This is a genomic window from Nonomuraea sp. NPDC050022 (genome assembly GCF_044460705.1).
In the GTDB taxonomy this organism is placed as follows: Bacteria; Actinomycetota; Actinomycetes; order Streptosporangiales; family Streptosporangiaceae; genus Nonomuraea.
Genome location: NZ_JBITKE010000002.1, coordinates 905,789 through 1,019,596 on the forward strand (window position 1 = coordinate 905,789; position 113,808 = coordinate 1,019,596).

General features: G+C 69.7%; 99 protein-coding genes and 1 pseudogene (2 of these 100 only partly in view). 42 read left to right on the forward strand and 58 right to left on the reverse strand.

Going from position 1 to position 113,808, the window contains the following annotated elements:
• The 4 genes in view from ACIBO2_RS10705 to ACIBO2_RS10720 are tightly spaced (at most 49 nt apart) and all read right to left on the reverse strand, a layout consistent with a single transcriptional unit that may run on beyond the window.
• Positions 1-312, reverse strand: partial view of a molybdopterin cofactor-binding domain-containing protein gene (locus ACIBO2_RS10705; RefSeq protein WP_358544241.1) — the start only. It extends 708 nt beyond the left edge of the window; the window shows 312 of its 1,020 coding nt (coding positions 1-312); its start codon is at positions 310-312; its stop codon lies off the left edge, out of view.
• A 2-nt stretch (positions 313-314) separates the two neighbouring features.
• Complete coding sequence (locus ACIBO2_RS10710; protein WP_397296473.1) at positions 315-1,751, reverse strand: xanthine dehydrogenase family protein molybdopterin-binding subunit; 1,437 nt, start codon at positions 1,749-1,751, stop codon at positions 315-317.
• Positions 1,748-2,254 carry a (2Fe-2S)-binding protein gene (locus ACIBO2_RS10715; RefSeq protein ID WP_397296475.1) on the reverse strand — a complete coding sequence of 169 codons (507 nt, stop codon included), beginning with the start codon at positions 2,252-2,254 and terminating at the stop codon, positions 1,748-1,750. Before ACIBO2_RS10715 ends, ACIBO2_RS10710 begins: the two co-directional genes overlap by 4 nt.
• 49 nt (positions 2,255-2,303) lie before the next feature.
• Positions 2,304-3,194 carry an FAD binding domain-containing protein gene (locus ACIBO2_RS10720; protein ID WP_397296477.1) on the reverse strand — a complete coding sequence of 297 codons (891 nt, stop codon included), beginning with the start codon at positions 3,192-3,194 and terminating at the stop codon, positions 2,304-2,306.
• A 97-nt stretch (positions 3,195-3,291) separates the two neighbouring features.
• Between ACIBO2_RS10720 and ACIBO2_RS10725 the strand changes: the two genes are divergently transcribed.
• Both ACIBO2_RS10725 and ACIBO2_RS10730 read left to right on the forward strand, forming a co-directional pair.
• The gene (locus tag ACIBO2_RS10725) at positions 3,292-3,969 is read left to right on the forward strand and encodes a GntR family transcriptional regulator (RefSeq protein ID WP_358544246.1); all 678 of its coding nucleotides are present in this window, start codon (positions 3,292-3,294) and stop codon (positions 3,967-3,969) included.
• Positions 3,970-4,183: 214 nt separating this feature from the next.
• Positions 4,184-4,651 (forward strand): hypothetical protein, encoded by a 468-nt coding sequence (locus ACIBO2_RS10730; protein WP_358544248.1) that lies wholly within the window; start codon positions 4,184-4,186, stop codon positions 4,649-4,651.
• A gap of 81 nt (positions 4,652-4,732) precedes the next feature.
• Here ACIBO2_RS10730 and ACIBO2_RS10735 read toward each other — a convergent pair whose 3' ends face one another.
• Positions 4,733-5,014, reverse strand: coding sequence for a hypothetical protein (locus ACIBO2_RS10735; RefSeq protein ID WP_358544249.1), 282 nt, complete (start codon positions 5,012-5,014; stop codon positions 4,733-4,735).
• Between the two features lie 548 nt (positions 5,015-5,562).
• On the reverse strand, positions 5,563-6,168 hold the full coding sequence (locus tag ACIBO2_RS10740) for a hypothetical protein (RefSeq protein ID WP_358544251.1): 606 nt from the start codon (positions 6,166-6,168) through the stop codon (positions 5,563-5,565).
• 445 nt (positions 6,169-6,613) lie between these two features.
• Between ACIBO2_RS10740 and ACIBO2_RS10745 the strand changes: the two genes are divergently transcribed.
• Positions 6,614-8,026 carry a hypothetical protein gene (locus ACIBO2_RS10745; protein WP_358544252.1) on the forward strand — a complete coding sequence of 471 codons (1,413 nt, stop codon included), beginning with the start codon at positions 6,614-6,616 and terminating at the stop codon, positions 8,024-8,026.
• Between the two features lie 18 nt (positions 8,027-8,044).
• Here ACIBO2_RS10745 and ACIBO2_RS10750 read toward each other — a convergent pair whose 3' ends face one another.
• The 3 genes from ACIBO2_RS10750 to ACIBO2_RS10760 form a co-directional block, all read right to left on the reverse strand.
• Complete coding sequence (locus tag ACIBO2_RS10750; RefSeq protein ID WP_397296481.1) at positions 8,045-8,869, reverse strand: ATP-binding protein; 825 nt, start codon at positions 8,867-8,869, stop codon at positions 8,045-8,047.
• Positions 8,859-9,728 carry an MEDS domain-containing protein gene (locus ACIBO2_RS10755; RefSeq protein ID WP_397296483.1) on the reverse strand — a complete coding sequence of 290 codons (870 nt, stop codon included), beginning with the start codon at positions 9,726-9,728 and terminating at the stop codon, positions 8,859-8,861. The genes ACIBO2_RS10750 and ACIBO2_RS10755 overlap by 11 nt, the downstream gene beginning before the upstream one ends.
• Positions 9,729-10,072: 344 nt before the next feature.
• Positions 10,073-12,613, reverse strand: a complete 2,541-nt coding sequence (locus tag ACIBO2_RS10760) for a glycoside hydrolase family 6 protein (RefSeq protein WP_397296485.1) — start codon at positions 12,611-12,613, stop codon at positions 10,073-10,075.
• Positions 12,614-12,816: 203 nt separating this feature from the next.
• On the opposite strand from ACIBO2_RS10760, the gene ACIBO2_RS10765 reads away from it, so the two are divergent.
• Complete coding sequence (locus tag ACIBO2_RS10765; protein ID WP_358544256.1) at positions 12,817-13,734, forward strand: LLM class F420-dependent oxidoreductase; 918 nt, start codon at positions 12,817-12,819, stop codon at positions 13,732-13,734.
• A 4-nt stretch (positions 13,735-13,738) separates the two neighbouring features.
• On the opposite strand, the gene ACIBO2_RS10770 is transcribed toward ACIBO2_RS10765, so the two are convergent.
• The 10 genes from ACIBO2_RS10770 to ACIBO2_RS10815 all read right to left on the reverse strand — a co-directional run bounded on the left by ACIBO2_RS10770 (position 13,739) and on the right by ACIBO2_RS10815 (position 25,621).
• Complete coding sequence (locus ACIBO2_RS10770; protein WP_358544257.1) at positions 13,739-14,635, reverse strand: oligopeptide/dipeptide ABC transporter ATP-binding protein; 897 nt, start codon at positions 14,633-14,635, stop codon at positions 13,739-13,741.
• Complete coding sequence (locus ACIBO2_RS10775; RefSeq protein WP_358544258.1) at positions 14,632-15,726, reverse strand: ABC transporter ATP-binding protein; 1,095 nt, start codon at positions 15,724-15,726, stop codon at positions 14,632-14,634. The genes ACIBO2_RS10770 and ACIBO2_RS10775 overlap by 4 nt, the downstream gene beginning before the upstream one ends.
• A complete protein-coding gene (locus ACIBO2_RS10780) occupies positions 15,723-16,592 on the reverse strand; it encodes an ABC transporter permease (protein WP_397296488.1) in 870 nt (289 codons plus the stop codon). The genes ACIBO2_RS10775 and ACIBO2_RS10780 overlap by 4 nt, the downstream gene beginning before the upstream one ends.
• 4 nt (positions 16,593-16,596) lie before the next feature.
• Positions 16,597-17,583, reverse strand: a complete 987-nt coding sequence (locus tag ACIBO2_RS10785; RefSeq protein ID WP_358544261.1) for an ABC transporter permease — start codon at positions 17,581-17,583, stop codon at positions 16,597-16,599.
• Between the two features lie 53 nt (positions 17,584-17,636).
• Positions 17,637-19,340 (reverse strand): ABC transporter substrate-binding protein, encoded by a 1,704-nt coding sequence (locus ACIBO2_RS10790; RefSeq protein ID WP_397296490.1) that lies wholly within the window; start codon positions 19,338-19,340, stop codon positions 17,637-17,639.
• A 56-nt stretch (positions 19,341-19,396) separates the two neighbouring features.
• Positions 19,397-21,790, reverse strand: a complete 2,394-nt coding sequence (locus ACIBO2_RS10795; RefSeq protein WP_397296492.1) for a glycoside hydrolase family 2 protein — start codon at positions 21,788-21,790, stop codon at positions 19,397-19,399.
• 92 nt (positions 21,791-21,882) lie between these two features.
• Positions 21,883-22,905, reverse strand: coding sequence for a LacI family DNA-binding transcriptional regulator (locus ACIBO2_RS10800; RefSeq protein ID WP_397296494.1), 1,023 nt, complete (start codon positions 22,903-22,905; stop codon positions 21,883-21,885).
• A complete protein-coding gene (locus tag ACIBO2_RS10805; RefSeq protein WP_397296496.1) occupies positions 22,902-24,137 on the reverse strand; it encodes a CoA transferase in 1,236 nt (411 codons plus the stop codon). The genes ACIBO2_RS10800 and ACIBO2_RS10805 overlap by 4 nt, the downstream gene beginning before the upstream one ends.
• 69 nt (positions 24,138-24,206) lie before the next feature.
• Positions 24,207-24,575, reverse strand: a complete 369-nt coding sequence (locus ACIBO2_RS10810) for a YybH family protein (protein WP_397296498.1) — start codon at positions 24,573-24,575, stop codon at positions 24,207-24,209.
• Positions 24,576-24,910: 335 nt separating this feature from the next.
• Complete coding sequence (locus ACIBO2_RS10815) at positions 24,911-25,621, reverse strand: SDR family oxidoreductase (RefSeq protein WP_358544271.1); 711 nt, start codon at positions 25,619-25,621, stop codon at positions 24,911-24,913.
• Between the two features lie 353 nt (positions 25,622-25,974).
• Here ACIBO2_RS10815 and ACIBO2_RS10820 point away from each other — a divergent pair.
• The 5 genes and pseudogenes from ACIBO2_RS10820 to ACIBO2_RS10840 all read left to right on the forward strand — a co-directional run.
• Positions 25,975-26,031 (forward strand): annotated as a pseudogene (locus ACIBO2_RS10820) (twin-arginine translocation signal domain-containing protein); the annotation flags it as partial.
• Between the two features lie 57 nt (positions 26,032-26,088).
• Positions 26,089-27,378 (forward strand): glycoside hydrolase family 28 protein, encoded by a 1,290-nt coding sequence (locus ACIBO2_RS10825; RefSeq protein ID WP_358544475.1) that lies wholly within the window; start codon positions 26,089-26,091, stop codon positions 27,376-27,378.
• Positions 27,379-27,463: 85 nt separating this feature from the next.
• Positions 27,464-28,699, forward strand: a complete 1,236-nt coding sequence (locus tag ACIBO2_RS10830) for a barstar family protein (protein ID WP_397296501.1) — start codon at positions 27,464-27,466, stop codon at positions 28,697-28,699.
• A gap of 57 nt (positions 28,700-28,756) precedes the next feature.
• Entirely contained in the window at positions 28,757-31,360 is a 2,604-nt protein-coding gene (locus tag ACIBO2_RS10835) for an AAA family ATPase (protein ID WP_358544275.1), read from the forward strand.
• Between the two features lie 169 nt (positions 31,361-31,529).
• Positions 31,530-32,243 (forward strand): hypothetical protein, encoded by a 714-nt coding sequence (locus ACIBO2_RS10840; RefSeq protein WP_358544276.1) that lies wholly within the window; start codon positions 31,530-31,532, stop codon positions 32,241-32,243.
• A 2-nt stretch (positions 32,244-32,245) separates the two neighbouring features.
• Here ACIBO2_RS10840 and ACIBO2_RS10845 read toward each other — a convergent pair whose 3' ends face one another.
• From ACIBO2_RS10845 to ACIBO2_RS10860, 4 genes are all read right to left on the reverse strand, one after another.
• A complete protein-coding gene (locus ACIBO2_RS10845) occupies positions 32,246-32,989 on the reverse strand; it encodes a class I SAM-dependent methyltransferase (RefSeq protein ID WP_358544278.1) in 744 nt (247 codons plus the stop codon).
• A 160-nt stretch (positions 32,990-33,149) separates the two neighbouring features.
• Positions 33,150-33,323, reverse strand: a complete 174-nt coding sequence (locus tag ACIBO2_RS10850; RefSeq protein WP_358544279.1) for a hypothetical protein — start codon at positions 33,321-33,323, stop codon at positions 33,150-33,152.
• 235 nt (positions 33,324-33,558) lie between these two features.
• A complete protein-coding gene (locus tag ACIBO2_RS10855; RefSeq protein ID WP_358544280.1) occupies positions 33,559-34,044 on the reverse strand; it encodes a GNAT family N-acetyltransferase in 486 nt (161 codons plus the stop codon).
• A gap of 64 nt (positions 34,045-34,108) precedes the next feature.
• A complete protein-coding gene (locus tag ACIBO2_RS10860; RefSeq protein ID WP_397296504.1) occupies positions 34,109-36,775 on the reverse strand; it encodes a protein kinase in 2,667 nt (888 codons plus the stop codon).
• 287 nt (positions 36,776-37,062) lie between these two features.
• Here ACIBO2_RS10860 and ACIBO2_RS10865 point away from each other — a divergent pair, with 287 nt between their 5' ends.
• The 3 genes from ACIBO2_RS10865 (at position 37,063) to ACIBO2_RS10875 (ending at position 38,967) form a co-directional block, all read left to right on the forward strand.
• A complete protein-coding gene (locus ACIBO2_RS10865; RefSeq protein WP_397296506.1) occupies positions 37,063-37,449 on the forward strand; it encodes a DUF4440 domain-containing protein in 387 nt (128 codons plus the stop codon).
• A gap of 163 nt (positions 37,450-37,612) precedes the next feature.
• The gene (locus ACIBO2_RS10870) at positions 37,613-38,194 is read left to right on the forward strand and encodes a hypothetical protein (protein WP_397296508.1); all 582 of its coding nucleotides are present in this window, start codon (positions 37,613-37,615) and stop codon (positions 38,192-38,194) included.
• 14 nt (positions 38,195-38,208) lie between these two features.
• Positions 38,209-38,967, forward strand: a complete 759-nt coding sequence (locus tag ACIBO2_RS10875) for an SDR family NAD(P)-dependent oxidoreductase (RefSeq protein WP_358544286.1) — start codon at positions 38,209-38,211, stop codon at positions 38,965-38,967.
• A gap of 4 nt (positions 38,968-38,971) precedes the next feature.
• On the opposite strand, the gene ACIBO2_RS10880 is transcribed toward ACIBO2_RS10875, so the two are convergent.
• From ACIBO2_RS10880 to ACIBO2_RS10895, 4 genes are read right to left on the reverse strand one after another with little or no spacing between them, the layout of a single operon-like run.
• On the reverse strand, positions 38,972-39,364 hold the full coding sequence (locus ACIBO2_RS10880) for a Zn-ribbon domain-containing OB-fold protein (protein ID WP_397296511.1): 393 nt from the start codon (positions 39,362-39,364) through the stop codon (positions 38,972-38,974).
• A gap of 10 nt (positions 39,365-39,374) precedes the next feature.
• Positions 39,375-40,538, reverse strand: coding sequence for a thiolase family protein (locus ACIBO2_RS10885; RefSeq protein WP_397296513.1), 1,164 nt, complete (start codon positions 40,536-40,538; stop codon positions 39,375-39,377).
• Positions 40,535-41,323 carry a crotonase/enoyl-CoA hydratase family protein gene (locus tag ACIBO2_RS10890; protein ID WP_397296515.1) on the reverse strand — a complete coding sequence of 263 codons (789 nt, stop codon included), beginning with the start codon at positions 41,321-41,323 and terminating at the stop codon, positions 40,535-40,537. The genes ACIBO2_RS10885 and ACIBO2_RS10890 overlap by 4 nt, the downstream gene beginning before the upstream one ends.
• Positions 41,316-43,787 (reverse strand): CaiB/BaiF CoA transferase family protein, encoded by a 2,472-nt coding sequence (locus tag ACIBO2_RS10895; protein WP_397296517.1) that lies wholly within the window; start codon positions 43,785-43,787, stop codon positions 41,316-41,318. Before ACIBO2_RS10895 ends, ACIBO2_RS10890 begins: the two co-directional genes overlap by 8 nt.
• Before the next feature lie 355 nt (positions 43,788-44,142).
• Between ACIBO2_RS10895 and ACIBO2_RS10900 the strand changes: the two genes are divergently transcribed.
• Together ACIBO2_RS10900 and ACIBO2_RS10905 are read left to right on the forward strand one after the other, a co-directional pair.
• A complete protein-coding gene (locus ACIBO2_RS10900; RefSeq protein WP_397296519.1) occupies positions 44,143-45,060 on the forward strand; it encodes a LysR family transcriptional regulator in 918 nt (305 codons plus the stop codon).
• A 276-nt stretch (positions 45,061-45,336) separates the two neighbouring features.
• Positions 45,337-46,743 (forward strand): MFS transporter, encoded by a 1,407-nt coding sequence (locus tag ACIBO2_RS10905; RefSeq protein ID WP_358544294.1) that lies wholly within the window; start codon positions 45,337-45,339, stop codon positions 46,741-46,743.
• A gap of 107 nt (positions 46,744-46,850) precedes the next feature.
• Here the strand turns inward: ACIBO2_RS10905 and ACIBO2_RS10910 are convergent, their stop codons facing one another.
• The 3 genes from ACIBO2_RS10910 to ACIBO2_RS10920 form a co-directional block, all read right to left on the reverse strand.
• Positions 46,851-47,747, reverse strand: coding sequence for a sugar phosphate isomerase/epimerase (locus ACIBO2_RS10910; RefSeq protein WP_358544295.1), 897 nt, complete (start codon positions 47,745-47,747; stop codon positions 46,851-46,853).
• A 9-nt stretch (positions 47,748-47,756) separates the two neighbouring features.
• The gene (locus tag ACIBO2_RS10915) at positions 47,757-49,910 is read right to left on the reverse strand and encodes a PQQ-dependent sugar dehydrogenase (RefSeq protein ID WP_397296522.1); all 2,154 of its coding nucleotides are present in this window, start codon (positions 49,908-49,910) and stop codon (positions 47,757-47,759) included.
• Positions 49,911-50,095: 185 nt separating this feature from the next.
• On the reverse strand, positions 50,096-50,743 hold the full coding sequence (locus tag ACIBO2_RS10920) for a TetR family transcriptional regulator (RefSeq protein WP_358544298.1): 648 nt from the start codon (positions 50,741-50,743) through the stop codon (positions 50,096-50,098).
• Between the two features lie 135 nt (positions 50,744-50,878).
• Here ACIBO2_RS10920 and ACIBO2_RS10925 point away from each other — a divergent pair, with 135 nt between their 5' ends.
• From ACIBO2_RS10925 to ACIBO2_RS10935, 3 genes are all read left to right on the forward strand, one after another.
• Positions 50,879-52,357: an MFS transporter gene (locus ACIBO2_RS10925; RefSeq protein ID WP_358544299.1), complete on the forward strand. Its 1,479-nt coding sequence runs from the start codon at positions 50,879-50,881 to the stop codon at positions 52,355-52,357.
• Positions 52,358-52,507: 150 nt separating this feature from the next.
• The gene (locus ACIBO2_RS10930) at positions 52,508-53,692 is read left to right on the forward strand and encodes a PASTA domain-containing protein (RefSeq protein ID WP_358544300.1); all 1,185 of its coding nucleotides are present in this window, start codon (positions 52,508-52,510) and stop codon (positions 53,690-53,692) included.
• Entirely contained in the window at positions 53,689-54,288 is a 600-nt protein-coding gene (locus ACIBO2_RS10935; RefSeq protein ID WP_358544302.1) for a hypothetical protein, read from the forward strand. The genes ACIBO2_RS10930 and ACIBO2_RS10935 overlap by 4 nt, the downstream gene beginning before the upstream one ends.
• A gap of 103 nt (positions 54,289-54,391) precedes the next feature.
• Here the strand turns inward: ACIBO2_RS10935 and ACIBO2_RS10940 are convergent, their stop codons facing one another.
• Positions 54,392-54,763 carry a helix-turn-helix domain-containing protein gene (locus tag ACIBO2_RS10940; RefSeq protein WP_357952302.1) on the reverse strand — a complete coding sequence of 124 codons (372 nt, stop codon included), beginning with the start codon at positions 54,761-54,763 and terminating at the stop codon, positions 54,392-54,394.
• A gap of 68 nt (positions 54,764-54,831) precedes the next feature.
• Between ACIBO2_RS10940 and ACIBO2_RS10945 the strand changes: the two genes are divergently transcribed.
• On the forward strand, positions 54,832-55,668 hold the full coding sequence (locus tag ACIBO2_RS10945) for an SDR family oxidoreductase (RefSeq protein ID WP_358544303.1): 837 nt from the start codon (positions 54,832-54,834) through the stop codon (positions 55,666-55,668).
• A 123-nt stretch (positions 55,669-55,791) separates the two neighbouring features.
• Here ACIBO2_RS10945 and ACIBO2_RS10950 read toward each other — a convergent pair whose 3' ends face one another.
• The gene (locus tag ACIBO2_RS10950; protein ID WP_358544305.1) at positions 55,792-57,393 is read right to left on the reverse strand and encodes a carboxylesterase family protein; all 1,602 of its coding nucleotides are present in this window, start codon (positions 57,391-57,393) and stop codon (positions 55,792-55,794) included.
• Between the two features lie 381 nt (positions 57,394-57,774).
• Between ACIBO2_RS10950 and ACIBO2_RS10955 the strand changes: the two genes are divergently transcribed.
• Genes ACIBO2_RS10955 through ACIBO2_RS10975 form a run of 5 tightly spaced genes read left to right on the forward strand, consistent with a single transcriptional unit; the run spans position 57,775 to position 63,376 of the window.
• Entirely contained in the window at positions 57,775-60,435 is a 2,661-nt protein-coding gene (locus tag ACIBO2_RS10955) for a nitrate- and nitrite sensing domain-containing protein (protein ID WP_397296526.1), read from the forward strand.
• Complete coding sequence (locus ACIBO2_RS10960) at positions 60,428-60,853, forward strand: roadblock/LC7 domain-containing protein (protein ID WP_357641159.1); 426 nt, start codon at positions 60,428-60,430, stop codon at positions 60,851-60,853. The genes ACIBO2_RS10955 and ACIBO2_RS10960 overlap by 8 nt, the downstream gene beginning before the upstream one ends.
• Complete coding sequence (locus ACIBO2_RS10965) at positions 60,850-61,200, forward strand: DUF742 domain-containing protein (RefSeq protein ID WP_358544308.1); 351 nt, start codon at positions 60,850-60,852, stop codon at positions 61,198-61,200. The genes ACIBO2_RS10960 and ACIBO2_RS10965 overlap by 4 nt, the downstream gene beginning before the upstream one ends.
• Positions 61,181-61,762, forward strand: a complete 582-nt coding sequence (locus tag ACIBO2_RS10970) for an ATP/GTP-binding protein (protein ID WP_358544309.1) — start codon at positions 61,181-61,183, stop codon at positions 61,760-61,762. Before ACIBO2_RS10965 ends, ACIBO2_RS10970 begins: the two co-directional genes overlap by 20 nt.
• Before the next feature lie 54 nt (positions 61,763-61,816).
• A complete protein-coding gene (locus ACIBO2_RS10975; protein ID WP_358544311.1) occupies positions 61,817-63,376 on the forward strand; it encodes a PucR family transcriptional regulator ligand-binding domain-containing protein in 1,560 nt (519 codons plus the stop codon).
• Between the two features lie 40 nt (positions 63,377-63,416).
• On the opposite strand, the gene ACIBO2_RS10980 is transcribed toward ACIBO2_RS10975, so the two are convergent.
• From ACIBO2_RS10980 to ACIBO2_RS11040, 13 genes are all read right to left on the reverse strand, one after another.
• The gene (locus ACIBO2_RS10980) at positions 63,417-64,532 is read right to left on the reverse strand and encodes an NADH:flavin oxidoreductase (RefSeq protein WP_358544313.1); all 1,116 of its coding nucleotides are present in this window, start codon (positions 64,530-64,532) and stop codon (positions 63,417-63,419) included.
• The gene (locus ACIBO2_RS10985) at positions 64,529-65,134 is read right to left on the reverse strand and encodes an urea carboxylase-associated family protein (protein WP_358544314.1); all 606 of its coding nucleotides are present in this window, start codon (positions 65,132-65,134) and stop codon (positions 64,529-64,531) included. The genes ACIBO2_RS10980 and ACIBO2_RS10985 overlap by 4 nt, the downstream gene beginning before the upstream one ends.
• 83 nt (positions 65,135-65,217) lie before the next feature.
• The gene (locus tag ACIBO2_RS10990; protein WP_358544316.1) at positions 65,218-66,468 is read right to left on the reverse strand and encodes a hypothetical protein; all 1,251 of its coding nucleotides are present in this window, start codon (positions 66,466-66,468) and stop codon (positions 65,218-65,220) included.
• Positions 66,469-66,509: 41 nt separating this feature from the next.
• A complete protein-coding gene (gene paaI, locus ACIBO2_RS10995) occupies positions 66,510-66,920 on the reverse strand; it encodes a hydroxyphenylacetyl-CoA thioesterase PaaI (RefSeq protein ID WP_358544318.1) in 411 nt (136 codons plus the stop codon).
• Positions 66,917-67,780 carry an SDR family NAD(P)-dependent oxidoreductase gene (locus ACIBO2_RS11000; protein WP_397296530.1) on the reverse strand — a complete coding sequence of 288 codons (864 nt, stop codon included), beginning with the start codon at positions 67,778-67,780 and terminating at the stop codon, positions 66,917-66,919. The genes paaI and ACIBO2_RS11000 overlap by 4 nt, the downstream gene beginning before the upstream one ends.
• The gene (locus tag ACIBO2_RS11005; protein ID WP_397296532.1) at positions 67,777-69,030 is read right to left on the reverse strand and encodes an MFS transporter; all 1,254 of its coding nucleotides are present in this window, start codon (positions 69,028-69,030) and stop codon (positions 67,777-67,779) included. Before ACIBO2_RS11005 ends, ACIBO2_RS11000 begins: the two co-directional genes overlap by 4 nt.
• Complete coding sequence (locus ACIBO2_RS11010; RefSeq protein ID WP_397296534.1) at positions 69,027-70,256, reverse strand: AMP-binding protein; 1,230 nt, start codon at positions 70,254-70,256, stop codon at positions 69,027-69,029. Before ACIBO2_RS11010 ends, ACIBO2_RS11005 begins: the two co-directional genes overlap by 4 nt.
• Positions 70,253-71,245 (reverse strand): hypothetical protein, encoded by a 993-nt coding sequence (locus tag ACIBO2_RS11015; protein ID WP_358544324.1) that lies wholly within the window; start codon positions 71,243-71,245, stop codon positions 70,253-70,255. The genes ACIBO2_RS11010 and ACIBO2_RS11015 overlap by 4 nt, the downstream gene beginning before the upstream one ends.
• On the reverse strand, positions 71,242-72,612 hold the full coding sequence (locus ACIBO2_RS11020) for a lysine 2,3-aminomutase (protein WP_358544325.1): 1,371 nt from the start codon (positions 72,610-72,612) through the stop codon (positions 71,242-71,244). The genes ACIBO2_RS11015 and ACIBO2_RS11020 overlap by 4 nt, the downstream gene beginning before the upstream one ends.
• Entirely contained in the window at positions 72,609-74,309 is a 1,701-nt protein-coding gene (locus ACIBO2_RS11025) for a class I adenylate-forming enzyme family protein (protein WP_358544327.1), read from the reverse strand. Before ACIBO2_RS11025 ends, ACIBO2_RS11020 begins: the two co-directional genes overlap by 4 nt.
• The gene (locus ACIBO2_RS11030) at positions 74,302-75,642 is read right to left on the reverse strand and encodes a flavin monoamine oxidase family protein (protein WP_397296537.1); all 1,341 of its coding nucleotides are present in this window, start codon (positions 75,640-75,642) and stop codon (positions 74,302-74,304) included. Before ACIBO2_RS11030 ends, ACIBO2_RS11025 begins: the two co-directional genes overlap by 8 nt.
• Positions 75,639-75,875, reverse strand: coding sequence for a phosphopantetheine-binding protein (locus tag ACIBO2_RS11035; protein WP_358544329.1), 237 nt, complete (start codon positions 75,873-75,875; stop codon positions 75,639-75,641). The genes ACIBO2_RS11030 and ACIBO2_RS11035 overlap by 4 nt, the downstream gene beginning before the upstream one ends.
• Positions 75,876-75,887: 12 nt before the next feature.
• On the reverse strand, positions 75,888-77,516 hold the full coding sequence (locus ACIBO2_RS11040; protein ID WP_397296539.1) for an amino acid adenylation domain-containing protein: 1,629 nt from the start codon (positions 77,514-77,516) through the stop codon (positions 75,888-75,890).
• Between the two features lie 204 nt (positions 77,517-77,720).
• Between ACIBO2_RS11040 and ACIBO2_RS11045 the strand changes: the two genes are divergently transcribed.
• Positions 77,721-79,703: an AfsR/SARP family transcriptional regulator gene (locus ACIBO2_RS11045; RefSeq protein WP_397296541.1), complete on the forward strand. Its 1,983-nt coding sequence runs from the start codon at positions 77,721-77,723 to the stop codon at positions 79,701-79,703.
• On the opposite strand, the gene ACIBO2_RS11050 is transcribed toward ACIBO2_RS11045, so the two are convergent.
• Positions 79,676-81,553, reverse strand: a complete 1,878-nt coding sequence (locus ACIBO2_RS11050) for a S8 family serine peptidase (RefSeq protein WP_358544333.1) — start codon at positions 81,551-81,553, stop codon at positions 79,676-79,678. The two genes, ACIBO2_RS11045 and ACIBO2_RS11050, sit on opposite strands and share 28 nt — an antisense overlap.
• 45 nt (positions 81,554-81,598) lie before the next feature.
• Here ACIBO2_RS11050 and ACIBO2_RS11055 point away from each other — a divergent pair, with 45 nt between their 5' ends.
• On the forward strand, positions 81,599-83,617 hold the full coding sequence (locus tag ACIBO2_RS11055; protein WP_397296543.1) for a LuxR C-terminal-related transcriptional regulator: 2,019 nt from the start codon (positions 81,599-81,601) through the stop codon (positions 83,615-83,617).
• Between the two features lie 38 nt (positions 83,618-83,655).
• Here the strand turns inward: ACIBO2_RS11055 and ACIBO2_RS11060 are convergent, their stop codons facing one another.
• From ACIBO2_RS11060 to ACIBO2_RS11085, 6 genes are all read right to left on the reverse strand, one after another.
• Positions 83,656-84,195 carry a DUF1707 domain-containing protein gene (locus ACIBO2_RS11060; protein ID WP_358544336.1) on the reverse strand — a complete coding sequence of 180 codons (540 nt, stop codon included), beginning with the start codon at positions 84,193-84,195 and terminating at the stop codon, positions 83,656-83,658.
• Positions 84,192-84,995: an ABC transporter permease gene (locus ACIBO2_RS11065; RefSeq protein ID WP_358544338.1), complete on the reverse strand. Its 804-nt coding sequence runs from the start codon at positions 84,993-84,995 to the stop codon at positions 84,192-84,194. The genes ACIBO2_RS11060 and ACIBO2_RS11065 overlap by 4 nt, the downstream gene beginning before the upstream one ends.
• The gene (locus tag ACIBO2_RS11070; protein ID WP_358544340.1) at positions 84,992-85,960 is read right to left on the reverse strand and encodes an ATP-binding cassette domain-containing protein; all 969 of its coding nucleotides are present in this window, start codon (positions 85,958-85,960) and stop codon (positions 84,992-84,994) included. The genes ACIBO2_RS11065 and ACIBO2_RS11070 overlap by 4 nt, the downstream gene beginning before the upstream one ends.
• Before the next feature lie 41 nt (positions 85,961-86,001).
• Complete coding sequence (locus ACIBO2_RS11075) at positions 86,002-86,907, reverse strand: DUF4097 family beta strand repeat-containing protein (protein ID WP_358544342.1); 906 nt, start codon at positions 86,905-86,907, stop codon at positions 86,002-86,004.
• Between the two features lie 68 nt (positions 86,908-86,975).
• Positions 86,976-87,518, reverse strand: a complete 543-nt coding sequence (locus tag ACIBO2_RS11080; protein ID WP_397296545.1) for a histidine kinase — start codon at positions 87,516-87,518, stop codon at positions 86,976-86,978.
• Positions 87,519-87,676: 158 nt separating this feature from the next.
• Entirely contained in the window at positions 87,677-88,876 is a 1,200-nt protein-coding gene (locus ACIBO2_RS11085; protein WP_397296547.1) for a DUF1266 domain-containing protein, read from the reverse strand.
• A gap of 189 nt (positions 88,877-89,065) precedes the next feature.
• Between ACIBO2_RS11085 and ACIBO2_RS11090 the strand changes: the two genes are divergently transcribed.
• A complete protein-coding gene (locus ACIBO2_RS11090; protein ID WP_358544346.1) occupies positions 89,066-90,130 on the forward strand; it encodes a peptidase in 1,065 nt (354 codons plus the stop codon).
• 136 nt (positions 90,131-90,266) lie between these two features.
• Here ACIBO2_RS11090 and ACIBO2_RS11095 read toward each other — a convergent pair whose 3' ends face one another.
• The 4 genes from ACIBO2_RS11095 to ACIBO2_RS11110 form a co-directional block, all read right to left on the reverse strand.
• The gene (locus ACIBO2_RS11095; RefSeq protein ID WP_358544348.1) at positions 90,267-90,755 is read right to left on the reverse strand and encodes a hypothetical protein; all 489 of its coding nucleotides are present in this window, start codon (positions 90,753-90,755) and stop codon (positions 90,267-90,269) included.
• A 235-nt stretch (positions 90,756-90,990) separates the two neighbouring features.
• Entirely contained in the window at positions 90,991-92,625 is a 1,635-nt protein-coding gene (locus tag ACIBO2_RS11100) for a GMC oxidoreductase (RefSeq protein WP_358544350.1), read from the reverse strand.
• 75 nt (positions 92,626-92,700) lie between these two features.
• Positions 92,701-93,207, reverse strand: a complete 507-nt coding sequence (locus tag ACIBO2_RS11105; protein ID WP_358544351.1) for a carboxymuconolactone decarboxylase family protein — start codon at positions 93,205-93,207, stop codon at positions 92,701-92,703.
• Positions 93,204-94,283 (reverse strand): dihydrodipicolinate reductase, encoded by a 1,080-nt coding sequence (locus ACIBO2_RS11110; protein WP_358544352.1) that lies wholly within the window; start codon positions 94,281-94,283, stop codon positions 93,204-93,206. Before ACIBO2_RS11110 ends, ACIBO2_RS11105 begins: the two co-directional genes overlap by 4 nt.
• Positions 94,284-94,952: 669 nt before the next feature.
• Here ACIBO2_RS11110 and ACIBO2_RS11115 point away from each other — a divergent pair.
• The 8 genes from ACIBO2_RS11115 (at position 94,953) to ACIBO2_RS11150 (ending at position 105,057) form a co-directional block, all read left to right on the forward strand.
• The gene (locus ACIBO2_RS11115; RefSeq protein ID WP_397296550.1) at positions 94,953-96,830 is read left to right on the forward strand and encodes a DUF1996 domain-containing protein; all 1,878 of its coding nucleotides are present in this window, start codon (positions 94,953-94,955) and stop codon (positions 96,828-96,830) included.
• A 470-nt stretch (positions 96,831-97,300) separates the two neighbouring features.
• Positions 97,301-100,012 carry a tetratricopeptide repeat protein gene (locus tag ACIBO2_RS11120; protein ID WP_358544355.1) on the forward strand — a complete coding sequence of 904 codons (2,712 nt, stop codon included), beginning with the start codon at positions 97,301-97,303 and terminating at the stop codon, positions 100,010-100,012.
• A gap of 1 nt (position 100,013) precedes the next feature.
• On the forward strand, positions 100,014-100,265 hold the full coding sequence (locus ACIBO2_RS11125; protein ID WP_358544357.1) for an SWIM zinc finger family protein: 252 nt from the start codon (positions 100,014-100,016) through the stop codon (positions 100,263-100,265).
• Positions 100,266-100,269: 4 nt separating this feature from the next.
• A complete protein-coding gene (locus tag ACIBO2_RS11130) occupies positions 100,270-100,884 on the forward strand; it encodes a hypothetical protein (protein WP_358544358.1) in 615 nt (204 codons plus the stop codon).
• Positions 100,885-100,934: 50 nt separating this feature from the next.
• The gene (locus tag ACIBO2_RS11135; RefSeq protein ID WP_358544359.1) at positions 100,935-101,786 is read left to right on the forward strand and encodes a PfkB family carbohydrate kinase; all 852 of its coding nucleotides are present in this window, start codon (positions 100,935-100,937) and stop codon (positions 101,784-101,786) included.
• Complete coding sequence (locus ACIBO2_RS11140) at positions 101,783-102,574, forward strand: caspase family protein (protein WP_358544360.1); 792 nt, start codon at positions 101,783-101,785, stop codon at positions 102,572-102,574. Before ACIBO2_RS11135 ends, ACIBO2_RS11140 begins: the two co-directional genes overlap by 4 nt.
• On the forward strand, positions 102,567-103,169 hold the full coding sequence (locus ACIBO2_RS11145) for a nucleoside-triphosphatase (RefSeq protein ID WP_358544362.1): 603 nt from the start codon (positions 102,567-102,569) through the stop codon (positions 103,167-103,169). The genes ACIBO2_RS11140 and ACIBO2_RS11145 overlap by 8 nt, the downstream gene beginning before the upstream one ends.
• A 58-nt stretch (positions 103,170-103,227) precedes the next feature.
• Entirely contained in the window at positions 103,228-105,057 is a 1,830-nt protein-coding gene (locus tag ACIBO2_RS11150) for a glycoside hydrolase family 15 protein (protein ID WP_397296554.1), read from the forward strand.
• Positions 105,058-105,141: 84 nt separating this feature from the next.
• Here the strand turns inward: ACIBO2_RS11150 and ACIBO2_RS11155 are convergent, their stop codons facing one another.
• Complete coding sequence (locus ACIBO2_RS11155; protein ID WP_397296556.1) at positions 105,142-106,341, reverse strand: esterase-like activity of phytase family protein; 1,200 nt, start codon at positions 106,339-106,341, stop codon at positions 105,142-105,144.
• Between the two features lie 202 nt (positions 106,342-106,543).
• Here ACIBO2_RS11155 and ACIBO2_RS11160 point away from each other — a divergent pair, with 202 nt between their 5' ends.
• The 3 genes from ACIBO2_RS11160 to ACIBO2_RS11170 all read left to right on the forward strand — a co-directional run bounded on the left by ACIBO2_RS11160 (position 106,544) and on the right by ACIBO2_RS11170 (position 109,576).
• Positions 106,544-108,028 carry an alkaline phosphatase PhoX gene (locus ACIBO2_RS11160; protein ID WP_358544366.1) on the forward strand — a complete coding sequence of 495 codons (1,485 nt, stop codon included), beginning with the start codon at positions 106,544-106,546 and terminating at the stop codon, positions 108,026-108,028.
• A gap of 140 nt (positions 108,029-108,168) precedes the next feature.
• Complete coding sequence (locus tag ACIBO2_RS11165) at positions 108,169-109,296, forward strand: inorganic phosphate transporter (protein ID WP_358544368.1); 1,128 nt, start codon at positions 108,169-108,171, stop codon at positions 109,294-109,296.
• A gap of 49 nt (positions 109,297-109,345) precedes the next feature.
• Complete coding sequence (locus tag ACIBO2_RS11170; protein WP_358544370.1) at positions 109,346-109,576, forward strand: hypothetical protein; 231 nt, start codon at positions 109,346-109,348, stop codon at positions 109,574-109,576.
• 84 nt (positions 109,577-109,660) lie between these two features.
• Here the strand turns inward: ACIBO2_RS11170 and ACIBO2_RS11175 are convergent, their stop codons facing one another.
• Positions 109,661-110,167 carry a DUF1761 domain-containing protein gene (locus tag ACIBO2_RS11175; RefSeq protein WP_358544372.1) on the reverse strand — a complete coding sequence of 169 codons (507 nt, stop codon included), beginning with the start codon at positions 110,165-110,167 and terminating at the stop codon, positions 109,661-109,663.
• Positions 110,168-110,322: 155 nt separating this feature from the next.
• Here ACIBO2_RS11175 and ACIBO2_RS11180 point away from each other — a divergent pair, with 155 nt between their 5' ends.
• The 5 genes from ACIBO2_RS11180 to ACIBO2_RS11200 form a co-directional block, all read left to right on the forward strand.
• Entirely contained in the window at positions 110,323-111,180 is an 858-nt protein-coding gene (locus ACIBO2_RS11180) for an SseB family protein (RefSeq protein ID WP_358544374.1), read from the forward strand.
• Between the two features lie 28 nt (positions 111,181-111,208).
• A complete protein-coding gene (locus ACIBO2_RS11185) occupies positions 111,209-111,601 on the forward strand; it encodes a hypothetical protein (RefSeq protein WP_358544376.1) in 393 nt (130 codons plus the stop codon).
• Positions 111,602-111,733: 132 nt separating this feature from the next.
• Positions 111,734-112,117: a YbaB/EbfC family nucleoid-associated protein gene (locus ACIBO2_RS11190; RefSeq protein WP_358544378.1), complete on the forward strand. Its 384-nt coding sequence runs from the start codon at positions 111,734-111,736 to the stop codon at positions 112,115-112,117.
• Positions 112,104-112,457 (forward strand): hypothetical protein, encoded by a 354-nt coding sequence (locus ACIBO2_RS11195; RefSeq protein ID WP_358544380.1) that lies wholly within the window; start codon positions 112,104-112,106, stop codon positions 112,455-112,457. Before ACIBO2_RS11190 ends, ACIBO2_RS11195 begins: the two co-directional genes overlap by 14 nt.
• Positions 112,458-112,556: 99 nt before the next feature.
• Positions 112,557-113,808, forward strand: partial view of a hypothetical protein gene (locus ACIBO2_RS11200; protein WP_358544382.1) — the 5' portion only. Its footprint extends 5,978 nt past the window's final position; 1,252 of the gene's 7,230 nt are visible here — the first part of the coding sequence; its start codon is at positions 112,557-112,559; its stop codon lies off the right edge, out of view.

Genomic DNA, 113,808 nt, shown 5'->3' on the forward strand with positions numbered 1-113,808 from the left:
CTCGGCGGCGGCCATGATGACGGCGTTGCCGACGCGGTGGGTGCCGCGGCTGGCGAAGGTACCCATGCAGTGCGGGCCGGTGTCGGTGTCGGCGGTGTCGACGAGCACGTTGTCGATCGGCAGGCCGAGCGTCTCGGCGGCGCACTGGGCGGCGATCGTCTTGATGCCCTGGCCCAGGTCCACCGAGGACAGCGAGATCACGAACGTGCCCGTGGTCGTGGCGTGGATCAGCGCCTGCGAGGGGTCGCCGCCCAGGTTCATCCCGGTCGGGTAGTTGACCGACGCGTACCCGCGCCCGCGCAGCTTCGCCATCGCTACAGCCCCTCTCGGGTCGTGTCTCGGGTCGTGTCTCGGGTCGTGGAGGACATGCGGCGGTACGCCTCGGGCAGCTCGTGCCCGGCCATCTCCGCCGCCTTCTGGATCACCTCGACCAGGGCCGTACCCTCGGCGACCTTGCGGTGGGCCTTGAGATCCCCGTCGCGGTAGGCGTTGAGCAGACGCAGCCGCAGCGGGTCCAGGTCCAGCGCGCGGGCGATCCGGTCCATCTGCGACTCCAGCGCGAAGTCGGCGATGGTCACGCCGAACCCGCGCATGGCGCTGGAGGGCGTGCGGTTGGTGAAGACGCAGTGGCAGTCGGCCCACACGTTCGGGATCGAGTAGGGGCCGGGCAGGTGCGCTGCGGCCTTGGTGGTGCCGTACGGGGTGTGGCGGGCGTACGCGCCGGCGTCGACGTACAGCGTGACCTTGCGGCCGATGATCCGGCCGTCGGCCATCACCGCGTCCTTGATGTAGATGCGCTCGGCCGCGCGCGGCGAGGAGACCTGCATCTCCTCGGCCCGGTCGTACACGAACTTGACCGGGCGGTCGGCCGCCATCGCCGCCACGCACGCGACCGGCTCGACCACCACGTCCACCTTGCCGCCGAAGCCGCCGCCGACCGTACCGCCGACGATGCGTAACTTGTTGAACGGCGTCTCCAGGATCAGCGCAGTGTTGTCCAGGGTGAAGAAGCACGCCTGGGTGTCGGAGTGGATGCGCAGCCGCCCGTCGGCCTGCGGGACCACGACGCAGCCGGTGGTCTCGGTGGGCGCCTGCTCGATCGGCGCGGACTGGTAGCGCCACTCGAAGACGTGATCGGCCCGCGCGAACGCCGCCTCCACATCACCGAACCGGATCCGCCGGCAGTGGTGGCCCTCGTAGATGAAGTGGTTCTGCCCGTGGTACTCGTTGACCAGCGGCGCGCCCTCCTTCAACGCCTCCTCGACGTCGAAGACCGGCGGCAGGTCCTCGTAGGCGACCCTGATCCTGGCCGCGCCCTCCAGCGCGGCCGCCTCGGTCTCGGCGACCACGGCGCAGATGGGCTCACCGAGGTAACGCACCTTGTCCACGGCCAGGATGGGCTCGTCGTCCGGTCCGACACCGATCAGCTTGAGCGGGGTGTAGAGGTTGTTCGGGATGTCGGCGTGGGTGAGAATCCGCAGGACACCGGGCACGGCCAGGGCCTCGGTCAGGTCCACGTCCAGGATCCTGGCGTGGTGCCGGTCGAAGCGGTGCATCTTGAGGTGGGCGAGCCGCGCCGGGGCCACGTCCTCGAAGAACTCGGTACGGCCGGTGACGTGGCCGCGCGCGTCGGACCGCTGGACCACCGAGCCGATCACGGTGAAATCGCCACCGCCGTCCACCCCGGTGCGCGCGGCGGCCCGCTCGTCGGCGAACGTGCTGGTGTCAATGGGAGCGAGCCGGTAGATCATCGTGTGACCGCCTCCTTTTTTTGCTGGGACTGGGCACGCCGACGCCTGGCCGCCTCCAGGATGGCGATCACGATGGGCCGGTAGCCGGTGCACCGGCAGACGTTGCCCGAGATCGCTTCCACGACGTCCTCCTCGCTCGGATCGAGATCCCGTTCGAGCAGCGCCTCGGCGACCATGATCATGCCGGCCGTACAGAAGCCGCACTGGGTGGCGAAGCAGTCGACGAAGGCGCTCTGCACCTCGTTCAGCTCACCACCGGTGGCAACCCCCTCCAGCGTGCGGACCTCGCGACCGGCGACGGTCTCCACCGCGACCAGGCAGGCCACCTCGGGCCGACCGTCGACCAGGACGGTGCAGGTCCCGCAGGCGCCCTGCGAACAGCCGCGCTTGGCCGCGGTGAGCCCCAGCGACTCGCGCAGACTCGCGAGCAGCGTGGCCCCTGGCGCGGCGATGAACTCCCGCTGCTCGCCGTTGACCACGAGCGAGACGATCTGTGACGGCACGGTCCACCTCTTTCTGTCGTGTCACGAACCACCCGGGGAACCATCGTGGTCACCGCACCACGGGAGGGATGAACGCACGCCGCAGATGCACGGGCAGCACCCGCCTCCGATACCACGCACTGGCGTAAGCGTCATCGAAGGGGTCGATGTCATCACGGGCCGCCGCCTCACCCGCCTCGGCGAGGACCTCGTGGGTCAGCGGACGCCCCCGCAGCAGGCGCTCGGCCGACACCGCCCGCACCGGACGCGGGGCGACACCGCCAAGCGCGATCGTGGCGGAGGTGACCACGCGATCGGAGGTGACCACGCTGTCGGAGGCGACCAGGCCGGCGGAGGTCACCACGCCATCGGCGGTGACCGCGCCGTCTGCGGTATGGGTCACGGAGGCGACGGTCACGATCGCCGCCGAGTTGAGGCGGCGGCGCATGGCCTTGTGGTAATACCAGGTGCCCGGTTCCGGCACCGTAGCCCGTACCGCCACGACGACCTCGCCCGAGCCGACCCCGAAACCCAGCACCTCGGCCACCGGTGCGTCTCGCCGACCGTCCGGCCCGGCGATCTCGCAGGTCGCGTCGAGGGCGAGCAGGCACACGGCCAGGTCGCCGTACGGCTGCGCGACGAACAGGTTGCCACCCACGGTGGCCTGGTTGCGGATGGTCGGAGAGGCGATCGTCCGCAGCGCGGGGCGCAGGAAGGCGAGCCCGGGATGCTCGCCGACGGCGGCGAGGGTGGCCGCCGCCCCGATCCTGGCCACCCCGTCGCGTACCTCGACGCCGTCCAGCCCCGCCCGGCGCAGACTGACCAGCTCGGTCGCGGGCGCGGCCCCGCTGTTCACCAGCGGCATCACGACGGTGCCGCCGCCCATGATCCAGCCTCCCCGCGCCGAGCAGGCGACCACGGCCTCGGCGGACTCCGGCACATGCACCGCCTGGATCACCATGTCGCGGCCCTCCTAGCCCTCGGCACCTAATTATCGATAATTGATTATCGAGGTATCGTCAGTCAAGACGGCTATCGATAATCGGTAGGATCACTCCATGGCTGATGAGCCCTCCAAGCTGCCGCGTCTCACGTTGGCCCGGCAGATCCGTGACTCGCTGGTCGGCAGGATCGTGTCCGGCCAGTTCAGGCCCGGCGAGCGGCTGGTGGAGACCCGGCTCGCCGCGACCTACGGCACCAGTCAGGCGCCCGTGCGCGAGGCGCTGCGCGAGCTTGAGGTGATGCGACTGGTGGAGACCCAGCCGCGCCGCGGCACCTTCGTCCGGCCCTTCGTCCAGGAGACACTGCGGGAGAGCTACGTCGTACGGGCGGCGCTGGAGGAGACGGCCACCCGGCTCGCCCTGCTGGCCGGGACCATGCCGGTGGAGGCGCTGCGTACGGACGTGGCCGCGATGCGGACCGCCGCCGAGAGCGGCGACGGCGAGGCGTCGGCGCGGGCCAGCGTGTCCTTCCACCGGCGCATCGTCGAGGCCGCGCACAACGAGCTGCTCAAGCTCTCATGGGAGGGCTTGCAGATCGAGGCGCGCACGTCGGTCACGATGGTCGCCACCGAGGTCGACCTGCACGACATCGTCCGCGACCACGCCGACCTGCTGGCCACGATCGAGGACGGCGACCTGGAGACCGCGTGCCGGCACGCCCGCGACCACCAGTGGCACTACGCCGACCTCCCACACGACGCCCACGGCCGCACCCGCGACTCCGCCGCAGGCTGACCACCGACCTCCCACTGGTGACGGCACACTCCAACGCCCGGCTTACTACGGCTGGTTGACGTCGGATGCGCACTACCGCAGTTGGTGGACGCGAATGTCCACTCAGCGGTTGACGACCGCCAAGCGGCTGATGGATAGCTTCGTCAGCACGACAGACCCCAGGCTTGGCGCGGCGTTCGACTCGTCGCGACTTCGATCAACAGGGAGAGTGACCATGCACATCACCCGCGCGATCAAGGCCCCGCCAGTCGGCCTGGCCTGTGCGGCGACACTCACGCTGGGTCTCGTCTCCTTCTCGACCTCCGCGAGCGCGACCCCGGCGACAGTCGCGGCCGTGAACGCGGAGAGGGCTCCCGTGGCGGCCGGCAAATGGATCAACCTCTGGCACGACTCTCATTCCCCGACGAAGACTTGGACGACCCGTAGCTGGAAGTCCAAGGGCCGCGTGCTCCAGATCGCCGCCCGATGCTGGGGCGCGGGTGCGCAGATAAAGGTCTACCTCCAATACGAGCGGCCCGGCCCACTCGGGTACAAGATCGTCAAGGACGGCAAGTGGGACTGCACCGGCACCAACGGCTACATTCGCGTGCACAATGCGAAGATCGGCGGCACGTTCCGCGCTGACTTCGTACTCAACCGCAAGCACACGATCGAGTACTGGGCGCAAAACTGGATGCCCTAACCCCAGCGGTCGTCCCGTCAAACGGGGCCGGATCGTCTTCGATCGTGATCGTTCCGGCGGACCTCCTCAGGTCGCCAGAGGTCAGAACATCACGGCGCGCCGGGCGATCACGAGCCACACCGCGAGCGTCGGGCCGAGCACCGCCATCACCACGTACAGGTTGAAGCGTTCCTCGTTGTCGTCGTTGACGGCCTTTTCGCGGTGCCACGCGTACGCCGTGAACCCGGTCGAAGAACTGGTGATCAGGAGCGCCGTGGCCATGAACCAGAGGCTGACGGACAGCTGCACGCGCTCCATGGGGGTCGTGTATTCCTTGGCCAGGTCGTCATATCCGAAGATCCAGCCGAGGGCGGAGAGACTCACGAAGCCCCCGATCCATAGGGATGCCGGCGCGATGTAGTCCCGCAGGCCAGGGATGATACCGCGCGCGGCATCCTCGGACGGGGCGTCCGGTGGCGGAGGGGTGGGGCGAGATTCCGCCACCTGCGGATCCAGACGCGGGTTGGACTGCGGATCGAGGCGCCGATGGCCCTCTTGATCGTGGCGCCGATGGGGCTCTGCGAGCGGTGGCTCAGTGGGGGCGTCGTGGTGTGGCTGTGCAGGGCCAGGAAAGACCGTCGGCTCGGTGGGTGCGTCGTGGGGTGGCTGCGCGGGGTCGGGAGAGGCCGTCGGCTCGGTGCCTGTGGCAGCCGGAGGCGATGGGGGACGGGGCGCGTTCTCGGCCCGGCGCGTCCGCCGGGGTGTCGCCTGGTGCCGGGATAGGCGTACCTGCTGCCAGGCGAGGTAGATCTGTGGAACACCGATCGCGATCGAGACGATCAGACTGATGATTCCTAAATCCACCGCTCCAGCTTGCCGCCCATGCTCATGGACTCGCAAGAGAGGGCGGTTCGGCAACTCAGCCAGCGGAGTCACTGGCTATTGGATTGGATGGGCTGGGGACTTCGAGTCCAGCGCGGGTCGACGGCGTAGTCCTCGATCGTCGACATAGCCACCAGGAATCGGTTCTTGCGGCGGATCTTGCGCCAATCGGCGAGCCACGGCTTCCCCTCGACGACCCAGTGATAAGGGTCGTCGATGCCGGAGTCGGGATCCATGATGATGGCGCCTGGCTTCAGCGTTTCCAGATCCCGCCGCGGTGTCGCGGAGGTGGCGAATTCGATCTCCACGGCGCTGCACTCCAAACCCGGCAGGTCGCCGGCGTCATAGGTGCGCGCGGGGTCTCCCGGGGCCGGTTTCCCGCGCAGCTTTCGCCAGTCGTCCCTGTTCATAGGTATGTATTCGCACTTGGGGAAACGGTCGAGGAAGCCGTTCACGTCTCCATCCCAGACATATGCCCGTTGCTGGATGAGGCTGCAGATCGACAGGAAGTCCTCGGTGTTCTTCGCGTCGTCGTTGCCTCGCCTGCATCGGTCGATGGTCAGACGGCTTATCTCCTTGGTCACGCCGGCGGTTCGTCTGGCTTGGTCGAGCCGGGCCGCGACAGTACGCCGGGCGGCATCCCTGCGCTTGGCCACGTTCCCATCGGACGGATCGATAGTGCGCGACTGTGAGTAGCCGCAGGCTGAGAGTCCCTCGATGGCCAAGGTCGCCGTCACTAGCGCTATCACGAGACGCCTGGACCTTCGAGACAGGAGCCGGGCCACCGAGGTTGCTTTCGGCCGGAGGTATCTCCCGCCACATCGCCAATGACTGGATGCAGCCGAGAGCTGGCCTGTTGACCTCTCCAACTGCCCCGCCACGGCGCTGATCCTTTCAAATGATGATCAACATGACAAGATCGGCGACCTCGTGACAAGGCGTTCCATGATTCGCGAAGCCGCTTGGCCTGGACGTATGAGCGCGCTCACACCGGAACCCCAGCCACGGCGGACCGTCAGACCCGGTGCGGATTGGTGATCATGGCGGCGCGGCGGCCGCTAAGCTGCTCCGGCCCCCCTACACAGAGCGCGGAAAGCCCCGATGCGCGTAATGAAGTTCTTCTGGTCGGCAGCGGTGGCGCTGTCGCTGTGGAAACTGCTGGTCGAGCCGCTGCTCACTGAAACAGTGATGGTCACCTGCAGCAGTGCCGGGCCGATGGACTGGCCCCAGCCCGTTCCGGCGGCCCAGGTGGCCAGTTTCCTCGGTGACTGGGCCATCTGGCTCCAGCCCGTACTGCTGGCGCTGACCGCGTCCTGGGCGATCCGGTCGCGACACCGAGGCGGTCTCAACGCGAGCCGGGGCAGTTCCTTGCTCCCCGCCACTCTGGGACTGGCGGTCGCTCTGCTCCCCGCCGCGCTGGACGAGGCCGAGAACCGGTTCTCTCCCGACCTGCCCTTCATGTGGCAGGAGTGCCTGCACGCGCAGCTGCCGCCGTCGTCCTTCGTGGCGGCGCGCCTGATGCTGGCCTGGCTGCTCTCCCCCGCCGCCATGGTCCTGCTGGCCGGGATGGCGGGTGCGGGCATTCGGCCGCGTCTGACCGAACTGCGCGCCGCCGGGGTGGCCGTGGCGGCCGTCGTACTGGCCGCGTTCCTGCCCGCCGTGCTGATCGGGCTGCCGGTCAACGCCGACGGCACTCCGCGGTACGCGGTGGCCAGCGTGGGCCAGCCGTACGTGCTCGACGTGGAGTCCGGTAAGCCGGTGAGCCTGCTGCCTCAGGCGACGCCCACCTACGCTCAGTACGATCTCATCGTCCGCGACACCGAACCCGGCCACTACGTGGCGGCGCTCACCAGCCCGTCCGGCCGCTACTCCCGCCTCTACCGGCTGTCCATGGGCGACGACGGCCGGATCACGGTCGGCGAGCGGCTCACCCCCACCCTCGAAGGCATGGTCAACGGTCTAGCCGTCTCCGCCGAGGGCCGCATCGCCTACGGTCGGATGACGGACAAAGCCAGCTTCGCGGGCACCCTGGAACGAGAATGGCCGGTCAGCGGCTATCGGCTCCAGTGGCTGGACGCCCGGATCCTCGTCCTCCCCGGCCACAGTGTCCCGGTCGGCGCCGTGGCCACGATCGACGTGGGCACGGGCGCGATCGGGGAGGTCGCCGCGCCGGCCGAGCACGAGTACACCCGTCCGCTCCTTCCCCTGCCAGGCGGGCGACAACTGCGCGCGCTCGGCTGGCCGACCCGCGCGCTCGTCCTGCATGAGGGGACGCGGCTGGTCAAGAAGATCCTGGCGTTGGACTGCGGCCACATCGAATCGCTGGCGCTCGACCCGACCGGCCGCTACGTGCTGGTCGGCGTCGACCGGGAGGCGGAGGCGATGGACCGGTCGCCTCTGGCCGGACTGCCTCCGTGTGGCGGCGTCCGCTCACAACTGCTGCGCCTCGACCTCGAAACCGGTCACACCCAGGTGGTGCCCGACGAGCAGGACCCCTTGGTCCAGGCATGGTGACCGGAAAGGCTCGCCGCTCTAGTGGCTGGTGTCGTCGTAGGTGAAGGAGACGAATCCGAGGGAGTCAAGGCGTCCCTGATGCTCCGTCGAGAGCCCGGCCAGGGCCATGGTCGCGCCCGGAGCGGCGGCGACGTGCTCCTGTGAGGTGACGAGGGCGGTGATGCCGGTGGAGTCCCAGAACGTCATGCCGCTCAGGTCCAGGACCAGCCGGAGGGGCTTGGTCGTCGAGATCAGGTCCTCGACGGTGGCGATGACGTCCGGAGCCGTCCGCTGGTCGAGGTCGCCCACCAGGCTCAGTGTCGTGCGGCCGTTCTGGGCTTGGCGGGTCAGCTTGAAGGCCGGGCGGAGCGGGCTGGGCAGCGCGAAACCCACGGTGACGACGGTGCCGCTGGGGCCATGGCTCACGGTGTGGAAGTCGCTGAGGAAGCGGGCCATCCACAGCCCGTGCCCGAACTGGTACGGCCATCCAGGAGTCCCCTGCTCCGGGTGAGCGGCGCCGCTGTCGACGACCTCGCAGCGCAGCATGCCGTCCGCGACCTCCAGGCGTACCCATCCGTTTCCGGAGCCGTGCAGGATGACGTTGCTCGCCAGCTCGTGCCCGATGAGGACCATGTCCGAAGTTCGGCCCTCGGGCAGCCCCGCCTGGCTCGCGTGCGCCTCCAGTGTCGCCCGCAGCGCGTAGAGCGAGTCGCGGTCGAAGGGCTGGTCCAGGAGTACGGCCGACTCGACCGGCCCCTTCCCATCTCGCTGGCTCTCCAGACGACGCTGGCCCTCCAGACGACGCTGGCCCTCCACCTCGCCAGAGGGCGACGCCGGACGGTCAGGCGGCCGGTTACCCGTCATGAGTGGCCACCAAGCTGAGTCCGGGCACCGCGGAAGCGCCCAGCAGGGCGAATCGCGAGTGGATGGCAGGGCTGCAACGCAGTGTCGCTTTGCGAGGCGCGGGCAGGCTGTGGACGGCGTCAATGATCATACGAGCGCTGAACAGGTCGATGAAGGAGAGTTCGGCCATGTTAACGGTGATGTCGTCATCGACCCGGATCGTTTCGCTCAAGGCCAGCCTGAGCGCGTCTTCGGCCGACCGGTCGAGCTGCCCGGCCAGCCGTATGCCCGGCGGGGCGTACTGGCGGCAGATGCGTAGCAGCGCGTCGTGGTGATAGGTGGCCGCGGCGACCGTATGGGTGTGATAGCCCGAGACCGAGGCGAGGGTGATCGGGTCGAAGCGTTCGCGGTCATACTGGCACAGGACCGCCGCGCCGCCGCCCGCCAGCGTCGCCGCGATCTCCTCCTCGAAGGCCGGCAACTGCTCGATGCCGCTCACAGGCGTTAAGGCCCAGCTCATGTCGAGCGCCACGCGCAGTCCGGGGTAACCCTCGCGCGCCGTGCGTACCATCTGATCGCGCAGCCACCGCATGGCGTGCTCCGCGGTGAACGCCTGCCCGTCCAGCAGCCCGTCCTTGCAGGTCATGACCATCATTCGCCCAGCCGTCGTCGCCTCCCGCGCGACCACTCCCCGTCGGCCCAGCTCCGCCAGACTGCGCGCCGGCTCCTCTGCCAGCCAGACGACGCGCTGCCCTTCGGCCAGCCCGTCCCGTACGAAGGCGGTGGTGAGGTCGAGCAACTCCTCATGCTCCCCGAAAGTCAGGCAGGCATGATCGTTGATGGTCAGATCCGTGATCTGCGTTTCAGCACCGACCGTCACCCATGCCACCTTCCCGATCGCGGCCACCTCCCGGAGCACGCATCGTTGCGGAACTTAGAGTAGTGACCAGCAGACCGTAAGGCATTCGGGGTGCCGCCCGTAACTCTTCCCCGCCCCATCTGCCCGATGAGCGCCCGCATAATCCGTGAATCGCGGATTCAGGCGCCACTCCATACCACTCCGACGTGCTGTTTCTCGACTCAGGCTGTCGTCCGGTAGCGGGTCTATGACCGTCTGTTGTGGGGGCGGCAGGGCGGGTGCCCGTTGTGGGGACGGCAGGGCGACCGCCCGCGACGGGTACGACGGAGCGGCCGCCCGCAGCGGGTACGGCAGGTCGGCCGCCACTATGGGGCGCCGGTCAGCAGCGGCGGGACCGCGTTCCGGGCCCGCTCAAGGGCCTGGTCGGGCCACCACTGGCCGGCGGCCGGGGTGACGATGCCGTACGCCGGGTCCACCGGTCCCCCGGTGCCCCGCGTGCACTGACCGTTGGAGAACCCCGGACTGTTGAGCCACAGCGACGCGTCGGCCAGCGGGCTGCCGGTGTCGGCGGTCGGCCGGGCGCCCGCGCCCCTGCCCGGAGGGTTGCACCATTCGTCCGGTGCCGGGAACCGGCCGGCCGGCGGCTGCCACTCGCCCGTACCGTTGCGGCTCGTGTCGACGACGAAGCGCGGCAGGCCGGGCGTGTCGTCCGGCACGGCGGCGAGGGCCGTGTCGGCGCACGGGGCCGTCCGCGACGCCGCCCTCAGGTAGACGCACTTGGACAGCTTCGCGGCGTACGTGAGCGAGCGGGCGGTCGGGCGGTAACCGACCGCGTTGACGTAGAAGCCATCGGCGCGGACCGCCCCGGCGTTGACCAGCCGGTCGGCGATCTGCGTGAACGCCGGCCACCCCGCCAGCCCGCCGTCGAGGTAGACGGCGGTGCCGGCCAGGCCGGTGAGGGTCTCCACGGCGTAGGAGAGGTCGGCGTACCGCTGGACGGCGGCGGCCTCACCGCCCTGCGGGCACTCCGGGCTGCCGGGCAGCCGGGCCAGGGCGCTGGGCTCCAGGGCGACGACGGCGGGCCGGTTTCCGATACCCTCGGCCACGGCGTCGATCCAGGTGCGGTAGGTGCCGGTGTTCGGGGCGCCGCCGTTCCAGCAGTCACGTCCTGGGATGTTGTTGGTGACGAACACCGGGACGGTCCGCTGCCGGTCCGCCTGGGTGACCGTCTCGCGGACCGTACGGGAGATGTCGGCGGGCGAGCCGCCGCTGAGCCAGATGGCCTGGGGGACCTCCGACAGAGCCCGCATCAGGGCGGCGTCGGCCGTTCTTCCCTGTGCCGACCAGGTCCGCGCCTGGCGGGCCGCGTCGGTGTCCGGCTGTACGTAGAAGCGGACGTCGGCGGCGCGCAGGGGGTTCTGGCCGGGGAGTTTCCGCCACCGCGTGCTCGCGTCCTGCGCCACGGCGGGGTCTCCGGGTGGCCGCGTGGACGGGCCGGGAAGCGGCGGGTCTTGGTGGGTGATCGCCAGGGAGGTGAGTACGGCGCCCGCCGTCACCAGGGCCAGAGCGGCACCGCCCCAGACCCGCCGTCGTCTGGACACCCGCCGTCTCGGCGTGGCCCTGCGGCGACGTCGCTGGTCCTTGCCTGCCCCGGCGACACCGCCGCCGTCTGACTCCGGGGTGGTCGGCTGGCCCCAAGAATCGCCGCCCGGCGGCTCGCTCCCGAACGCTCCCGGTGATGCACGCGGGGGCTCGTCCCCGAACGCTCCTGGTGACGCGTATGAGGGCTCGGTCTCCAACGCCCCGAGTGACGCGCCCGGCGGCTCGGCACCCAACGCTCCGGGTGACGCGCCCGGAGGCTCGGGGTCGAGCGCGCCAACCGGGGCCGCACGCGCGGGGGCAGGTGGCCGTGGGCCGAGACGACGGGGCTCGGTCGTGAGCGCGTGCGCCGGAGCCGAAGCGGCGGGAGGCCGAGCGGCGGCGGGCGGCAGGGTGGCGGGCGGGCCAGTGTCAGGCAGGACAGCAGGCGGGAGGCGTCTCGTCGGGCCGTCTGCGAACGCGTCCACGAGCTCCGCCGCCGTGGGCCGCGCCGCCGGGTCCTTGCTCAACGCCCTCGGCACCAGCTCCCCGAGAACCCCCTCCAGCTTGGGCAGTACGGGATCGTCGTGGACCACCCGATAGAGCACCTCGTGCCCCGCCCCGTAGCCGAACGGCGGCTGCCCGCAGGCCGCGAAGACCACGACCCCGCCCCAGGCGAAGACGTCGGAGGCCGTCGCGAGCGGCAGCCCTCGTACCTGCTCCGGAGACATGTACGCCGGCGTGCCCATCCTGGTGACCGAGAGGGTGGTGGAGTCGGCCGCGAAGGCGAGGCCGAAGTCGATGACCTTCGGGCCCGCAGGAGACAGCAGTACATTGGACGGTTTGAGGTCCCGGTGAACGACGCCCGCCGCGTGGATCGCCCCCAGCGCGACCGCCATGCTCATGGCGAGCCCTTCGAGCTCCGGGCCCACCATCGGGCCCCACTCCCTGACCGCGCTGTACAGCGTCGGCCCCGGCACGTACTCGGTCACCACATAGGCCAGGTCGCCGTCCAGATCGGCCTCGAGCACGGGAGCCGTGGAGAAGCGGGCGACCCGCTGCGCGGTGGCGACCTCGCGGCGGAAGCGTCGGCGGAACTCCGGGTCGCCGGCGAGGTGCCGGTGAATGACCTTGATCGCCACCAGTGTCCGCGTCCCGCCTGTCCGCGCCCCGCCCTCGGCGAGGTAGACCACGCCCATCCCGCCCGCGCCGATCCGGCGGATGATGCGATGGCCGCCGACCCGCCGGGGCTCACCGCCGATCATCTCGTCCACCGCGTCGCCGTGCTTGGTGCCGTGTGCCATCGCCTGCCCATCTAGAAGACGCACAGGCGCCAGGTCCTGCTGACGCCTGTACGCAACAGGACTTTCCGCTCCAGACAGTCGTCAGAAGGTACGGCTCCCACAGCACCCGGGTTCAGGCACATTGCGGACGGCCGGAATACGGCAACCCGTGAATCGGGCATTAACCTGCCCCGATGATCCTTTACGTATCGTGAGATCCACGGTGACAACGAGGCGGGGGAGTTGTGATGCCCGATAAGACGATTGATGTCGCGGCGCTGAAGCGGCGCATGGGCCGAGTAGGGGTCTGGAACAGCACGCTCGGCGGCGAGTCGGCCTCGTTCGAGCGGGACGCGGCCGCCGAGATCGAGAGCCTGGGTTACGGGACCCTGTGGGTGGGTGAGGGGCCGAAGGCCAAGGAGGCGCTGGTCCATTCGGCGATCCTGTTGAGCGGGACGCGGCAGATGATGATCGCTACCGGCATCGCCAACATCTGGGCCCGGGACGCCACCGCCATTTCGACCGGGGCCAGCGCCCTCGCCGAGGCGTACGACGGCCGGTTCGTGCTCGGCCTCGGCGTGAGCCACGCGCCCTTGGTGTCGGCGCGAGGCCACGACTACAGCAGACCGGTGTCGGCGATGCGCGACTACCTCGATGCCATGGACGCGTCGGAGTACGGCGGCCCCCTGCCCGAGCCGGCGCCACGGCTGCTGGCCGCGCTTCGCCCCAAGATGCTGGACCTGGCCGCGAAGCGCGCCCAGGGCGCACACCCCTATTTCGTCACCCCGGAGCACACCGCGCGCGCCCGCGCGGTCCTCGGCCCCGATCCGGTGCTGGCGCCGGAGCAGACGGTCCTGCTCGACACCGACCCGGAGCGGGCCCGGCGGACCGCCCGCGGTTTCACGAAGCACTACCTCACGCTGCCCAACTACGCCAACAACCTGCGCGAGCTGGGCTGGGACGACAAGGACCTCGCCGACGGCGGCAGCGACGCCCTGGTCGACGCCATCGTGGCCTGGGGCGAGCCGGAGACGATCATCGAGCGGGTACGGGCCCACCTCGACGCCGGCGCGGACCACGTCTGCATCCAGCCGCTCGCCGAGACCGCCGGCGACATGCTGGAACACCTGCGCATCCTTGCCCAAAGCGACGTGGTCTCCAGCTGACGCCTCACGCCGCGGGCTCGCCCTCCCCCAGGACGCATCGGACGCGGTGCTCCTCGCCGTAGGTGGGGATCTGGCCGGCGCACGCGTCGGCGGCGTACGGGCAACGGTTGCGGAACAGGCACCCATCGGCGACGGGCGGGCCGCTCTTGCGCTCCTGCCGGGCGGGCCGCCCGTCCTCGTGCGCCGCCCAGGGGTCGGGGGCGGCCTCGGCCAGCAACCGGGTGTACGGGTGCCGCGGCGCGAGGATGACATCGTCGGCCGGGCCGCGCTCGACGATCTGCCCCCGGTACATGACCATGATGTCGCGGGCGAAGTAGCGCGCGGTGGCCAGGTCGTGCGTGACATAGAGGACGGCCAGCTCCTCCTCACTCTTGAGCCGGTCGATCAGGTTGAGGATCTCCAGCCTGATCGACACGTCCAGCATCGAGACCGGCTCGTCGGCCAGCAGCACCTTGGGGCGCGGCGCCAGCGCGCGGGCGATGGCCACCCGTTGCCGCTGGCCGCCGGACAGCTCATGCGGATACCTGCGGGCGTAGGCGGCGGGCAGGTTGACCCGCTCCAGCAGTTCCTCGGCCGTGCCCGGTGTCTTGTGGATCTCCAGGGGGCGGCGCAGGTGGTAGCCGATCGTGTGGGCCGGGTTGAGCGAGGCGAACGGGTCCTGGAAGACCATCTGTACGTCTTTGCGGTAGTTCGAGGTCTCCAACCGGATCTCGCCCGAGGTGGGCTTGGCGAGTCTGGCCAGCATGCGGGCGATCGTGGACTTACCGCTGCCGCTCTCCCCCACCAGCGCGGTGGTCTCGCCGGAGCACAGCTCGAAGGAGACGTCGTCGACCGCCCGAAGGTACTCCTTCCTGGACAGCTTGAAGGTCTTGCTCAGGTGGCTGACCGTCATCGGCGTCATGACGTCACCTCGTGCTCAGAGTGGTCGACTTGCTCGAAGCGGCGCTCCCGCAGGCGCCGGTCGGGGCGGGCGGGGTGCAGCCTGCGGTCGTACTGCAGGCAGGCCACCAGGGAGTCCTGGATCGAGTCCAGCTCGGGCTCGTGGGTGTGGCAGCCCTCGAACGCGTACGGGCAGCGGGGCGCGAACGAGCAGCCCGTCAGCTCCTTCGACAGGTCGGGCGGGCTGCCGGGGATGCCGTGCAGCGCCTGGCGTTCGCCGCGCAGGCTGGGGAAGGAGTTGAGCAGGCCGACCGTGTAAGGGTGGCGGGGTTGGAGGAGGGTGTCCTTGCTGGTGCCGTACTCGACGATGCGGCCGCCGTACATGATCGCGAGATGATCGCTGATCTCCAGCAGCAGCGACAGGTCGTGGGTGATGAAGACGACGGCGAAGCCGAACATCTCCCGCAGCCGGTCGATCTCCTCCAGGATGTCGCGCTGCACCACCACGTCCAGCGCCGTGGTGGGCTCGTCCAGGACGACCACATCAGGGTTGAGCGCCATGGCCATCGCGATCAGCACCCGCTGGCGCATGCCGCCCGACAGTTCGTGCGGATAGGCGGTGATGCGTCCCGGATCGATGCCGACCAGCTCCAGGAGCTCGCGGGAACGCTCCTCCCGCTCGCGCCGGGACATCGACGGCTCATGGGTGGTGAACACGTCGTGGAGCTGGCGCCGGACGCTGAGCACGGGATTGAGCGCGTTCATGGCGCTCTGGAAGACCATGGCCACCCGCCGCCACCGGAAGCGCCGCAGCTCCTCGCCCTCCAGGGCCAGTACGTCGATGGGGTCGCCGTCCTTGGGGTGGAAGACGACCTCGCCGGAGGTGGTCCGGCCGGGTGGCTGCAGCAGCCGGTTGACCGCGTACGCCAGCGTCGACTTGCCGCAGCCGCTCTCGCCCGCGATGCCGAGCACCTGACCGCGGCCCAGCTCGAAGCTCACGCCGCGGACCGCGCGGGTCTGCCCATAAGCCACGCTCAGGTCGCGTACGGACAGGACGGTGTCGTTCATGTCGCGGTCGTTCATGTCCCGTACGGACAGGACGGTGTCGTTCATGCGGCCGCCTTTCGCAGTCGCGGGTTCATCAGCTCGTCGATGCTGAAGTTGATCAGTGAGAGCCCGGTGCCGAGCGCGGCGATGAACACCCCCGGCGGTACGAACCACCACCAGGAGCCCATGGAGAGCGCGGAGCCGTTCTGGGCGTAGTAGAGCATCCCGCCCCAAGAGGTGACCGCGCCGCCGCCCAGGCCGAGCGCGGACAATCCCGACTCGGTGAGGATGGCGCCGATGATCGCCCAGACGAAGCCGGAGGCGATGACGGGGACGAGGTTCGGCAGGATCTGGAAGACCATGATCCGCCAGCCGGGCTCGCCGCTCACCCTGGCCGCGTCCACGTAGTCGCGGTTGCGCAGCGACATGACCTGGGAGCGGATGACCCGCGCGGGTCCCGCCCAGCTGATCATCGAGATGATCAGGGCGTAGGTGAACGGGCCGCTGTCCTCGACGTAGTCGGCGACCAGGATCAGCAGCGGCAGCGTGGGGATGACCAGGGCGACATTGCTGAGCAGGGAGAACGCCTCGTCCACCCAGCCGCCGAAATAGCCGCCGACGACGCCGATGAGCAGCGAGCCCACCGTGCCCAGCACCCCGGCGATCACGCCGATCAGCATCGATCCGCGTGTGGCGTGCATCAGCTGGGCCAGTACGCTCTGCCCGGTGTCGGTCGAGCCGAGCCACTGCTCCGCCGATGGCGGTTCGAGCCGGCCGGCCACGAGAGCCTCGGGGTCTCCGGCCAGGATGGGGCCGAGGATGGCGAGCAGGGCGAAGAAGCCGACGATCACCAGTCCGGCGACGAGCTTGCCCGATCTGGGCAGGCCGAGCACCCGGTCCCGGGGAGCGGCCAGGGTCACAACAGCGGTCACTGCCTCAGCCCGCCTTCCGCACTCGGGGGTCGATCAGCCCGTACAGCAGATCGACCAGGAGGTTGGCGGCCAGCACAGCCACCGAGATGATCAGGAAGAGGCCCTGCATGAGCGGGTAGTCGGCGCTGCCGACGGCCTGCAGCAGCGCGAACCCCACGCCCGGGTAGGAGAAGACGACCTCGGTGGCGACCTGGCCGCCGACGAAGAAGCCGAGCGTGATCGCGAACCCGGTCACGCTGGGCAGGACGGCGTTGCGGGCCGCGTACGCGACCATCACCCGGCGCGGCCGTAATCCCTTGGCCTGCGCCATGACCACGTAGTCCTCGGCCATGGTCGAGACCATCATGTTGCGCATGCCGAGCAGCCAGCCCGCGATGCCGGAGATCACCAGCGTGAGCGCGGGCAACGCGCCGTGGTAGAGCACGCTGCCGATGAAGTCGCCAGTGAAGCCCATGCGTACGTGGGCGTAGTCGTAGGCGCCGTTCAGCGGGAACCAGCCGAGCCCGGCCCCGAGGAAGAACAGCAGCAGCAGGGCCAGCCAGAAGTACGGGATCGCGGCCAGGAACGTCGTGGTCGGGATCAGCCCGTCCAGCCAGCTCCCCCGCCGCCACCCGGCCACCATGCCCAGGCCGACGCCGAGCCCGACCGTGATCAGCAGCGCTATCGAGACCAGCCCGAGCGTCCAGGGCATCGCCTGGCCGATCACCGTGCCCACCGGGGCGGGGTAGTAGGTGACGGAGGTGCCCAGGTTCCCGGTCGCCAGCTGGCGCAGGTAGGCGAAGTACTGGACCCATAGCGGGTCATGGCTCACCCCGAACATGACCTCCAGGGTCTTGCGGAACTCCGGCGGCGGGGGCTGTCTGCTCTGGAAGCGCGACAGGATGATGTCGACCGGGTTGCCCCTGATCAGGCGCGGGATGAGGAAGTTGATCGTGAGTGCGGCCCACAGCGCCACCGCGTAGAACCCGAGCTTGCGCCAAAGGTATGCCATGTGATTCTCCCCGGGCGACCGGGGCGCGCGCCCCGGTCGCGTGCTCGTCGTTCCTACTGCACCGGCTGGAGGTTCTTGGCCACGATGCCGTTGTCGGGGTGGGAGAAGGGCAGGCCGAGCGCGTACGGGTTCTGCTCGCTGGGCCACCCGGTGACGTTGGTGGTCCGGAATTCGGCCAGGGCGCTGGACTGCTGCAGCGGGATATAGGGCAGGTCGGCCACGACGGCGTCCTGAATGGCGTAGATCGCCTGCTTGATCGTGTCCGTCTGCTCCGGCGGGGTGTCGGCGATGACCTTCAGCGCGGCGTCCACGGCCGGGTTCTTGTAGCGGGCCATGTTCTGGTTGGCGTTCTGGCTGCCTGGGGGGATGCTCTTGCTGTTGAGGATGTTGTCGTACATGTAGTACGGGTGCGGGCCGCCATAGGCGTTCCACATCATCAGCTCGAAGTCACCCTTCTGCTGTATGTCGACGAAGGCGTTGAAGGAGACCTCCTTCGATCTGAACTCGATGCCGACCTCTTTGAGCTGCTGCTTGATGACCTGGGCGGCCGAGACGTAGTCGGTCCAGCCGCTCACCAGGTGACAGGTCACCGACAGGCGCTTGCCGTCCTTGGCGTAGTAGCCGTCGCCGTCCTTGGCGTATCCGGCCGCCTCCAGGGTCTGACGGGCCTTGTCCTGGTTGAACTCCAGCTTCGCCGTGGCGTACTTGGGCGAGAGGTAGTCCTGGAAGAGCGGCAGCACTATGCCCGCCGGGCTGGCCGGCTTGCCCAGCCCGGCGAACGCCAATTCGATGATCTTGTCGCGGTCGAGCCCGAGGTTGATGGCCTGCCGCACGGCCAGATCGTTCATGGGGGCCTTGGTCAGGTTCGGCACCAGGTTGGTGACGTACAGCTGGGACTCGTTCTTGTAGGCGTTGTGCTCGGGGTCCTTGGCCACGAACTGCTTGTCGGGGTCGGCCATGAACATGCCGCCCCAGTCGAGCTGCCCGGTGACCATCGCCTGGAGGGAGGCGTCGTTGTTGTTGTACGACCAGAACCGCATTCCGGCGATCTTGGGCTTGCCGGTGTCCCAGTGGTTCGGGTTCTTGACCATCGTGTAGCTCTGCGGCGTGAACTCGCCCATCATGAACGGCCCGGTGCCGACCGGCTTGGTGTTCGTCTCTTTGGTGGGCTTGTCGATCTTCTCCCAGATGTGCTTGGGCACCATGTACTGGTGACCGGCCACGTCCCACAGTTTGGTGTACATCTTCTCGGTGAAGCTGATCTTCACTGAGGTGGGGCTGAGGACCTGGGCGTCCTTGACGTTGCTGCCGCCCGCGTTCAGGTCCTTCTTGTCGCGGCGGTAGAGGAAGTTGAACGCCACGTCCTCGGCGGTGAACGGCTTGCCGTCGCTCCACTTCACGCCGTCGCGGAGGGTGAAGGTGATCGACTTGCCCTCGTCGCCGAACTCGTACTTGGTGGCCAGCAGGGGCTGGACGTCACCCGACTTCGACTGGTTGAAGAACATGAGCGTCTCGTAGATCAGCCCCCAGGTACCCATGAGGTTGGGCGCGCCCTGGACCAGGGGGTTGAGGTTCTCGTTGAACTGGCCGGTGCCGGCGATGACGTTGACGATGGTGTCTTTGGCCGCCCCTCCGGAGGCGGAGGCCGAACCGGAGGAGGGGGCGGTGCTGCCGGCGGTCAGTGGCACCCCGCCGCCCGAGCAGGCGGTGAGGAGGGCAAGCGTGGCCGCTGCCACGATCACCTTGGTTCTTTTCACCAAGGTTCTTCTCACCAAGGTTCTTCTCACCGAGGTTCTTCTCACCGAGGTTCTTCTCATGTACTTCTCCCTGGGGGGTTAGGCAGGAGCGTTGAGGAGCGGTCGTTCACCCACCTCATGGGCACATCAGCCCCGATTTCCCGATTTATCGTGAAGCGATGGCTTTCGCCGGGCAGGAGGGTGATGAGCTGGTCGTCCACCTCGGCCTCGGGGTGGACCTGGTCAGGGAAGATCGCCAGATCCCGTACCAGCGTGTGCGCGCTGACGATGACGTCACGCCCCTCGACCGTCACCGTGCACCGTCCCTCGGGCAGGTCGAGGTCCTTGTCCGGCAGGAAGAACCACAGCGCCCTGCGCTCCCCCGCGCGCACCGCGATCAGCTCCCTCGCCGGATCGGCCGGCTCACCCACGCCAAGGGGCACCGTCACCAGGCCGCGCGGCGGCACTTCGAGGTCGAAGCTCTCGGTCCGCAGTTCCGTACCGTCCACGCCGAGCCGCGCGGCCACCGCGCCGCCCACCCACGGCTCGTCGGTGTCGTTGACCGCCACGAGCGCCAGCCCGCCGTCGCGCGGCTGCACGGTCAGCAGCCGGTCGGCGTACGCCCGGCGCAGCGCGTGGAACAGCGGCTTCCTGCGCCCGTCGCCGTCGATCGCGGACCATGAGGTGACGGGCCAGCAGTCGTTGAGCTGCCACACGATCGTGCCCGCGCAGTGCGGCCACAGGGATCTGAAGTGCTCGACCCCGAGCTGGATCGCCCTGGCCTGGTTGACCTGCGTCAGGTAATGCCAGTCGGCGAAGCCGGCGGGCGGCGCGAAGTGCGGCTTGAGCCCGGCGGCCAGCTTGAGGTCACCGTCGATCGCCTTCTGGTGGAGGCGCATGCCGGGCGAGTCGGGCGCGAGCGGCTCGTCGCCGATGGCCCGCTTGATGGTCGCGTACGTGGCCGGCCCCTGGAAGCCGAACTCCGAGACGAACCGGGGCCGGTATTCGCGGTAGGCGGTGTAGTCGCGTTCGTTCCAGACGTCCCAGATGTGGATGTTGTGGTGGCCGGGGTCGTTGGGATGGACGTCCATCGACCCCGAGTACGGGCTGCCCGGCCAGTACGCCCGGCCCGGATCGAGCTCGGCCACGATGCCGGGCAGCAGGTCGAGGTAGTAGCCCTCGCCCCAGGTCCGTCCGGCCAGCCGCTCGCGCCAGTGCCAGTCGAAAAAGCCCCAGATGTTCTCGTTGTTGCCGCACCACAGGGCCAGGCTCGGGTGCGGCATGAGGCGGGTGACGTTCTCGCGGGCCTCGGCCTCGACCTCCGAGCGCAGCGGCTCCTCCTCCGAGTAGGCGGCGCAGGCGAAGGGGAAGTCCTGCCAGACCAGCAGCCCCAGCTCGTCGCACAGGTCGTAGAAGTCGTCGCTCTCGTAGAGCCCGCCGCCCCAGACGCGCATCAGGTTGACGCCCGCCTCACATGCCTGAGCGAGGCGCTCGGCGTAGCGGGCGCGGTCGATCCTGGCCGGGAAGCAGTCGTCGGGGATCCAGTTGACGCCCTTGGCGAAGATCGGGCGGCCGTTGACCATGATCGCGAAGGCGTCGTCGGCCGTGTCCAGCTCGACCGTCCTGAAGCCGATCTTCCTCTGCCAGCTGTCGAGGCCGTCGCCGAGTGTCACGGTCAGCTCGTGCAGCGGCTGCTCACCGTACCCGCGTGGCCACCAGAGCTCGGGCTGGGGAATTTCGACCTCAAGTACCGCCGTGTCCGATGGGAGCGCTCCCATAGCAGACCTGCCGCAGACCGTGGCGGTGATCTGCAGTTCCTCCTGTACTGCCTGTACGGCCCGCTCGATCTCCACGTGCACGGCGACCCGGGCGACGCCGTCGGTGACGGTCACCACCGGCCGCACGGCGGCCAGCCGGGCGCCGCTCCACTCGTGCAGCCCGATCGACCGCCAGATGCCCGCCGTGACCAGGGTCGGCCCCCAGTCCCAGCCGAAGTTGCAGGCCATCTTCCTGATGAAGTTGTAGGGCTCAGTGTAGGCGCTCGGCCGGTCGCCGAGCTCCTCCTTCAGCCGTTCGGCGTACTCCCCCGCCGACCGGAAGGTCACCGCCAGCCGGTTGCTCCCGACGCGCAGCGCGGGCCGGACGTCGAACCAATAGGAGCGGTGCATGTTCGCGGTCTCGCCCACGCGCACGCCGTTGAGCTCGATCTCGGCCACGGTGTCGAGTCCTTCGCAGACCAGATCGGTGCGCTCGTGCTCGGTGCCGTCCCACGAGAACTCCGTCTCGTAACGCCACTCCGTACGCCCCACCCAGGCCAGGCGGGTCTCATTGTCGTCGAGATAGGGATCCGGGATCAGACCGGCGGCGAGCAGGTCGGTGTGCACGCAACCGGGCACGGTGGCCGGAGCCCGCACGTCGCCGCTCGCCGAGCGGACGGTCCAGGAATCGGTCAAGGGGCGGAGCGGGGTCATCAACCCTCCGGAGTTGAGCAGCGGAGATTAGCCGCCATGCCATCACTAAACCCGTTTAGTTTCAATGACTGGTCGCGGACATTTCCGCTCGATTACTGAACCGATTCAGGGCAGGGGGCCGTGCTCCCCCTGCTCACCAGGCGCGGCTCGGCCTGCCGCGAATCGGCCACCTCCCGGCCCTGGACCAGGCTGAGCAGCGACCGGGCGGCGTTGGCGCCGAACGCGGCGATGTCCCTGCTCACCGCCGTCAGATGCGGCCGGGTCAGCAGGCACAGAGCGGAGTCGTCCCAGGCCACGACCGACAGATCGGCGGGCACCGAGAAACCCTCCTCGCGAGCGGCGGCGGTGCCGGCCACGGCCATCACGTCGTTGTCGTACACGATGGCGGTCGGCCGGTCGGGTCCGCGCAGCAGGTCGAGGGTGGCCCGCTCGCCGCTCTCGCCGCTGTAGTCGGCGTACACGGTGACGGCCATCACGCCCAGCCTGGCCGCCGCCTCTCGCATCGCCGCGGTCCTGACGCGGGTGTGCCTGAGCTCCTCCTGCCCCGCGACCCTGGCGATCCTGCGGTGCCCCAGCCCGGCCAGGTGCGCCAGCACGACGCCGATCGCGCCGGCGTCGTCGCTCCAGACGGCGGGCAGCCGGCCGACACCCTCCGGTCCGCCGATGACCACGGCGGGCAGCTTCAGCTCCTCCAGCACGGCGATCCTTGAATCCTCGGCCCGCAGGTCGACGACGAACACCCCGGCGACCCGGTGCTGCGCCCACCATCTCCGATAAATCGCGATTTCGGTTTCGGGGTCCTCGGTCATCTGCAGCAGCAGCCCCACGGACTCCGCCGACAGCGTGGCCTCGATGCCGGAGATCAGCTGCATGAAGAACGGCTCCAGCCCGAGCGTGCGCGCCGGCCGGTCCACCACGAGGCCCAGCACGTCGGGCCGCCCGTCGAACAGGGCCCGTGCCAGGCTGTTCGGCTGCCAGCCCAACTCGGCGGCGATGGCCTGGATACGGCGGCGGGTCTCGCTGGAGACACCGGGACGGCCGTTCAACGCGAACGACACCGCGCCCTTCGAGACGCCGGCCCGGCGGGCGATGTCGTCGATCGTGGGTCGCTTCATTCGGCCGTCCCTGGGTTTACCGGTTCAGCTACGACACCCTGCTTGCGCAGCGTCGCGACGTCCTGGGCCGACAGTCCGAGCTCGGACCGCAGCACCTCGCCGGTGTGCCGGCCCACCTGCGGCGCCGCCGCGGGCGGCGACTGCTCCCCGTCCATCACCACGGGCGAGCCGGGCGCCCAATGCCCGCCGACACCCGGCTGCTCGACCACGCCCATCAGCGGGCTTTCGCTCAGCAGCGCGGCCAGCTCGGTGAAGCTGCGATATCTCGACCACAGCACCCGGGCGGTACGCAGCGCCGACTCGGCCTCGGCGAGCGTACGGCCCTCGAACCAGCCCGCGAGCAGCTCGCCGAGCACCTTGCGATGCCGGTAGCGGGCCGGCTCGTCGGCGAAGTCCACCCCGAGCGCGGTGGCCAGCGCGTTGACCACGTCGGTCAGGCCGGTCGCGGCCAGCAGCCCGCGCCAGTGCCGGGCGGTCAGCGCCACGACCATCAGCCGCCCGCCGTCGGCCGTGGTGAAGTCGCGGCCGAAGGTGCCGTAGACGTAGTTGCCGCCGCGTTCCCTCGGGGTGCCGCTCAGCTGCGCCTCGGCGAGGTAGCCGAGGTTCCCGGCGGTGGCCAGGGCGACGTCCTCCAGCGCGACCCGTACCTGCTGTCCCTCGCCCGTCAGCAGGCGGTGCCGCTCCGCGGCCAGCAGCCCGACCGCCAGGTACAGCCCCGCGGTCACGTCCCAGGCGGGCACCAGGCTGTTCACCGGCTCCGCCACCTCCTCCGGGCCGGTCAGCAGGGGGAACCCGGTCGCCGCCTGCACCGTGTAGTCCACCGCGGCCCCGCCGTCGCGGCGGCCGGTGAGCAGCACGTGGATCACGTCGGGGCGGCGCGCGCGCAGCGCCTCGAAGGACAGCTCCGGGTAGCGCTCGGAGTTGCTGATCACGATCCCGCCGCGCGGCCCGCCGCTGACGATCAGCTCGCCGACGAGCGCGCGGCCCTCCTCGGCGGACAGGTCCACCTCGATGGCGCGCTTGCCCTTGTTCAGCCCCGACCAGTACAGGCTCGTCCCGCTCTCGGCCAGCGGCCAGCGCGTACGGTCGACCGCGCCGCCGATCGGCTCGACCCGGATCACGTCGGCGCCCAGCTGAGCCAGCGTCATCCCGCTCAGCGGGGTCGCCACATAGCTGGAGATCTCGACGATCCGCAGACCGCGCAACGGCTGCGAGCGCCGGGTATCCGTCACCGGGCCGCCCCCTTCAGCACGACGACATCAGCAGTGTGACGATAGCCGCCCTTTCCGCGCTTCAGGGGATCAGGGCAGCCGTGAGACCTGATAGTGGTCGATCAGCCAGTCGTCGCCGACCCGCCGCGCCAGCACGCACAGGTTGACCGTCACGACCGGCCGGTCGGTGAAGGTGAAGTCGACGTGCAGGTAGCCGAGGACGAGGTCGTCGGCCATCCACCGGGTCTCCAGGATGTCGTACGCGGCGGTCATGCCGATCGGCTGCGAGTCGTAGTACTCGGCGACGCTCTCGGGACCGATGCCGTACGGGTGCAGACCTTGGAAGATGGCGTCGTCGGTGAAGTACGACGCCACGCGCTTGGGGTCGTGCGCGTCGACGGCGCTCTTCCATCGGTCCAGGACGGTGCGGAGGATCTCGGCCTCGGCGGTACTGGTCATGGCGCTCTCCTGTCAGTGGTCGGTGGTCGGTCGGATGTCAGCAGTGGCTGGGTGGATCGTGATGGGCATCGGCGCTCAGCTCCGGCGGGCGGTGTCGACCGGTCGGGGCAGGGGGCCGAGGTGGTGCGGGAAGCGGTAGCGCAGCGCGGCGGTCGCGACCGACCCATGGCCGCCGCCAGCGCCGCCGTGCCCTGCCCGACGACCCGCCAAGGCCGCTCCAGCGCGGTCGTCTCGACCGTCTGCTCCGGTACGGCTGTCAACATGGGCCTTTCTCTCAGCTCTCACGGCAAGTGGGACGGTCGGCGCCTGAAGTCACCGACCGCCCGCCCACCAGCTCAGTGACCGGCGCTCTGGCCGCCGTCGACGTGCAGAATCTCGCCGGTGACGAACGGAGCGTGCTCGAGATAGATGATCGCGTCGACGATGTCGCTGATGTCGCCCATCCGGCCCACTGGGTGCAGTTCGGCCAGGAATTCGTGGGTCTCGACCGGGTGCATCGGAGTGCGGATGACGCCGGGCGCTACCGCGTTGACCCGGATGCCCCGGGTGGCGTACTCGGTGGCCAGCGATTTGGTGACCGCGTTGAGGCCGCCCTTGGTCAGCGACGCCAGCGCGGACGGCACCTTGCTGTCGGCGTGATCGACCAGGCTGGTCGTGATGTTGACCACGTGTCCGCCGCCGTCCTGGCTGAGCATCGCCTCGATGGCCCGCTGGGAGATCTCGAAGAACCCGCGCAGGTTCACTCCCGTGACCAGGTCGTAGTCCTCGTCGGTGTAGTCGGTGAACGGCTTGGACACGAAGAGGCCGGCGTTGTTGACCAACGTGTCGATGCGGCCGAACGCCTTCAGCCCCTGCTCGATGACGCGCGCCCCGACGCCCGAAGCGGCGATGTCGCCGGCGACGGCCCGCACCATGGGGTCGTCGGAATCCGCGATCGACCGGGAGTTGGCGACGACCGCGTAGCCGAGCTTGCGGTAGGCGGTCACCAGCGCCGCGCCTATGCCCTGGGACGCGCCGGTGATCACGGCGACTTTTGGCGTACTCATTGCTTCCCCCTCGTGAGTGACTGTGGACATGTGGCACCCACACCGCTTCTGGGCGGTGCCGGCGTGGGGGGAGTGGCTCAGACAGCGGGCGGCCGGGTTCCGGCCTGCCCTGGGGCCATGGATTCCATCGTGCACCCAGCGGTCGCCGTCGCGCCACGACGGGCTTGCTCTCTGCTAGTAGGCACAGCCTCCTACCGCACTGGTCACAGGGCCGACCGACGATTAGCTCCGCGCCACAGAGGCCAGCAGGAGATCGAGCGAATCCCATCATTTACTTCGTCAAGAATTGAATTCCGACTAGGCCGCATTTACGCTCCAGAGATCCGATGTCTCCGCACCCCCCGGTGGTGACCATGCCATCCAGACGATCTCTATTGAAGGCCGGCGGCGCTCTAGCCGCCGCAACGCTCATCCCCGGAACCACGTCAGCGCAGGCCGAGGCCCGATCGGCTGATCCCTGGCATCAGGTGCCGGACATCCTGCGCAAGATCCGTCCTCCTCGCTTCCCCAACCGAAGATGGGATGTCACCGCGTTCGGCGCCGTGGGTGACGGCACGACCGACTGCACGGCCGCGTTCAAGGCGGCGATCGGCGAGTGCCATCGCAGGGGCGGCGGCCGGGTCGTGGTCCCGCCGGGACGCTTCCTCACCGGGGCCATCCATCTGCTCAGCAACGTCGAGCTGCACGTGTCCGAGGGCGGCGTGATCGCCTTCAGCACCGATCCGAACGCCTACCTGCCGGTCGTCTTCACCCGGTGGGAGGGCACGGAATGCTACAACTACAGCCCCTTCATCTACGCCCACGGCCAGCGGAACATCGCGGTCACGGGCAAGGGCACGCTCGACGGCCAGGCCAGGCAAGGGCCGTGGGAGAGCTGGTACGCCAACAGCGGCCCGCAGGGCGCCGACCAGCGGGCGCTGCGCAAGATGGGCGACGACGGCGTGCCGGTCGAGCAGCGCGTGTTCGGGGCGGGCCACTATCTGCGCCCCGCCATGGTCCAGTTCGTGAAATGTCAGAACATCCTGGTCAGCGACCTCACAATCCTCGAACCGGCCATGTGGACCGTGAACCCGGTCCTGTCCACGAACGTCACCGTGCGCGGCATCACCGTCGTCAGCACGCTGTACAATACGGACGGCTGCGATCCGGAGGCGTCGTCGTACGTGCACATCCACGACTGCCGCTTCAACACCAACGACGACTGCGTGGCGGTGAAGTCGGGACGCGACGCCGACGGCCGCCGGGTGGGCGTGCCCAGCGAGAACATCGTCGTCCAGGACTGCGCCTTCTCCGGCCGCTGGGGCGGCATCACGGTCGGCAGCGAGATGTCCGGCGGCGTCCGCAACGTCTTCGCCGAGCGGTGCGTGATCAACTCCCCGGACTTCCCCGGCAACTACCCGGTGAAGTACCCCGTCTACATCAAGGCCAGCAAGAAGCGCGGCGCGTACATCGAGGGCGTCTACGTTCGCGGCTTCACCGGCCAGAACGTGGACCGCGAGGTGATGTTCGTCAACATGGCCTACAACAGCAACGAAGGAGGCACCGAGCCGGTGTCGGTCCGCGACATCCGGATGGAGCGGACCAGGCTCGACGGCGCCGACGCCGTACTCAACCTCGTCGGCCTGGAGACCGACCACCTGACCGGAGTGCGCCTGGAGAAGTGCGCGTTCACGAACATCATCGGCGCGAACACGATCACGTTCACCGACGACCTGACCCTGCGCAAGGTGTTCGTGAACGGGGTGGAGCAGCGCTGAGGCCCTGCAAGGCCTTACCTTCTATGATCGGCACGCCGGGCAAGATCCGCCTGGGGGCGGTAGCTCGTGGGTGATCGGGGGTCGCATGAAGCCTGTGTGGAGGTGGGATCAGGACGAGCCGCTGCGGTGGCTACTGATCGACGAGTACACCGGCTCCCCCGATGTCACCCTGGGGGTATGCGCTGACATCGACGGACTGTTCGTCGATCCCGAGCCGCCGTCGGCGCCGGAAACGTACACCCTGCTCGGGTGCGAGCCGGTCGGCCCGTTGCTCGAAGCGCTGCGGCGGCCTGATGGTGTGAGCGCCTGGCTGCCCAGCGTCGTCCTGAGCCCGATCCACGATCCGCGACGGCCGCAGTCGGGTTGCCTGGACTACGGCTATTCCTGTTCATGCGAGGAAGAGCTTTTCGACGTCACAGTCCTCGACCACCGCCCGTCAAAGGTGCGGGATGGCCTGCTGGATATCGAATTACGCGGATATATCCGCTTTGACGAGGAGAGCGAATGGCCGTCGGAAGAGCCGCCCGATGGGACCGGGTTCCGGCTCTGCGGCGTCGATGACGAACCGCTGGGCACCTGCCTGGACACCACCGGCGTCTTCCACGCGCGTCCGCTCCCGGATGCGCGTCCGCCTACGCTGATCGGTTGCCGTCCCGAAGCGCCGCTGCGCGCCGCCATCGAGGCCCGATCCCCCAAGCGACGCCTGGTCCAGGCCTCGATCCAAGCCGTCGACGCCGCCGGCCTCGCGGTGGGGACGCACAGCATGTTCAGCGCGACCGTCGTCGAATCACGTCCCTCGCGCCTGGGTGACGGGCTCGTCGACATCGCTTTCGACACCGACGTCCACAACCCTCTGCCCATCGGCGCCCGTCCGATCTGGCAGATGTGGTACGAGGGCCGCCCGACCGAGCCCAACCTGTGGACCCACCTCGACCGAACCCTGCAGCACACGTGGTCGCGCGCGGCCCTGGCGCACCATCCGCACGAGCGACCGGACCGTCCGGCCGGGCGCACGTACCAGCTCGATGGCCGGTACGTCACCAGCATCGACAGCTTCTACTGTGCCATCGGTGAGGCGATCAACGGCCCGGGCGGCTACTTCGGCTGGAACACCGGCGCGCTTGCGGACTGCCTCCGCTGGAAATGGGGAGCCAGGACGCCGTTCCGGCTCATCTGGCACGACGCGGACGTGGCACGTCGGCACCTCGTCCCCGGATACGACCGGCCGGAGTACAGCCGATGGACATGGGGACCGGCGATCACCCTGGAATACCTGCTCAGCATCTTCACCGAGAGGGGGGTCGAGGTCGAACTGCGCTGAGCGGGGTCGCCCGCGATCGGCCTTACGGTTTCCGTGGATTTATCGGATACTGCGGGCATGCGGTTGCTGGAGCGGGAGCCGTCGCTGGCGGCGCTGGCTGAGTACGCGGCCGAGGCCAGGAAGGGTGCCGGGCGGCTGGTTCTGGTCTCGGGTGAGGCGGGCGTCGGGAAGTCGGCGCTGGTGGAGCGCTTCCAGGAAGAGCTGCCGGAGGCCCGTTGGTCGTGGGGGATGTGCGACGGGCTGTTCACTCCGCGTCCGCTCGGGCCGCTCTTCGACGTGGCGGACCAGCGTCGTGGCGCGCTGCTGGAGCTGTGTCGCGCGGGGGCCGGGCGTGAGGAGCTGTTCCGCGGGCTGCTGCATGAGGTCAGTGAGCCCGGGACGCTGAACGTGGTCGCGGTCGAGGACGTCCACTGGGCCGACGAGGCCACCCTGGACATGCTGCGGTTCCTCAGCCGGCGGCTGTGGAGCGCTCCGGTGCTGGTCATCGCCACCTACCGGGACGAGGGCCTGGCAGCGGATGATCTGTTCCGGGTCGCCCTGGGCGATCTGGCTTCGCAGCGGTCGACGCGGCGGATCGCGCTGGCGCCGCTGTCCGCCGGCGCGGTGGAGTTGCTGGCCCGTGGGAGTGGGTGGGAGGCGGCCGCGCTGCACCGGCTGACCGGCGGGAACCCGTTCTACGTGACCGAGGTCGTACAGGCCGGGGTGACAGAGGTACCGCCGTCGGCGCGGGACGCGGTGCTGGCGCGGGCGACGCGCCTGGACGGCGGGGCCCGTCAGGTGCTGGACGTGGCGGCGCTGACCGGGACCAGGGTCGAGTCGCGATTACTGGAGTCGGTGACCGGCTGCCCGCCGTCCGCCCTGGACGAGTTGCTCGGGTGCGGGCTGGTGATCGAGGACGGCCCGTGGCTGAGGTTCCGTCATGAGATCGCGCGGCTGGCGGTGGCGGGGGCGGTCTCCGCGCATCGCGGCCGGGCCATTCACGGCCTCGTCCTGACCGCGCTGGCCGACCTGGGGTGCGACGACGAGGCTCGGATGGCCTTCCACGCCGAGGCGGCCGGCGATGCCGAAGCGGTCCTGCGGCACGCGCCCGCCGCCGCTCGCCGTGCGGCGTGGCTGGCCTCGCACCGTGAGGCGGCGGCGCAGTTCCGGCGGGCCCTGCGGTTCGCGGACGGGGCGGACGCCTCGACTGTCGCCCGGCTGTACGAGGGGCTGGCCGATGAGGCGGCGCTGCTCGATCAGTGGGAGGACGCGGCCGATGCCTGCGAGCACGCGCTGGCGCAGTGGCGCGAGGCGGGTGATCGGCTGCGGGAGGGCGACGCGCTGCGGCGGCTGTCACGCACTCTGTGGAACCTTGTCCGCGCGGATCAGGCGGTCGCCGCCGTCGAAGCCGCCGTATCGGTTCTGGAACCACTCGGGCCGAGCGTCGAGCTGGCCTGGGCGTACGCCATCTTCGCCAACCGGCGCATGCTGCAGGCCCAGCACGACGCGGCGATCGACCTGGCACGGCGGGCGAAGACGATCGCCGAGCGTCTGGGTGCCACCGACGTGCTCAGCGATGCGCTCAACACCATGGCGGCGTCGGCCGCGGCCAAGGGCGAGGACTGGGTGGGGGGCATGCGCCGGGCGTTGGACCTCGGTCTGTCCGGGCATCACCAAGATCAGGCGGGCCGGGCGTTCGCGAACTTCTGCGCCACCTACGTGGGCGAGCGGCAGTTCGCCGAAGCCGAGCCGTTGCTGGTCGAGGGCCTCGCCTATTGCGATGAGCGGGATCTCACCACGTACGCGATGCACCTGCGCAGCGAGCAGGCCACCATGATGGAGCGGACGGGACGCTGGGACGAGGCGGTGACGCTCTGCGCCAAGATCCTCGCTGTCACGCCGCTCTCCTCGTGCAGCCGGTTGTGCATCGTGCGCAAGCTCGGGGCGATCCACGCCCGCCGTGGCGAGCCCGGGGTCTGGGCGTACCTCGACGAGGCGGCCGAGATCGCCGACCGTACCCGCGAGCCGCAGCAGATCGTGCCCGTCCGGCTCACCCGCGCCGAGGCGTACTGGCTGGAGGGGAAGGCGGACCACGCCCGCCGCGAGGCCGAACTGGCCGCGGACGCCTCCGAAGGGTGCGACGCCTGGGATCTCGGCGCGGTCGCCGTCTGGCTGCGGCGGACCGGCTCTCGCCGCCGGGCGCATGGCGCGCACGCCGAGCCGTACCGGCTGGAGCTCGGCGGTGACGTGACGAAGGCCGCGCATGCCTGGACCGAGCTGCGCTGCCCGTACGACGCCGCGCTGGCCCTGGCACACGCCCCACGGGAGCCGGAGCTCCGTCAGGCCCTGGAGATCCTCACCGGCCTCGGCGCCTTCCCCGCCACCCGCATCGTCAGACGCAAGCTCCGCGAACTCGGCGCCCGGTCCCTCCCCGCTGGTCCGCGTGCGGCGACCCGAGGGCATCCGTTCGGGCTGACCCGGCGCGAACACGAGGTGCTCGCCCTGCTCTGCGCCCGATGCACCAACGCCGAGATCGCCGCGAAGTTATTCATCTCCGCCAAGACCGTCGGTCACCACGTCTCGTCCATCCTCGCCAAACTGGGCGCCCCGAGCCGCACCGCCGCCGCCGACCAGGCCATCAGGCTCGGCCTGGCCGAGTGGGAACCCAGGACGGAAAGTTAGGCATCGCCCGCCGCAATATAGGGATCGGCCACCGATCCCCACCGCCGCCCCGTCCCCGTACGGTCGAGCCACTCACCACGGCACGGGGATTCATTACGGCGATAAAGGGGGCGGCATGGCGCGGCGTACCAGCCCGTCTGTCATAGACATGCGGCCGATTGTCATGGACATGGACTTGCGGCCGATCACCGGCGACGGTCGCGCCGACCTGCTCATGGAGCTGCTGCGGCGCATCATCGACCTGTTCCAGCCCACGGACTCGCGCGCCGAGCGGTGCCTGCTGGAACTGGGCACCCTGCTGGCCCGGCCGATCGAAGATGCCGGCCGGTCGGCCGTGTCCTGCCAGCGCTGGGGACGGCAATGGCGGATCGAGCTGGCCGGCCGGACCGCGTACGTCGAGCACAGCGTGGGGATGAACCACCTGGCGCTCCTGCTGGCCAACCCGTACCAGGAGATCTCCGCCCTCGAACTGGCCGCCGGCTCCATCCTCCCCGGCCGGTCGACGGGCCGGGACGGCGAAAGCGCCCAGCCGGTGCTCGACGACCTGGCCAAACGCCGCTACATGCAGCGGCTGTCACACCTGCGGGCCGAGATCGACGAGCTCGAGTCGATGAACGACTCGGAACGGGTCGCCGCGGTACGCGCCGAGCGCGACTGGCTGCTCGACGAGCTGGCCGCGGCCACCGGCCTCGGCGAGCGGACCCGTCACTTCACCGGCAGCGCCGAGCGCGCCAGGGTCGCGGTGGGCAAGGCCATCAGGCGTACGCTGAGCCGCATCGCGGAGGCCGATCCGGTTATCGGGGATGAACTGCGCACCACCGTACAAACGGGTATGCGCTGCTGCTACCAGCCCAGTTGGCCACGGGCCTACCAGGACAGGTGAAGCTAGTGGTCCGGGGGGATGCGGTAGACGGACACGTGGGAACGCGACTCGGCGGTGAAGTCGGCTCCGGTCCAGTCGGCATGCCTGGTCTCCAACTCGAACCCGGCCAGCTGCGCCATGAGGTCGAGCTCGGTCGGCCAGATGTAGCGGTGCGGGCTACGGTACAGCTGAGCCTGCCTGCTCTCGTCGAACCTGAAATGGTGGGAGACGACGTGCTGCCGCAGAATGTCGTAGGTGTCCAGGCCGATGTAGCCGGGCTCGCAGTGGTAGACCGTGGCCTGCTGACCTGGTGGCAGCTTGCGCAGCTCGGGCACCCAGAGCTCGATCACGAACCGGCCGCCCGGTGTGAGGTGGCGGGCGGCATTGCGGAAGCACGCGACCTGCTCGGCCTGGGTGAGCAGGTTCGAGATCGTGTTGAAGACGAGGTAGACGAGCGCGTACTTTCCCGGAGCGACGGCGGTCGCCATGTCGCCAACGATCACCGGGACCGTCGCGTCATCCACCTTCGTCCGCAGTTGGGCGACCATCGGAGTCGACAGCTCGATGCCGGTTACAGGCACCCCTCGCTCGGCAAGCGGCACGGCCACGCGGCCGGTTCCGATGGCGAACTCCAGCGCCCGTCCGTCGCCCGCAAGCTCGGCGAGGCGGTCCACGGTCGGGCCCAAGACCTCGGGCGCGAACATGCCGGTGCCCGGCGTGTCATAGCGCTCGGCGGTCTCGAGATCCCAGATCTCTTCCTGTCGCATGCCTGCCAACGATGGTCATGGGTGTCCGCGTTGTCCAACGATTTTGCGGGTCATCCGGTGGCGTCAGCGGAGTGACGCGTGTCATGTCTCAGCGGTCGGCGGTGCTGGGGTGACGAGAAGGGGCCCAACCTGGCGAAGGGCTGGGTCCCTTCCTTCGCGTCTATAGGTGGTGCTTGAAACAGCCGAGCAGCCCCCACAGAACGGCGCCGCCGGCGGCGAGACCGGTCAGGAGTGCGGCGGGCCACGTGGAGCCGTCCGCGAGCATGAGAGCGGTCGAGATGCTGGTGGAGGCGACTATCGCGAGCGCTATAAGCAGCGCACGTTGCAAGTCCATACGAACCAACTCCTATCCAACGAAGAACCCCATCCGAAGCAGGCTCCATGCGCGCCATGCGCAGGGGACGCCGTCCGGGGTGGATCCAGTAGGAGAAGGCCCTCTACCTGGCACGATACGGGGCCTTGCCGTACGAGCCCACGTTTTCGCGCAGTTTTGACATTGGCGTGTCCCAACGGAAACGCGCCCTGTCGACGCTGAACACCGACATGCTCCCGATCAGGCCAAGCTGTGATCACGACATGTGACGGGACCGAAGCGAGGACATCCGGTACGAGCGGTCAGGCACCCTGCGGACCATGAACACGTCCACCGGATCCTCGGTCTCCAGGGTGAACCCGTGCCGCTCGTACAGCCGCCGGGCAGGACTTCCCTGCAACACGTTCAACCGGACAGGGACACCGTCACGGTCGCACCGATCCAGCAGCTCGCGCAGGACGCCCGAACCGATGCCGGAACCCTGTAGGTGCGGGGCCAGGAAGAAGTGCTCCAGCCAGCGGGCGTCCTCGGCCTCCCGTAGCGCCACGCAGCCGGCGAACTCGCCGCCGACCTCGATCACCCAGGTGTGCGACGGGTCGTAGGCGTCTCTCATTCGCTGCCGTACTCGCTGCTCGTCGTACCGGCCGAGCCGCTCCAGGTCGGCCCGCATCACCACGGCGCGTAGCTCGACCATCGCCTCGATGTCCGCCGCCAAAGCCCGCCGAATACCCCAATCCACCATGATGTGGCACTTTACGGCACACGTGCGGCCCCTCGTAGCCAGGGATCCGGCGCGTTCTGCGGTGCTATGTGGCGCGCTTGGCGTTTGGGGGGGCCGCCGAGCCCATGGCCTGCTTGATGATCGATACGGCGAGGGCGTTGAGTGCCGCGTACCGCAGGGAGTCGTCGGTGATCTCCTGGGCGAGCTGTTCAGCGCGATGGGCGTCGGTCGCCGCGAACGCCGCTGCCGCGATGTACCGCAGATGATCCCGGCCGGGACCGCGGGACTCCCGCAGGAGCTGCTCGACGACATGTGGGTTCGGTACGGCGGTCTCGGTGATCGACAGGTACTTGGTCGATCCTGCGGCCAGGGCGACCTCCAGCAGGTGGCGCAGGATGGGGCGGGTTCGTTCGGGCCTGGAGTCGGCCCACGCTGTCGCCACGGTCATCAGGGTCCTGGCGACGCGCTCCAGATCTCTTTTGTCGAGCCGTGTCTTACCGGGCTGTTGTGCTCGGGTCTCTGCGAGGTCGATGAGGCGTATGGCCAGCTCCGGGTCGACGGCGACGACATCTCGGGCAATCGTTGTCAGCCGCTCCGCGTTCAGGTCCGTGGCGTCGGCGTGGGTCGTGATGTACTCGACGGCCTGCTGCGCGGTTTCGGGGGCGACGGTGACCCCGGCCGCCGCGATCGTTCCCATCACGGGGAGAACCCATTTCGCCTCGGCTTCGAGGGCGGTCTGGTACGCGGTGTTGAGCCACCACCGTGCCTGCAGAGGATTGGCCTCGGCGATCTCGCCGGCCATATCGGCGAATGCCTCACTCCGATGTTGGGCATCAGTGATCAGCGAGGCGATGGTTTCGGCCCGCGACGGGTCACACCAGGCCGCGCCGATGGTGATGTATTTCAGATGCCACGGACCGTAGTACCTCTTGTTGGCGCCGGGCTTGGGCCGGGCTCCCCAGCGGGCCCACCAGGGGTCGGGCTTCACCGGGGCCGGTTTCTGGGCCGCGAGTTTCGCGAAACTCTGTTCGGCCGCGTCGAGCAGAGGCCGATGATCCTGCCGGGCGGAGGCCGCCGCCTTGATGCTGTCGCCCCAGGCAGATGAGCGGATGTGGGCGTCCCTGATCTTGCTGATGGTCTGTTCCGCCCGGGCGGGATCGACCTCCGCGACCTCCACAGCGGTCACCTTGAGCGCGAAGTTTCGCTCGTCGCCCTGGCCCGTGACGTCGAGCGCGGCCGCTTCAGCTAGATCGATCAGCTGCTCGGCGTATCGCCGATCGGCGGCATAACCGATCTTGGCGATCTCCGCGAGCCTTTGGGGCAGGACGAACGCGTAGTCGGCGTTGGGTGGGATCATGCGGGCCGCGTCTACTGCCTGGGCCATCAGCCTGGTGGCGCGATCAGGGGCGTCGACGGCCATCTTGGCGGCCAGGGCCGCCAGCGCCTTGGCTCGCAACTCGGGATCGTCGAAGTCCACGACCCGCCGCTCAACGTCGTCGAGCAACGCGAGCGCCCGCTGAGGATCCACCGCGATGAGCTGTTCGACCAAGTACTCGAACTGTTCGTATCCCACGGCGTTCGAGACATCGTCGAGGAGCTGAGTGATGAGTTGTTCGGCGTGACCGATCGACTGCTGGGCGCGGTTGGATTCGGGCAGTTTCTCGGCGAGGGCTAGCAGAGCCGCTGCCCGACATACCTCCGACGGGATGCGCCGCAGATACTGCTCCGCGTGGTCGGGATCAGCCTCGACGATCGCGAGGGCGACTCCGCACAGCGCCTCTTCTTGCTCGTCGGGATCGGCGATGGAACAGGCGATCCGTAGGGCGTGGTCGATCGCCGGCTGTTGCTTCGGATCGGCGGCCCGCACAGGGATGGAGGCGACCCGCTCAGGGATCGAAGGGTCGCCAGAAGGTTCGGAGAGGTCCTCTTCGAGCTGGGTGATCAGCGCGGTGACCGTGGGCGGGAGCCATTGCGTGGTGCTTTCGGCCGATGCGGCGAGCCGGTCGAGGAGATCGGCGGGACTGGGCCGGTGCTCAGGAGTCTTGGCCAGGCAGGCGCCCACCAGGTCGACCAGGTCCTTCGGCAGGCCGGTCAGGTCGGGGTCGTCATGGCGGATGCGGTACATGACCGCGTCGCTCTGGCCGGTACCGAACGGGCCGCAACCGGTGGCGGCGAACACCAGCACCGCCCCCAGCGAGAACACATCGCTGGCCGGGCCCACCTCGCCGCCTCGGCTCTGTTCGGGCGACATGAACGCCGGAGTGCCGATCACGGCCCCCGTGACGGTGTGGGAGGCGGCCTCCAAAGCGCGGGCGATGCCGAAGTCGATGACCCGGGGACCGTCGGCGGCCAGGATCACGTTGCCGGGTTTGAGGTCGCGGTGCGCCAGTATCTTTTCGTGGATCGCGATCAGGCCCTCGGCCAGGCCCGCCCCCAGCACACCGATCGCCGCGGACGGCAGCTGTCCGTGCGTGGCGACGGCCTGGTGCAGGGTCGGGCCGGGGATGTAGGCGGTGGCCATCCACGGCGGATCGGCGTTAGTGTCCGCGTCCACCACGTGAGCGGTGTAGATCCCGCCGACCTCCCGGGCCATGCTCACTTCGTACTCGAACCGGCGCCGGAACTCCGCGTCGCCGGCCAGCTCCGACCGCACCACCTTCACCGCGACCGGCCAGCCGCCCCGGGTACGGCCCAAGTACACCTGCCCCATGCCGCCGCCGCCCAGCCGGCCCCTCAGCCGAATTAACCCCACTTGGCGTGGATCATCGGCCCATAGCGGCTCCATATGCCACCCTTTCCGCTGAACAACCCGGCACGCAGACAAACACACTCTTTCAAGAAACGGGCTGTCCGGGGCACTTGGTTCCATGCACACGACTGATCAGCGGCTCGCGATGTCACCGGGCGGGCCCCGAGAAGACATGACGCGGGCCAATTTTCGGCCATCACCAGGAAGGTAGTCCAGGGCATTAACCGGACAATTCGGGAGGGCATTTTGTCCGGTGACCATTCCGGTTCTCCCGCTTATGCTCGGCTCCCATGGAGAACATGGAGACAACGGAGAAAGAGACGGTTCTCGGCCTTCAGCGGCAGTTCGACGCGGCGGAGCTGGCCGCCGACGCCGGACGCCTGCGCGCGTTACTGGCCGACGACTTCCAGTCGATCGGGCCCAAGGGGTACGTGCTCGACAAGGAGCAGTGGATCGGTCGCCACGCCCAATTCCAGTACCACGCCCTGGACACCAGCCAGATCGACATCCGAATGTATGGCGACGCCGCGATCGTGCGCAATGTGCAGAGCAACCAGGCGACCTCTCATGGGCGGGCGGTGGCGCTTCGGGTGCGGGTGTCCCAGACGTGGGTCAGGCAGGAAGGCTCGTGGCGGCTGGCGGGCATCCAGTTCAGCCCGATGGCAGACGACGCGTAGCCCATCCCCATCTCCGGACATGCTGCCCGATGCCCGGTAAATGTCCGGGCCCAATGTCCGGTAAATGTCCGGTTGCTGTCCTGGCCCCGATGATCCGCCGGGATAGAGGATGACGAGAAGAGGATGAACGCAACTGCGCGACCCCCCGAGGCGGTAAACGACGATGACGACACAGACGACCCCTCCACTCGGCCAGGCGCTGCGGCACTGGCCGGTTCTGGTCGGGGTCGGAACCGCCGTGCTCATGATCCTGGACATGGCCACGGGCCTCGAACTGGCCAAGGTGCTGGCCGCCTCGGCGGTGGTGTACCTGGGTGCGGCCGCGTTCGGGAAACCCGCCTCGACCTGGCCCGTGTTCTTCCTGACCTTCGCCGTCATCCTGGCCGCGGAGCTCATCGATGACGACTTCGAGGCGACCTGGGCGGTGCTGGGTCTTGGCGTCCTGCTGGGCGGTTACGGTCTGCTGCGCGGCTACGGTCCCCTGCGCGGTACGCGGCCTGAGCCCGCTGGGCTGCCGTTACAGCTGATCGCCATGCTGGGTTTCGGCGCCGCGGCCACGATCGCGCTGTTCGTCAACCCGACGGTCGGCAGCTACCTGGTGGCGCTGGGCCTGCTCGGCCACGCCGCATGGGACGTCTACCACTACCGGGCGAACCGAGTGGTGACCCGGTCGCTCGCCGAGTTCTGTCTCGTGCTCGACACCGCCCTGGCCGTGGCGATCATCGTCCTGACGGCGACGGCCTGACCCCCGGAGGAACGATGAGCCTTCTCAAGGACCGGGTCGCCCTGGTCACGGGCAGCTCCCGAGGGATCGGGGCGGCCATCGCGACCACGTTCGCGCAGGCCGGGGCCCGAGTCGTGCTGCACGGCCGCGACGAGGCCGCGCTCGCCGCGGTCCAGGCGCGCGTCGACGACCTCGGCGGTGAGGCCATCAGCGTGACCGGAGACGTCACTGTCGCCGCCGACCTCAACCGGATCCGCGGGCAGATCCTCGACCGGTACGGCCACGTCGACGTGCTGGTCGTCAACGCCGGCAGCACGGCCAGCCGCCCCACGCCCATCGAGGACATCACGGAGGAGAGCTGGCGGGCCGACATCGATCGGAACCTGACCGGTACCTTCCTGACCGTCAAGTGTTTCCTGCCCGGCATGAAGGAGCGCCGGACCGGCAACATCATCACCCTGTCCTCGGCGGCCGGGCGTAAGCCGAGCGAACGGACGATCGTCGCGTACGCCGCGGCGAAGGCCGGTGTGCAGCTCTTCACCCAGGATCTGGCCGCCCAGGTGGGTCCGTTCGGCATCCGGGCCAACTGCCTCGCCCCGGAGACGATCCTCACCGACACGAATCAGCAGTGGATACCGGCCGACGTCCAGCGCTCGCTGGCCGAGTCACACCCGCTGCGGCGGCTCGGCACGTCCGAAGACGTCGCACGGGCCGCGCTCTTCCTCGCCTCCGACGACTCGAGCTGGATCACCGGCGTCATCGTCGACATCGCCGGCGGCGCGGTATTGGTGTGACTCCTCAGCCCGACCCTGCGGCCGGGCGGAAGACGGGGACCGCTTCGCCGCCCTCGGGGTACTCGAAGGCGACGCGGACCGGCAGGCCCGCGTACACCTCCTCGGGCGCGGCATCGGTGATCTGGAGCTGCAGCCACGGCTCCTCCTCCAGCTCGACGATCGCGACCACGGTCGGCGGCGCGCCCTTCGTGTGCACCACCGACCAGCTCACGACCGATCCCGTCCCGGAAGCGGCTGTCCAGGACAGCTCAGGTGAGCCGCACCTCGGGCACGTACGCGCCTGCGGAGCGGAGAAGCCGCCGCACTGAGCGCAGTGCCGGATCAACAGTTCGCCGCGCGCGGTGCCGTCGAAGAACTCGGCGGTGGCCGCGTCACGGTGGACGATTCCCACGGGCATCGGCATGCTCCTATCGCGCGTGCGGGCTGAGGATGAGGGTGGAGTGGTGGTCGAGTACGCCGCCGTTGCCGCTGACCAGCACCATGTCGTTGCGCGGGGCCTGACGGTCGCCGCCCTGGCCGCGAGCCTGGATGACGGCCTCCGACAGCGGGGTCATCCCCCACATGTAATAGGAGGAGAGCTGGCCGCCGCCGGTATTGACGGCCAGCGTCCCCTCCGGTCCCAGTACGCCGCTGGCGACGAAAGGGCCGCCCTCGCCCTTGGCGCAGAAGCCGTAGTCCTCCAGGGAGATGAGCGCGGTGTAGGTGTAGCAGTCGTACAGCTCGGCGATGTCGATGTCGTCGATCGACACCCCGGCCATCTTCAGCGCCGTCGGCCCCGACAGGGCGGCCCCGCTGACCAGGCCGAACTCGCTGTCCCTGCCCATGACGTACCCGGGGTGCGCCTGTCCCCAGCCGCGGATGTGCACGGCGGGCTGGGCGATGTCGGCGGCCCGGTCGGCGGAGGTGACGATGACCGCGACGCCGCCGTTGCTGACCAGGCAGCAGTCGAGGAGGTGGAACGGCTCGGCGATCCACCGGGAGCTCTGGTGGTCTTCGAGGGTGATCGGGGTACGCATCTGGGCCAGGGGGTTCCTGGCCGCCCAGGCGCGCTGCGCGACGGCTATGTGCCCCAGTTGCTCGCTGGTCGTGCCGTACTTCTGCATGTGCCGGCGGGCGGCGAGCGCGTACATGGTGTTGGCGCTGTAGATCCCGGAGGCGGCGGTCAGGCCCTGCCAGCCGGCCAGTCTGCGGCCGGCGCCGGCGTAGGCCGCGCCGCCCCCGGACGCCTTGTCCTTGAGCGGCGCGTCGGCGAAGACGCAGGCCACGACGTCGGCCATGCCGGAGGCGACGGCCATGGCGGCGTACTGGACCATGGCGCCGGCCGACGAGCCGTACGCCTGCACCTCCGACAGCAGGCGCAGCTCGCGCAGCCCCAGGTCCCGCTGCAGGCTCAGGCCGACGTCGGCGGTGAGGCCGGTGTTGGTCAGCAGGCCGTCCACCTGGCGCAGGTCGAGACCGGCGTCGGCGGCGGCGAGCCGTACGGCCTCGGCGGCGAACTCGGGCGCGCTCCGGCCATAGACCTTGCCCATCTCGGTGATGCCGAGACCGGCGATGACCGATGTGCGGTTCATCGTCCCTCCCAAACCGGGGCGCGCTTCTCGGCGAAGGCGCGTGGCCCCTCCTTGGCGTCCGCCGACCGCATGAGCGCGGCGCTCTCGGCGGCGGTCCGCTCCCAGGCGGCCTGCTCGGACGGGATGGTGCCATCGGATATCCCGCGCGCGATCCGCTTGCTGGCCTGCACGGACAGCGGGGCGTTCGCGCTGACCATCTCGGCCAGGGCGAACGCGGCGGTCAACAGCTCGGCCCGCGGTACGACCCGGTTGACCAGGCCGAGCCGCAGGGCCTCGGCGGCGGTGACGGGCTCACCGGTCAGCAGGATCTCCATGGCGACCTTAGTGGGCAGCTGCGCGGCCAGCCGGAACGCGCCGCCCGCGCCCGCGAGGATGCCGCGCTTGACCTCCGGCAGCCCGAACGCGGCGGCCTCGGCGGCCACCACCAGGTCGGCCCACAGGGCGATCTCGGTGCCGCCGCCGAGCGCGAACCCGTTGACGGCGGCGATGACCGGCTTGGCGATGGGATGCGTGACGCATCCGGCGAAGCCCCAGTGCGGCTTGAGCCCTTCGGTGGAGAATTCCCCGCGGGCCACCGCCTTCAGGTCGGCACCGGCGCAGAACGCCTTGTCCCCCGCCCCGGTCAGCACCACGGCCCGGACCGACGCGTCCGCGTCGGCCTCGTCCAGGGCCTCACCGACGGCGCGGGTCAGCTCCGCGTTCACGGCGTTGCGGACCTCGGGCCGGTTCAATGTGATCAACACGATGTGGTCGCGGCGCTCGACGAGCGCGGCGGGCTCACCCATGGTCTGCTCCTTCATTCGTTGCCTCTTCCAGCACGCCCGCGTCGATGAGCGCCTGGATCTCGGACTCGGCCAGGCCGAGCAGCTTGGCGGCCACCAGCCGGGTGTGCTCCCCCGCCAGCGGCGCGGGGCGCAGCTCGGGGTCGGCGACCCCGCGGAAGGTCGCCGGGGCGTTTTCGGTACGCAGGGCGTGCTCGATGTACGGATGGCGCATCTCCCGCAGGAACCCACGGGCGTTGAGCTGGGGGTCGTCCAGATACTCGATGACGCGCCGCATCATCCCGGCGGGCACCCCGGCCTCCTGCAGCCGCTCCATGGCCACTCGCGGCGGGGTGGCGGCCGTCCACTCGGTCACGGCCGCGTCCACGAGGCCGCGGTGCGCGCGGCGGCCCGCGGCGGTGGCCAGCCGCGCGTCGGCGCGCAGGTCGGCGCGGCCGATCACCTCGCACAGGCGCCGCCACTGCTCGTCGCCGTCGACGCTCACCACGCACCACTCGTCGTCGCCCGCGCACGGGTAGACCCCTTGGGGCGCGTCCCACTCGCCGTTGTTGCCGTGGGCGGTGAACGAGCCGGGTTCCAGTGATTCGCGCAGGAAGCCGGTGGACAGCTGGGTGAGGATCGTCTCGGCCTGGGCGACGCTGACCGTGCCGCCCTTCCCGGTACGCCGCCGCTCGATGAGCGCGGCGAGCACGGCGACGGCGCCGACCCGCGCGGCGATGTGGTCGGGATAGATGGTGATGCCGTCGCAGAATCCGGCCTCGACCTCGGTGTCCCGCCAGAGCCCGGTCAGCCCGGCGGAGGCGCGGACGAGCGGGCCGTAGCCCATGCGCCTGCTCCACGGCCCGGTCGGGCCCAGGGCGCTGCTGTCGGCCATGATGATCTTGGGGTTCAGCTCGCTGATGACGTCGTAGCCGAGACCCAGCGACTCCAGCGTGCCCGGCTTGAAGTTGGACAGGATGACGTCGGAGTCGGCGGCGAGCCGCTTGAAGAGGTCCAGGCCCTCGGGTGAGCGGAGGTTGATCCCGGCGCTGAGCTTGTTGCGGTGGCCCCAGGCGAAGCCGGCGCTGATGACCTCGTCGCCGAGCGACTGGCGGCTGCCGTCCGGGTAGGCCCGGCTCTCGATCTTGACGACCTCGGCGCCCTGGTCGGCGAGCAACCGACCCAGCTCCGCACCGACCACGATGACACCCAGGTCCAGCACCCGAAGCCCGTCGAGGGGCCGCCGCGGCGCGACCTCGGCCGCGTCGGAGGCGACCGGCTTATCGGAGGCCGTTTCGGTGGTGACCGGCGTACGGGGGGTGAGCGGGCTGCCGGGCGTCACCTCGGCGAAGACCTCGTCGTCGTGTTCCCCCGGCTCGGGGGCCCGGTGCCGGAACCCGGCCCGTACCCCGTTCACCTCGACATACCCGGACGGCACGCGGCCGGTCAGCCCCGGGGCGACCTCGGCGTCCAGCAGGCTGCCCCGCGCGCGGAAGTGCGGGCTGTCAAGCACTTCGCCGGGGCCGAGCAGCGCCGCGATCGGCACGCCGCGCTCCTGCCCCTGGGCCACGAGCTCGTCCCTGGTCCGGTCCCTGAACAGCTCTCCCATGAGGACGCGCAGCCGCTCAGCGGCTCCGAATCGGGCGCCCATGCTGTCGTACTTGGGGTCGGCGAACTCCTCCGGTTCCTTCAGCCAGCCGAACATCCCGCGCCACTGACGTTTGGCCAGCACGCAGATCCGGACGTATCCATCGGCGCACGGGAAGATCGGGTACAGGTCGCCCGCCTGCGGACGGCCGCGCGGCAGGCGGGTGGCCGGGACCCCGCCGGTGGCCGAGCCGCCCATGCCGAAGCCCGGGTCCAGTACCTGGGCGGTCATCTCGTACACCGAGCAGTCGACGTGGTCGCCGCGTCCGGTGTCGAGCCGGTTCAGGTACGCCAGCAGGCCCGCCCACGCCGCCTGGATGGCCGCCGACTCGTAGGCCAGCGAGCCGGGCGGCATGACCGGCCGACGGCCGGGGATGCCGGAGCGTGACAGCACCCCGCCGAGCGCCATGTGCGTCCAGTCGGTGCCGATCCAGTCCCGATACGGGCCGGTCTGCCCGAAGTCGGTGATCGAGACGACGACCAGCGCCGGGTTGCGCGCCAGCAGCGCGTCCGCGCCGAGACCGAGGCCGTCGAGGGTGCCAGGGCGTTCGGTCTCGATGAGGAAGTCCGCTCCGGCGGCCAGATCGAGCAGCCGGTCACGGCCCACGGGGTCGCGCAGATCCAGGGTGATGCCGCGCTTGTTGGCGTTGTGCGTGGCGAAGTAGAGGCTCACGCCGTCGTGGACCGGTTCGCGGTGACGGGTCGGCGCGCCGCCGGGCGGCTCGACGCGGATGACGTCGGCGCCGAGGTCGGCGAGGAAGCGGCCGCACATCTCGGCCTTGCCGTCGGCCAGGTCGATGACCCGAAGACCGGCGAGGGGAAGGCCCCTGGCTGCGGGCATGGTGAATCACCCCACGGTGTGAAGGATGCGCGAGTACGCCGGACATGACCTGTCGCGGCGGAGGGATCCCGGCCCGCGAGCGGCGGTTCGGGGCCGCGCGCCGGGATCGTCGAGCGGTTCAGGACCGCTCACCAGGATTTCGAGCGGTTCATGGCCGCTCGCCAGGATTGTTGCGAACAGGTTTCCTACAACCGTGAGGATGCCACTCGGTTTCCGGTCTGAAAACGTCCGAATCGGCAACGTGGCACGCGTCCCAATCGGCAACATGACCGCGTCAGGCCAACCCCGTGGTCACCAGCGCGAAACGGAACATGCCGGTTGACGCGCGGCGACGGCCCGCCACAGACTCCCGCTCATGGACGTACAGCAGCTGCGATGCTTTCTCGCCGTCGCCGAGGAGCTTCACTTCGGTCGCGCGGCGGATCGGCTGCATCTGACTCCGTCACCGGTCAGCCGCGCCGTCAAGGACCTTGAGCGCGAGCTGGGGGTCGAGCTGTTCGTCCGCCGCTACCACCAGGTGGAGCTCACCGCCGGCGGCGCGGTCCTGGTCGAGCGGGTACGCGGCATCCTGGAGCAGGTGGACGGCCTGAAGGAGGCGATCAGGGAGGCGTCCGGCACCAGGAGCCGGGTGGTGCGCGTGGGCGGCACGCACCTGTGCCCGCCGGCCGTGATGGACCGGTTCTTGGCGGTGACCGAGCAGGCGTTCCCCTCCTTCGCGGTGGACGCGACGGCGGCGCCGTCCGCCGAGCTCCTGCCGGCGCTGGTGCGCGGCGAGCTCGACGCGGCCCTGGTTCACCTCCCGTTGGACCGGCCCGAGCTCGACAGTCTCGTAGTGGCCCGCTACGTGTTCTCGGCGGCGATGCGGGCCGACGACCCGCTGGCCGCCGCCGGCGAGCTGACGTTGCGGGACCTCACGGACCGGATCTTGACCGTCGGCCCGCTCACGCCCCAGCCCCTGGCGATGGACCGGCTGCACCGGCGGCTGAAGAGCGCCGGTATCACCTCGCTCCACGAGATGCCGGACAACGACTCCGTCATGCTGGCCAGCCACATCCGCCGCAGCCACGGGGTCACGCTGACGCTCGACCCGCGCAACGGCGGCGCCGCCCGGGTCTTCGACGATCCGGCCTTCGTGATCGTCCCGCTCCGCGACGACCTGGAATTCCTGCTCGGCGTGGCCTGGCACCGGTCGCGAGCGGGACAGGACGACGTCGTACGGCGGCTCGTCCACGCGCTGCGACAGGAGTGGGCCGGGCAGGCGCTCACCCTTTAGGGCGTCCCCTTCGTTGCGTTTTCGCGCATGTGCACATGCGCGAAACCGCGATGGTCACCACCGCCGGGACCTGCCTACGGTTCCCAGCACCGCCTCTCCGTGAGCCCTGTCACAGCCCCCATCCCGCGGGCGCGGACCGCTCACCGCTTCATGTCCGCTCATTGCTCATGCCTCAAAGCTCATGTCTCAAAGCTCATGTCGCAATGCTCATGTCCTGGAAACCGCAGGAGAGCGCCTCCAGCTCGTGCTTCGTTGCCCCATTCCAAGGAGGCCGCCATGTCTCAGACGCCCCTCGACTCGCCCGCCCCGGAACCGCCCGTACCGACTCGCGGCGTGAACGCCCGCAGTGTGGACGCCCGCATCGACGCCATGCCGAAAGTCGGGCTCAGCCGCGCGGGCTGGCTCGCGCTCATGCTCTGCTTCTTCTTCGCCAACTACGACATCTCCGTCCTGACCATCACGCTGCCCTCCATGCGGAGCGCGTTCGGGCTGGCCGGGGCCGAGCTGGGTTACCCGATCACGTGGAACCTCGTCGGATACTGCATCGGCGCGTACGCCTTCGGGCACATCGCGGACCGGCACGGCCGGCAGAAGGGCCTGGCGCTGACCATTCTGGCGCTCGGCATCGGCGGGCTGCTCACGGCGTTCTCGTGGGACGTGTGGTCGCTGACCTTCTTCCGGTTCCTGACCGGGTGCGGGATGGGGGCGGTGCTCGCGCTGTGCTCGGCCTACATCGGCGAGCTGGCGCCCAAGAACCAGCGCGGCGGCTACCTGTCGCGCCTGTACATGGTGGGCACGGTGCTGCTGCTGGCGATCGGGTTCGCCTCGCTGCTGGTCCTGGGCGCCTCCCCCGACGGGTGGCGCTACCTGCTGGCCTTCGGTGGCCTGGTGCTCCTGGTGCTGCCGCTGGTCGGCAGGCACGCGCTGGTGGAGTCGCCGCGCTGGCTGGTGGCCACGGGCCGCGCCGACGAGGCCGACCGCATCGTCCGCGAGATGGAGACCCGTGTCGGCCTGCCCCCGGGCGGTGCCGAGGGCGCGTACGACGAGGAGCCTCTTGAGAGCGCTCCAGCCGAGGAGACGATGCCGGCCCGCGCCCTCTTCAAGGCCCCGTACCTGGGGCGCATGCTGATCGTGCTGGGTTTCTGGTTCATCTTCTACATCGCCATGTACGGCTACGCCAGCTACTTGCCACTCATCCTGGAGGGCATCGGCATCTCGACCTCCGACGCGGTCCTGGTCAGCGTGCTCACCCGGGCCATGCCGCTGGTCTCCACCGTCGCGGCCGTACTGCTGGTGGAGCGGATGGAACGCCGCACCATGGTCATCATCGGCACGCTGGTCTTCGCGGCCTCCCTGCTGCTCATCACCCTGGACATGGGCGAGGCGGTCGCCACCGTCGGTGCCCTGTTCAGCTCGTTCGGCATCGCCTTCATGGCGACCCCCGCCTACACCTACACGGCGGAGGTGTTCCCCACCCGGGCACGGGGTACGGCGTCGGCCATCGCGGACGGAGTCGGGCATCTGGGCGGCGCGGTCACCCCCTTCGTGGTGCTGCCCATCCTGACCGGCTTCGGCGCGCGGCCGGCGTCGTTCGTCCTGGTGGGGCTGCTGGTGATCGCCGCCGGCATCATCCGCCTGGGCGTCCGCACCCGCGACCGCTCACTGACCGATATCGCTGCCTGACACGGACGCCCAGACAAAAACCCGAACGCCCAAGCCGGACGCCCAGACAAAAACCCAGACGCCCAAGGAGCCGGGCGCCCAAGAACCTGGGTGCCCGGCAACAGACCCTAGAACCGCACCTTCCGCAGGTAGCGATATCCGACCTCGGCGGTGCGCCGGGGAGTCACATCGGGGGTGTCGTTCTCCACGATGTACTCCGCCACGCGGTGCTTGTCGAAGATGCGCCGGAAGTCGATGGTCCCGGTGCCGAGGTCGGCCATGTCGCCGTCAGGCGCGCGATCCTTGACGTGGAACTGCAGCACCCGCTGCGGCGCCCTGCGGATGACGTCGAGCGCGAAGCGCACGGGGTCGGGGGCCCCGCGCCCGACGCCGCCGGTGACCGCCCAATAGAGGTCGATCTCCAGGTGGACCAGGTGCGGATCGAGCTCGGCGGTGAGCACGTCCCAGGGCGTCTTACCGCCGCCGAGGTCGGTGGTGAACTCGTGGGCGTGGTTGTGGTAGCCGTAGCGCAGCCCGGCCGAGCGGGCGGCCCGCGCCTCGACGTTCATGCGCTCGGCCCACGCCTTCCACTCGTCCTCGCTGGTGGAGTTCAGGTAGGGCACGACCATGAAGGACTGGCCGAGGGTCAGCGCGTTGGAGATCTTCGTGTCAAGACCGGCCTGGTCGGTGGTGAGGCCGTCGTGGCTGGAGCTGGCCCGGATGCCGATCCCGTCGAGGAACTGGCGCAGCTGCTGGGCCGTACGACCGAAGTAGCCGAGCGCCAGCTCGACCTTCGGGTAGCCGGTCTCGGCCAGGTAGGTGAGCGTGGCGTCGTAGTTCTGGGCGAGGTCGTCGCGTACCGTCCAGAGCTGGATGCTGATCTGGTTCGGCGGGATGCGCTCCCCGCCGGAGTGGTGCGGCGGCGTCGCCGCGGCGGCGGGGGAAGCGGCGGCCAGCGCGGCCGCCCCGAGTCCGAGGCCCGCGGCGAGTAGGGACCGCCTGCTGGGGCCGTAGCCGTAGCACATGGGAAACTCCTAACGTGTGGGCTGGAGGACGACCTGGTCGCTGCCGGTCAGCGGTGGCAGGTCGGTGCCGCCGGGGTCGGTGTAGCCGGCGACGAAGACGCCGGTGAGATGGTCGGTCTCCGGATCGTGTCCGCTCGGCAAGGTGGTCTGGATGGAGCCCGTGCAGCCGCGGGCCGTGGTCTGCGGGTGGCCGTGGTCGTCGTGGCCGAGGATGTAGTCCACGGTCACCTTGGCGCAGTCCACCGGCTGGTCGTCGGTGACCCGCACCTCGAACTCGACGACGTCGCCGAAGTGGAAAGCCTGCCCTTCGGCGGGCCGGACCAGCTCCACGACCGGCGCGGCGTTGCCGACCACGATCCGCACCGACGTCGCCGCGGACATGCCGGAGGTGTCGGTGACCCTGAGCGTGGCGTTGTAGAGGCCGTTCTTCTGGTAGGTGTACGACGCCTCGGGGCTGCGGGAGTCGACCTTGCCGTCGGCGTCGAAGTCCCAGGCGTAGCGGAGCCTGTCGCCGTCGGGGTCGGTCGTACCGGCGCTGGTGAAGCGGACGGTCAGGGGCGCGTGGCCGTCGGTCGGCGAGCCGACGGCGGCCGGGACGGGAGTGTGGTTGCCGGTGTTGCCGATGTAGTCGTAGCGCGAGAGCTGGGCGTCCGGGTTCTCCTGGAAGTAGCCGTCGCCGTACTCCAGCACGTAGAGCGCGCCATCTGGGCCGAACTCCATGTCCATCGGGTTGTCGAAGACGAACGAGGGCAGCACGTCCTCGATCCGCCCGTCACGATGGAACGCCTTGACGTAGTCACGGGTCCACTCGTAGAAGAGCGGAACGCCGTCGAAGTACTTCGGCCACCCCACGGCGGTCCGGCCGCGCGTGTTGCGCGGGTCGAAGTGGTACGCCGGACCGGCCATCGGCCCGATGCCGCCGGTGCCCAGCTGCGGGAACTCCGCTGAAGCCCCGTAGGAGTACCACACGTTCGGCTGCGTCACCGGTGGCAGCGCGCGCAGGCCGGTGTTGTGCGGCGACTCGTTGACGGGCGCGGCGCAGTTGAACGCCGCGCCTGACGTGCCGGTCGCGAAGTCGTAGTCGACGTACGGGAGCCGCGCCGTCGCACAGTACGGCCAGCCGTAGTTACCGGCCTTGCGGATCACCGTCCACTTGCCGGTCCCCGACGGGCCGCGCTGAGGATCGGCCTCCCGCGCGTCGGGCGAGTAGTCGGCGACATAGAGCTCACCCGTGGACCGGTTGAGCTCGATGCGGAAGGGATTGCGCAGGCCCATCGCGTAGATCTCCGGCCGGGTACGCGCCGTACCGGGCGGGAACAGGTTGCCGCGCGGAATCGTGTAGGACCCGTCGGCGCGGACCTTGATGCGAAGGACCTTGCCGCGCAGGTCGTTGGTGTTGCCGGCGCTGCGCTGGGCGTCGAAGGCGGGGTTGTGGTCGGGCCGCTCGTCGATGGGGTTGTAGCCGTCGGAGGAGAACGGGTTGGTGTCGTCGCCGGTGGACAGGTAGAGGTTGCCGTCGGCGTCGAAGACGATGTCCCCGCCGACGTGGCAGCAGATGCCGCGGTTCACCGGCACATCGAGGATGCGCTGCTCGGTACGGAGGTCGATCGTGGCGCCGGTGAAGCGGAAGCGGGACAGCCGGATCAGCCCGTTGAACGGCGCGAAGTCCGCCGGTGTGCCGGTGACCGGGGCATCGCCCTCGTTGAAGTCCGGCGTCGCCGGGTCGTCGATGGGGGTGTTGAGCGGCGGGGAGTAGTAGAGGTACACCCAGTCGTCCGCCTTGGAGCCCTTGCCGAAGCCAGGGCTGAGGGCGATGCTCTGCAGTCCCTCCTCGTCGTGCCGGTAGACGTCGAGCCGGGCGGCCTGCGTGTTGAGACCGGTCTTCGGATCGTGCAACCAGACCACACCGGGCCGGGTGGTGTGCAGGACCCTCGAATCCGGTAACACCGCCAGGTCCATGGGCTCACCCGGATTGTCGTTCAGCGTCACCTTCTGGAACTGGGCGTCGGGCGGCGGAGCCGTGGCGCCTGCGGCCCCGGCCGCCTTCACGGCGGCGGTCCCGAGGGTGTTCGCGTTGGCGGCGGCGGTCCCGGTGGCGTTGGCGGCGGCCGGCATGAGGATCGCCGCAGCGGTCAGGGCGGCGAGCGCGGTTCTCGTTCTCATGCCTCTCCCTTCGTTCTGCTCAGGGGGATAAGAGAGGGCAAATTAACGTGAATGTAACCCGGCTTACGCCGATCGAGGAGGGCCTAATTACGCACGATCAAACAGCTTTCGCCTCAGATCGGACTAAGTACCGCACGCCGCTGGACCGTTCAGGTGCGGTGCGCCTTGCCTGAACGGTCCAGCGGTTACGAGCGGGGCGTGACCGGAGCCAGCCAGAGACCGACGATCGCGTCGATCAACCCGGTCGCGGCGTCGTGCCAGCTGGACCGGGGTGTGGGGGCGCCTTCGGCGAGCGCGCGCTCACGCTCGGCGATCATGTGCACCATCAGCTGACGCGCCATGTCGCCGCGTTCGAGGCGTACCTCCAGCGGCAGGTCGGGAAGACACCGGTTGAGCCCGTCGATCGCCTGGCGCAGGGACGGCGAGCTGATCGTCTCCTCGATCATGATCTCGCGCAGTGCGGGATCGGTCATCACCTGGGCGCTGAACCGGGCGAACCAGGTGGGGTTCCCCAAAGCGCCCAGGTGCTCGGTGATCGGGCGCAACAGGCAGCCCACCCAATCACGCGCGTCCGTGGAGTCGGCGATCTCGGCCAGCATGCGCAGGCGCAACCGCTCCATCGGCTCGGTGTGCTTACGCACGATGGCGCGTACGAGATCCGCCTTGGTGCCGAAGTGGTAGCCGACCGCCGCCGTGTTGCCCTGGCCGGCGGCCTCGCTGACCTGGCGGTTGGACACGGCGAAGACCCCGTGCTCGGCGAACAGCCGCTCCGCCGCCGTCAGGATCTGCTCTCGCGTCGCGCTCACGCGCTCGGCCCGGGCGGTTCTCTCCATCAGATCACCACCGTACCCCTCGAATTCGGCCCTCGGTACGCGCCCAGTCAACCGGCCCTGCTAATTTAAGTCAAACAGTTGATTTAAGTTGTGGCCGGATCGCAGATATCCGGCCGCTCGGACGGAGACCTTTCCATGCGCCATGCAACAGCTCAGCCCTTCGAGGCCGAGCCGCCCGGCCCGCCGCGGACCAATGCCGTCGTAGTGGTGCTGGCCTTCGCCGGGATCGTGGTCGCGCTGATGCAGACCCTCGTGATCCCGCTGATCCCCCAGCTCCCCCGGCTCCTGAGCGCCTCGCCCTCCGCCGCCACCTGGGCCATCACCGCGACGCTGCTGGCCGGCGCCGTCGCCACCCCGGTCATGGGACGACTGGGCGACATGTACGGCAAGCGGCTCATGCTGCTCATCAGCCTGACCCTGCTGGTGGCCGGCTCGACCGTCGCCGCCCTCAGCGACTCCCTGGCGCCTATGGTCGTCGGACGGGCCCTGCAGGGGCTGGCGGCCGGCGTCATCCCCCTGGGCATCAGCATCATGCGCGACGAACTGCCGGCCGAACGCCTCGGCTCGGCCACCGCGCTGATGAGCGCCTCACTCGGTGTGGGCGGCGCGCTCGGCCTGCCCGCGGCCGCCTTCCTGGCCGAGCGCACCGACTGGCACGTGCTGTTCTGGACCGCGGCGGGATTCGGCGCCGTGGCCGCCGTGCTCGTGCTCACGCTCGTGCCCGAGTCCAGTGTCCGCAGCGGGGGACGCTTCGACCTGGTGGGCGCGGCCGGACTGTCGGCCGCGCTGGTGTGCCTGCTGCTGGCCATCTCCCAGGGCGCCGGCTGGGGCTGGACCAGCGGCCGTACCATCGGGCTGTTCGCGGTCTCGGTCGTCGTCCTGCTGCTGTGGGGCTGGTGGGAGCTGCGTACCAGGCAGCCGCTGGTGGACCTGCGCGCCACCGCGCGCCGTCAGGTGCTGCTCACGAACCTCGCCTCCGCCGTGTTCGGGTTCGCGATGTTCGCGATGTCCCTGGTACTCCCCCAGTTGCTGCAGCTGCCCGAGGCCACCGGCTACGGGCTGGGCCAGTCGATGCTGGTCGCGGGCCTGGTGATGGGCCCGTCGGGCCTGGTGATGATGGCCATGGCACCGCTGTCGGCGCGCATCTCCCGGGCCAGGGGTCCCAAGACGACGCTGATGGTCGGCGCCGTCGTGGTCGCCGCCGGCTACGGCCTGGGCGCCGCGCTGATGTCCGCCATCTGGCAGCTCGTGCTCGTCTCCGCCGTCATCGGGGCCGGCATCGGGCTGGCGTACGGGGCCATGCCCGCGCTCATCATGGCCGCCGTGCCCCTGTCCGAGACGGCCGCCGCCAACAGCCTCAACACCCTGATGCGCTCGATCGGTACCTCGATCTCCAGCGCCGTCTCGGGCGCCATCCTGGCCCAGCTGACCATGTCCCTGGGCCCTGTGATCGTCCCCTCCCAGAACGGCTTCCGCGTCGTGCTGGCCCTCGGCGCCGTCATGGCCCTCATCGCCCTGGTGATCATGTCGTTCATCCCCGGGCGCCGCCCGGCCGCCTCCGCCGGGACGACGCGCCCCGCCGTCCCCGCACACGCGAAGGAGCCTTCCCGCTGATTCCCTCCGGCGGCCCTGGCCCCTGCGGGAAGGCCGCCACGCGAGTTGAGCAGCGGGCTGCTCAAGCCGCCACGCAAGTTGAGTAGAGGCCTACTCATGACCCGGCCGGGCTGCGCGCCTAGCGTCAAGCCCTGAGCCGGGGAGGTGGCGATGCGCCGGTACGGCCTGGTGGCCTACGTACTTGCCGCGAGCGTGATGGTGCTGATGGCCGCATGCGTGATCGGGCTGAGCCCGGCTACAGCCGGGGCAGCGGGGCCGACGACGGCCGGGACGGTGAGGGCGGCAGCGGCGGAGGCCGCGGAAGCGGCGGGGGCGGCGGAGCCGACGACCGAGGTGACGGAGGCGGCGCCGACGGCCGAGCCGTCCTGCCCGACCTTGTCCGAATGGAACAGCGTGACGCATGACGGCACCCGCTCGGGGCCGGTGCCGAACGTCATGGGGATGACCCGGGACAGCGCGGTCGCCGCGCTGGCCCAGGGCGGCTTCGGCGCGCAGTCCACGCCTTCCGACGCGGCGGGCGACTGGACGGTCACCGACCAGACCCCCACCAGCGAGGAGCTCGCGAACTGCGGCTCCACCGTCACCATCGACCTTCAGGCGCCGACTGTGGAGGTCCCGGACGTCGTGGGCGACCAGCGGGACACGGCGGAGAAGAAGATCCGCGACAAGGGGCTCGTCCCGTCGGTGACCGAGGGAGACGGGACGGGCGTGGTGGACGCCCAGGATCCCGCCGCCGGCACGCAGGTGCCCAACGGCAGCACCGTGACGCTGACCCTGCGTCCCCCCGCGCCGACGTCCCCGACACCTGATGACCGCGTCGAGGTCCCCGACCTGAACGGGCTCAGCGCGAACGTGGCGCGGCGGCAACTCCAGGGCCTGGGGCTCACGCTCGTCGTCGGCAGCGGGGACTCGGGCCGCGTGAGCGAGCAGGATCCGGCCGCCGGCACCATCGTCGACCGCGGCAGCTCCGTCACCGTCACGCTGACAGCGGGACCCACGCCGACCGACCCCGCGAGCCCGAGCCCGGACGTCACCCCCACCGGGACCGATGAGTCACCGCGGGTCAGCGACATCGACTCGCGGGAAACCGACTCGTCGAGCACGCCGCTGCCCGGCTTGCTGGTGGGCGCGCTCGTGGCGGTGGGCGTAGTGATCTGGGCGCTGCGCCGCGCCCGTCGTGGCCGGCAGAGCTCCACGACGCCCTCCGTGGTCTGCGTCCCGTACGCCGACCTCTCGCCGAGCTTGCAGATCCGTGAGTTCGCGCCCTCGCTCAACCTCGACTTCGTCTGCCACCACGACCCGGGCCGGCAGGAGATCAGGGAGATCGTACGGTGACCGTTACCTTAATCGCCCACCCCAGCACCGCCGACCTGCTGCTCTACGCCGACCCGAGACAGGCGGCCCAGGAGCTCGCGCGGGCCGTGGACGCCCGCCGGGTGCTCGACGAGATCGACCGGCAGGTCCAGACGCCGCCCGGCGAGCTGGCGCGCCGGGCCGCGGAGGCGGGCGCCGACCTGCTCGGCGGCATCGACGTGGGGTCGGTGCTGCTGGGCGGCTGGGCGAAGTACCGCAGCCTGCGCGCCGCGGCCCGCAGCACCTTGGACAACCCAGGTATGGGAAAGGTCGTGCCGCTGGCCGAGCACGAGGTGGTCTCCCACCACGAGCCCTATGTCGAGGTACAGGTCAACGGCCGGCCGGTCGGCCGGCTGACCTTCGGCGTGGACCTCATCCTGCATCTCACGATGGTGCAGGCCAGGGTCCGCGGCGGGCGGCTGATGGGGCTGACCGGGGGCGACTGCACGGCCGCCATCGCCTGCAAGATCCAGGGCGTCGAGGTGGCCAGGAAGGAGTTCGTGGTGGTCACGTTGCCGATCAACCGCGACTTCGGGCAGGGCTTCGCCTTGCTGCCGGAGGCACGTACGGCGAACTGACGGCCGACTGACGTACCAGCGCGGACGGCACGGCCGACTGACGTACCAGCGCGGATGGCGCGGACGTACCAGCGCGGACGGCCAGCTGATGTATCGGCGCGCCCTAACGACCCTGGTAGCCCTCGCGGGCGGTCACGACGTCGGGCATGCGGTCCTCCAGCCAGGTGATGAGGGGGATCAGCCGCTCGGCGGCCTCGCGACCCAGCGAGGTGAGGCTGTATTCGACCCGGGGCGGAATCGTGTGCTCGGCCACCCGCAGCACCATGCCATCGCGTTCCAGGGTCTGGAGGGTCTGGGACAGCATCTTCTCGCTCACCCCGTCGACGCGGCGGCGCAGCGCGTTGAAGCGGTAGGGCCCCTCGTAGAGGGCCACCAGCGCCAGGATCGCCCAGCGGCCGGTGATCGTCTCCAGCACCGAGCGAGAGGTGCACTTGCGCGAGAAGACGTCGGCCACCAGATTCTCGAACTCCTCCATGCGTGCTACCTTACAGTGCTTTCTGATAGAAAGTACTAACCGATAGTTCGTACTGATAGGGAGTAATCATGATCGTGGTAACCGGAGCCAGCGGACACCTCGGCCGACTGGTGGTCGAGGAGCTCAAGAAGCGGGTTCCCGCCGGGCAGATCGTCGCGGCGGCGCGTACCCCGGAGAAGGCCGCGGATCTCGGCGTCGAGGTCCGCGAAGCCTCCTATGACCGGCCCGAGACGCTCAAGAGCGCGTTCGAGGGCGCCGGCAAGGTGCTGCTCATCTCCGGCACCGAGGGCAACCGGCTCCAGCAGCACTCGGCGGTCGTCGACGCGGCCAAGGCGGCCGGCGCCACGCTCACCTACACCAGCGCGCCCAAGGCCGACACCACCGAGGCCGGCCTCGCCGCCGACCACAAGGCGACCGAGGACTACATCAAGGCGTCCGGCGTGACGTACACGATCTTGCGCAACAACTGGTACCACGAGAACTACGAGCAGTCGATCGCGGGCGCTCCCCAGCTCGGCGCGGTCTACGGGGCCGCCGGCGACGGCCGGATCGCCTCCGCCTCGCGTGCGGACTACGCCGCCGCCACGGCCGCCGTGCTGGCCGGAGAGGGTCACGACGGCAAGGTCTACGAGCTGGGCGGCGACACCGCCTGGACGCTCGCCGACCTGGCCGCCGAGATCTCCAAGGTCACCGGCAAGGAGGTCGCCTACCAGAACCTGCCGAAGGACGACTTCGCGGGTGTCCTGGCCGGCGCCGGCGTTCCGGCTCCGTTCGCGGCGCTCCTGGCCGACGTGGACGTCAACATCTCCCGTGGCTGGCTCGCCGACACTCCCGGCACGCTGAGCGAGCTCATCGGCCGGCCGACCCAGCCGATCGGTGAGTATGTCCGCTCCCTGCTCGGCTAATTACCGCGGAACCTCGCTAAGGGCCGCCCGTACGACCGGGGCGGCCCTCAGGATCGGATGATCAGCGTGGTTGTCGCGGCTCTTTCGTCGTGCTGTCCTCGCTCTGGTCCGCCGGGCAAATGGTCAGAGCGCGTCCCACAGGTCGCAGTTGTGTTCGGTGGCCATCTCGGTGGCCGGGACCATCACCGACCGTCCGCCCGCGCGCAGTGACATGACGCGCGAGGTGCGGTTGTAGTCCGGCCACGGCGACGCGTACGGCGCCTGCGGCCGGGCGAGCCGGGTGAACGAGCCCCAGTAGTGCACCATGTCCGCCGCCAGCCGGCGCTCGGCCGCGTCGAAGGTGGGTGCGATCGGTGTGCCGTTGTCGAAACTCGGCCACAGGTAGGCCAGCTCGGCGGCGTGCCCCGCGCCCCACTCGTAGCCGACCGGCTCGGGGGTGAGGCCCGGCCCCGTACGGTGGTCGAACCGATAGGCGAACACGCGGGTGTAGGCGGACAGGTCCTTGATGAACTTGAGCGTCGGGCAGCCGCCCAGCCCGGCGATGAACCCCGAGTCGGTGAAGATCGCCGCCGCCAGGTACGCGCCGGTGAACCGGTCGGGCGTCGCCGGCCAGGGATACCGGCGCAGGATGGCGTCGGCGTTGGCGCCGTACAAGGACCGGACGAAGTTCTCGTACTGCGTTTGGGTCCAGTCCAGATTGCCCTGCGCGAACGTACGGCCCTCGTCGCGGGTGGAGCCCACGATCAGAGGGACGCGCTGGAAGTGACCCGCACGGACGGCGTCAACGGGAGCCTCCGGAAACACCGGGCCGCCGGCCACGAACGAGCTGAACTGCGGCCCGTCGACGAGCCGCGCCGGGGACAACGCGCGAAGGCAGGCGACGGCGGTCGCGTCGTCGGCGCAGCCGAGCTGGCCGGCGATGGAGGTGCCGGACTGCTCTCCCTGGCTGACCGGCTGGCTGACGCAGGCGCCGCTCTGGATGATCGCGCGGTTGAACAGGCCGCTCGATCCGGGGGCGGTGAGGTGGCCGCAGACGGAGAACCCGCCGGCCGACTCGCCGTCGATGGTGACCTGCCGGGGGTCGCCGCCGAAGGCGCCGATGTTGCGCTGTACCCAGCGCAGCGCCGCCTGCTGGTCGAGGAAGCCGTAGTTGCCGGACTGGCCGGCCTCGCGGGTGAGCGCCGGGTGGGCCAGGAAGCCGAACACGCCCAGGCGGTAGTTGATGCTCACCACCACGACGTTCTCGAGCCGGGCGATCAGGCTGCCGTCGTGCTGGTTGCCGGAGCCGTTGACCAGGCCGCCGCCGTGGATCCAGAACAGCACGGGCAGCCGCTGCCCGGCCTTGGTGCCGGCGGGCCGGAACACGTTGAGGTACAGGCAGTCCTCGGTCTCGGAGCGCGGTCCATTGGTGCTGGCCGCGGCGGGACAGCGGTTGCCCCATGCGGCGGCGTCGCGGACGCCCGTCCACGCGCGGGCCGGGCGGGGTGCGCTCCAGCGCAGGTCGCCGACCGGTGGCTGCGCGTACGGTACGGCCAGGAACCGCTCCACGCGATCAGCCACGGCGCCCTTGAGCAGACCGGTCTCCGCCCGCACCACCGGGCGGGCCGCGCCGGCGAGGGCGGGGGTCGCGGGGAGTCCTAAGAGAAGGGCGACGACGGCGGTCAGCAGCGCGACGACGCGACGGCTCGTTCTCCTTTTCGGCGTCGGAACGAGGGTTTCAGGCATGTACGCAACTCCTTCGGACGGGCCGGAGGGAATCAGGCGCCTGAAACATAGCTCTGGTCCGATCTCTCGGATAGCGCTCTCCCGGTGGATGGAAGGCTTTTACCCCAAATCCCCGAGCCAGTCGGCGATCCGGGCCGCGGCGGTATCTACGCTCGTCACTGTGCGTCAGCTGCAAACCGTCACGATCACGAACCGTGCACTGACAAAGAGTCAACACACCATTGTGCACGAATCTTCACATCTGGAGCTTGAAGTACATCTGCCCCATCGGCATAGTGGACGCACCACAGGCGTATCAGTCGTGGCGGGCATCCTGGGGGGCCGCTACCAGTTCACGACTGCCTAGCGGCGCACCACTACGCGCGGAATTGGACACGATGGATGAGCTCGCCTCCGCCGATCCGCACCAAACTGCTGAGGATCCTGCTGCTTCCGCTGGTCTCGATGATCGCCTTATGGGGGTTCATCGCCTACTCCAGTGTGGATGAGATCGCCGCGGTCTCCCAGAGGCAGGACCGGTGGGACGCCATCGGGTCGCCGGTCCTGGAGCTGATCATCGAGCTGCAGCAGGAGCGGCAGCTTTCGGCGGCGGCGCCGCGCGGCACCGGCACGTACGCGCTGCTGGCCGAGCAGCGGCCGATCACCGATGGCAAGGTCGCGCGGCTGCGCGAGGCCATCGGATCCATCGGCACCGGTGGCGAAGGGTCGGAGGACGACACCCCGGCCGAGGTGCGGGAGCTGGTACGGGCGCTCGACGGCCTCCAGTCGCTGCGCGAGCGCGCGGACGAGGGCGCGCTGTCTCCGCCGCTGAAGATCATCGATGCGTACAGCAACCTGATCAGCATCGCCAACCGGCAATTCACCGACTACGACGCGTTGAGCAGCCTCTCGTCCTACCGCGCGGTGCGCGGCATGGCGGCCTACAGCTCCACGGCGGAATACCTGGGCCAGGAGCACGCCGTGCTCACCAGCACGATCGTGCGCCGCAAGATGACCCCCACGGACCGTGCCTCGTTCGTCGCCGCCATGACCAGCCGCCGGCTCGTCTTCGCCAACGCCGAACGTGACGCGGCCCCCGAACTGCGGGAGAACTACGACAAGCTGGTCGCCAGTGCCCCGTACAAGCGGCTGCTGACGGTGGAAGACCGGCTGTTCAACTGGGACACCAACGGATCGCCGCCGGTGGACCCCGACGAGTGGAAGGCCGACGCCGAGACCCTCCTCAGCGCCATCAACCTCGACACGCACGCCGAGCTGGGCCGCACCTCGGTGGAGGCCGAGGATCAGAAGACCGGGGCGTACTGGCGGATCTGGCTGGTCCTGATCCTGGGCCTGGCCGCGGTGGTCGCGTCGGTGGCGCTGTCGTACCGGTTCGGCCAGTCGCTGATTAGTGAGCTCAGACGGCTTCAGGCGTCCGCGGTCGAACTCGCCGAACAACGACTGCCCCGGCTGGTCGAGCGGCTGCGCCGCGGCGACGACGTCGACCCGGCCACAGAGGCGCCCGGCCTCGACCCGGCCCACACCGCCGAGGTCGATCGCGTGGTGAACGCGTTCTCCGCCGTACGCCGCACCGCGGTCGAGGCCGCGGTCGGCCAGGCGACGCTGCGCAAGGGCGTCGCCCAGGTCTTCCTCAACCTGGCCTGGCGCAACCAGGCGCTGCTGCATCGCCAGCTCGCGCTGCTCGACACCATGGAGCGCCGGGTCGACGATCCGGAGGTCCTGGAAGACCTCTTCAAGCTCGACCACCTGACCACCCGCATGCGGCGGCACGCGGAAAACCTCATCATCCTGTCCGACTCCGCCCCCGCCCGCCGCTGGCGCGACCCCGTGCCGCTGTTCGACGTCGTACGCGCGGCGGTGCTGGAGGTCGAGGACTACACCCGCGTCACCGTCGCGCCGATGCCGGACTCCCCGCTGCTGGTCGGCGCCGCGGTCACCGACGTGATCCACCTGATCGCCGAGCTGGTGGAGAACGCCGCCGTCTTCTCCCCGCCCGACACGACCGTGCACGTCCGCAGCATGACGGCGGCCAACGGCTTCGCCCTGGAGGTGGAGGACCGGGGCCTGGGGATGAACCAGGACACCCTCGACGAGCTCAACGCCCGCCTGGTCAACCCGCCGGAGTTCGACCTGGCCGACAGCGACCGGCTCGGCCTGTTCGTGGTGTCCAGGCTCGCGGCCCGGCACAATATCAAGATCATGCTGCGCCGCTCGCCGTACGACGGGACCACCGCGATCCTGCTGCTCCCCACGGCCCTGCTCGCCAACGCCGAGGCCCTGGCCGTCGCCGCGGCGCACCCGGTGGGCCACGGCGGTCGCGCGCCCAGGCCCATGCGCGCGATCGGCACCGCGCCCGCCGAGGCCCGGCCCCGCGTGGTGTCCCTGTCCCCGGAGCCGTTCTCTCCGGAGCCCTTCTCCCCCGTCGCCTCAGATGCCTTCTCGGCCTCAGATGCCTTCTCCGCCTCGGACGCCTTCTCCCCCCGCGGAGCCGAGGCCGTGAACGGCCGAGAGGTCCCCGGGAACCCCGGCGGCCACGGGGTCTCGGCAGACCCGGACGGCCCGCCGGACGCGCCCGCCCCCGCTCCGGAGCCCGAGCGCGCGACCTGGTTCGAGGCCGGCCCCGTGCCGAGGCCGGCACCCGGCCCGGCTAGCGAGGGGCTAGGGAACAATGGGCTGGGGAACGGGCTGGGGAACGGACCGGCGACCGGGCCGGGGAGTGAGGCCGTCGCCGAGCCGAGTACCGGACCGATTTCCAGGCGAGGGGGCGGCTCCCCCGGCCCATCCGTAGAGTGGAGCCGCACGGTGCCCGCCCAGGAGGCCGATGAGGACCTCGACGGGCTGCCCATGCGCGTACCTCAAGCCAACATGGCTCCTCAGCTGCGCACCGCGCGGCGCACGGACCGCAGCGCGGTCTCGGTGCGCTCGCCGGAGGAGCTTGCACAGATCATGTCGTCCATGCAACGTGGCTGGCAGCAGGGTCGCGGCCAGACTGAGCAGGAACGCGACGTGTGGAATCGAAAGGACGACCAACCCGATGCCTGACGCCAGAAGTGAACTGAGCTGGCTCCTCGACGACCTCACCCAGCGGGTCCCCGGCATCCGGCACGCCATCGTGCTGTCCGCCGACGGGCTGGCCATGGGCGGGTCCCGGGAGCTGACGCGGGAGGACTCCGAGCACCTGTCCGCCATCTCCGCCGGCAGCCACAGCCTCGCCATGGGCGCGGGACGGCACTTCGGCCTGGGTGGCGTACGACAGACCATCATCGAGTTGGAGGGTGGCTTCCTGTTCGTCACCGCGGCGGGCCAGGGCGCCCGGCTGGCCGTGCTCGCCTCGGGTGACGCCGAACTGGGCATGGTCACCTACGAGATGGCGCTCATGGTCAAGCGCGTCGGGGAGCACCTCTCCTCTCAGCCGAGGGGAGCGGCACCGGCACCCGCCTGGAACGGCGCCAGACCGTGACCGGGGAGGATCCCGGGCCGCTGATCCGGCTCTTCGGGCTGACCGGAGGCAGGGCGCGACCGCGTGGCGAGACGTTCGACCTGGTGGCCATCGTCACCACGGTCGGCGGTTCCTACGAGATCGCGGACCTGATCCCGGAGCATCGCACCGTGCTGTCGGTGTGCCGCAGGCCCACACCGGTGGCGGATGTCGCGGCCCACCTCAAGCTGCCGCTCAACATCACGCGGGTGATCCTGGGCGACCTGCGACGCGAGGGTCTTGTCACCATCGAGCGCCCGCGCCCCGCGGCGCAGACGATCGACGAACGCATCTACAGGGAAGTGCTGCATGGGCTACGCAGCCTCTGAGCCGGGGGCGACCGCGGTCGCCTCGGCCTTGGCCATCAAGATCCTCATCGCGGGCGGCTTCGGCGTCGGCAAGACCACCATGGTCGGCACCATCAGCGAGATCCGGCCGCTGCACACCGAGGAGCTCCTGAGCGAGCGGGGCATCGGGGTGGACGACACCTCCGGCGTGGACTCCAAGATCACCACCACTGTGGCGCTGGACTTCGGCCGCATCACCATCCGCGACGGCTTGTGGCTGTACCTGTTCGGCACCCCCGGGCAGGACCGGTTCTGGTTCATGTGGGATGAGCTGTCGGTCGGCGCGCTCGGCGCCGTCGTGCTCACCGACACCCGCCGCCTGCAGGACTGCTTCCCGGCGGTGGACTACTTCGAGCAGCGCGGCATCCCGTTCCTGGTCGCCGTGAACTGCTTCGACGGGGCCAAGCGCTACGACCCGGCCAAGGTACGGCGGGCGCTCGGCCTGGCCGAGACCACTCCGGTGGTGCTGTGCGACGTACGCGAGCGCGAGTCGGTCAAGGAAGTGCTCACGTCGCTGGTCACGTACGCGGTGGAAGGGGCCTGACCCCCATCGGAGGAAGCTCCATAGAATCAGCTGTCGGCTGTCTATAGTTACACCGTGTTCACGCTTCAAGCCCTGGTGGATCGCGCCTCACTCGAACTGCGGGTGCTGGTGCCGGGCCGGCCGGGCGCGCTGGACGAGCCGGTCGCCTGGGTGCACAACACCGAGCTGCCCGACCCTTCGCACTACGTACGCGAAGGCGAGCTCGTACTGACGAACGGCCTGTGGATCGACCAGGTGCCGCCGGAGCACTTCGTGCGCAACGTCATGAAGGCCAAGGCCGGCGGCATTGTGTTCGGCCTGCGTGCCGAGACGCCCGCCACTCCCCTGGAGCTCGTCGAGGCCTGCCGCGAAGGGGAGCTGCCGCTGCTGGAGATCTCCATCGCGGTGCCGTTCACGGCGGTTTCGCAGGCCGTGGCCGACATGCTGACCGACGAGCGCAAGCAGTCGCTGGTCGGCATGGTGCGCCGGGGAGACGCCCTGGCCACGGCGATCTCCCGGGGAGCGGGCGCCTCCGGCGTGCTCGACGTCCTGCGGCGCGACCACGACCTGCCGCTCGCGGTGGTCGACAGGATGGCGCGGTCGCTCGCGATGGCCGGCGCCGATCTCGACGCGGACCAGCTGCACGCCGTGGCCATGGGATTGGCCAAGAGACCTCCGGCTCTGGAGGTGGATCTGGGGGGCGCGGGACGCGCGGCGCTGTTCCCGGTGGGCGCCGTCGGCGACACCGACGCGGCTCTCATCTGTCTGCGCCCCTTGCGCCGGCTCGCGGCGGACGAGCGGGCGGCGCTGGAGCAGACGGCCCGCTTCCTCAGCCTGGAGGTCGCGAAACAGCAGGCGGTCCAGGCGATCGAGATGCGCTTCGCCAGCGAGCTCCTGGAGATGATCCTGTCCGGCGGCCGGCGCTCCGCCGAGGTCCCTGGCCGGCTGCGCGCCTTCGGCGTGGATCCGGGCGGTCCGCTGGCCGTCTGCGCCGTGGCGTTCGCGCTCGGCGAGACCGCGACCATGCACGGGCTCGCCGAGGTGATCGGGGAGTTCTTCGCGGCCGAGGGAGTGCCGGTCGTCGTGGCCGATGGCACGCAGGACGTCGTCGCCGTACTGCCCTGGCGCCATCCCGAGCGTGAGCTGCCGCTGCTCGCCCAGCGCCTGGTACGCGACGTCGAACGGCGTTTCCCCGGCCGCCGCCCGGTCGCGGGCCTGGGCGGACTCGCCGCCCACTCGGCCGAGCTGCGACCCGGGCTGCTGCAGTCCAGGGAGACCTGCCGCGTGCTGCGGCGGACCCGCACGGGGCCGTCCGTACGGGCCTTCGCCGACTTGGGTACGCACCGGCTGCTCCTCGGATCGCTCGACGTGGAGACCTTGCACCAGTTCTCCGGCGAGCTCCTCGGGCCGATGAAGGACCATGACGCGCGGCGCGGCGGTGAGCTCGAGCTGACGCTGCGGACCTACCTCGATCACGATGGGCAGTGGGCGGCGACGGCCGGAGCGTTGCACGTCCATGTCAACACGCTCCGCAACCGGCTGGCCAAGATCACCGAGCTCACCGGCAGGGACGTGGGACGCACCGAGGATCGGGTGGATCTGTTCCTGGCGCTGACCATCGACGCGATGGACTGAGCTCGTCTCGCTGGACTGAGCTCGTCGCGCTGGACTGACCTTAAAGCGTCTGCCGCCACCGGCGGGCGTTGCTCAGCGTCGCCATCGGCTGGAGCATCTGATGGTCGAAGGCCGCCATGGGCAGCCCCTGAGCCAAGCGCCGCGGGAAGTCGGGGTTGGCGAGCGCGCCCCGGCCCAGGGTCAGCACGTCCGCGTGGCCGTCCTCCAGCAGCATGGCCGCCTGGTCGAGGTCGTGCATGCCGCCGTTGGCCAGCACGGGCAGTCCTGTCACCTTCCGGGCGAGGCCGGTGATCGTCATCCCTCCCTCCAGGGTCGCCGTCTCCACCCAGTCCCGTCCTTCGCTGGCGATGTGCAGGTAGCTCGCGCCCGCCTCGGCGAGCGCGGCGAAGATGGTCTCCGCGTCCCTGGAGCCGCCTGCCCATCGGTGCGTGAAGTCGTTGACCTTGCCCTGTGACAGCCGGATCCCCACGCAGAAGTCCGGGCCGAGCTCCGCGCGGATGGCGGAGACGATGTCGGCCGCCAGCCGTACCCGACGGGCGACCGTGCCGCCGTAGCGATCGTCGCGCTCATTGGTGTAGTCGGTCAGGAACTGGTCCACCAGATAGCCGTTGGCGCCGTGCACCTCGACCCCGTCGAAGCCCGCCCGCCGGGCGCGGACGGCCGAGGCCACGAAACCGGCCACCGCGCGGTCGATGTGCTCCTGGCTCATCGCGCGGGGTGTCGGCCATGAGCCGTGCCCGCCGTACTCGGGCATCTTCTCCCCGCGTGGCGGGACGGCCGACGGCGCCACCGTCTCCTCGCGGTAGCGGTTGCCCTGCGACAGCGCGCCCGCGTGCATGAGCTGGAGGATCATCGACGCTCCCGCGTCGTGCACCTGCCCGACGATCTCCCGCCAGGCGGCCTCGTGGCCGTCGGTGACGATGCCCGGCTGGTTGGTGTACCCCTGGCTGTGCCAGGTGTCGGTGTAGGTTCCCTCGGTCACGACGAGGGAGAAGCCACCCTGGGCGTACGCCCGGTAGTAGTCGGCCATCTCGGCTGTCGGCGTGCCATCGGCGGCGGCGGACACCCTGGTCATGGGCGAGACCGCCAGCCGGTTGGCGAGGCTGAGCTCGCCGACACGTTCCGGCCGTAGGGCGGGGTGCTGGACGTCGTTCATCGTTCGCTCTCTTCTTGTGTGATCAGGTCGATCGCCAGCGGCGTCGGCCGGTGCCCGTTGATCCCGACCAGGTCCTGCGGGCACGCCGAGAGCACGAACACGCAGTCCATCGCCGCCTCGAACGTGATCGCGTCACCGGGGCGGCTGACCGAGCTCAGCCAGCTCAGCCGGCCGTCGTCCGCCACGGGAATCCGCATGAACACGTTGACGGGCTGCGGGATGCCCGGACGGGCCAGGCCGAGCCGGGACAGGCTCTCGCCCAGGTTGTCCGCGCAGGAGGCATGGAACCCGGGCACGCCCAGAGCGCGATAGCGCGCCGGGTCGCAGGCCGCGATGAGCATGTCATGCCGGCCCGGCGAGGTGTCCGCCACCAGGGTGAGGATGGGCCTGCGCCGGTCGGTGACGAACTGCTCGCCGACCAGCGGGAACAGGCGGCTGATGGCGGTCCGCGTGTGCGACGCGCTGAGGTGCTCGCTCACGTCGTCCGCGGCGAACGCGAACACGTCACCGACCTGACCTCCGTCAAGATCGGTGACGCGCACGCGCTGACCGGTACTGACCTTTACCGCCCGCCCTTCGCCGGCGGGCACGCTGACTCGCATGCCGACAGCCAAGCAGCCGGGCTATGCGCCTGACCATGGAGATTGCTACCGCATTCGACATCTATGATGGATGAATCTCCATGTCAAGAGCGTTCGTCCACGACCTGGAGGACCTTCCCCGTACGTGGATGCAGCGCCAGCTCCGAAGGCCGTACCCATTCGACCGTCAGCGGATGGACGCCCCCTTCCTCCACCGTCTGGGGGTACAGCGGCCTGGCCGCGTACACCGCGTCGATGAGCCGCTGCGTCAGCTCGGGCGGCGGCTCCTCGGTGCAGGCCAGCCGCAGCGTCAGCCCGTCCTTGCCGTTCCAGCGGCGCTGCACCATCTGCATCCCCGACATGGCCCGGTCCGGGTCGGCCGCGATGAGGACCGCGCGGATGGCCTCCGTCGACATCGACACCGTCTCCACCCTGGCGCCTTCGGCCGACCTGCCGAGCAGCCGGAATGCGCGGCAGTCCGTGTCCGTCCACTCCGCCATGTCGCCGGCCGGATAGCGGATGATCGGCATCAGCGTCCTGAACAGATTGGTGACGATCACCCGGCCGGGTACGCCGGGCACGGTGATCGGCTCGCCGGTCGAGTCGTCGATCAGCTCCACCAGGGTGCGGTTGGCGAAGGCCTCGTGCACGCGCACGTCGTCGCCCGGCAACGGGCCGCCAACCAACCCGGCGTCCACGGAGGCGTATCCGAGCGAGGCGATCTTGGCCCCGGGAAACGCCTTGGCCAGCTGGGGACGCAGGTCGTCGAAGAGGAAGTCGCCGGCGAACAGCAGCAGCTCCACCGTGTCGGCCACCTGCCCACGGGCGGTCACCGCGTCGGCCACGGTGGCGAGCTTCATCGGCGGGCCCGCCAGCACGTCGACGCCGAAGTACGCGATCAGGTCGGCGACGGAGTCGTCTGAGGCGTGGCAGGCGATGGGCAGCCGGACGTTCTCCACCGGGGCGTTGTGCAGCGAGTGCTCGATGTAGAGGAAGCCGCCGTACATCTCGCCGGCCGAGAACAGGTTCGCCACCCGGTGCCCCGGCTTCAGACCCGCCCGGACCATGCCCGCGCCGAACGCGGTCACCGAGTCGGCGTGCTCCGTGCGGGTCCACGGGGAGAACTTCGGCGCGCCGGTGGTGCCGCCGGAGGTGTACACGCCGGCGTCGGTCAGCGGTCCGGTCAGCAGCCGGTTGTCCGGGTAGACGTTCGCGGCCCAGAAGGCCGTCTGGTCGATGATCGGCAGCTGGGTGAGGTCGGAGGCGCCGTCGGGCACGTCGCGGTACGCCTCGGCGTAGAAGGGCGAGTGGCGCCGGGCGAAGTCGACCAGGTCACGCAGGGATTTGGCGGGCATGTGTCTCTCCTAGATCCTTGTCTCAGATCCGGTCCTGGCGGTCATGGAAGCTTCCCGTCGTCGCCCGGCGGCCTGCCGGAGACCGTCACGCTCTGGCCGCGGAACTCCGCGACGATCTCGCCCGCCGGGCGGCGTACGGTCACGTCGTAGACGCCGTTCCTGCCGTACCTGACGCGCTCCGTGGCCTCGGCGACCAGCTCGTCCCCGGCCGCGGCCGGGCGCAGGAACGTCACCTGCGCGCTGTGCGCCAGCGTGACGCGGCCGTGGGAGTTGCAGGCGTAGGCGAACGCGGCGTCGGCGAGCAGGAACAGGTAGCCGCCGTGGGCGATGCCGTGGCCGTTCACCATCTCGTCGGTGACCCGCATCCGCAGCCGCGCCCGGCCGGCGGCCACCTCCTCCAGCGCGATGCCGAGCGCGCGACAGGCCGGGTCCTCGGTGGTCATACCGTTCATACCGTGGCCCTTCGTACCGGGGCCCCGATCCAGGTCCTGGCCTGCGCCTGGACGGCCGACCCGTCCGGATCGGCGAGCTTGCGCGCCAGGTACGCCGCCACCCACTCGCTGGTGGGGACCCGGAACGGCGGCTCGTCCTCACTCAGCGCGCGCACCACCACCTCGGCCACCTCCCACTTGGACTGGCCTGCTCCCTCCCAGCCCGCGCCGCGCACCCAGTCGAGGTAGCCGTCGAACGTCGGCGCGTACGGCCCCGAGGCCGCCCGGATGGTCCCCCGGTTGATGTCCGGAAAAATCCCGAACTCGGTGTCTGGTACGAAGCCGGGCACGACCACGCTCACCCGCACCCCGTGCGCCGCCGCGACCGGCGCCAGGCTCTCCATGAACCCTTCGACGGCGCACTTCGCCGCCGCGTACGCCTCGTTGAACGGCTGGCCCACGACCCCGTGCACGCTGCCGATGGTCAGCAGGCGGCCACGGGCGGCGCGCAGCAGCGGCATCGCGACCCGGCTCACGGCGATGACGCCGAAGAAGTTCACTTCCAGGTTGGCCCGCAGCGCCTCCATGGTGGACATCTCCATCGTCGGGTCGAAGTTGGAGACCCCGGCGTTGTTGACCACCGCGTCCAGCCGCCCGTACTCCTCCCGCACGCCCTGGAGGCACGAGTCGATGGACGCGGCGTCGGTGACGTCCAGGCGGCGGATGTCCAGCGTGACCCCGGCCTGGTCGGCCACCTCGCGCAGCGCGCCGTCCTTGCCCGGGTCGCGCATCGTCGCCACCACGGTGAACCCGGCCCTGGCGGCGGTGACCGCGGTGGCCAGGCCGATGCCGGAGGACGTACCGGTGATCAGCACGGTCATGCCGGGCTCTCCTCAAGGTTCTTGGCGCGGTTCATCAGCGGCTGGATCCCCACCGCGGGCAGGAAGGAGAACGCGGCCAGCAGCGTGCCGGCGACCATGACCACCTTGGCCGCGTCGAGCACGCCCAGGCCGCCGGTCAGCAGGGTGACCGCCGTGCCGCCGACGAGCGCGGCCAGCGGGATGACTCCCCAGGTCACGGTGCGGAAGGCCGCGTGCATCACGCCCTGGTTCTCGGCCGTCATCCGCGACTGGCGGATCGGGGCGCTGCAGACGTTGATGCACGACATGAAGAAGCCGTAGCAGCCGAAGGTCACACCGATCACGGCCGCGGCGGGCAGCGCGGGCGCGGCGAGGATGCCCAGGCCGACCAGGCAGTGCAGCAGCAGTCCCCAGGCCATGGTCCGGCCGAGGCCCAGCCGTTCGCTGATCTTGGGCGCGACGAGCGCGCCGATCACCGCGCCGCCCGCCCCGGCCGACATCGCCGCCCCGAACACGCCCACCGAGATGCCCAGGCCCTGGTAGGCGAGCACCGGCAGGACGGTGACGAAGATCGGGCCGCCGGAGTTCAGGGTCACGGCCGCGATGACCACCCGGCGCAGCACCGGATCGGCCCAGTTCAGCCGGAACCCCAGCACCAGCCGCGACCACACGGAACCCTGCTGGACGGCCTTGACCCCCCAGGGCCGCATGGCGCGGAAGCACGCCGCCGAGACCAGGTAGCTGGCCGCGTCGACGAGCAGCGCAGCCACCCCGAGCACGTGGTACAGGCCCGCGGCGATCGACGGCCCGGCCACCTCGGACACCGTGCTGCTGCCCTCAAGGCGCGAGTACGCCCGCACCAGCTTGTCCTCCGGCACCGTGGTGGGCACGGCGACGAGGTAGCCGACGTTGAAGAAGATCGTCGCGCCGCTGATCAGCGCCACGCAGACGAACAGCAACGGCGTCGACAGCACGCCGAACCAGTAGGCCACGGGGATCACCGTCACCGCCACCAGCCGTACGACGTCGCACATCAGCATGGTCAGGCGCTTGTCCCACCGGTCGACCAGCACCCCGGCGACCGGGCCCAGCACGGGGATGCCGAGGTACTGGGCCATGGCCACGACACCCACCTCGAACGCGGAGGCGTGCAGCACGAAGATCATCAGTGTCGGGACCACGAACACCGTGACCCGGTCGCCGACGAGGCTCACCGTCTGGCCGCCCCAGTACAGGTTGAACTGCCTGCCCAGGGACTCCGGTAACCTCACGGCTCCTCCCGTACGACGAAGCCGGCGGTCTTGCCGGTGCGCTCGTTGCTGATCAGCGCGTCGACGGCCGTGACCCGGAAGGCGTGCGGGTCGTGCTGGAAGGCCGTGCTGATCGTGAACGTCGCGGACATGAGCTCTGCCCGCAGCCGTTCGGGCAGGTCCGGTGGCGCGTCCGCGTCGGTCAGCAGCAGCACGTCCACCGCCGAGACCCGGCCGCGCTGCTCGGTGATGAGGATCTGCGCCCGGGAGACGCCCGGCTCGCGCTCCGCCTGGGCGACGATGTCGTCCACGTGCAGCCCCAGCCCGCGTACCTGGACCACCGAGTCGCGGCGGCCCAGCACCCGCAGCGCCCGGTCCTCCCGGCCGCACTCGCAGGTGACGAAGCGGCCGGCGTCGCCGGTGCGGTAGCGCAGCACCGGGTTGAGCATGTCCGGGTCGAGCGTGGTGAAGTCCAGCAGCTCGTCGGCGTCGGTGTGCACGAGCTGCGCGGGCAGCGGGTGGAAGACGTCGGCCGGGCACCGCGGGGTGTTGGTGCCGATCACCCAGGTCTCCGTGCTGCCGAACATGCCCCAGCGGCGCGCGTCCGGCGCCACCACGGCCATGTCCTCGTCGAGCTGTGGGTGCCACGCCTCCCCGAGCCAGAGCACCTTGCGCAGCGCGGGCAGGCGCACGCCAGTGGCCCGCGCGTGCGCGAACCACAGCCGCAGCACGCTGGGGGTGCCGCCGAACGCGGTCACGCCCTGGGCGGTGAAGAACGACAGCCAGTCGCCGTACTCCTCCTTCGTCACCGAGCCCAGCGCGATGACCCGGCAGCCGGACAGGTCGGCGAAGGCCCCGGCCAGGAAGTGGGCGCCCCACATGCGGCCCGCGCCCCAGCCGTTGACGAAGACGTCGTCCGGGTCCAACGGCCGCCACTGCTCGTACACGCCGGCCATGTAGAACCCGGTGGGGGCGTAGCCGACCTTGGGCGCGCCAGTGCTGCCGCCGCTCTGGAACAGCCAGGTGGCGCCCTGCTCGGCCTTCGGCGTCAGGTGCGCCAGCGCCACGTTCAGGTCGTCCTTCACCAGCGGGGGAAGCGCGGCGACGTCCTCCAGCGTGAGCAGCTTGTCGCAGCCGGCGTAGCGTGGCGCCAGCGCGGGCACGGTCTTGAGCCGCTCCAGGGCTCGGCGCGGGACGCGCAGATGGGGCTCGGCCGCCTCGGGCGACAGTGAGAACGATTCGGTCATTTCTTCACCTGACTTTCGGTCAGCCAGCGGGTGTGGGCGTCGCGGTAGGCCGTCCAGCGGGCCCGGGTGACCTCGCGCTGGAGCGTGCGGTGCGGGTCGCCGTAGTCCGGGGCGATCACACCGTCGGGTTCGAGCTCGGAGAACCAGTACCGCTCGCCGTCGTACAGGAAGTCGACGCAGAAGAAGGGGATGGGCAGTTTCTCGTAGAAGTACGCCGTCGCCTCGGCCAGCTCGGGTGGGACGGGCGGGAACTCCATCGCGCCGCCCCGGCTGGCGTTGGCGACCGGCGAGCCGGGCTCGGGGATCCGCTTCATCACGGCGTACGGCTCGCCGTCGACGACGTAGACCCGGTAGTCGACCGTGCCGTCGCCCAGGTAGGGCTGGATCACGAGGGTGGTGTCGCCGCCCTGCGCGAGGCTGGCCAGGCCGCGGATCTCCTCGGCGTCGCGGGCCAGGTTCACTCCGCCGCCGCCGCACCAGCCGGACGGCTTGACGATGGCCGGGTAGGTCAGGTTCGCCAGCGCCACCTCGTACAGGTGCTTGCTGGTGTCCCGCCCGGTTCCGATGCGGAGGGTGGGCACCGGCGGGATGGGCGAATCGTGCAGGTAGAGGACCGTGGCCAGCTTGTCGTTGGCGATGGGCGACAGGCTCGGCGGGAACGACAGGTAGAAGCCGGCCTGTTCCAGCACGGCGTACAGCGCGTACTGGTTGAAGACGTCCATGGACTGGTAGGGCAGCGAGTACAACGCGGTGATGAAGAGCGTGTCCTCCGGAGTGACGAGTTCGTCGTCCACGTAGACGCGCGGTTTGCCGGTCTCCAGGCCGTCGACCGTCACCGCGTCCGGGGAGTGCCGGCACCAGCTCAGGCCGAGCTCGGCGGCCACGTCGGCGTAGAGGTCCCAGAAGAAGGGGTGCCACATCGCGGTGCCCCGGGTGGACTCGCGGTCGGGAAAGATCCAGCACATGCGGCGCAGCGTGCTCGGGGTCATGGTCGTCCCTCTCCGTCGGCCCACCAGCGGCGGCCCGGCTCGGGCAAGGTGTCGATCGGGTCGTAGAAGGGGAACAGGCGGTCCTCGACCGGCTGGAGCCCGATCCCGTGGTTCTGGGCCCAGTACGAAATGCCGCGTTCGCGGTCGTACTCCACCACCTGGTGCACCCAGCGCTTGCCGACGTACGGCACGTCGCACACCAGCCGCGGCGTCGCGTAGCCGGGGAGGTAGCCCATGATGGCTTCCTGCAGCCGCTGGGCCTGGTGGACCGGGATCCGCCAGTGTTCGGCGTTGGGGATCAGGTCGCAGAGGTAGAAGTAGTAGGGCAGGATTCCGGCCTCGCCCTGCAGCGCGAAGCACAGGTCCAGCAGGTCGCCCGGGGTCGTGTTCACGCCCCGCAGGAGCACGCCCTGGTTGCGCACGTCCCGTACGCCCGCCTCGAACATGGCCCGGGCCGCCTCGGCGACCAGCGGCGTCACCGACCGCGCGTGGTTGGCGTGGGTGTGAATGGCCAGGTTCACGCCGCGGGCGCGGGCGATGGCGGCCACCCGGCCCATCCCCTCGACCACGCGGGGCTGGAGCCAGTGCTGAGGCAGGCCGATCAGCGCCTTGCTGGCCAGGCGGACGTCCCGGACGGACTCCAGTTCGAGCAGCCGCAGCAGGAACGCCTCCAGTCTCGGCCACGGCAGGTTGGCCACGTCGCCGCCGGAGACCACCACGTCGCGCACGCCGGGCGTGCGCTTGAGGTAGTCCAGCATCAGCTCCTGCCGGTCCACGGGCTTGAGCGCGAGCCGGGCCTTGACGACCTGCGGCGTCGAGGTGCCGACCAGGTCCATCCGGGTGCAGTGCCCGCAGTACTGCGGGCAGGTGGACAGCAGCTCGGCCAGCACCTTCGTCGGGTAGCGGTGGGTCAGCCCCTCCACCACCCACATCTCGGCCTCGTGCAGCGAGTCGCGGCGGGCGCGCGGATGGCTGGGCCAGACGGGATGCCGGTCGGAGCGGACCGGCAGCAGGTAGCGCCGGACCGGGTCCGCCAGGAAGGCCCGGGTGAACGCGGCCGGATCGCTCACGGGCTCCGGCGCCATCACGTTGAGCAACTGCGGTGTGATCAGTATGGACATGGTCGCGAACCGGGCCACGTCGGCCGCCAGATCGGCGTAGAAGGACCCCTGGAGCAGGTCGCCCACCACCGCGCGTAGCTGCCCGGCGTTCTTCACGCAATGGGCGCGCTGCCACTGGGCATCGCGCCACTGCGCGTCGGTGACGCCGCGCCAGCCCGGCAGCCGCCGCCAGTCCGGCTCGACGAGCGGACGGCGCACATAGGTGTACGGGCCGCGGGCGACGTCGGCGTTCATCTGATGGCTCATCCGGTGAACAGCACCGCGTGGCGGGTACGGAGCTCGCGCTTGAGCACCTTGCCCGTGGGGCCGAGCGGGTAGTCCTCGTCGGTCCGCGCGATGATCACGGTGGCGAGCGTGGCCAGACCGGCGTCGGCGAGGGCCTTGTTCGCCTTGTCCATGACCTCGTCGGCGGTGGCGTCGGCGGCGCCGGCCTGCAGCCGCACCACGGCGATCGGGCGCTGCCCCTCCCCCGCCTTGCCGGGCACGCCGACGACCGAGCAGTCCTGGACGAGGTCGGCGCAGTCGGCGATGAGGATCTCCTCGATGGGCAGGCTGTAGACCGGCCCCGTCGCGGTGTCGATGACATCCACGGTGCGGTCGAGGTGGTAGAAATTGCCCTCGCTGTCGCGGCGCGCCACGTCCCCGGTCAGCCAGTAGCCGTTGAGCTCGAAGCTGCTGGTCAGCCTCGGGTCGTTCCAGTAGCCCGGCGTACGCGAGGGGGTGATCACGGCCAGCAGGCCGACGGTGCCGTCGGGCACCTCCTCGCCGTTCTCGTCCAGCACCGCGGCCTTGATCACCGCGTCCTGCGCCTTGCCCACGCACCGGTCGTCGCGCGGGGTCTCCGGCGCGGTCACCTGGCCGAAGAGCGCCATCCCCATCTCCGAGGAGCCGAGCCCGTCGACGAACTGGGAGCCGGGCCGCGGCTCTCCGGCGTCGCCCTGCGGAAGCAGCCACGACTTGATCAGGCCGGCGGGCCGCTCGCCGAGCTCGACCAGCCGCCTGATGTGCCCGTAGTGGGCGCTGTCTCCGGTGTTGAACCAGGAGTGGACCTTCGCCGCCCCCTTCACCGGGAGCTCACCGGTGGCCAGCTCTACGAACGTCCGGGGGAAGGAGGCCACCATGGTCGGCTGGAACGCCTCCATCACCGGCTCCACTGCCGTGCGCCGCCAGTCCGCCATGACCACGGTCGGCAGTCCGAGCAGCACCGCCGTGAGGAAGTAGCTGAGGCCGCCGGCGTGGGTGTGCGGCATGAGCGACATCAGCTTGTCGTACGGCTCGGCGGGGAAGCGCAGCATCCGCGGCTGCTTGCCGTCCCAGAAGCTGCGATGCCCGAGCGTCGTCGACTTCGGGGTGCCGGTGGTGCCGGAGGAGTGGATCAACGCCACGATGTCGTCGGGCGCGTGCTGGTAGGGGTACTCCTCCGGTAAGCGGCCGGAGTCGGCGTCGTAGGCCCGCACCTCGGCGGCCAGGGCGATGAACCTGGGCCTGGTCTGCGGGGCGTTCCGGTAGGCCATCTGCAGCCTGGTCGTGTCGTCGGCGACGATGCCGACGACGCCCACGTGGTCGAGGTAGCGGACCATGACGTCGGCCCGCATCGCGTCGTTGATCATCGTCGGGATGGCGCCGAGCGCCGTGAGCGCCAGGAAGTGGAGCAGCGGTTCGAGCCCTTCGGCCACCACGATGCCCACCGGCTCACCGGGCCGCACGCCGTTGGCCCGGTACCACTTGGCGTACCGGTCGCGCAGCGCCGCCAGGTCGACCAGGCTGTGGCCGCGCAGCACCACCCGGCCACGGTGGTCGTTGTGATGGCTGTAGACGAACGGCACCGCCCGGTTCGGGTTGGCCGCGAGGGCGTGGTCGAGGAAGTTGCCCGCGCCCAGGCCGGGCTCGGTCATGAATCCCTGCCGGACGGCCAGGGGGGCGATGGACGTGCTGTCAGTCATGGATGTTCCTCCATCGGTACGTCGCGCTTATCTCCGCGGCCACCCGGTGTCCCGATCGGATGGCTCCTTCCATCAGTCCGAAGAACTCGGTGCTCGTCTCGGTGCCGGCCCAGTGCACCCGCCGGTGGGGGGCCGTCAGCCGCGGGCCGAGCCGTGGCCAGTCGCCCGGCCCGAACAGCGCCGCGTAACAGCCCCGGCTGTAGCGCTCGTGGACCCAGTCGGTGACGTGGCAGCCGATCGGCTCCGGCAACCCGGGGAACAGCCGCGCGGCCTGGGCGACCGCCTGCTCGCGCTGCTCGTCGGCGGGCAGCGCGGCGTACCTGTACGCCTCCCTGCCGGTCACGAACCCGGTCAGCACGCCCACCCCGCCATCGGCGGGCGAGTCGTCCACGGTGGACAGCAAGGGGCCGCGCGCGTTGACCGACCAGCCGGACAGCCCCTGCTCCCGCCAGGCCGGCGTCGGGTACACCAGGTGGACCTTCACCGCGCAGCCGGGCCCCGTACGCTCACCGGAGCGGGTCGCGGGCAGCCCTGGCCGGTGGTCGATCGCGTCGGCGAGCGACGGCGGCACCGCGATGACCACGGCCTGGGCCCGCACCGATCCGGTCGCGGCCACGACGGTCACGCCGTCGTCGTCCTGGTGGATCGCGCGCACCGGCTCGCCGAGCCGCACCCGGTCGCCCAGTCCGGCGGCCAGCCGACGGCACACCTGGTGCGCGCCGCCGTCGATCCGGTCCTCCTGCGCGCCGCCCGCGAAGGCGTTCAGGTAGCGGATCCCGCCGCCCGAGCGCAGGTAGAAGGCCATGTGCAGAACGGACACGTCCGCCGGGTCGGCGGCCATCATCTCGCCGAGGAACAGCGGGAAGAACAGCCGCGCGTCCGGATGACGCAGGTGCTCGCGCGCCCACTCGGCCGCGGTCAGCGCGTCCAGCCGGGCGGCGCCCGCCGACAGCCAGGGGGCGTCCGCGCGCACCCCGCGGTCCAGCTCGTCCAGCGCGTCGAACAGCTCGCCGAGCGCGACCGCCGACAGCGGCGGGAACCGGCCCGCCCGGGTCTGCCCCTCGCCGCCGAGCGCGAACCGGCTCGCGCCGGCCATGGTGGTCGGGGTGGTCTTCAGGTCCAGCTCGGCCAGCAGGGCGATCAGGGCGGTGTGCCGGTCTCCCAGGTACGCGGCGCCCGCGTCCACCCAGACGCCCGGGGCGACCTCGATGCCGTGCGTACGGCCGCCGACCCGCTCGCGCGCCTCGAAGACGGTGACCTCCACGCCGCGTGCCGCGAGGTCGGTGGCGGCGGTGAGCCCGGCCAGGCCGGCTCCCACGACGACGACACTCATGCCGGGCTCGCGCTCTGCTCGGCGCTCGCGATCTTTTTCGCCAGGGCGCTCGGCGTCGACGCGTCGAGGAAGTCGTCGAAATCCAGTTCAACGCCGCTGGTACGGGCGATCGCGCTCAGTACACGGGTGGCGAGCAACGAATCCCCGCCCATGACGAAAAAGTCTGAGTCCGCGCTGACTTCCGGGTTCTCCAGGACACGCTGAAATACCGCCGAGACGGCGTTGACATTCACGGAATGGTCTCCTCAAACGGTGGCGGACGCGTATCGCCGATGCGAGCCGGCCCGGTCGACTTTTCCGCTCGCCGTGTAGACGAGTTCGGGGACGACGATGATCCGGCTGGGCACGAGATGGCAGGGGACGCGGTCGCGCAGATAGTCCCGGACATCGGCGGCCAGCGTCGTGTCGTCGTCGGCGGGTGAGCCGGGGACGATGGTCGTCTCGTCGTCGGCGGGTCGGCCGGGGACGATGTAGGCCGCGAGCGTCGTGTGGTCGGCGACGGTGACGCCCGTCACCGCCACGGCGCCCACTCGCGGATGACCGGAGATCTGCGCCTCGACCTCGCCCGGATCGACCCGGATGCCGCGGATCTTGAGCTCGTGGTCGAGCCGGCCTTCGTGCGTGAGCGTGCCGTCGGCGGCCAGGCCGACCCGGTCGCCGGTACGGAAGTACCGCTCGGAGCCGAGCTCGACGAACCGCTCCGCCGTTGCCTCCGGCAGGCCCCGGTAGCCCAGCGCCAGTGAGGGGCCACCGACCAGCAGTTCGCCGTCCTCACTGACATGCTGCCCGACGTGCGGGAGGGGCCGCCCGATCGGCACCCGCTGCCCCGCTCCCCCTGCGGCCAGCGGGCCGTGCAGGTCTAGGGCGTGGGTGATGAGCGTCGTCTCCGTACACCCGTAGGTGTTGACCAGGCGGATCCCATCGGTGTCGAGCGCGCGCCAGTCGGCCAGCCGCGCCGCGCTCACGGCCTCCCCGCCGATGACGACCAGCCGGACGCAGGCGGGCAGCGTGGCCCCCTCGTCCACCAAGTGGCGCACCAGCTCGTGCCAGAACGCCGACGGGAGGTCCATCACGGTGATCCCCTCGGCGGCGATCATGCGCAGCATGCGGTGGAACGATCCCGAGTGGGCGTGGTCGTGGAAGACCAGCGTCGCGCCCGTGGTGAGGGTGGGCAGGATCTCCTCGAAGCAGGTGTCCCAGTTCAGGGACGCGAACTGCAGGACGCGGTCTTCGGGGGTGAGGCCGAACAGCTCCCGCAGCGCGCCGGTCACGACGGCGATGGCCCGCCTCGGGGTCACCACGGGCTTGGGCGCGCCGGTGGATCCGGACGTGAACAGGATGTAGGCCGGATCGTCCCCGGCGACGACGACCTCTGTCTCCGGGGAACGGGCGGCCTGGCCCGCTTCGGCGCGGGAGGGGAGATCGGGAAGATCCACCAGGCGCACGCCGAGCTGACTGGGGTCGGCGGGCCCACTGGGGTCGGCGGAATCTGCGGGATCGGCGGGGTCAGTGGGACTACTGGTGGGCTTGGTGGAATTGGTGGACTTGGTGGACTTGGTGGTGGGGATCACTGTCGTGCAGCCGCTCGCCGACATCAGCGCCTGACGCCTCGGCGACGGAAACGCCGGGTCGATGGGCACGTACGTTCCGCCCACCGCCAGGATGCCGAGCAGGGCGGCCACCGTCGCCGGCGACCGGGACGCCAGCACCCCGACCACCCCGGGACGCGGGCCCAGCCGCCGGCCGGTCGCGTGCGTCCACGCGTGGAGTTGGGCGTAGGTGAGGGTCTGGCCGTTGTACGCGATCGCCGGGCGGTCCGGATGGCGGCCGACCGCGCCGGCGAAGTCCTTGATCAGGTCGTACGGATAAAACAAGGTTGCCTCTTTCCGAGCTGACCCCGGGGAGCACCGCGTATTTTCATCCCACGTGCATTCGACGTCGAATGCACCCCGGAGAACGCGTTCAGAGTGCCGCAGGGCGCTGCAGGGGGGCTTGATTCCGGAAGGATTTCTACTGGACTGCGTCTCGTGTCTTTCGTATGGCGGCCTGTAACCACGACGTGCCAGACGGGGAGCGATATGCCAGACGGATTAGAACTGCAGGGCCTCGGCCAAGCGCTGAAGATAGGACTGCTGGGAGCGGTGCGAGCGTGGCACGGACATCAGGAGGTCTTGCTCGGACCACCCCGGCAGCGGGCGGTGCTGGCCTTGCTGGCGCTGGAGGCGGGCCGGACCGTGTCGGTCGAACGATTGATCGAAGGGCTGTGGGGAGAGCGGGCCCCCACAGGCGCCCGGGGCATGGTGCAGGGGTACGTCTCGCGGCTGCGGCCCGCCCTGGCCAGAGCCAACGTCACGATCGCGTACTACTCGCAGGGTTACCTGCTCAGGCTCGCCGCTGAGCAGGTGGACGTACACGAGTTCAGGAACGCGGTCGCCCGCGCGCGGACGATGGAGTCCGCCGAGGCACGGGCCACCGGGCTGAGACGCGCGCTGGCGCTGTGGCGGGGCGAGCCCCTGAGCGGTGTCTCCGGCGGAGGGCTGCTGGACCTGCTGCGCGATGCCCTCGTCGAGGAACGGCTCGCGGTCACCGAGGAATGCCTGAACGCCGAGACGCGGGCGGGCCGGCACGCCGGGCTGGTTCCCGAGCTGATCGCGCTCGTCGCGGAGAACCCCTTCCGGGAGGGCCTGGTCGGATTGCTCATGCTGGCGCTGTACCGGGCGGGCCGGCGGGTGGACGCGCTGGAGCGCTACGAACGCACCCGCCGCCGCCTCATCGAGGAGCTGGGCCTGGACCCCAGCCCCGAACTGCGGCAGCTTCGCCAGCGGATACTCCGGGGGAAGGTCTCCACCATCAGGTCGCCCGACCTCTTCGCTCTCACCGGGTCCGCTCTCACCGAGTCCGCTCTCAACGAGTCCGCTCTCAACGAGGGCGAGACGTGGGAGGCGTCGGCGATGCCGGCGCAGCTGCCGCCGGAGCCGGGGCAGTTCACCGGGCGGGCGGCCGAGCTCCGTCTCCTGGACTCGGCCGCGACCGGCGGCGACACGGCGGCGATCTCCATGGTCACCGGCACGGGCGGGGTCGGGAAGACGGCGCTGGCCGTCCACTGGGGGCACCGGATGCGCTCCCTGTTCCCCGACGGCCAGCTCTACGTCAACCTGCGCGGCCACTCGCCGGAGCGTCCGCTGCGTCCGATCGAGGCGCTCGGGCAGTTCCTGCGCGGGCTCGGCGTGCCCGCCGAACGGGTGCCGCACGCGGAGGAGGAGGCCAGCGCCGCCTACCGCAGCCTGCTCGCCGACAGGAGGGTCCTGGTGATCCTGGACGACGCCGGCAGCGAGGAGCAGGTCCGTCCGCTCCTGCCCGGCGGCCGGCGCTGCGCCACCGTGATCACCAGCCGGGACCGGCTGACCGGCCTCGTCGCCCGGGACGGCGCGATCCCCGTTCCGCTCGGCATGCTGGCCCCGGACGAAGCGGGCACCCTGGTCGGCCGACTCCTCGGCGACGAGCGCCTGGCGGCCGAGCGGGACGCCGCCCGTGAGCTGGCCAGGGCCTGCGGCTACCTGCCGCTGGCGCTGCGCGTCGCGGCGGCCGGCGTCCTCGGCCGGCCCGCCGGGGGCATCGCCGGCCAGGTGCGCCGGCTCGCCGGGACCCGGCTGTCCTCGCTGGCGGTCAACGGGGATCCGCACGCGGCGGTGCGCGGAGCGTTCGACCTGTCCTATCGCCGTCTGGACCCGCCGTCACGGCGGCTGTTCCGGCTGCTCGGCCTCGTCCCCGGGCCGACGTTCACCGCCGAGACCGCCGCCGCGCTCTCCGGTGCGCCCCCGGGCGAGACCGACCTCCTGTTGTGCCGGCTCGCCGCCGCGCACCTCATCGAGGAGGGTGAGCCGGGCCGCTACACCTTCCACGACCTGATGCGGGAGTACGCCCGCGAGCGTGCCCGGGCCGAGGAGAGCGAGCTCGACCGTACCCACGCCGAAGCCCTGACGCGCCTCGCGCGCCCCCGGCGGGAGCCGGAGGCGCGCGATTCACTCCAGGATCAGGGCTTCTTCCAAGGCTCGAAGTAGGCCACCGTCGCGAAGTCGATCTCCAGCGCGTCGGGTGGGCTCCCGCCTGTCGCGCTGGATCCGGTCACGAAGATCCGGACCCCGGCACCGCCGGCCGCGTCCACGGCGAGCGCGTGCGCGTTGTCCGAGGCGCCGGCCGGGCCGTCGTAGTGGCCCGTCCAGGTCTGCCCGCCGGTCGCGGCGTCGTAGGCGATCGTCACGTAGTCGTCGCCCCTGGTCTCGTCGTCGGTGCTCCGACCGGTGACGACGACCGTGCCGCCGTCCGGCGTCACGGCGACGTCCCAGGCGACGTCGTCGCCCTTCGCCTGACCGTCGTAGCGCTGGACCCAGGCCCGCTTACCCGTGGCGGGGTCGTAGGCGATCGTGGTGTAGTCCGACCGCGTCCTCTCGCCCTCGGTGTTGCCGGTGACGTAGGGCACGTTCAGCTCACGCGCCTGGAGCGAATAGCCCTTCTTGGCCAGCGCGTCGCAGACCTGCTCCGACACGCCCTTGGTCGTGGCGCACAGGAACGCGATCCAGTCCTCGATACCGCTGTCGTAGACCAGGCCGGGGTCGGCGGCGCTGTTCGGGGTGACGTGGCCGGCGCCCTGGCTGAAGATCACCGACGGATCGGTGCCCGGCCCATCGAGGATGTCGGAGCCGCTTGTCATCAGCGCCGACTTGATCGCCATCGGCGACCAGTCCGGGTGCAGGTCCTTCAGCAGCGCGGCGAGCCCGGCGACATGCGGGGCCGCCATGGAGGTGCCGCTGGAGATGTTGAACTCGGCCCCGTTGGCGCCCGGCGGCGCGTACGCCGCGAGGATGTCCTGCCCCGGAGCGATCACGTCCGGCTTCAGCAGGTCGCCGCCCGCGGCGTACAGCGGGCCGCGCGAGGAGAACTCCGCGACGTACGGAGCCGGCGTGTTGTTGTTGATCTTGGCCTGGTCGATCGTCGCCGTCGCGCCGTCGGCGGCGGCGTAGTCCTTGACCGCCTGCCTGTCCTTGACGGCCAGGTGCACCGTGGGCAGGGAGTGGAGGTCGGCATTGAGCGAGTTCTCGTCGGTGTTGGTGAGGATCATGCCGATGCCGCCCGCCTCGGCGACGGCCACGCTCTTGTTGACGCGGGGCGTCTCGCCGCGGTCGCAGACGACGATCTTGCCTTTCACCTTGGCCGGGTCGAGCACCGCCTTGCCGTCGTTGTCCCTGGCGGCGTAGCACTGCGCCAGCCGTGTCGGGTCGGCGCCGGGCAGTTCCGCCGCCGTGGCGTCGACGAGCGGCGCGGGCCCGGCCTTGGTGGCGGCCAGCGAGGCGCCGCTGTAGGTGGTGCCGTTGCCGAGCGTCGCCGACCCTTGCGTGCCGCGGTTGTGCGTACCGGCCGCGACCGTGGTCACCCAGGGAGAGGGGTGCGCCACGGTGGTGGCGGCCGGGCCGCTGTTGCCGCCCGCGGCGGCGACGAAGACGCCCGCCTCCGCGGCGGACAGGAACGCCATCTCCGCCGGGTCGAGGAAGTCCGACTGCGTACCCGAGACCGAGTAGTTGATGACGTCGACGCCATCCGCCACCGCCTGGTCGATGGCGGCGACCAGGTCCGAGTAGTAGCCGTTGGCCGTCGAGGCGTCCTGCGTCGACCAGAGCGCCTTGTAGGCGGCTATCCGGACCCGTGGCGCGATGCCGCTGATCTCGCCGAACGCCGCGGCCGCCCCCGTCGCCCGCACGCCGTAGTTGCCGCCCGAGGTGGAGGAGGTGTGCGTGCCGTGCCCGTTGTAGTCGCGCGGTGACAGGAACTCCCACGGAAGCTGCTCCTTGACTCCCGCGTCACCGCCCCACCCGGCGTCGAAGTGCTTGGCGGCGATCAGCTTGCCGTTGCACATCCCGCTGTTCCAGGAGTCGTCCGGGCTCCCGGTCGTACACGTGCCGTGGAATCCGCGAACCGGGCCGTACGGCTTCCCGTCCGCGTCGCGGCCGGCGGCATCCCGTTCGTGGTGGAGGAGGTGCTCCGTACGCTCCTGGAGCGCCTGCCCGCGAGCGTGATCCCCGGCCGGTCGGACGTCCTGGCCGAGCTCGCCGTTCCGACGGTGTTGCGCGACGTGGTGCTGCGACGGCTTTGCTCGCTCGACGACGCGGCGCGGGAGATCCTCGGCGCCGCCGCGGTCATCGGCATGGCGCCCGATGACGGGGTGCTCGCGGAGGTCACGGAGCGCGGCCCGGCGCAGATCGCCCGTGCTCTCGGGCAGGCGCAGGCGGTCGGACTCCTGCACGAGGAGGACGGCCGGTGCCGGTTCCGGCACGCCCTGGCGCGGCAGATCGTGTACGAGTCCGTAGCGGTGTCCGGCCGACGGTGGCTGCATCTCAGGACCGCGCGGGCCCTGGAGTCGGTGGCCGGTCCCCGACCGGTGGCCAGGCTCGCCCACCATTTCCGGCTCGCGGGCCAGACGACGGAGTTCGTCGGCAACGCCGAGGCCGCCGCCGACACCGCCTTGTCCCACGGCAACGACGCCACGGCGGCGAGGTTCCTGCTGCAGGCGCTGGAGATCGGCGAGCTTCCCCGTGAGCTACGCGTGCGGCTGGCCGTCAAGCTCGGCCGGGTGGCGGTCGACGGGCTGGCGCACGCCCAGGCCGTACCGATACTCGAACGCCTGCTGGCCACCGAGCCGCTCCCCGCTCCGCTACGTGGCGAGTTGCGCTTCGCCCTCGGCCGCCTGCTGCGTCAGCAGGGTGAGGCGCGGGCGGGCTACCTGCAGATCGAAGGCGCGATCGACGATCTCGCGGACCGGCCCGCGCTCCTCGGCCGCGCGCTCGCCGTGCTCGCCGCGCCGGAGACCGTGGTGAACCGGCACGTCAGCGAGCACACCGCGCGCTGCGAGCAGGCCGAGGAGGCCTCGCGTCGCAGCGGCGACCGGGACGTCGACATCGCGGTACGCATCGCGCGGGCGTCGCTTCTGCTGGAACAGGGCGACCCGGGAAGCTGGCGGCTGATCGATGACCTGCTGCGCGACGACGGTCTGCGGTCGGCGCCCAAAGAGCACGCCCGCGCCTGCCTCAACTGGGCGCAGGGCGCCCTGCACATCGGCCGGCTCGAACGCGCGCAGGGCCTGCTGACCGAGGGCCGTCAGGCCGCCGACCAGGCCGAATACCTCCGGGTGGCGGACGTCGTCGAGCTGGTGACGGCCGCCGTCGACCGGGCCGCCGGGCGGTGGGAAGGGCTGGAACACCGCCTGCGGCCGCTGGAGGGCGCGGCGGCCACGTTCGCCGCCGGGTCCCTGGACTCGCGGCTGATGCGGGGCGCGCTGCTCGCGGCGACAGGCCCGGCGGAGGAGGCTGTGGCGGGCCTGGGCGAGGTGATCGCGATCGCCGAGCGGGTCGGCGCCGTCTGGCCGCTCATCTCCGCCCGGATGACGCTGTCGCGGCTCCTGCTGACCCTCGACGACGCCGTGGGCGCCGTCGGGCAGGCCACCGCCGGGCTCGACCAGGTGCGGGCCAAGGGGAACTGGGTGTGGGGCGCCGAGACCGTACTGTGCCTCGTGGACGCCCTGGACACTCTCGGGACGGCCGGCGAGGCCGCCGCGCTGGTCGACGAGCTGAGCGCGGAGATCGACGGCGCCGAAGCGCCGATCGCGCAGGCCGCCGCGCTGAGCGCCCGGGCCGTCATCGCCCGGATCTGCCGGATCATGCGGCAGAACGGGGTGCCCATCCCTTATCCGTGGCGCGGCGGGCGGCCCTCTCATGGGCAGACGCTGTCGTCACGGGAGCGGGAGGTGGCGCTGCTGGCGGCGGCGGGGAAGACCAACCAGGAGATCGCGACCGAGCTGTTCCTGTCCAGGCTGACCGTGGAGAGCCACGTCTCCAGCTCGCTGCGCAAGCTCGGCCTGCTGTCGCGCAAGGAGCTCCGGGGCCTCACGACGTTTCCGGCCGACCCGTCTGACGCGCCTGTCTGAGCCGAGCCCGGCTGCTCTTCCAGGTCCGTCGGGCGCGCCTATCTGACCAGGCCGCGCGGGTGGCGGACCCGAAGATGGCCGTACGCGAACTCCCCGGCGATCTGGACATGCAGCCGTCCGGGACGCGGACGACCGGGCGCCTTGCAGATCACCCGCCCCCACTCGGTCCGCGCCTGGTCGACGTTCGCCGTCGCGCCGGCCGGCAGGATGATCAGCGCGGAGCCGTACGCGAGCCGGAGCTCGATCCCGATCTCGGGATGGTCGATGACGGCCTCCGACAGGTCGAGGTGCACACCGCCGTACTCGGACTCGACCCGCAGCACGCGCGGGACCTGCCAGTCGCCCGTCCGTCTGACGCGCCCGCCGGTGGACCTCAGCAGGACCACCTCCTCCTCGGGAGGGTCGGGCAGGTCGGCGACCGCCCGCGCCAGATCGCCCTGGGTCACGGCGGTGAGGGCCCGTTCGACCCGCTCCTCCATCTCGGCGAAACCGAGGCGGCCGTCGGCGTAGGCCTGCTGGACGCGCTGAACGATCCGGTCGCGCTCGACGTCGACGTGCCGTCCCGCGGGGAGGTTCATTGGGAGACCGCCCTCTTGTACAGGCGCGTGGCCAGCGGGACGAACACCGCCAGGATCAGCACGCACCAGCCCACCGACACCGCCACCGCGTGCTGGAGCGGCCACGCGTCGGGCACCGGCCTGAGGGCGGTGGTGTTGCCGAACAGTTCGCGCGCCGCCTGGACGAAGGTGGAGACCGGGTTCCATTCGGCGACGGGCTTGAGCGGGCCGGGCAGCCGGGAGCTGTCGACGAAGACGTTGGACAGGAAGACCAGCGGGAACGACACGAGGGTGGCGATGTTGTTGAACACCTCCGGCGTACGGAGGGCCAGCGCGATCGTCGCCGTCACCCACGAGAAGGCGTAGGCGAACAACAGCAGCAGCAGGAACCCCGCGAGAGCCTCGAGCGGAGAGGAGTGGACGCGCCAGCCGACCAGGAGTCCCACCAGCGCCATCGTGGCGATGCTCGTGATGTTCATGAGCATGTCGCAGAGCGTCTGCCCGACCAGCACCGCGGACGGTGCCATCGGTAGCGTGCGGAACCGGTCGAAGATGCCCTTCTGCAGGTCCTGGGTGAGCGTGTAGCCGGTGATCTGCGCGCTGGTGACGATCGTCTGGACGAAGATCCCCGGAAGCAGATACTCCGGGTACGAGATGCCGGGCAGGTCGATCATGCTGCCGAACACGTACACGAACAGCAGCACGAACACGACCGGCAAGATGATCACGCCCCCGAGCAGGTCCGGGGCTCGCCTGATCTTGAGAGCATTGCGCTTGCTGATCGTCATGCCGTCGGCGATCGCCATCTGAAGGGCGCTCATCGGACCGTCTCCCGGGTGTCGTCGGTGGCGGCCTGGTGGCCGGTGAGGCTGAGGAAGACCTCGTCCAGGGTCGGCCGCCGCAGCCCGGCGTCGCGTACGGTGACGCGCTCGGCGGCCAGGTGACCCAGGGCGGTGGTGAGCGAGGCGGCGCCGCCCGCCACGGGGATGGTGATGCTCAGGGAGGTGGGGTCGGTCCGGACGTCGGCCACGGCCAGCGGCGCCAGGACCCGGCGTACGGTCTCCAGGTCGGCGGCGTGGCTCAGCGTCAGCTCGATCCGGTCGCCGCCGACCTGGTCCTTCAGCTGGTCGGCGGTGCCGAGCGCGATCACTCGCCCGTGGTCGATCACCGCGATCCGGTCGGCGAGCCGGTCGGCCTCCTCCAGGTATTGGGTGGTGAGCAGTACGGTCGTGCCGCCCGCGACCAACTCGGAGATGACCTCCCACAGGGCCACCCTGGCGCGGGGGTCCAGGCCGGTCGTGGGCTCGTCCAGGAACAGCACCGGCGGATCGGCCACCAGCGCGCCGGCCAGGTCGAGCCGGCGCCGCATGCCGCCGGAGTAGCCCTGCACCGGGCGGTCGCCGGCGTCGGTCAGGTCGAAGCGCTCCAGCAGCTCGCGGGCGCGTTGCCTGCTGCGCTTGGTGCCCAGGTGGTAGAGGCGGCCGACCATCTCCAGGTTCTCGGCGCCGGTGAGGTGCTCGTCGACCGCCGCGTACTGGCCGGACGCCCCGATGTGGGAGCGCAGGCGCTGGGCGTCGGCGACGACGTCGAGTCCGGCGACGGTGGCGTGTCCGGCGTCCGGCCGCAGCAGGGTGGTCAGGATCCGCACGGTCGTCGTCTTGCCGGCGCCGTTGGGGCCGAGTAATCCGAAGACCGTGCCTTCGGGGACCGACAGGTCGATGCCGTCCAGAGCGGTGACGGTGCCGTATTTCTTGACCAGACCCTCGGCCACGATCGCGGGGGGCATGAGATCTCTCCTTTGGTTTTGTGTCATGAATGGTTCTTGTGTCATGAACGACGGATCACGATGTCGCCGTAGGCGGTGTGGGCGCGTACCTCGACGGTCTTGTCGGCCTGTGCCGGGCCGTCGCAGGCGTCCAGGTCGACGTCGACGGTGCCGTACTGGGAGCTCACATCCAGCCAGGCGGCGCTGCCCTCCCGGATGCCGAGTTCGAGCCGGCCGCCGGCGGTCTCCAGCACGACCGCGCCGGACACCACCTCACCGATCCGGACATTGCCGTAGGCGGTCTTGGCGGCGACGCCGGCCAGGGCGTGGTCGACGATGATGTCGCCGTAGGCGGTGTTCAGCCGCAACTCACCGGTCACCGCGCCGAGGACGAGGTCGCCGTTGGAGGTCTTGACCACCGCCGTGCCGTCGATCTCGCCGACCCGGATGGTGCCGTTGGCGCTGGAGATGTCGGCGTGCCCGACCGACCGGGTCACCGAGATGTCGCCGGAGCCGGTCTTCAGCTGCAGCCGGCCCGCCCGTTCCAGCCGGATGTCGCCGTAGGAGGCGGTGAACTTCACGTCGCCCAGTCGGCCCCTGCAGCGGAAGTCCGCCGTCCCGTTCGCGTCGACGCGCGAGCCGGCCGGCAGGTCGATCGTCACGTCGACCGAACCGTCCCATCCGAGCAGCGAACGGGCCCAGTTCTTCGGCGACTCGACCAGCATGTCGATCGAGCCGCTCCACCCGGACAGCGACGCGGACCGGGGCTTGCCCACTTTCACCAGGAGCCGGCCGCCGGCGTACTCGATCTGGGCCTGCTCGGCGGCCTGCCGGTCGGCGTCGTTGGACTCGTCCCTCGGGCGTACGTCGACGACGGTGTCGGTGCGATCGCTCGCGTTGATCCGGACGTTGGCGGTCGCCAGATCGATGATGGCCACGATGGGCTCGGGGGTGTCGAAGGTTGGCATGGCGTTTCCCTCATGGATTCGACGGCTGGATTCGGCGGTGTTCCGCTTACGCGTGGCTGTGAGCCCGGCTAGCGCACCCAGCCGGTATAGCTCCGAACGGTCTGGGCGCCCCGGTGCCGGCTCCCGTCGCGTTCGAGCGCGGCGGAGACCGCGCGGACCAGCCAGGTGTTGACCGAGAGCCCGTCTCCGGCGGCCGCCTCCTCGATGCGCGGCTTGAGGTGGTCGGGGACGCGAAGCGAGATCCGCGAGGTCCCGCCCTCGTCGGCCCTGACGCCTGCGTCCGCTCTGGCTCCTGCGTCCGCTCTGGCTCCTGGGTCGATCACCCTGGCCGACGCGGTCTCGCCCGCGTCCCCGGACGACTGGCCGACGGGCGGTGACGTCACGACGAAGCCGGGCTCGCGGCCGCGCAGGCGCACCTCCACCGAGCCCGGCGCGAGATCACGGGTGATCTCGTCCGCAGCGGCGGAGAGCGCCTCCAGCAGGGCGAGCCGGGTGGCCGGCTCAAGCGCCGCGGCGAGACGCTCGGCGATCGCGCGGGCGTCGTCGTCGCCCGCTTGGGCGGTGGCCGCGAGTTCGCGGCGGAGGTGATCTACGTACGGCGCGAGGTCCATGACGCAACTATGACGTCATGATGGCGTCATCGCAAGTGCCTTGCGTCGACCGCCGTGATGTCATGGAGACGTCAAAACGCCGAGCGCCGACCGGACGGGCTCTTCAGCCGTCCGCTCGGCGCTCGGTGACCAGCGGCTTCGGGGGTGTCAGGTCGCCTTCATCGTTTGAAGGGGATGTTGAGCCAGGGGCTGTTCGGGTCGGTCGTCAGAATTCGGTGGGCGTTGAGCATCTCCCCGTACCAGTCGCCGAACTCCTCCTCGTCGAAGTGGAGACAGCGGCCCAGGATGTAGGCGGCGGAGAACTCCTCCCAGGAGCGGTAGTTGATCCGGCTGACCGCGCCCGCGCGCAGGACCGCCCTTTCGGCCTCCGCCAGGTCGCAGTAGCGGGCGCCGAGCCCCCAGCGGGCCATCTTCGACGCCCGCCCGTAGTCCCACGCCTCCACCGTGCGTACGAACCCGCCCCCGGGAAGCAGCCCGTCCGCGCGGAATCGCGCCTCGTAGCGGATGATTCGTCCGATGAGCCGCTGCGCTCCGGCGACCTCGGCCTCCGTCTCGGGGTCAGGGGTGGTCGCGTTCTCCGCGGCGCGATGCCGTATGACCCGTGACGTCACCTGACGCCAGTGATCCACCTCGACCGCGCCACCGAAGTCGCGGGCGAGCGTGCCGCGTATCCCCAGCACGAATCCCCAGACCGAGCTGCTCATCCGGCCCTTGAGCAGCTCCTCCTGGGCCTGCTGCCACCCTTCCCGGCTGGTGATCTCCCACCACTCCTCCAGGCGTCTCCGCTCACGGACGTAGCCGGTGCCGTGCCAGCCCATCGCGTTCCAGAGCGAGGCGTTGTTCACGCAGAGCAGCGCCCCGCAGGCCAGGCCGTGAGCGACGTCGCCGTGCAGCGGGCCCCCGACCCACAACGTGCGCAGTTGGTTGCGGCGCGTGCTGGAGATCCGGTCGGCATGCCGGCGCCACGTCTGCCGATGGGCGGCCGTCGCGGGGAAGAACGCCTCACATGGGGTGCCCGGATTGATGGCCAGCCACTCGTCGTCCTGGGGCCAGTCCTGGACCAGCTGTCCCAGGTCGACCTCGAAGAAGACCGGGTCGGGGGCGGGCGCCGGAAGCATCCCCTCGGTGACGAACGCGAGGCTCAGAGGGCTTCCGGGCTGAGGGCCCCAGTACGCGGCGTTGTAGTGAAGCCAGCCCGGCTTGGCGTCGGCCTGAGCGCGCGACATCGCGTGATAGAGGTCCGTGCCCGCGAGAACGTCGAAGTACGCGGCCCAGTCGCCGCGCGTCTTGGCCGCGTACAGGTCACGTTCGACGTCGGTGGGCGCCAGCCATACGGCCTCGGGGGCGGCGGGATTCATGGCATCACATTGTGAAGCACGGCGTCAGGAGGCCTTGACCCGACTCCTCCGCAGGATGGCCGAAATAACCCGCAGTATCACCGCACAATCGCCCAGTAATGCTGCCATACCCGAATGAGCATGACTTGAGGAAGATGGCGGCTTCCATACGTACCTCCTGACGGCAGATTCCGGTTTCGGGAGGTATGTATGCACCGCAGAGTCGCCCTGCTCTCCGCCGTCGCGCTCACCGTGGCAGGCGCCCTGGTCCCAGCGGGCGCCGCCCAGGCCAGGAGCGGGACCGGCCTCGACCCCAGGCCCGTCAGGTGGTCCGCCACGGACTCCTCGTCGGAACGCAGGAACGTCCTGCAGTACTGGACGCAGCAGCGCACACTGGCGGCGCGGCCACTGGATACGCCCACGCCGCGACGTGGTACTCGGTCGAGCGGGCCGACCCAGGGAACCCCGTGGGCGACCCGCGGCGCCTCGGCCACCATCACCCAGCGCACCCCCTGGACCAGCGGCGGCGCGACGCGCGTCCAGACCGCCTCGGCCGCCACCGCCCAGCAGGGAGCCCGGGTGCCCAACAGCCCCGGCCTCCGGTGGACGGACGGCGGCGCCGTCGTACGTACCACCGGACGCGTCTTCTTCACCACCGCCGAAGGCGGCAACGCCTCCTGCTCCGGTACGGCGGTGACCAGCGCCAACGAGAGCGTCGTGATGACCGCCGGGCACTGCGTGAAGATCGACGGTGCGGCCCACCGCAACTGGGTGTTCATCCCGGGCTTCGACAACGGGCGGCGGCCGTTCGGCACCTGGGTGGCCAGCAGGATGCTGACCACCCAGCAGTGGAACGCCAACGAGGACATCAACTTCGACATCGCGGCGGTCGTGGTCGCGCCGCTGCAGGGACGGACGTTGACCGACGTCGTGGGCGGGCAGGGGGTGGCGTTCAACCAGCCGAGGCAGCGGCAGATGTTCTCCTTCGGCTACCCGGCGGCGCCGCCGTTCGACGGCTCCAGGCTCATCTACTGCAGTGGGCGCGCGTTCAACGACACCGTCATGACCCGGGACCAGGGGCTGCGCTGCAACATGACCGGCGGGGCGAGCGGCGGTCCGTGGTTCCAGGGGTTCAACGAGTCCACCGGGCTCGGCTGGCTGAACTCCGTCAACAGCTTCAAGTACGACTTCGCCCCGGACTTCATGTTCGGCCCCTTCTTCGGGAACGAGGCGATGGCCGTCTACCAGGCCGCGCAGAACACCAACGCCACCTGAGACCCCGAAACCGGCCCCCCGGCCCCGCCCGTACCTAACATCTCCAGACGGCGGGGTCGGGCCGCCCAGACGAGCGACCTTTTCCGCCGCGTCCGGACGGGCGACCCTGTCCACCGCGCCCGGACGAGCGGGCTCGTCAATCGCGCGCACGGCGGCGGGCCCAGACGAGTGATCCCCTCTTGGTCACGCGCAACGGGGTGGCCACGCGGAGCGAAGCGTCGTGTGCCGCCGACTCCGACAGGCCGCGGCCCCGCAGGTAGAGGGCGACGGCCGCGCGGTCGGGCAGGCTCACCAGCGGTTCGTCCCAGGGCGTCGCCCCCACCACGTCCAGAACCTCGCCGACGACAGATGTCTCCCGCTGCCGAGAACCGGGACGTCGCCCGCTGGTTCGCCGCGAAACGGCCCGGATCATCGTCATAGTCAGCGGGCAGCGCGTCACCGCGCGATGCGACCATCCCGCCACGATGCCAACCGACCCGAACACTCCGCCACCCGTTTTACAGCGGGTGTCTTCGCCACCCCGGCTCGCCGCCACCACCTCGGACGCCCGCCGCTCCGCCTGCCCTCGCCACCCCACCTCGCCGCCACCACCTCGGACGCCCGCCGCTCCGCCTGCCGTCGCCACCGAAGGGCTTCCTCGTCTGTGATCAGTACAGCCGGCAGGCGCGTCGAGTGGCGCCGGTGGCGGGCGTGTCGGGTGGCGAGGCGGCCACGGCGGGCGTGGTGGCGAAGGCAGCGGCGTGGCGAGGCGCCCGGGTCGTGAGAGCGAGCGTGGAAAGGGGCCGCGGCGGGCAGGCCGCAGCCCCTTCCAGAGCGGCCGATCGACCGACCGCCCGCTCACTCAATCGCTCGCTCGCTCGCTACAAGTCAGTGGCGATGATCTTCTCGATGTTCCGTTCCGCGAGCGCCGTGATGGTGACGAACGGGTTGACGCTGGTGTTGCCGGGGATCAGCGAGCCGTCGATGACGTACAGGCCCGGATACCCGGCCAGCCGTCCGTAGTTGTCGGTGGCCTTGTTCAGGACCGCGCCCCCGAGCGGGTGGTAGGTGAGGTGGTCGCCCCACACCTTGTAGACGCCGAAGAGGTCGGTCCGGTAGATCGTCCCCTCCTTGTCGTTGATCTTGTCGAAGATCGACTTGGCCATGTCGATGGCCGGCTGCTTCCAGGCGGTCTGCCAGTTCAGATCGACCTGACCGGTCGTGGCGTTCCAGGAGAAGCGGGCGCGGTTGGGGTTCTTGGTGATCGACAGGTAGAACGAGGCGAAGGTCTCGATCCCGGTGGGCAGCGGCGCGACCTCGGCGAACGCGCCACCGGCCGCCCAGTTGTCGATGCCGGCACAGGGGATGGTCGACTGGGAGGCGCCGGTCGGGTCCCACAGGTGGTTGGCGCGGCCGCACATGACGTTGCCGTTGTCGCCCCAGCCGTTGCCGACCTCGCTGTTGAGGTTGGGCAGCGCGCCGGTGGCCTTCAGCTTGACCAGCAGCTTGCTGGTGCCGACGCTGCCGGCGGCGAAGAACACCCGGTCCGCGGTCACGGTCTTGGTGGCCGTGGTGTCACCGGTGGTGTTGATCTGCTGGATGACGACCGTGTAGCCGCCACCGGCCGCCGGGGCGACCGAGGTGACCTTGTGCAGCGGCGAGATGGTGACCCGGCCGGTGGCCTTGGCCTGGGCGAGGTAGGTCTTCTGGAGGGACTTCTTGCCGTAGTTGTTGCCGTAGAGGATCTCGCCGGCCAGGGCGGACTTGGTGGCGGTTCCGGCTGCTTCCTGCTCCATGTAGTTCCAGTCGTACACGTCGGGTACGAAGACGAACGGGAAGCCGGACCGCTGCGCGTGCTTACGGCCGACGCGGGCGAACTGGTACCAGTCGGTGGAGTCGAACCAGGCCGAACGGATGGTGCCCACCCCGAGACCGGCGTTGGCCCGCGGGTAGTAGGTGTTGTACATCTCGTCGGCGTTGACCGACGGGAGGATGGCGGCGAAGTTCTCCCGCTTGGGGGTGACCGCCATGCCGCCGTTGACCAGCGACCCGCCGCCGACGCCGCGACCCTGGTAGACGGTGATGCCGCTGAAGTCCTCGGCGTCCAGGACCCCGGTGTAGCGGGAGATGTCCCGGTCGATCGGGAAGCCGAGGAAGTAGTTGAGTGGCGCCTTGGTCCTGGTACGTAACCAGTAGGAGCGGTTGTCCGGGGAGAGCGTGCTGCAGAAGATCTTGCCGTCGGAGCCGGGGGTGTCCCAGGCCATGCCCATCTCGATCATGTGTACGTCGACACCCGCCTGGGCGAGACGCAGTGCCGCCACGGAGCCGCCGTACCCGGTGCCGATCACCAGGGCCTGGACATGGGCCCCGTTGCCGATCGGACCGGCCGCCGCCGGAGCCGCGGCCTGGGCCGCGGTGGGGTGGGCCGCGAGGGCCAGAGCGCCCACGCTTCCGGCGATGAAGCCACGACGCGAGACACCTCTGGAACCGGCCTCGCCCGGGGTGTTGTCACTCATCCGATGTTCCTTACTCTCGGTGGGATGAGAACAGGTTCTTGCTGCAGCTCGCGCCTGGAGAAAGCCTGGAAAGATCTAGCGTGCCCGCCGCGTGGCGGGTGAACGGCCGCTGGGCAGCCGGCACACGGTGTCGAGGCCCAGTACGTGGTTGAGCCGCCCGAAGGCCAGCCAGGACCCGATGCTCATGCTCAGCTCGACGATCTCGAGCTGGCTGTAGTGCGCGGTCATCCGGGTCCAGAACTCGTCGTCGAGGCCGTGGTGGTCCAGTGCGTACCGCTCGGCGTACTCGGCGGCGAGCCGGGTGCGGTCGTCGAAGGCGTCGGTGGTGCGCCACTGGGTCACCGCGTCGGCGAACTCCTCCTCGACCTTCTGCCCGTCCCGCTCGGTACGCCAGTCCAGGCAGAAGGCGCATCCGTTGATCTGCGCGATCCGCAGCCGTGCCGCCTCGAACTCGCGGAGCCCGAGGGTCGTGTGGGCGTACACCGACAGGGAGAAGTGCGAGGCGGCGGTCCCGATGCCGGGCACCATCTCACCCCAGACGTACTCGATCGCGTCCTTTCCCTCGGGGATGTCGAGGTTCATGGCTGTTTCCTCCCGAGTTTGCCGATCGCAGGGCGCAGTGGGACGTCGAGCGCGTCGTAGAGCCCGGGTTCGGCCGCCACGAGCCAGTCGATCGCGCTCACCAGCCGGCCGACCGCGGTGGCGTTGCCGCCCGCGGCCCGGTTGCCGCCCTCGTCGGTGGCCTCGATCGTGACCTCGATGCGCGGGCGGCCCTCGATGATCACCCGGTGCGCCGCGTGGCCGTCGGGCGGCGTCGGCCAGTCCGGCGCGCAGGACGGGTGAATGCGGGTGACGTGCTCGATGACGATGCGGGGCTCGCCCTCGACGATGCCCTGCACCTCGAAGCGCACCGCGCCCTGGGTGCCGGCGTCGAACTCGCCCATCGTCTCCGTACGCACCGTGGCGTCGAGCGGGCGCCGGTCGCGGCTCTCGCGGATCTCGTCGAGTTCGACGCCGAGGGCTCTGGCCATCAGCCGTACCTGGCCGCCCCACACCATGGTCGGGACCGTCGGCGCGATCATCGGCGGCTCGTAGTCCATCGGCTGGCCCATGCCGACCAGGTACCGGACCGAGTCGGGCTGGTCGTAGGTGGAGTAGTCGAAGATCTCCTGGCAGCGGATCACGTCCACGGTGCCGCCGAGTCCGCTGATCAACAGGGGCAGCACGTCGTTGCCCCAGCCCGGGTCGATGCCGGAGACGAACAGCGAGCCGCCACCGTCCGCGATGGCCGCCAGCACCGGCTCCCGCAGCTCCGGCGGGGCGTTGCGCTGGTCATAGAGCGCGTACAACGAGGGGGTGACGACCACGGCGCCGGCCCGGATCGCCCTGATGATGTCGGCGAGCGCCTCGTCGGGGCGGATGTCGCCGGACGCCGCGTAGACGACGGCGCGGGGACCGGCGGCCAGCACCGCCTCGACGTCGTCGGTCGCCGTGACCCCCAGATCATGGTCGAGCCGGGCGAGCGCGCCCGCGTCGCGGCCGACCTTGCCGGGATCGTGGACGAGTACGGCCGTGAGTGTCAGTGCCGGATGAGCCTCGACGGCACGGATGGCCGCACGGCCGACATTGCCGGTGCCCCAGACGATCGTGGACAGCATGAGCGGAGCGTAGCAAGCGCTTGGTTAGGTGCATAGAGCCATCGCGACACCGACCGCGCCCGGCGCCGCCCGGACCTGCTACGTGGAAATGAAGCTTTCATCGGCCGGAATTCGCATTGTCCGGACCGGTGAGAGATCCGCCGATAACACCTTGCATTCTCCGGTGCAAACGCCAGATCGCTGTTCAGCGACCGCCCTGAAGAGATATCCCGCTGAACGATTGAAAGAGCAAATACCCAGGTGGGACGCGCCATCGCGATCAGCTCCAAAGAGGGCGCGAATTTGCTGCCGCATTTCCCAGGACGCTGTGTGACGAGGTGAATCGTCATCGCCATTGCTTGCCGCGACTCTCGTGCCGCTCACACCACCTATGGCCCCCAACCGCCCGCGATCCTGTACGTGAACACCGACGACGGCGAGGTCGTCGCCGTCAAGCCCGAATCGCCGGTCTGACCTGCTACTTCTCCATCCGGGTGAACCATGCTGCCGATGCTCCCGTATCTGATGAAAAGCGGGCTTTCCCGCCCACGTCATCAATCCGGGAGGAGTTCCCGTATGGCGAATGCCTCGGGGAGCAAGCCATTCAGGCCATGGCTGGGAGTCGTTTCCCTAGTCGGAGGTGTCGCCCTCGTTCTGGCGGGTGGCCCATTATCCGGGCAGTCGCGGAACATGGTGAACCTGTCCGCCAGCGCGGACACGATCACCTGCCCGAACGTCGCCGACAAACTGCCGGACATTCCCGCCCAGGCCCAAGCCGAAGTGGACCGCAACCTCAAACTCCTGCAAACCCAGATCAACGAAGCCAACAACCGGCTCATCTCCTCAGCGGGGGAAGGCGGCCCCAACTTCGTACAGAACGCCATCCTCGGCCCCCTGGCCGACAAACGAACAGCCACCATCAACCGGATCGCCACAGCCATCGGACGAGTCGCCGACCGGCCCACCGGGCTGGACGGCCTGGCCACCTGCAAACTCGGCAACGGCGGCGGCGCGACCGCCCCCGCAACCCAGGACCCTGACGCCTCAGAGCCCCCCACCTCACCGCCATCGGACAACGCGACCACACCGCCGTCCGACAATGCGACCACACCCCCCGCCACCGGCGGGAACAAGATCATCTGCCCGGACGTAGCAGGCAAACTTCCCGACATTCCCGCCCAGGCCCAAGCCGAAATCGACCGCAACCTCAAACTCCTGCAAACCCAGATCAACGAAGCCAACAACCGACTCGTCTCCTCAGCAGGGGAAGGCGGCCCCAACTTCGTACAGAACGCCATCCTCGGCCCCCTGGCCGACAAACGAACAGCCACCATCAACCGCATGGCCACAGCCATCGGACGAGTCGCCGACCGGCCCACCGGGCTGGACGGCCTGGCCAAGTGCACGCTCAGCAGCGGCGGCGCCGCGAGCTCGAAGCCGAGCGCGAGCGCGAAGGCGGCGGCCGGGCCGACGGCCGACGACTTCGTCGACATCCAGTCGGTCGACCCCGTGCAGCAGCAGCAGAGGTCCGCTTCCAGCGGCTCCTTCGTCTCCAGGTGCGGCACGCCCCAGGAGGGTCACGCCAACAGCGACAACGTCATCACCGCTCCAGGTGTGGCCAAGGGTGGCCAGCAGCTGAACGACTACGTGGGCAATGTGTCCACTGACGCCTTCTCCACGAACGAGAGCCTGGCCGCCTCGGACACCACCTGCCGCATCCGCGCCGACAGGTCGACGTACTTCTGGCCGACCCTTCGGGTAGGCGGGGCGGACGGCAACGCCGTGCGGCCGTCTCTGGTGCAGTTGCAGTTCCGTGGCAACGCCATGTCGAAGGTCACGGCCGCGCCTCAGTTCCTCAGGCTGATCACCGGCGACGCGCAGGCGGTGAGCGGCGGCAAGCCCAGTGACACCGCCAGTGACGCGCCCAGCGACACTGCCAGTGACGTACCCACTGACCTGCCCACCGATGTGCCCACCGACCTGCCCACTGACGTGCCTACCGACCTGCCCAGCGATACGGCCAGTGACGTGCCGAGCGACCCGCCCACTGACACGGCCAGCGCCAAGGCCAGTGACACCGCCAGCGCCAAGGCCAGTGACACGGCCAGTGCCAAGGCCAGTGACACCGCCAGTGCCGCACCCAGTGACGCGCCAAGTGACGCGGCCAACGCCCGGCCCACGTGGACTTGCACCGGCTTCGCCAACAGGCTGACCGACAAGTATCCGATCTGCCCGTCCGGCAGCGACCTCATGCGCGTCTTCGACATGCCCAGCTGCTGGGACGGCCAGAACCTCGACAGCGCGGACCACCGTACCCACGTCGTCTTCCCCGACGAGAACGGAGCCTGCCCGGCCGACACCCAGGCGGTGCCGCAACTGCGCGTCACGCTCGTCTACGACGACGTGCCCAACACCCAGCCCGACGGTACGAACGTCCCCTTCATGGTGGACAGCGCCCCCAGCGAAGGGAACAGCCCGAACACCGACCACGCGGGTGCCATCGCGCTGATGTCGAAGCAGCTCATGAACAACGTCGTGCGATGCATCAACAGCGGCAGGAGGTGCTGACAACCGGAAGGAACCGCTGACAGCCGGAAGGAGGAACGCGCGAAAGGGCCACCCGAGAACCCCCTCGGGTGGCCCTTTGGCGATCAGCGGCCGCTACTGACCGCGTGGTACTGCAGATCCTGCACCACAGGGGCGGGCCACCACAGTCCAGGGGGAGGTGACGGCGGCCGAGCGGGCCGACGTGGAGCAGGACCGGCGCCGCCCACGTGTCCCTCGACGCGAGACAGGTCAGCATGACCAACCATAAATACATTTAAGAGCCACGCACGGCTGCTTTTGATCAACAAATCGCGCTGATCGCTTACCTGCGATGTGCGCAAAGCGGGCACAGCGCTATGAAGCGCACATCCTTCGCGTTCAACGGAGCGCGGTGTCCGTCAAAAGGTTGCCGGTGTTCTGCGCGAAGTTTCCGTCTAGACTAAGCGAGCGGCTGCATAATTTAGGGCTTCCCCTCATGCCGGGAGGCGAGCGTGACAACGCCCGTAACACTCAACGAGGCCCTGGCGGCGAGCACTGCGCCGATACGGCTGCTCTTGGTCACGCCGTCGCCTATCAACGACCCTGGGCGGCTTCACCCGGAAACCGAGCTTGCGCACGTCACTGCCGCGATGGAGGAAGCGGGGGCGGAAGTGGACATCCTCCGCCTAACGCCGCCGACCATCAGTAACCTTAGGCGCGCGCTTGCCACTGATAAGTTCGACATTGTTCACGTGGCCGCTCATAGTGGTGGCGGAATCGAGTTCGAAGACCGTGACGGCACGGCGATCTTGGTGGGAGAAGACGAGTTCGCCGACGCGTTTCCCAACCGTCAGCAGTGTCTGCTCGTCCTGAACGGATGCTCGACCGAGAGCCTCGCCGACCGGCTGGCGCTCGCCAATCGCAACCTGACCACCATCTCCGTGGCCGGCAGCATCAGCAGGCGTGATGCCCTGCGCGCCATCGAGGAAATCTACGGACTCCTTTTCACCAGGACCCCGCTCAGCCAGGTGGTCAACAGCGCCTCGCAAGCCGTGCTTCGCCGCATTCCCCTGAGAAATACGGCGGATCCCATCCGAGTCCGCGGGCCACGAGAAAGCACGCCCGCGTTCGACGCCATGCCGACCAGCGGACGCCCCAGCTATTTCGCCTGCAATCCGCCGGCGAATGTGCCGACGCAGCACCGCGCGGTCGTCGATCGAGCCGACGAACTGCTCGCCCTCTATCACCGGCTCTTCGACGAAGACCGAGGAAGTCCTTACATAGGTCTTGTCGGCATCACCGGAAACGGAAAGACGACCATAGTACAGACAATGGCCAATCGCTACGGTTGGCGATTTCGTGGCGGCATCGGTTACTTCTCGCTACGGGGCAGCTTCGCGGCATCCGATCTCGCCGAGGTATTGGGCTGGCCGAAAGGGGAAGGCACCATGCGGCCCGAAGAGGTCGCCATGCGACTCTCGCGCGGCCGTTTCCTCCTCATCTTCGATGACATCGATGAAGCGCCCGAATCCGTCCTCGCGGAGGTCATAGCGCTGCTGAGCTCATGGGACACCAGCCTCGGCGGACGTGCCGTGCTCATTTCCTACTCCTATCGCGCCGAGCTGCAGAGCATCATCGGTGCGAATTGGATCACCGTGACAGGTTTGCCCCAGGACGCGTCCCGCGAACTCATGGTCGCCTGTCTGGGCGGAACCGAGAGGGCGCGGAGGCTGGTGGGCGCGGATGAGCACGTAGCCGAAGCCTCTCGGCTGTGTTTCGGGCATCCGAAGACCATCGAGTACACAGCGTCTCTCCTGCAGCTCGGACAACGCTGGACGGAGATGCGGGACGATCTCCTGAGGCTGAGCGGCGGCGGGCCACTCGCGGTCAACAGCGAGATGCTCGGCAGAGTGATCACTCTTCTGGAGGAGCGCACTCCCGCCGTGCGCGACCTCCTCGACGCCTGGGCCGTCTTCGAGGACGGAGCCGAGGAGTCAGCATGGCGGCATGTGGCGATGGGCGGCCGTGAGCTCACCCCCACCACGAGATCCCGGCTCGACGCGGCGCTCAACGAGCTTCATGGCGCCGCGTTGATCGACCGCCACGACCAGCCGGGAGGCGGCACACGCTGCGTCATGCATTCGCTCCTTGTCGCCCATCTGCGACGCCGGCACGCGGGGCTGTCCCAGGAGAAGATGAGCGACCTCGTAAGATCACAACTCGCCCAACAGCTGGAATTGGCGAACGAGGGCAACTATCCCGCCGACGAGTCGGGCAACATCCGCAGAGCGCTGCGCGTCGCCGAAGATCTGGGGCTCTGGCGAGACATCCTGAGCTACTGCGAAACGGTGGTGGGCCACCGGGACCTCCCGCTGATCCGCCGGGGACCGTGGCCCTTGGCGCTCGACCTGCTTGACGCCGCCGTCCGGTCCGCGTCCCAGTCCGGTGATCAGATACGTCAGGCGGCTTTCCTCATCGTCCGTGGCTTGGTGGAATATCGGCTCGCCGCCTTCACGAACGCGGAAGACGCCTACGGACAGGCCGCGTACTTGGCGATGGAGGCGGACGCCCGCGGTCTATGGCTGCAGGCACTTCGCGGGGTAGGCCAAGTGCATTACCGGATGGGCGATTTCGATCAGGCGGAGACCGTCTATCGGGATGCGCGCCGGCTGGCCGACGACGAAGAGGCGATCTCTGACATCGATCATCAGATCGCCAAGATTCTTTATCGCAAGGACCGGCTGGATGAGGCGCAGGAGCTGCTGACCCGCGTATACGAGAGCCGACGCCGCGCCGGTCGTGACGGAGCCCTGGCCAAAACCATCCATGAGCGGGCGCGAATAGAACACGCCGCGCGCCGGACCGACTCCGCCCGGACTCTGTATGAGGAGGCGCTGCTCCTGGAGCAGTTGGTCGGAGATCCGGTGATGGAGCAGGCGACCCTGTTCCAGATGGCCAAACTCGCTCTTGAGACCGGTCAGACCGCGGACGCGGAAAGGCTGTTCATGGAGAGCCGGCAGATCTCCGAGACGCTCGGGGATCAGGTGTGGCTGGTACACGCTCAGTTCGGCCAAGCGCTCCTCGCCTGGGCCAACAGCGCTCGCGAAAGCGCCCGAGACAAAGCGCAGAGCGCTCTGACGGAGAGCCGTGTCCTGCGGATCGGACTTACCACGGAGATCCAGAATTGGCTGGAAACCCATGAAGAAACGGAAAACAATGCCTGATATGACAGCGGCGGTCGCCGCCAAGTGGCAGAAGGCGGAGCGTTACGCCCGGGAGCAGGACAGGTTCTGCCTCGACTCGCTACAGGTCACCATGCGATCCGAACACGATGAGCGGCATATCAGCTTCGAGGCCGGCTCCTGGTCGTGCACGTGCGACTTCTTCGCAGTGCACGCCACTTGCAGCCATGTCATGGCCCTGAACTTGATATTGCGGAAACAGGCCGGTCTACAACTGCCCGACAATCTGGAGTAGCAGCATGCCAAGAGCGATCGTCAGACTCGCTGAGCGCTCGCTGGCGACGAAATTCGGCAGCTGGCGGGAGATTCTCTACTACGACGGGGTCGCGGAGAGCGTCGCCCTGGTCCACGGCGAGGTGAGCGGACAGGAGGAAGTGCCGTGCCGGGTCCACTCGGCCTGCATTTCCGCCCACGTGTTCAACAGCATCGAATGCGACTGCCGCGAGCAGATGGCCGCCTCGCAGGCGACGATCCAGGAACACGGGAGGGGGGTCGTGATCTGGCTCGATCAGGAGGGACGAGCCAACGGGCATTTCGCGCTGATGCTGGCCACTCAGCTGTCCGCCGAGGAGGGCATCCCGCAAACCGAGGCGTACCGGAGGTTGGGCTATGGCGACGACCAGCGGCACTACGAGCAGGCGACCGCCATTCTGTACGACCTGCGGGTGACGTCCATTCGCCTGCTGACCAATAGTCCGGCCAAAGCCGGTGCCATTGCTGGAGACGGAATAAAGGTAGCGAACCTGCTGCCGGTGGCGGTTGATCTGGCACGCCATCCACAGCTACGTGATTACTACCGGGACAAGATCAATCACGGCCACATCCTCGACATGCCCACGGGAACAGAGCGGTGAACGACCCGCCTCGGGTGCTCGTCATGGGCGACCTGTGTCTGGATACCGTCGTGGAGACCTGGCTGCCGAAAACCTGGTCCCGCGTCGCCGCCTCTGGCGAACTGTTGGTGCGCGGTCCCATAGCCGACCAGGTAGGTGGCACCGCTTACCAATTCGCCAGACGGGCCGTACAGTTCGGGCTCTCACCCACAGTCGTCGGCTCGGTAGGCGAGGACGCCGCCGGCGAGATCATCGGCGATGCGCTGGCCGCGGCGCCGTTCGAGTGCCGGGTTCAGCGCAGTACGACGGCTCCCACGGCTCGTACCCTCGTGGCTTACGACGCGTCCGGCGCGCGCCACATGTTCACGTCCTCGGTAAGCGCCAATGACGCCTTGTCGAGCGACTTCGTGCGCGCCGGCGAATTCGGGCCATGGGATCTCATCTGGATCTCGGGGCTTTGTCTTCGTTCCCGCTCCGTTCCACGGTTCGCGGCGGTCGTCGGGGCTGTCGCCGAGGCCAGGCGGAGTGGCGCCCTCGTGGTGCTCGACGTGGTGCCGCATGACTTCTATCGGCTCTTCGACGCGCTGACCGAGGTCGCGGAGATTCTGGGCGGCCTGGACGGAGTGGTCACCGAGGCCAATACCGCGCGACGCATGCTGGGACTGGGGCGTCAGGACGAGAAGCAGTCAGTGACGATGCTGTCCGACACGGCCGATGCGCTGCTGAAAGTGACGTCCTTGGCCATCGTTCGCCTTCGTGACGGCTCGAAGTATCACCAGCTGGCGGCCTCACGCTCCAAACTGCACGCTTCTTACTCATATCCCGTCCCCGATGGGGCGGCGCTCCTGGGCTACGGCGACTTGCTGGCGGCGGAGGCGCTGCGTGACTACCTCGAACACCGCTCGGCAGGGGGTCACGAATGACCCGGCTTCATGCGGTGCTCATCGGCGTGAACAAGTATGCCGATATAACGATCCCCGACCTGTCATACGCCCGAGCGGATGCGCTCGCCTTTGCTGAATTGTTCGGGCGGGCGTTATACGCATCAAGTGTGCGGGTGCATCCACTCGTGGACGATCAGGCGACTCGGTCGGGCATCATCGACCTTATCGGGGTGCGACTGGCACGGATCGTCGACCGCCGTGACGCGGTGCTGATCTTCTTCGCCGGGCATGGCTCCCCCGAAATTCATCCCGGCCTCGATAAAGTGTCACGCTTCTTGGTCTGCCATGACACCCAGCGGCACGCGTTGCTTTCGAGCGCCATCGAGGTGCATACAGATCTGGCCCGGCTGGCCAGCCGGCTCAATGCGCGCCTCGTGGTCTTCATCCTCGATGCCTGTTTTTCCGGCTACTCCGATGGGCGTGGGATAACCGGGCCCCTGCTGGCGGAGCAGCGCCGAACGCACCGACCGCGGATCCGGCTGGAAAACCTGCCGCTCGGTTCAGGAACGATCTTCCTGTCGGCCTGCGCCGACGACGAAGTCGCGCGGGAAGACGGCACTCTCAGACATGGCGTTTTCTCCTACTACCTGCTCGAACAGCTACGCAGTCCGGGAACGACTAACGTCATCGGTCTGGCCAGTCTGTACGACCTGGTTTTCCATCAAGTGCGTGACTATAGCAATGGCCGCCAGAACCCGGTTCTCTGGGGCGACCTCAAGGGCGCCGGTTTGCCGCGGCTACTCATTCCGGGGAGCGATCATGGGTAGGGCACTGCTCTTTACTGGCGTCAAAAAGGTCGGCAAGACGACGGCCCTGAGAAATGTCGTCACCAGACTGGCCCCCAAGAGCGTCGTGGGTTTTTACGCCACCGAGCGGCGGATAGACGGCAAGCGCGTGGGCTTCGAGATCGAGATGCTGGACGGCCGGTCAGGCCGGCTCGCGTCCATTGATTCGGACAGTGATATGCGCGTGGGGCGACTGCTCAGCCATGGACGGCTCAAGTATGGCGTGGACCTCGAATTCCTGGACGGCGTCGCGGTGCCCGCCCTTCGTGCCTCCCTGTCGAACAATCCAGGGGGAATCGTGCTGGTGGACGAGATCGGGCCCATGCAGCTGTACTCGGCGGCGTTTCGGCAGGTCGTACTCGACATGCTCGAAAGCCCGTGCCTCATCCTAGGCACGGTGATGTCCCCCGCCGAGCCGTGGGTCGATGTCCTGAAGGAACATGAAGCGGTGGAGACATTCCACCTCACGCCGCAGAACAGAGACACCGTGACAGAGATGATGTGCCTCTATCTGGAGAAGCGGGTCCTGACCATGAGCGCTTCGTACGGCATGCCCCCACCACCCTCGGCGGCCTGAGCGCGCGTCGAGCCGCTCTGACCTGCATATTTTCCCGGAATCGTGGCAGGGAACAGACATGACGGCTGGACCAGGCGGCTACCCCGAGGACTCGCGGTACCTGCCGATCGGAGAGCACGGGTTGATCGGCGACCTGCGCACGGTCGCGCTCGTGGGCACCAACGGCACGATCGACTGGTACTGCTGCCCGAGCTTCGACGCCCCGAGCGTGTTCGCCTCGATCCTGGACGCCGACAAGGGCGGGTCGTTCGAGCTGTACGCCGACACCCTGGCGAAGACCAAGCAGTTCTACTTCCCCGACACCAATGTCCTGATCACCCGCTTCTTCGCCGTCGACGGGGTGGGCGAGATCCAGGACTTCATGCCGATCGAGGATGACTCCGACGAGGTGGACCGGCACCGGGTGATCCGCCGGGTGACCTGCGTCCGTGGAACCCTCCCGTTCCGCGCCCGGGTGGCCCCCCGGTTCGACTACGCCAGGCAACCCCACACGGTCCACCAGCACGGATCCCGGACGACGTTCGAGTCGGAGTCCCTGTCCCTCGCGCTGTCCGCCAGCGTGCCCATCGAAACCGACGGACGGGACGCCTGGGCGAGCTTCGAGCTCAAGGAGGGCGAACACGCCGTATTCGCCCTCGACCGGATCGGCGACGGGATCACCCCACGACCCTGCCCGAGCGCGGAGGCGGAGGAGCAGTTCGCCGCCACGGTGCGGTACTGGCGGAAGTGGCTGTCCGCCTCCCGCTACCGGGGCAGGTGGCGTGAGGTCGTCCACCGTTCGGCCCTCACGCTGAAGCTGCTCACCTACGCGCCGACCGGGGGGATCGTCGCCGCGCCCACGACCAGCCTGCCCGAGCAGGTCAAGGGCGGACGTAACTGGGACTACCGCTACGTATGGGTACGCGACGCCGCGTTCTGCGTGTACGCGCTGCTCAGGCTCGGCTTCACCGAGGAGGCCGAAGCCTTCATGGGCTTCCTGTCCACGCACGTCCCGCTCACCGGAGCCGGCAGTACCGGCCCGCTGCAGATCATGTACGGCATCGACGGACGCAGCGAGCTGCCCGAATCCGAGCTGAACCACCTGGAGGGCTACCGGGGGTCCGCGCCGGTACGCGTGGGCAACGCCGCCGTCAGCCAGCTCCAGCTGGACATCTATGGAGCACTCCTCGACTCCATCTACCTCTACAACAAATGGGGCAACCCCATCTCCAGCGACCGCTGGGAGCAGGTCTGCACGCTAATCAACTGGGTCTGCGAGAACTGGGACCAACCCGACGAAGGCATCTGGGAGACCCGCGGCGGACGCAAGGACTTCGTCTACTCACGGCTGATGTGCTGGGTGGCCATCGAACGCGCCATGCGCATGGCCGCCCATCGAGGGCTCCCCGCCGACATACCGCGCTGGCGCCGGGCCCGCGACACGATCTACCACCAGATCATGAAACACGGCTGGTCGACCTCGCTGCAGGCGTTCGTCCAGCACTTCGACGACGACGTCCTGGACGCGTCCATCCTGATGATGCCGCTGACCAAGTTCGTCTCCCCCACCGACCCCAAGTGGCTGTCCACCCTCGACGCCCTCGGCAGCGGGCTGGTCTCCGACTCGCTGGTCTACCGTTACAACCCCGAAGCCAGCCCGGACGGTCTGGAGGGGCCGGAGGGCACGTTCTCGATCTGCTCGTTCTGGTACGTCGAAGCCCTGGCCCGCGCCGGCCGCGTCGACGAAGCCCGCCTGGCCTTCGAGAAGATGCTCACCTACGCCAACCACCTGGGGCTGTACGCGGAAGAGATCGGACACACCGGCGAGCAACTCGGCAACTTCCCGCAGGCGATCACCCACCTGGCCCTCATCAGCGCCGCCTTCAACCTCGACCACGCCCTCGGCTAGTTCCTCGGGAGCAGTGTCGACGAACGTCCCGACCGCTCCATTGACAACCGTGGGGGCGGGCGGTGCGGCCCGCCCCCTCTTCGTTCAGCGGGCGTGCAGGCGGAACGGCAGGCGGACGGTGATGAACTCGTCGTTGTCCGGCTGCCCGGCCGTCCGTCCGAACGAGAACGGGAAGTTGTTGTCGTTGAGGATGCCGAGCGTGCGGTCGTCGAGGATCACGACGTCCTCGATGGTCTGGAACGGGAAGCGGAAAGTCTCGCCGAACCCGCCCAGGCCCTTGGGGTTGGCCAGGTCCAGCAGGTCGGCGGCGAGCGTCTTGTCCAGCGCGCCGTCGTGGTCGCGATCGCGGGTGTCGGCCAGGTAGACGCGCTTGAGCTTGGCCGCGTCGCCCTGCTCGTTGTCCCGCTCGATGATGAGGAAGCGGTGCTCGTCCACCGCGATGGCGTCGCCGATCGCGTTGGTCGGGCTGTCCAGCTTGTACGTCCAGCGCTTGCCGGTATACGCCCGCTTCCGGACGTCGAACTCGTTCAGCCGCAGCGTACCCGCCGGATCTCCGCTGACCGTGCCCTCCAGCAGCGGGTAGAGCCACCGGCCGTCGGCGGAACGGGCCATGCCCTCGAAGCCCTTGCTGCCGGCCAGGTTCGGCGTCGCGCCGTTGAGGGTCGGGTTCTCCGGCGCCTTGACGCCGGGCAGCTCGATCGGCGCCTCCAGCAGCGTGCCGGTGGCGGAGAAGTGCAGCAGGAACGGGCCGAACTCATCGCCGATCCAGTACGTGCCGTCCGCCGCCCGGACGATCGACTCCACGTCGAAGTCGGCGCCGGCGAGCACCCGGTCCGCCCTGGTCAGCGGCCACGAGACCCGGCCGCGCGGGTCTGACAGGTTGAACCCGCCCAGCACCCGTACGGTGCCCGCCTTGAAGTCCGGGCTGATCCGGTGCACGCGCAGCAGGAAGTCGGCGCTGTTGTTCTTGCCGCCGTACCCGTTGTCGGACAGCACGTCGAAGCTGCCGTCGCCGCGCCGGACGATGCCGCTGAACCCCTGGACCGGCTGGCCGGCGAAGGGCGGGGTGACGCCGTTGATCGGGGTGGTGCCGATCTGGGAGCCGGAGGGCTCGCTGCCGGGCACGAAGGTCTGCGCCGGGAGAGCGGCGAACCCGGTCAGCGTGGCGCGGCCCGTGTTGTCCCGCGCGCCGTCCTGTGCGGCGGCGTAGGACGCGGGACCGGTCGTGGGGGCGAGGCTCACGGCCAGCAGGGCCGCGCCCACCGCGAGGGAGATGCGTTTCATGACCGGCACGCTAGGAGCGTCACATGACGTGATTCCAAACGCAGTGCGTACGAATCATTCACTTTCGGGCGATCAAGATGATCGATCCGGGTGCCGGTTCTTCCTCAAGCGTTCACCATAAGGACGGAGTGCGGGGTGCCGCCCGTTCCCGCGACGCAATTGGGTCGGCTCCTGCAGACGTCAACGTTGGAGGAGATGTCCCATGTCCGCACCTGTCTCTCGCCGTTCCTTCCTCGGCCGCAGCGCCGCCGGTGGCCTCGGCATAGTGTTCGCCGGCAGCATCGAGGCGATCGCCGGGCCCGCCGCGTTCGCGGCCACGCGGCCCCCGCTCGGCTACGGCCCGCTGGTCGCCGATCCGGCCGGGGTGCTGGCCCTGCCCGCCGGGTTCTCGTACCGGATCGTCGCGGAGGCGGGGGTGACGCTGCTGGAGAGCGGCGAGCCGACGCCGAGCGACGCGGACGGGACGGCGAGCTTCACCCGTGGCAAGGGCGCCGGGTTTGACGGTGACGGAGCGGACAGCGAAGGAGCGGACAGCGAAGGAGTGGACGCAGAGCTCGGGCGTGGCAAGGGCGGCGCCACGCTGGTCAACAACCACGAGATCGGTGGCAGCGAGCCGTACCGGGTGCCCGCGTTGCCTGGCCTCACCTACGATCCGGGCGCGGGCGGTGGCACCACCAACATCGACGTGGACGCGCACGGCGTACGGATCCGCGAATACGTCAGCCTGGCCGGCACGCACAACAACTGCGCGGGCGGCAAGACCCCTTGGAACACCTGGCTGACCTGCGAGGAGACCGAGCAGCGGGCCGGTGGCGCCTTCCAGAAGGACCACGGGTACGTCTTCGAGGTCGACCCGTTCGACCGCAAGGCCAACCAGGACCCGGTGCCGCTGAAGTTTCTCGGCCGTTACTCGCACGAGGCCGTCGCCGTCGACCCGAAGACGTCGGCGATCTACCTGACCGAGGACGCTTCCGGACCGAACGGGCTCTACTACCGCTGGACGCCGCCGAAGGGGTTCCATGGCGGCAAGGGCGCGCTGCGGGAGCTGGCCCTCTCCGACGGCGGCGCGACCGCGGGCAAGCTGGAGGCGCTGAGCTGCTATCGCGACGGCGCGCACGTCGCCGACCTGTCGGAGGCCACCTCCCCCGGCACCCGCTACCAGGTCCGATGGGTGGAGGTGCCCGAACGCGACGCGCTCGTCCAGTCCGTACGCACCCAACTCCCCAACGACCAGATCACCCGCAGCCGCAAGCTGGAGGGCGCCTGGTGGGCGGACGGCGGCGCCTATTTCGTCGCGAGCTACGCGCGCCACACCGACGGCAGCGTCAACGAGCACGACGGCCAGGTGTGGTTCTACGACCCGCGCCACCAGACGGTCACGCTGAAGACCATCTTCGGCGTCAACCCCGACCCCGCCCAGGACACGAACTATGACGGGCCGGACAACATCACCGTCTCGCCGTACGGAGGAGTGATCCTCGCGGAGGACGGAGAGGGCATCCAGCACCTGGTGGGCGTCACCGCGCAGGGCAAGGCGTACCCGATGGCGCGCAACGAACTCAACGACAGCGAGTTCACCGGCCCCAACTTCAGCGCCGACGGCCGGATCCTGTTCGCCAACATCCAGAGCCCCGGCCACGTCCTGGCGATCACCGGCCCGTGGCGCCGTCCCTCCAACGCCGACTGAACCAGTCCGACGCCGGCTAGACACGGCTCGGCTGTGGTGCGGAGACCGGACTTCGTTATCCGGTCTCCGCTGGGTGTTCACGGTCGGTTCACCACACGCGCCTAACGTCCGGGTTACGGCGAGACGATGGGGACAACGACATGGAGCACGTGACGTTCCTGGTCGTCGTGGTGATCATCACGGCGCTGGCCTTCGACTTCACCAACGGTTTCCACGACACGGCCAACGCGATGGCCACCTCCATCGCGACCGGCGCGCTACGGCCCAAGGTGGCGGTGGCGATCTCGGGCGTACTCAACGTCCTGGGCGCCTTCCTGTCGGTGGAAGTGGCCAAGACGATCTCTGGCGGGATCGTGGACGACAGGCTGGTGACGCCGCCGATGGTGTTCGCCGGGCTGATCGGCGCGATCCTGTGGAACCTGCTCACCTGGCTGTTCGGGCTGCCGTCCAGCTCCTCGCACGCGCTGTTCGGGGGCCTGATCGGCGCGGTCTGGGTCGGCGCCGGGATGCGCGGCGTCCACTTCGACACGGTGCTGCAGAAGATCCTCATCCCGGCACTGGCCTCGCCGCTGATCGCCGGGTTCGTGGCCATGAGCGCCACCTACCTGGCGTACACGATCACCGCCCGCGCCCGGCACGAGTCGGTGACCACCACCTTCCGCTTCGGTCAGATCGTCTCCGCGTCGCTGGTGTCGCTGGCTCATGGCACCAACGACGCGCAGAAGACCATGGGCGTCATCACCCTGACGCTGATCTCGACCGGCGCGCTCGCCTCCGGCTCCGGCCCGCCCGTCTGGGTGATCGCCGCCGCTGGGCTGACCATCGGCCTGGGCACCTACCTGGGTGGCTGGCGCATCATCCGTACCATGGGCAAGGGCCTCACCGAGATCGAGTCGCCGCAGGGCTTCGCCGCCGAGGCGAGCGCGACCACGGTCATCCTGGCCTCCTCCCACCTGGGCTTCGCGCTGTCCACCACACAGGTGGTCTCCGGCGCCATCCTCGGCACCGGCCTCGGCCGCCGCCTCGCTCAGGTGCGCTGGGGCCTGGCCGGCCGAATGGCGCTGGCCTGGCTGCTCACCCTGCCCGCGGCGGCCGCGGTGGGCGGAGTGGCCGCCGCCGTGGCCACCACCGGCACGCTCGGCGTCACCATCGCCGCCGTGGTCGCGATCGCCGTCTCAGCCGGCCTGTACGCGGCCAGCCGCCGCGAGCCCGTACACGCGGGCAACGTCAACGAACTGCCCACCCAGCCGGAGCGGGTCGCCGCCTGAAACGACCCGCCCGCCCAACCACGGCGGGTCGCCGCCTGAGGGGATCGTGATGGACATCAAATGGGCCGCTCTCGGCCAGGTCTTCGTCGTCAGCCTCGCCGTCAGCGTCGTCGTCGTGGTCGTCTTCTCGCTCGGTGTGCTGGCGATATCGGCCCGCCAGATAGCCGAGGAGCGGCAGGCCACGGGCACCGGCCCGCTGGCCGCCGCCGTCCTGTGCTTCGCCGCCTGCGCGGCGGTGGTCGGCTACGGCATCTACCTGATCGTCCCGCAGTTCCACTGACCTCCACCTCCGAACGGCGACCACGCGGCGCCTTCCCTCCACCCAAGGACCCGTATACCCGAGGACCCGTATGCCCAAGGACCCCTACGCCCGAGGGCGGGACCAGCGGACGAGGATGGACACCGCGATCAGCGTCGTCATCAGCGCGTCGCCGACGTGCAGGACGTAGAGCCCCACCGGATACTGCTCGTGGATGACGGAGCCCGCGATCGCCAGCGCCTGGAACCCACCCCACACCAGGAGGCCGAGCCGCAGCGCACCCGGCCAGGTCACGATCCGGAGCCAGCTCATGAGCGTGGCCAGCACGAGCATCTCGATGACGTTCCTGCCGAATTGAGCGGCTACCTCCCACGCCTGAGGAGAGGTGGACGCGATCCCACCGCTCAACCTCATCCACACGCCGCCGAACACCGCGTAGTAGACGGCACTGGCGAACAGCGTCGCCAGTGCCGCGCCGACGACCGCCCAGTAGCTGGTCCTGATGGTCGTCATCTCTCGCCGGCCCGCCTGCTGGATCGTCTGCCGCTCCGCCCGCTGACCCATCTGCTCGCCCGCCTGCTGGATCGTCTGCTGGTCCATCTGCTGGTTCATCGCGATCTCCTGATCCGCTCGACTTGCCTTTGGTGGGGACGTCGACGCCGATCGGCCTGTCTCGACATCGCCGGCGAACGGAATGCGAACTGATCACTCAGACCGGGCGAGCGTACGGCGACGGGAGGCGAGCGCGCGCTTATAGGCTGTGCCGTGTGTGGCAGGCCAGTGCTTTCGAAGAACAACTCGCGGCAGCACAGGCGCAAGGAGACCTTGCCCTCTGCCTTGGTCTGCTGCGGGCGGCGGATTTCGCGATGCCGATCAGCGAGGCAGCCGCCGCCGGCGACGAGCCCATGGCCTGGGCCACTCAGGCCGACGACGAGCGTACGTGGCTGATCGTCTACACCTCGGCAGGCGCGCTCAGAGCGGCCACCGGCGTCGAGAACCACCGGGTCGTGTCGATGGTGGAGCTCGCCGCGGGCTGGCCGGACCTCCGGTGGGGGCTGGCGGTCAATGCCGGGCTGGAGCTCGCGTTCTTCCTGGAGCCGGGTACGGTGGCCAGGCTCGCCGTGCCCACATTGGCCCAGGACCACGCGGTCGAACCAGGTGTCCCGATCGTGCAGAAGTTGCTGGGGCCCGCGGAGATCCAGGCACTGCTCGATGACGGCAAGCCGCGGGTGTCCGGTTACTGCCACCACGCCCTCGACGTCGCCCACATCGCGACACCATCCGTGCTCGCTGAAGCGCTGTCACGGGAGGACGCGCTCACCGACCAGGGCGCCCTGAACATCCTGCGCTGGCCCGCGATCGGCGTCGATCTCTACCCGACGCCCTACGGCGGGGAGGACGAGGAGGGGATGCGGGCCGTCGCCGGCTGGGTGGTCGAGGAGCCGCCCTTCGTCGGCATGGGACTGGTGCCGAGCGTAGATCAGACGATCAGGGAGTACAAGGTGACGGGAGTCGCGCTGCCGTACGGGGCGGAGATCGTGGAGTTGGGGATCGACGGGGTCACGCGTGGCCGCGCCGTCTTCGACGGGGACCTCGGACAGTGGCTCCTGCGGGCCGCGCAATGACCCGGTCCCTCTACCGCTGGGCGGCGCGATGACGCGGTCCTTCTACCGCGCCCGCTGGGGCGGGGTCGACTACGAGGCCGCTCCGGAGCTGAGCGCCGACGGGGTGTGGCTGCGTCTACGCGACACCGCCGCGCAGGCCGGGTTCGAGGAGATCGCTTCCGGCGTCTGGGTCAGAGCGGTGCCCGCCGCGGAGTGCGAACGGGTGGACCTCGTCACGACGGTCTGCGTGTGGAAGGGCGCGTCTTTCCTGGTCATCGCGGAGAAGGACGGCGAAGTCCTCCTGGAGTACGCCGGCGCGTCGGTGCCCGTGGCGATGGAGCTCGGGCTGGAGCGGGTCGAGCGGGGCGTGTACCGCCGCTGGATCGCCGGTGACGAGGTGACCGCGCTGCGCGAGCACGCCGCTGACCTTGGGAAACTCTAGTTTTTTGGGAATTCACTATGAACAACGGTGAATGACGCCTATATGATCCGTTACTCCTAGAGCGGGTGTTACCTCTCTGTAATAAGGAGATTACGGCACGTGCGATCGACTGGAGAAGCGGAAACGTCTGGTATGCAGGCTTATGCCGATGAACTACGCCAGGCGTTTATTCGTTTACAGGACGACGGGCTTCGTCTTTTCGCGGAGGCGAAAGCCGTACAAGTGACGGAGAAATCCCAGGACGGCCTGGTCGCGGTAACGGTCGACGCGCGCGGTGAACTGGTCCGGCTGGATCTTGACCCCCGGATTTACCGCCGCCCCGATGCCCGTACTTTGGCCGATGTCATCACCGACACCACCCACCACGCGGCGGAAAAGATGCGGCAGCGCGTCGTGGAGATCTTCGAGCCGGTGATCCCCGCCGAGCAGATGCGGGCGCACCTCGACGGCGACGTGGAGACCGTGCTCGCGCAGCTCGCCGACCAGATGGCGGGGAGGGAGAATGCCGGTTCCTAGCCCCCGGACCCTGTACCTGGGCCCGTCAATCGAGAGCGGCATCGCCCAATGGAACACCATGGCCCTCGACCTGGAGCAGGCGTGGCCGGAGGTGTCCGAGGAACTGAAGGCGCTCAACGCGGCCGCTCCCTGGGGGAACGGCGCGGAAGGCCGGATGTTCGCGCAGGCCTACCTCAAGGACGACGGCCCCAGCAGGCTGGTCGAATCCGGGACCGCGCTGGTCGGCGAGATCGTGGACGTCGGGCCGCTGCTACGCGAGACCATCGCCAACTCCCGCTCCACGGACACCGCGATCGCGCAGGATCTCGCCTCCGGTGGTCGAATCAGAAAGGAAGTGTGACGGTCCAGCGTGGCGGGTCGCGGTGACGTCAATTCACAGACGCCGGATGGGCTGCCATCGGACAGGTTCGGGGGGATCTCGGCCAGCGATGTGCGTCCGGTGTGGGAGACGGAGAAGCTGCCGGACTGGGTGGTCTACTGGCTGATCCCGATGCTCATGTCGGGGCAGGCGTGGCCCGAGGCCAGCGAGAGCGGTCTGTGGCGGCTGCGGGAAGCGCACCGGCGGGCCGTGGACACCTATGTGGCCACGTTCGAGCCGACCGGCACGGCGGTTCGGACCATCGCCGCGGGATGGGAGTCTCCCGCCAAACCCGTCACGTTCACCCGCGTGGAGCGGATGTACGACGAGCAGACCGGCGCCCTGGCCAAGATGGCCGCCCACCATCAGTACGCCCAGCAGGCGGACGCCTTCGCGCTGGAGACCCAGTACTCGAAGATCTCGATCAACGTGGCCTTCTGGGTGGCCGTCATCGCGATCGCCGTGGCGTTGCTCGTCTCGTTCTTCTCGGCCGGTGCGACGGCGCCACTGGTGGGCCCCGCGGCGTCGAGCCTGCGGCTGGCCATCAGGAACATCCTCACCCGCCTGGGGATCGCGGCGGCCCGCCCCGCCGGGGTCACTGCGGCGGGCCGACTGACCACCCTCGCGGGCGGCACACTGGGCCGCCGGTTCATGTCGGCCGCGCTGACGCACGAACTGATCGAGGAGATCGGTGAAGAGGTCTTCATCGACGCCTTCACCCAGTACAAGCAGATCCAGATGGGCACCCGGCTGAGCTGGGACTGGGACAAGACCATGGCCGCGGCGGTGGGCGCCGGCGTGGGCGCCGTCGCCGGCACCAAGCTCGGCGCTCCGGTGTCCCGGCTCACCAGCGCCGTCCCGGGGATCAGCCACCTGAACCGGACGGCGGGCGACCTGCCCGGATGGGGCAACGCCTTCCGGCGATTCCCGGGCCGGGCGTTGAACACGGGCCTGAACAACGTGGTGGCCTCGCCCGCCGGCAGTTTCGTGGCCAACGGGCTCGTGTACGGGCAGTGGGAGCCGCCAACCGCCGACTCCCTGGTCGGTGGGTTCATGGGTGGCGCGGGCCGGACGAACACGATCAGCCCGTTCAATCCCAGCGTGGCCGGGGCGGTGCTGCACCCCATGAGCGCCCTGAACTCCGCCATGGACACCGCAGCGGCCACCGACCTGACGCGGACCACCGACCTGGCACAGGCCGACACGGACACGCGGCCCAATACGGACCCTGATACAGGTGCCCGGCCCGGCACGGATGGGCGGCCCGGCACGGATGCGCGCCCCGCTGGTGGTCCGCAGGCTCCGCCGAACGGGACGGGGTCCTACGGCGGGC

Coding starts and splice junctions, on each gene's coding strand:
- ACIBO2_RS10710 (WP_397296473.1), bottom strand. CDS start 1,751: ATGATCTACCGGCTCGCTCCCATTGACACCAGCACGTTCGCCGACGAG.
- ACIBO2_RS10720 (WP_397296477.1), bottom strand. CDS start 3,194: ATGGTGATCCAGGCGGTGCATGTGCCGGAGTCCGCCGAGGCCGTGGTC.
- ACIBO2_RS10725 (WP_358544246.1), top strand. CDS start 3,292: ATGGCTGATGAGCCCTCCAAGCTGCCGCGTCTCACGTTGGCCCGGCAG.
- ACIBO2_RS10730 (WP_358544248.1), top strand. CDS start 4,184: ATGCACATCACCCGCGCGATCAAGGCCCCGCCAGTCGGCCTGGCCTGT.
- ACIBO2_RS10745 (WP_358544252.1), top strand. CDS start 6,614: ATGCGCGTAATGAAGTTCTTCTGGTCGGCAGCGGTGGCGCTGTCGCTG.
- ACIBO2_RS10750 (WP_397296481.1), bottom strand. CDS start 8,869: ATGACGGGTAACCGGCCGCCTGACCGTCCGGCGTCGCCCTCTGGCGAG.
- ACIBO2_RS10765 (WP_358544256.1), top strand. CDS start 12,817: ATGCCCGATAAGACGATTGATGTCGCGGCGCTGAAGCGGCGCATGGGC.
- ACIBO2_RS10770 (WP_358544257.1), bottom strand. CDS start 14,635: ATGACGCCGATGACGGTCAGCCACCTGAGCAAGACCTTCAAGCTGTCC.
- ACIBO2_RS10775 (WP_358544258.1), bottom strand. CDS start 15,726: ATGAACGACACCGTCCTGTCCGTACGGGACATGAACGACCGCGACATG.
- ACIBO2_RS10785 (WP_358544261.1), bottom strand. CDS start 17,583: ATGGCATACCTTTGGCGCAAGCTCGGGTTCTACGCGGTGGCGCTGTGG.
- ACIBO2_RS10795 (WP_397296492.1), bottom strand. CDS start 21,790: ATGACCCCGCTCCGCCCCTTGACCGATTCCTGGACCGTCCGCTCGGCG.
- ACIBO2_RS10800 (WP_397296494.1), bottom strand. CDS start 22,905: ATGAAGCGACCCACGATCGACGACATCGCCCGCCGGGCCGGCGTCTCG.
- ACIBO2_RS10810 (WP_397296498.1), bottom strand. CDS start 24,575: ATGACCAGTACCGCCGAGGCCGAGATCCTCCGCACCGTCCTGGACCGA.
- ACIBO2_RS10815 (WP_358544271.1), bottom strand. CDS start 25,621: ATGAGTACGCCAAAAGTCGCCGTGATCACCGGCGCGTCCCAGGGCATA.
- ACIBO2_RS10830 (WP_397296501.1), top strand. CDS start 27,464: ATGAAGCCTGTGTGGAGGTGGGATCAGGACGAGCCGCTGCGGTGGCTA.
- ACIBO2_RS10835 (WP_358544275.1), top strand. CDS start 28,757: ATGCGGTTGCTGGAGCGGGAGCCGTCGCTGGCGGCGCTGGCTGAGTAC.
- ACIBO2_RS10840 (WP_358544276.1), top strand. CDS start 31,530: ATGGACTTGCGGCCGATCACCGGCGACGGTCGCGCCGACCTGCTCATG.
- ACIBO2_RS10845 (WP_358544278.1), bottom strand. CDS start 32,989: ATGCGACAGGAAGAGATCTGGGATCTCGAGACCGCCGAGCGCTATGAC.
- ACIBO2_RS10850 (WP_358544279.1), bottom strand. CDS start 33,323: ATGGACTTGCAACGTGCGCTGCTTATAGCGCTCGCGATAGTCGCCTCC.
- ACIBO2_RS10855 (WP_358544280.1), bottom strand. CDS start 34,044: ATGGTGGATTGGGGTATTCGGCGGGCTTTGGCGGCGGACATCGAGGCG.
- ACIBO2_RS10865 (WP_397296506.1), top strand. CDS start 37,063: ATGGAGAACATGGAGACAACGGAGAAAGAGACGGTTCTCGGCCTTCAG.
- ACIBO2_RS10870 (WP_397296508.1), top strand. CDS start 37,613: ATGACGACACAGACGACCCCTCCACTCGGCCAGGCGCTGCGGCACTGG.
- ACIBO2_RS10875 (WP_358544286.1), top strand. CDS start 38,209: ATGAGCCTTCTCAAGGACCGGGTCGCCCTGGTCACGGGCAGCTCCCGA.
- ACIBO2_RS10880 (WP_397296511.1), bottom strand. CDS start 39,364: ATGCCCGTGGGAATCGTCCACCGTGACGCGGCCACCGCCGAGTTCTTC.
- ACIBO2_RS10885 (WP_397296513.1), bottom strand. CDS start 40,538: ATGAACCGCACATCGGTCATCGCCGGTCTCGGCATCACCGAGATGGGC.
- ACIBO2_RS10890 (WP_397296515.1), bottom strand. CDS start 41,323: ATGGGTGAGCCCGCCGCGCTCGTCGAGCGCCGCGACCACATCGTGTTG.
- ACIBO2_RS10895 (WP_397296517.1), bottom strand. CDS start 43,787: ATGCCCGCAGCCAGGGGCCTTCCCCTCGCCGGTCTTCGGGTCATCGAC.
- ACIBO2_RS10900 (WP_397296519.1), top strand. CDS start 44,143: ATGGACGTACAGCAGCTGCGATGCTTTCTCGCCGTCGCCGAGGAGCTT.
- ACIBO2_RS10905 (WP_358544294.1), top strand. CDS start 45,337: ATGTCTCAGACGCCCCTCGACTCGCCCGCCCCGGAACCGCCCGTACCG.
- ACIBO2_RS10910 (WP_358544295.1), bottom strand. CDS start 47,747: ATGTGCTACGGCTACGGCCCCAGCAGGCGGTCCCTACTCGCCGCGGGC.
- ACIBO2_RS10915 (WP_397296522.1), bottom strand. CDS start 49,910: ATGAGAACGAGAACCGCGCTCGCCGCCCTGACCGCTGCGGCGATCCTC.
- ACIBO2_RS10920 (WP_358544298.1), bottom strand. CDS start 50,743: ATGGAGAGAACCGCCCGGGCCGAGCGCGTGAGCGCGACGCGAGAGCAG.
- ACIBO2_RS10925 (WP_358544299.1), top strand. CDS start 50,879: ATGCGCCATGCAACAGCTCAGCCCTTCGAGGCCGAGCCGCCCGGCCCG.
- ACIBO2_RS10930 (WP_358544300.1), top strand. CDS start 52,508: ATGCGCCGGTACGGCCTGGTGGCCTACGTACTTGCCGCGAGCGTGATG.
- ACIBO2_RS10940 (WP_357952302.1), bottom strand. CDS start 54,763: ATGGAGGAGTTCGAGAATCTGGTGGCCGACGTCTTCTCGCGCAAGTGC.
- ACIBO2_RS10945 (WP_358544303.1), top strand. CDS start 54,832: ATGATCGTGGTAACCGGAGCCAGCGGACACCTCGGCCGACTGGTGGTC.
- ACIBO2_RS10950 (WP_358544305.1), bottom strand. CDS start 57,393: ATGCCTGAAACCCTCGTTCCGACGCCGAAAAGGAGAACGAGCCGTCGC.
- ACIBO2_RS10955 (WP_397296526.1), top strand. CDS start 57,775: ATGAGCTCGCCTCCGCCGATCCGCACCAAACTGCTGAGGATCCTGCTG.
- ACIBO2_RS10960 (WP_357641159.1), top strand. CDS start 60,428: ATGCCTGACGCCAGAAGTGAACTGAGCTGGCTCCTCGACGACCTCACC.
- ACIBO2_RS10970 (WP_358544309.1), top strand. CDS start 61,181: ATGGGCTACGCAGCCTCTGAGCCGGGGGCGACCGCGGTCGCCTCGGCC.
- ACIBO2_RS10980 (WP_358544313.1), bottom strand. CDS start 64,532: ATGAACGACGTCCAGCACCCCGCCCTACGGCCGGAACGTGTCGGCGAG.
- ACIBO2_RS10985 (WP_358544314.1), bottom strand. CDS start 65,134: ATGCGAGTCAGCGTGCCCGCCGGCGAAGGGCGGGCGGTAAAGGTCAGT.
- ACIBO2_RS10990 (WP_358544316.1), bottom strand. CDS start 66,468: ATGCCCGCCAAATCCCTGCGTGACCTGGTCGACTTCGCCCGGCGCCAC.
- paaI (WP_358544318.1), bottom strand. CDS start 66,920: ATGAACGGTATGACCACCGAGGACCCGGCCTGTCGCGCGCTCGGCATC.
- ACIBO2_RS11000 (WP_397296530.1), bottom strand. CDS start 67,780: ATGACCGTGCTGATCACCGGTACGTCCTCCGGCATCGGCCTGGCCACC.
- ACIBO2_RS11010 (WP_397296534.1), bottom strand. CDS start 70,256: ATGACCGAATCGTTCTCACTGTCGCCCGAGGCGGCCGAGCCCCATCTG.
- ACIBO2_RS11015 (WP_358544324.1), bottom strand. CDS start 71,245: ATGACCCCGAGCACGCTGCGCCGCATGTGCTGGATCTTTCCCGACCGC.
- ACIBO2_RS11020 (WP_358544325.1), bottom strand. CDS start 72,612: ATGAGCCATCAGATGAACGCCGACGTCGCCCGCGGCCCGTACACCTAT.
- ACIBO2_RS11025 (WP_358544327.1), bottom strand. CDS start 74,309: ATGACTGACAGCACGTCCATCGCCCCCCTGGCCGTCCGGCAGGGATTC.
- ACIBO2_RS11030 (WP_397296537.1), bottom strand. CDS start 75,642: ATGAGTGTCGTCGTCGTGGGAGCCGGCCTGGCCGGGCTCACCGCCGCC.
- ACIBO2_RS11045 (WP_397296541.1), top strand. CDS start 77,721: ATGCCAGACGGATTAGAACTGCAGGGCCTCGGCCAAGCGCTGAAGATA.
- ACIBO2_RS11050 (WP_358544333.1), bottom strand. CDS start 81,553: ATGTGCAACGGCAAGCTGATCGCCGCCAAGCACTTCGACGCCGGGTGG.
- ACIBO2_RS11060 (WP_358544336.1), bottom strand. CDS start 84,195: ATGAACCTCCCCGCGGGACGGCACGTCGACGTCGAGCGCGACCGGATC.
- ACIBO2_RS11065 (WP_358544338.1), bottom strand. CDS start 84,995: ATGAGCGCCCTTCAGATGGCGATCGCCGACGGCATGACGATCAGCAAG.
- ACIBO2_RS11070 (WP_358544340.1), bottom strand. CDS start 85,960: ATGCCCCCCGCGATCGTGGCCGAGGGTCTGGTCAAGAAATACGGCACC.
- ACIBO2_RS11075 (WP_358544342.1), bottom strand. CDS start 86,907: ATGCCAACCTTCGACACCCCCGAGCCCATCGTGGCCATCATCGATCTG.
- ACIBO2_RS11080 (WP_397296545.1), bottom strand. CDS start 87,518: ATGGACCTCGCGCCGTACGTAGATCACCTCCGCCGCGAACTCGCGGCC.
- ACIBO2_RS11085 (WP_397296547.1), bottom strand. CDS start 88,876: ATGAATCCCGCCGCCCCCGAGGCCGTATGGCTGGCGCCCACCGACGTC.
- ACIBO2_RS11090 (WP_358544346.1), top strand. CDS start 89,066: ATGCACCGCAGAGTCGCCCTGCTCTCCGCCGTCGCGCTCACCGTGGCA.
- ACIBO2_RS11100 (WP_358544350.1), bottom strand. CDS start 92,625: ATGAGTGACAACACCCCGGGCGAGGCCGGTTCCAGAGGTGTCTCGCGT.
- ACIBO2_RS11105 (WP_358544351.1), bottom strand. CDS start 93,207: ATGAACCTCGACATCCCCGAGGGAAAGGACGCGATCGAGTACGTCTGG.
- ACIBO2_RS11110 (WP_358544352.1), bottom strand. CDS start 94,283: ATGCTGTCCACGATCGTCTGGGGCACCGGCAATGTCGGCCGTGCGGCC.
- ACIBO2_RS11115 (WP_397296550.1), top strand. CDS start 94,953: ATGGTGAACCTGTCCGCCAGCGCGGACACGATCACCTGCCCGAACGTC.
- ACIBO2_RS11125 (WP_358544357.1), top strand. CDS start 100,014: ATGACAGCGGCGGTCGCCGCCAAGTGGCAGAAGGCGGAGCGTTACGCC.
- ACIBO2_RS11130 (WP_358544358.1), top strand. CDS start 100,270: ATGCCAAGAGCGATCGTCAGACTCGCTGAGCGCTCGCTGGCGACGAAA.
- ACIBO2_RS11140 (WP_358544360.1), top strand. CDS start 101,783: ATGACCCGGCTTCATGCGGTGCTCATCGGCGTGAACAAGTATGCCGAT.
- ACIBO2_RS11145 (WP_358544362.1), top strand. CDS start 102,567: ATGGGTAGGGCACTGCTCTTTACTGGCGTCAAAAAGGTCGGCAAGACG.
- ACIBO2_RS11150 (WP_397296554.1), top strand. CDS start 103,228: ATGACGGCTGGACCAGGCGGCTACCCCGAGGACTCGCGGTACCTGCCG.
- ACIBO2_RS11155 (WP_397296556.1), bottom strand. CDS start 106,341: ATGAAACGCATCTCCCTCGCGGTGGGCGCGGCCCTGCTGGCCGTGAGC.
- ACIBO2_RS11160 (WP_358544366.1), top strand. CDS start 106,544: ATGTCCGCACCTGTCTCTCGCCGTTCCTTCCTCGGCCGCAGCGCCGCC.
- ACIBO2_RS11165 (WP_358544368.1), top strand. CDS start 108,169: ATGGAGCACGTGACGTTCCTGGTCGTCGTGGTGATCATCACGGCGCTG.
- ACIBO2_RS11170 (WP_358544370.1), top strand. CDS start 109,346: ATGGACATCAAATGGGCCGCTCTCGGCCAGGTCTTCGTCGTCAGCCTC.
- ACIBO2_RS11175 (WP_358544372.1), bottom strand. CDS start 110,167: ATGAACCAGCAGATGGACCAGCAGACGATCCAGCAGGCGGGCGAGCAG.
- ACIBO2_RS11185 (WP_358544376.1), top strand. CDS start 111,209: ATGACGCGGTCCTTCTACCGCGCCCGCTGGGGCGGGGTCGACTACGAG.
- ACIBO2_RS11190 (WP_358544378.1), top strand. CDS start 111,734: ATGCAGGCTTATGCCGATGAACTACGCCAGGCGTTTATTCGTTTACAG.
- ACIBO2_RS11195 (WP_358544380.1), top strand. CDS start 112,104: ATGCCGGTTCCTAGCCCCCGGACCCTGTACCTGGGCCCGTCAATCGAG.